General features: G+C 59.1%; 94 protein-coding genes and 1 tRNA gene (1 of these 95 running past the window's edge). 55 read left to right on the forward strand and 40 right to left on the reverse strand.

Translation table 11 applies throughout. The annotated features are described in order from the left end of the window. On the forward strand, positions 1–103 hold a 103-nt coding region (locus ACM6JM_RS12680; RefSeq protein ID WP_414882197.1), incomplete at its 5' end, for an integrase core domain-containing protein. A 39-nt stretch (positions 104–142) separates the two neighbouring features. On the opposite strand, the gene ACM6JM_RS12685 is transcribed toward ACM6JM_RS12680, so the two are convergent. From ACM6JM_RS12685 to ACM6JM_RS12700, 4 genes are all read right to left on the reverse strand, one after another. Then, on the reverse strand, positions 143–847 hold the full coding sequence (locus tag ACM6JM_RS12685; RefSeq protein ID WP_039765656.1) for a hypothetical protein: 705 nt from the start codon (positions 845–847) through the stop codon (positions 143–145). Between the two features lie 173 nt (positions 848–1,020). Beyond that, positions 1,021–1,545: a hypothetical protein gene (locus ACM6JM_RS12690; RefSeq protein WP_103386717.1), complete on the reverse strand. Its 525-nt coding sequence runs from the start codon at positions 1,543–1,545 to the stop codon at positions 1,021–1,023. 63 nt (positions 1,546–1,608) lie between these two features. Further along, on the reverse strand, positions 1,609–2,013 hold the full coding sequence (locus ACM6JM_RS12695) for a GNAT family N-acetyltransferase (protein WP_085668162.1): 405 nt from the start codon (positions 2,011–2,013) through the stop codon (positions 1,609–1,611). Between the two features lie 45 nt (positions 2,014–2,058). After that, the gene (locus tag ACM6JM_RS12700) at positions 2,059–2,964 is read right to left on the reverse strand and encodes a LysR family transcriptional regulator (protein ID WP_039765662.1); all 906 of its coding nucleotides are present in this window, start codon (positions 2,962–2,964) and stop codon (positions 2,059–2,061) included. A gap of 102 nt (positions 2,965–3,066) precedes the next feature. On the opposite strand from ACM6JM_RS12700, the gene ACM6JM_RS12705 reads away from it, so the two are divergent. Then, on the forward strand, positions 3,067–4,239 hold the full coding sequence (locus ACM6JM_RS12705) for an aspartate aminotransferase family protein (RefSeq protein ID WP_414882005.1): 1,173 nt from the start codon (positions 3,067–3,069) through the stop codon (positions 4,237–4,239). Positions 4,240–4,247: 8 nt separating this feature from the next. On the opposite strand, the gene ACM6JM_RS12710 is transcribed toward ACM6JM_RS12705, so the two are convergent. The 5 genes from ACM6JM_RS12710 to ACM6JM_RS12730 form a co-directional block, all read right to left on the reverse strand. Continuing rightward, positions 4,248–4,502, reverse strand: a complete 255-nt coding sequence (locus ACM6JM_RS12710; RefSeq protein WP_285413987.1) for a Txe/YoeB family addiction module toxin — start codon at positions 4,500–4,502, stop codon at positions 4,248–4,250. Further along, positions 4,499–4,753: a type II toxin-antitoxin system Phd/YefM family antitoxin gene (locus ACM6JM_RS12715; RefSeq protein ID WP_039765667.1), complete on the reverse strand. Its 255-nt coding sequence runs from the start codon at positions 4,751–4,753 to the stop codon at positions 4,499–4,501. The genes ACM6JM_RS12710 and ACM6JM_RS12715 overlap by 4 nt, the downstream gene beginning before the upstream one ends. A 199-nt stretch (positions 4,754–4,952) precedes the next feature. Continuing rightward, positions 4,953–6,872 carry an alkaline phosphatase D family protein gene (locus ACM6JM_RS12720; RefSeq protein ID WP_414882006.1) on the reverse strand — a complete coding sequence of 640 codons (1,920 nt, stop codon included), beginning with the start codon at positions 6,870–6,872 and terminating at the stop codon, positions 4,953–4,955. Between the two features lie 71 nt (positions 6,873–6,943). Continuing rightward, positions 6,944–7,690 (reverse strand): hypothetical protein, encoded by a 747-nt coding sequence (locus tag ACM6JM_RS12725; RefSeq protein ID WP_414882007.1) that lies wholly within the window; start codon positions 7,688–7,690, stop codon positions 6,944–6,946. Positions 7,691–7,810: 120 nt separating this feature from the next. Beyond that, positions 7,811–8,164 carry a hypothetical protein gene (locus ACM6JM_RS12730; RefSeq protein WP_414882008.1) on the reverse strand — a complete coding sequence of 118 codons (354 nt, stop codon included), beginning with the start codon at positions 8,162–8,164 and terminating at the stop codon, positions 7,811–7,813. Positions 8,165–8,283: 119 nt separating this feature from the next. On the opposite strand from ACM6JM_RS12730, the gene ACM6JM_RS12735 reads away from it, so the two are divergent. The 3 genes from ACM6JM_RS12735 to ACM6JM_RS12745 all read left to right on the forward strand — a co-directional run bounded on the left by ACM6JM_RS12735 (position 8,284) and on the right by ACM6JM_RS12745 (position 14,419). Next, positions 8,284–9,027 (forward strand): hypothetical protein, encoded by a 744-nt coding sequence (locus tag ACM6JM_RS12735; RefSeq protein WP_414882009.1) that lies wholly within the window; start codon positions 8,284–8,286, stop codon positions 9,025–9,027. 95 nt (positions 9,028–9,122) lie between these two features. Then, entirely contained in the window at positions 9,123–12,647 is a 3,525-nt protein-coding gene (locus ACM6JM_RS12740) for an AAA domain-containing protein (protein WP_414882010.1), read from the forward strand. Next, positions 12,647–14,419 (forward strand): phospholipase D-like domain-containing protein, encoded by a 1,773-nt coding sequence (locus tag ACM6JM_RS12745; protein WP_414882011.1) that lies wholly within the window; start codon positions 12,647–12,649, stop codon positions 14,417–14,419. Before ACM6JM_RS12740 ends, ACM6JM_RS12745 begins: the two co-directional genes overlap by 1 nt. Before the next feature lie 38 nt (positions 14,420–14,457). On the opposite strand, the gene ACM6JM_RS12750 is transcribed toward ACM6JM_RS12745, so the two are convergent. From ACM6JM_RS12750 to ACM6JM_RS12765, 4 genes are all read right to left on the reverse strand, one after another. Further along, a complete protein-coding gene (locus tag ACM6JM_RS12750) occupies positions 14,458–14,727 on the reverse strand; it encodes a hypothetical protein (RefSeq protein WP_414882012.1) in 270 nt (89 codons plus the stop codon). Between the two features lie 258 nt (positions 14,728–14,985). Then, entirely contained in the window at positions 14,986–15,351 is a 366-nt protein-coding gene (locus ACM6JM_RS12755; protein WP_179693816.1) for a hypothetical protein, read from the reverse strand. Between the two features lie 110 nt (positions 15,352–15,461). After that, entirely contained in the window at positions 15,462–15,791 is a 330-nt protein-coding gene (locus ACM6JM_RS12760) for a hypothetical protein (RefSeq protein WP_007956700.1), read from the reverse strand. A 93-nt stretch (positions 15,792–15,884) separates the two neighbouring features. Continuing rightward, positions 15,885–15,969, reverse strand: a tRNA-Leu gene (locus ACM6JM_RS12765). Between the two features lie 108 nt (positions 15,970–16,077). On the opposite strand from ACM6JM_RS12765, the gene queA reads away from it, so the two are divergent. The 6 genes from queA to ACM6JM_RS12795 all read left to right on the forward strand — a co-directional run bounded on the left by queA (position 16,078) and on the right by ACM6JM_RS12795 (position 22,162). Continuing rightward, a complete protein-coding gene (gene queA / locus ACM6JM_RS12770; protein ID WP_414882013.1) occupies positions 16,078–17,127 on the forward strand; it encodes a tRNA preQ1(34) S-adenosylmethionine ribosyltransferase-isomerase QueA in 1,050 nt (349 codons plus the stop codon). A 14-nt stretch (positions 17,128–17,141) separates the two neighbouring features. Next, positions 17,142–18,257, forward strand: coding sequence for a tRNA guanosine(34) transglycosylase Tgt (gene tgt, locus ACM6JM_RS12775; RefSeq protein WP_414882198.1), 1,116 nt, complete (start codon positions 17,142–17,144; stop codon positions 18,255–18,257). Between the two features lie 43 nt (positions 18,258–18,300). Next, the gene (yajC, locus tag ACM6JM_RS12780; RefSeq protein WP_007956696.1) at positions 18,301–18,636 is read left to right on the forward strand and encodes a preprotein translocase subunit YajC; all 336 of its coding nucleotides are present in this window, start codon (positions 18,301–18,303) and stop codon (positions 18,634–18,636) included. Positions 18,637–18,700: 64 nt separating this feature from the next. Then, a complete protein-coding gene (secD, locus tag ACM6JM_RS12785) occupies positions 18,701–20,569 on the forward strand; it encodes a protein translocase subunit SecD (protein WP_039765691.1) in 1,869 nt (622 codons plus the stop codon). Between the two features lie 9 nt (positions 20,570–20,578). Further along, a complete protein-coding gene (gene secF, locus ACM6JM_RS12790) occupies positions 20,579–21,493 on the forward strand; it encodes a protein translocase subunit SecF (protein WP_039765696.1) in 915 nt (304 codons plus the stop codon). A 120-nt stretch (positions 21,494–21,613) separates the two neighbouring features. Then, positions 21,614–22,162 (forward strand): glycine zipper 2TM domain-containing protein, encoded by a 549-nt coding sequence (locus tag ACM6JM_RS12795; protein WP_007956693.1) that lies wholly within the window; start codon positions 21,614–21,616, stop codon positions 22,160–22,162. A gap of 99 nt (positions 22,163–22,261) precedes the next feature. Here the strand turns inward: ACM6JM_RS12795 and suhB are convergent, their stop codons facing one another. Then, complete coding sequence (gene suhB, locus ACM6JM_RS12800; protein ID WP_007941397.1) at positions 22,262–23,080, reverse strand: inositol-phosphate phosphatase; 819 nt, start codon at positions 23,078–23,080, stop codon at positions 22,262–22,264. 145 nt (positions 23,081–23,225) lie between these two features. Here suhB and trmJ point away from each other — a divergent pair, with 145 nt between their 5' ends. The 21 genes from trmJ to ACM6JM_RS12905 all read left to right on the forward strand — a co-directional run bounded on the left by trmJ (position 23,226) and on the right by ACM6JM_RS12905 (position 42,014). Continuing rightward, complete coding sequence (gene trmJ / locus ACM6JM_RS12805) at positions 23,226–23,996, forward strand: tRNA (cytosine(32)/uridine(32)-2'-O)-methyltransferase TrmJ (protein ID WP_007956692.1); 771 nt, start codon at positions 23,226–23,228, stop codon at positions 23,994–23,996. A gap of 2 nt (positions 23,997–23,998) precedes the next feature. After that, complete coding sequence (gene cysE / locus ACM6JM_RS12810; protein ID WP_007956691.1) at positions 23,999–24,775, forward strand: serine O-acetyltransferase; 777 nt, start codon at positions 23,999–24,001, stop codon at positions 24,773–24,775. Positions 24,776–24,943: 168 nt separating this feature from the next. After that, on the forward strand, positions 24,944–25,435 hold the full coding sequence (gene iscR / locus ACM6JM_RS12815; RefSeq protein WP_007956690.1) for a Fe-S cluster assembly transcriptional regulator IscR: 492 nt from the start codon (positions 24,944–24,946) through the stop codon (positions 25,433–25,435). Between the two features lie 50 nt (positions 25,436–25,485). Then, positions 25,486–26,700, forward strand: a complete 1,215-nt coding sequence (locus ACM6JM_RS12820) for an IscS subfamily cysteine desulfurase (RefSeq protein WP_007956689.1) — start codon at positions 25,486–25,488, stop codon at positions 26,698–26,700. A gap of 101 nt (positions 26,701–26,801) precedes the next feature. Beyond that, positions 26,802–27,188: a Fe-S cluster assembly scaffold IscU gene (gene iscU / locus ACM6JM_RS12825; protein WP_003227907.1), complete on the forward strand. Its 387-nt coding sequence runs from the start codon at positions 26,802–26,804 to the stop codon at positions 27,186–27,188. A gap of 34 nt (positions 27,189–27,222) precedes the next feature. Beyond that, a complete protein-coding gene (gene iscA, locus ACM6JM_RS12830; protein WP_003227904.1) occupies positions 27,223–27,546 on the forward strand; it encodes an iron-sulfur cluster assembly protein IscA in 324 nt (107 codons plus the stop codon). A gap of 8 nt (positions 27,547–27,554) precedes the next feature. After that, positions 27,555–28,076, forward strand: a complete 522-nt coding sequence (gene hscB, locus ACM6JM_RS12835) for a co-chaperone HscB (protein ID WP_007956687.1) — start codon at positions 27,555–27,557, stop codon at positions 28,074–28,076. A gap of 51 nt (positions 28,077–28,127) precedes the next feature. Continuing rightward, entirely contained in the window at positions 28,128–29,993 is a 1,866-nt protein-coding gene (gene hscA / locus ACM6JM_RS12840; protein WP_163976398.1) for a Fe-S protein assembly chaperone HscA, read from the forward strand. Further along, complete coding sequence (gene fdx, locus ACM6JM_RS12845) at positions 29,993–30,334, forward strand: ISC system 2Fe-2S type ferredoxin (RefSeq protein ID WP_007956685.1); 342 nt, start codon at positions 29,993–29,995, stop codon at positions 30,332–30,334. The genes hscA and fdx overlap by 1 nt, the downstream gene beginning before the upstream one ends. A gap of 14 nt (positions 30,335–30,348) precedes the next feature. Continuing rightward, on the forward strand, positions 30,349–30,549 hold the full coding sequence (iscX, locus tag ACM6JM_RS12850; protein WP_027619659.1) for a Fe-S cluster assembly protein IscX: 201 nt from the start codon (positions 30,349–30,351) through the stop codon (positions 30,547–30,549). Between the two features lie 88 nt (positions 30,550–30,637). Then, positions 30,638–31,063: a nucleoside-diphosphate kinase gene (ndk, locus tag ACM6JM_RS12855; RefSeq protein ID WP_039765715.1), complete on the forward strand. Its 426-nt coding sequence runs from the start codon at positions 30,638–30,640 to the stop codon at positions 31,061–31,063. Positions 31,064–31,091: 28 nt separating this feature from the next. Then, a complete protein-coding gene (rlmN, locus tag ACM6JM_RS12860) occupies positions 31,092–32,240 on the forward strand; it encodes a 23S rRNA (adenine(2503)-C(2))-methyltransferase RlmN (protein WP_007964428.1) in 1,149 nt (382 codons plus the stop codon). 12 nt (positions 32,241–32,252) lie between these two features. Continuing rightward, entirely contained in the window at positions 32,253–33,011 is a 759-nt protein-coding gene (pilW, locus tag ACM6JM_RS12865; protein WP_007956682.1) for a type IV pilus biogenesis/stability protein PilW, read from the forward strand. After that, positions 33,011–34,069 carry a RodZ domain-containing protein gene (locus ACM6JM_RS12870; protein WP_074691026.1) on the forward strand — a complete coding sequence of 353 codons (1,059 nt, stop codon included), beginning with the start codon at positions 33,011–33,013 and terminating at the stop codon, positions 34,067–34,069. The genes pilW and ACM6JM_RS12870 overlap by 1 nt, the downstream gene beginning before the upstream one ends. Positions 34,070–34,072: 3 nt before the next feature. Beyond that, a complete protein-coding gene (gene ispG, locus ACM6JM_RS12875; RefSeq protein ID WP_007956680.1) occupies positions 34,073–35,182 on the forward strand; it encodes a flavodoxin-dependent (E)-4-hydroxy-3-methylbut-2-enyl-diphosphate synthase in 1,110 nt (369 codons plus the stop codon). Positions 35,183–35,204: 22 nt separating this feature from the next. After that, positions 35,205–36,494, forward strand: coding sequence for a histidine--tRNA ligase (hisS, locus tag ACM6JM_RS12880; RefSeq protein ID WP_064383908.1), 1,290 nt, complete (start codon positions 35,205–35,207; stop codon positions 36,492–36,494). 41 nt (positions 36,495–36,535) lie between these two features. Continuing rightward, the gene (locus ACM6JM_RS12885) at positions 36,536–37,177 is read left to right on the forward strand and encodes a tetratricopeptide repeat protein (RefSeq protein WP_011335807.1); all 642 of its coding nucleotides are present in this window, start codon (positions 36,536–36,538) and stop codon (positions 37,175–37,177) included. Next, on the forward strand, positions 37,170–38,321 hold the full coding sequence (gene bamB / locus ACM6JM_RS12890; protein WP_039765728.1) for an outer membrane protein assembly factor BamB: 1,152 nt from the start codon (positions 37,170–37,172) through the stop codon (positions 38,319–38,321). Before ACM6JM_RS12885 ends, bamB begins: the two co-directional genes overlap by 8 nt. Positions 38,322–38,457: 136 nt before the next feature. After that, the gene (gene der / locus ACM6JM_RS12895; RefSeq protein ID WP_007956675.1) at positions 38,458–39,930 is read left to right on the forward strand and encodes a ribosome biogenesis GTPase Der; all 1,473 of its coding nucleotides are present in this window, start codon (positions 38,458–38,460) and stop codon (positions 39,928–39,930) included. Positions 39,931–40,086: 156 nt separating this feature from the next. Beyond that, positions 40,087–41,235 carry a pyridoxal phosphate-dependent aminotransferase gene (locus ACM6JM_RS12900; protein WP_414882014.1) on the forward strand — a complete coding sequence of 383 codons (1,149 nt, stop codon included), beginning with the start codon at positions 40,087–40,089 and terminating at the stop codon, positions 41,233–41,235. Then, a complete protein-coding gene (locus tag ACM6JM_RS12905; RefSeq protein WP_039766189.1) occupies positions 41,223–42,014 on the forward strand; it encodes an amidohydrolase in 792 nt (263 codons plus the stop codon). Before ACM6JM_RS12900 ends, ACM6JM_RS12905 begins: the two co-directional genes overlap by 13 nt. Before the next feature lie 196 nt (positions 42,015–42,210). On the opposite strand, the gene leuA is transcribed toward ACM6JM_RS12905, so the two are convergent. The 4 genes from leuA to ACM6JM_RS12925 all read right to left on the reverse strand — a co-directional run bounded on the left by leuA (position 42,211) and on the right by ACM6JM_RS12925 (position 47,360). Continuing rightward, positions 42,211–43,890: a 2-isopropylmalate synthase gene (gene leuA / locus ACM6JM_RS12910; RefSeq protein ID WP_007956672.1), complete on the reverse strand. Its 1,680-nt coding sequence runs from the start codon at positions 43,888–43,890 to the stop codon at positions 42,211–42,213. Between the two features lie 367 nt (positions 43,891–44,257). Next, the gene (locus ACM6JM_RS12915) at positions 44,258–45,079 is read right to left on the reverse strand and encodes a peptidoglycan DD-metalloendopeptidase family protein (RefSeq protein WP_039765736.1); all 822 of its coding nucleotides are present in this window, start codon (positions 45,077–45,079) and stop codon (positions 44,258–44,260) included. 3 nt (positions 45,080–45,082) lie between these two features. Then, entirely contained in the window at positions 45,083–46,462 is a 1,380-nt protein-coding gene (gene xseA / locus ACM6JM_RS12920; protein ID WP_039765738.1) for an exodeoxyribonuclease VII large subunit, read from the reverse strand. A gap of 10 nt (positions 46,463–46,472) precedes the next feature. Beyond that, positions 46,473–47,360, reverse strand: a complete 888-nt coding sequence (locus ACM6JM_RS12925; protein ID WP_414882015.1) for a LysR family transcriptional regulator — start codon at positions 47,358–47,360, stop codon at positions 46,473–46,475. A 100-nt stretch (positions 47,361–47,460) separates the two neighbouring features. Between ACM6JM_RS12925 and ACM6JM_RS12930 the strand changes: the two genes are divergently transcribed. From ACM6JM_RS12930 to guaA, 4 genes are all read left to right on the forward strand, one after another. Then, a complete protein-coding gene (locus ACM6JM_RS12930) occupies positions 47,461–48,228 on the forward strand; it encodes a sulfite exporter TauE/SafE family protein (RefSeq protein ID WP_074691031.1) in 768 nt (255 codons plus the stop codon). A gap of 73 nt (positions 48,229–48,301) precedes the next feature. Then, entirely contained in the window at positions 48,302–48,850 is a 549-nt protein-coding gene (locus tag ACM6JM_RS12935; protein ID WP_011335799.1) for a hypothetical protein, read from the forward strand. Between the two features lie 115 nt (positions 48,851–48,965). Then, complete coding sequence (gene guaB / locus ACM6JM_RS12940; RefSeq protein ID WP_085649329.1) at positions 48,966–50,435, forward strand: IMP dehydrogenase; 1,470 nt, start codon at positions 48,966–48,968, stop codon at positions 50,433–50,435. Positions 50,436–50,534: 99 nt separating this feature from the next. After that, entirely contained in the window at positions 50,535–52,112 is a 1,578-nt protein-coding gene (guaA, locus tag ACM6JM_RS12945; protein WP_064599229.1) for a glutamine-hydrolyzing GMP synthase, read from the forward strand. An 83-nt stretch (positions 52,113–52,195) separates the two neighbouring features. Here guaA and ACM6JM_RS12950 read toward each other — a convergent pair whose 3' ends face one another. Both ACM6JM_RS12950 and ACM6JM_RS12955 read right to left on the reverse strand, forming a co-directional pair. Further along, a complete protein-coding gene (locus tag ACM6JM_RS12950; protein ID WP_414882199.1) occupies positions 52,196–56,752 on the reverse strand; it encodes a membrane-targeted effector domain-containing toxin in 4,557 nt (1,518 codons plus the stop codon). A gap of 15 nt (positions 56,753–56,767) precedes the next feature. After that, positions 56,768–59,899 (reverse strand): membrane-targeted effector domain-containing toxin, encoded by a 3,132-nt coding sequence (locus tag ACM6JM_RS12955; RefSeq protein WP_414882016.1) that lies wholly within the window; start codon positions 59,897–59,899, stop codon positions 56,768–56,770. 31 nt (positions 59,900–59,930) lie between these two features. On the opposite strand from ACM6JM_RS12955, the gene ACM6JM_RS12960 reads away from it, so the two are divergent. Genes ACM6JM_RS12960 through tadA form a run of 3 tightly spaced genes read left to right on the forward strand, consistent with a single transcriptional unit; the run spans position 59,931 to position 61,970 of the window. Beyond that, positions 59,931–60,083, forward strand: coding sequence for a hypothetical protein (locus ACM6JM_RS12960; RefSeq protein ID WP_158248865.1), 153 nt, complete (start codon positions 59,931–59,933; stop codon positions 60,081–60,083). A gap of 13 nt (positions 60,084–60,096) precedes the next feature. Then, positions 60,097–61,473 carry a multicopper oxidase family protein gene (locus tag ACM6JM_RS12965; RefSeq protein ID WP_414882017.1) on the forward strand — a complete coding sequence of 459 codons (1,377 nt, stop codon included), beginning with the start codon at positions 60,097–60,099 and terminating at the stop codon, positions 61,471–61,473. Then, positions 61,473–61,970, forward strand: coding sequence for a tRNA adenosine(34) deaminase TadA (gene tadA, locus ACM6JM_RS12970; protein WP_039765748.1), 498 nt, complete (start codon positions 61,473–61,475; stop codon positions 61,968–61,970). Before ACM6JM_RS12965 ends, tadA begins: the two co-directional genes overlap by 1 nt. Positions 61,971–62,091: 121 nt before the next feature. On the opposite strand, the gene cmoB is transcribed toward tadA, so the two are convergent. From cmoB to ACM6JM_RS13015, 9 genes are all read right to left on the reverse strand, one after another. Then, a complete protein-coding gene (gene cmoB / locus ACM6JM_RS12975; RefSeq protein WP_134334218.1) occupies positions 62,092–63,048 on the reverse strand; it encodes a tRNA 5-methoxyuridine(34)/uridine 5-oxyacetic acid(34) synthase CmoB in 957 nt (318 codons plus the stop codon). Beyond that, positions 63,045–63,752 carry a carboxy-S-adenosyl-L-methionine synthase CmoA gene (gene cmoA, locus ACM6JM_RS12980; protein ID WP_219736936.1) on the reverse strand — a complete coding sequence of 236 codons (708 nt, stop codon included), beginning with the start codon at positions 63,750–63,752 and terminating at the stop codon, positions 63,045–63,047. Before cmoA ends, cmoB begins: the two co-directional genes overlap by 4 nt. 215 nt (positions 63,753–63,967) lie before the next feature. Continuing rightward, positions 63,968–64,612 (reverse strand): lysoplasmalogenase, encoded by a 645-nt coding sequence (locus ACM6JM_RS12985; protein WP_203546241.1) that lies wholly within the window; start codon positions 64,610–64,612, stop codon positions 63,968–63,970. Positions 64,613–64,614: 2 nt separating this feature from the next. After that, a complete protein-coding gene (locus ACM6JM_RS12990; RefSeq protein WP_039765755.1) occupies positions 64,615–65,007 on the reverse strand; it encodes a protease inhibitor I42 family protein in 393 nt (130 codons plus the stop codon). 121 nt (positions 65,008–65,128) lie between these two features. Beyond that, positions 65,129–65,506 (reverse strand): hypothetical protein, encoded by a 378-nt coding sequence (locus tag ACM6JM_RS12995; protein WP_414882018.1) that lies wholly within the window; start codon positions 65,504–65,506, stop codon positions 65,129–65,131. Between the two features lie 168 nt (positions 65,507–65,674). Further along, on the reverse strand, positions 65,675–68,098 hold the full coding sequence (lon, locus tag ACM6JM_RS13000) for an endopeptidase La (RefSeq protein ID WP_414882019.1): 2,424 nt from the start codon (positions 68,096–68,098) through the stop codon (positions 65,675–65,677). Positions 68,099–68,934: 836 nt separating this feature from the next. Further along, positions 68,935–69,309: a DUF6124 family protein gene (locus ACM6JM_RS13005; protein WP_074688510.1), complete on the reverse strand. Its 375-nt coding sequence runs from the start codon at positions 69,307–69,309 to the stop codon at positions 68,935–68,937. Positions 69,310–69,720: 411 nt separating this feature from the next. Continuing rightward, positions 69,721–72,132 carry a glucose/quinate/shikimate family membrane-bound PQQ-dependent dehydrogenase gene (locus ACM6JM_RS13010; RefSeq protein ID WP_039765764.1) on the reverse strand — a complete coding sequence of 804 codons (2,412 nt, stop codon included), beginning with the start codon at positions 72,130–72,132 and terminating at the stop codon, positions 69,721–69,723. A gap of 135 nt (positions 72,133–72,267) precedes the next feature. Continuing rightward, positions 72,268–73,629, reverse strand: coding sequence for a carbohydrate porin (locus ACM6JM_RS13015; protein WP_414882020.1), 1,362 nt, complete (start codon positions 73,627–73,629; stop codon positions 72,268–72,270). A 301-nt stretch (positions 73,630–73,930) separates the two neighbouring features. On the opposite strand from ACM6JM_RS13015, the gene ACM6JM_RS13020 reads away from it, so the two are divergent. Continuing rightward, positions 73,931–74,161: a VF530 family DNA-binding protein gene (locus ACM6JM_RS13020; protein WP_007956650.1), complete on the forward strand. Its 231-nt coding sequence runs from the start codon at positions 73,931–73,933 to the stop codon at positions 74,159–74,161. Between the two features lies 1 nt (position 74,162). Further along, entirely contained in the window at positions 74,163–74,801 is a 639-nt protein-coding gene (locus tag ACM6JM_RS13025; protein ID WP_414882021.1) for a Pr6Pr family membrane protein, read from the forward strand. 18 nt (positions 74,802–74,819) lie between these two features. Here the strand turns inward: ACM6JM_RS13025 and ACM6JM_RS13030 are convergent, their stop codons facing one another. Both ACM6JM_RS13030 and ACM6JM_RS13035 read right to left on the reverse strand, forming a co-directional pair. After that, positions 74,820–75,605: a siderophore-interacting protein gene (locus ACM6JM_RS13030; protein WP_064599209.1), complete on the reverse strand. Its 786-nt coding sequence runs from the start codon at positions 75,603–75,605 to the stop codon at positions 74,820–74,822. Next, on the reverse strand, positions 75,602–76,177 hold the full coding sequence (locus ACM6JM_RS13035) for a PadR family transcriptional regulator (RefSeq protein WP_085647226.1): 576 nt from the start codon (positions 76,175–76,177) through the stop codon (positions 75,602–75,604). Before ACM6JM_RS13035 ends, ACM6JM_RS13030 begins: the two co-directional genes overlap by 4 nt. A 499-nt stretch (positions 76,178–76,676) precedes the next feature. On the opposite strand from ACM6JM_RS13035, the gene ACM6JM_RS13040 reads away from it, so the two are divergent. From ACM6JM_RS13040 to ACM6JM_RS13065, 6 genes are all read left to right on the forward strand, one after another. Further along, complete coding sequence (locus ACM6JM_RS13040; protein WP_039765776.1) at positions 76,677–77,177, forward strand: CS1 type fimbrial major subunit; 501 nt, start codon at positions 76,677–76,679, stop codon at positions 77,175–77,177. Positions 77,178–77,260: 83 nt separating this feature from the next. Next, positions 77,261–79,783 carry a CS1-pili formation C-terminal domain-containing protein gene (locus ACM6JM_RS13045; RefSeq protein ID WP_039765779.1) on the forward strand — a complete coding sequence of 841 codons (2,523 nt, stop codon included), beginning with the start codon at positions 77,261–77,263 and terminating at the stop codon, positions 79,781–79,783. Positions 79,784–79,787: 4 nt separating this feature from the next. Beyond that, a complete protein-coding gene (locus ACM6JM_RS13050) occupies positions 79,788–81,002 on the forward strand; it encodes a hypothetical protein (protein WP_039765781.1) in 1,215 nt (404 codons plus the stop codon). 44 nt (positions 81,003–81,046) lie between these two features. Continuing rightward, on the forward strand, positions 81,047–81,790 hold the full coding sequence (locus ACM6JM_RS13055) for a molecular chaperone (RefSeq protein WP_414882022.1): 744 nt from the start codon (positions 81,047–81,049) through the stop codon (positions 81,788–81,790). Between the two features lie 34 nt (positions 81,791–81,824). After that, positions 81,825–82,325: a CS1 type fimbrial major subunit gene (locus tag ACM6JM_RS13060; RefSeq protein ID WP_052266521.1), complete on the forward strand. Its 501-nt coding sequence runs from the start codon at positions 81,825–81,827 to the stop codon at positions 82,323–82,325. Next, positions 82,322–83,584 (forward strand): hypothetical protein, encoded by a 1,263-nt coding sequence (locus ACM6JM_RS13065; protein ID WP_414882023.1) that lies wholly within the window; start codon positions 82,322–82,324, stop codon positions 83,582–83,584. Before ACM6JM_RS13060 ends, ACM6JM_RS13065 begins: the two co-directional genes overlap by 4 nt. Positions 83,585–83,652: 68 nt before the next feature. On the opposite strand, the gene ACM6JM_RS13070 is transcribed toward ACM6JM_RS13065, so the two are convergent. Both ACM6JM_RS13070 and ACM6JM_RS13075 read right to left on the reverse strand, forming a co-directional pair. Then, on the reverse strand, positions 83,653–88,701 hold the full coding sequence (locus ACM6JM_RS13070; protein WP_414882024.1) for an NEL-type E3 ubiquitin ligase domain-containing protein: 5,049 nt from the start codon (positions 88,699–88,701) through the stop codon (positions 83,653–83,655). A 151-nt stretch (positions 88,702–88,852) separates the two neighbouring features. After that, entirely contained in the window at positions 88,853–91,996 is a 3,144-nt protein-coding gene (locus tag ACM6JM_RS13075; RefSeq protein WP_414882025.1) for a transglycosylase domain-containing protein, read from the reverse strand. Between the two features lie 314 nt (positions 91,997–92,310). Between ACM6JM_RS13075 and ACM6JM_RS13080 the strand changes: the two genes are divergently transcribed. From ACM6JM_RS13080 to ACM6JM_RS13100, 5 genes are all read left to right on the forward strand, one after another. Continuing rightward, positions 92,311–95,490: a dermonecrotic toxin domain-containing protein gene (locus ACM6JM_RS13080; RefSeq protein ID WP_103386699.1), complete on the forward strand. Its 3,180-nt coding sequence runs from the start codon at positions 92,311–92,313 to the stop codon at positions 95,488–95,490. 301 nt (positions 95,491–95,791) lie between these two features. After that, the gene (locus ACM6JM_RS13085) at positions 95,792–97,213 is read left to right on the forward strand and encodes an amino acid permease (protein ID WP_103386698.1); all 1,422 of its coding nucleotides are present in this window, start codon (positions 95,792–95,794) and stop codon (positions 97,211–97,213) included. Positions 97,214–97,385: 172 nt separating this feature from the next. Beyond that, the gene (locus ACM6JM_RS13090) at positions 97,386–98,891 is read left to right on the forward strand and encodes a glucosyltransferase domain-containing protein (RefSeq protein WP_414882026.1); all 1,506 of its coding nucleotides are present in this window, start codon (positions 97,386–97,388) and stop codon (positions 98,889–98,891) included. Positions 98,892–98,999: 108 nt separating this feature from the next. Beyond that, positions 99,000–99,374 carry a GtrA family protein gene (locus ACM6JM_RS13095; RefSeq protein ID WP_414882027.1) on the forward strand — a complete coding sequence of 125 codons (375 nt, stop codon included), beginning with the start codon at positions 99,000–99,002 and terminating at the stop codon, positions 99,372–99,374. Further along, entirely contained in the window at positions 99,371–100,726 is a 1,356-nt protein-coding gene (locus ACM6JM_RS13100; protein WP_414882028.1) for a glucosyltransferase domain-containing protein, read from the forward strand. Before ACM6JM_RS13095 ends, ACM6JM_RS13100 begins: the two co-directional genes overlap by 4 nt. Positions 100,727–100,925: 199 nt before the next feature. Here ACM6JM_RS13100 and ACM6JM_RS13105 read toward each other — a convergent pair whose 3' ends face one another. After that, complete coding sequence (locus tag ACM6JM_RS13105; protein WP_039765795.1) at positions 100,926–102,545, reverse strand: FMN-binding glutamate synthase family protein; 1,620 nt, start codon at positions 102,543–102,545, stop codon at positions 100,926–100,928. Positions 102,546–102,581: 36 nt separating this feature from the next. After that, positions 102,582–103,382: a helix-turn-helix transcriptional regulator gene (locus ACM6JM_RS13110; RefSeq protein WP_011335770.1), complete on the reverse strand. Its 801-nt coding sequence runs from the start codon at positions 103,380–103,382 to the stop codon at positions 102,582–102,584. A gap of 125 nt (positions 103,383–103,507) precedes the next feature. Between ACM6JM_RS13110 and ACM6JM_RS13115 the strand changes: the two genes are divergently transcribed. Further along, positions 103,508–104,323, forward strand: a complete 816-nt coding sequence (locus tag ACM6JM_RS13115; RefSeq protein WP_414882029.1) for a carbon-nitrogen hydrolase family protein — start codon at positions 103,508–103,510, stop codon at positions 104,321–104,323. Between the two features lie 213 nt (positions 104,324–104,536). Then, entirely contained in the window at positions 104,537–105,862 is a 1,326-nt protein-coding gene (locus ACM6JM_RS13120) for an APC family permease (RefSeq protein WP_103387021.1), read from the forward strand. A 7-nt stretch (positions 105,863–105,869) separates the two neighbouring features. On the opposite strand, the gene ACM6JM_RS13125 is transcribed toward ACM6JM_RS13120, so the two are convergent. Genes ACM6JM_RS13125 through ACM6JM_RS13145 form a run of 5 tightly spaced genes read right to left on the reverse strand, consistent with a single transcriptional unit; the run spans position 105,870 to position 114,169 of the window. Next, complete coding sequence (locus ACM6JM_RS13125; protein ID WP_074688487.1) at positions 105,870–107,273, reverse strand: ATP-binding protein; 1,404 nt, start codon at positions 107,271–107,273, stop codon at positions 105,870–105,872. Further along, a complete protein-coding gene (locus ACM6JM_RS13130; protein WP_414882030.1) occupies positions 107,270–109,084 on the reverse strand; it encodes a DAHL domain-containing protein in 1,815 nt (604 codons plus the stop codon). The genes ACM6JM_RS13125 and ACM6JM_RS13130 overlap by 4 nt, the downstream gene beginning before the upstream one ends. Then, on the reverse strand, positions 109,081–110,028 hold the full coding sequence (locus ACM6JM_RS13135) for a cytochrome-c peroxidase (RefSeq protein WP_039765802.1): 948 nt from the start codon (positions 110,026–110,028) through the stop codon (positions 109,081–109,083). Before ACM6JM_RS13135 ends, ACM6JM_RS13130 begins: the two co-directional genes overlap by 4 nt. Then, positions 110,025–111,899, reverse strand: coding sequence for a putative bifunctional diguanylate cyclase/phosphodiesterase (locus ACM6JM_RS13140; protein WP_414882031.1), 1,875 nt, complete (start codon positions 111,897–111,899; stop codon positions 110,025–110,027). Before ACM6JM_RS13140 ends, ACM6JM_RS13135 begins: the two co-directional genes overlap by 4 nt. Further along, on the reverse strand, positions 111,896–114,169 hold the full coding sequence (locus ACM6JM_RS13145; protein ID WP_414882032.1) for an EAL domain-containing protein: 2,274 nt from the start codon (positions 114,167–114,169) through the stop codon (positions 111,896–111,898). The genes ACM6JM_RS13140 and ACM6JM_RS13145 overlap by 4 nt, the downstream gene beginning before the upstream one ends. A gap of 256 nt (positions 114,170–114,425) precedes the next feature. On the opposite strand from ACM6JM_RS13145, the gene ACM6JM_RS13150 reads away from it, so the two are divergent. Continuing rightward, positions 114,426–115,343, forward strand: partial view of an HD domain-containing phosphohydrolase gene (locus ACM6JM_RS13150; RefSeq protein WP_039765807.1) — the 5' portion only. It continues 441 nt past the right edge of the window; 918 of the gene's 1,359 nt are visible here — the first part of the coding sequence; it begins with the start codon at positions 114,426–114,428; its stop codon lies off the right edge, out of view.

Raw genomic sequence — 115,343 nt, forward strand, 5'->3', positions numbered from 1 at the left:
AGAACAAATGGTGCGGGAGGCGATCTTGATCTACAACCAGGAGCGCCCGCACCTGTCCTTAAAATACAAAACGCCCGATGCGGTGCATCGGGCGTTAGGGTGAAACAGGTGTAAACCTATTTCAGGACTAGACACGCCGGTATTACTGGGCGGCGATGCTGTAGCCATCAAACGCGGTCTGCTGTTGCAGGGCGGTGATGATGTTCTTGCGGTTGATTGCGTGCTCGGTGCCTGCATTGTCGACGAAGGTTTCGCCTTCGATTTCCGCCTCGTCGCCTTCGCCGACGAAGGTGAAACCGAGGAATTCAAGCGCCTCGCGATCCACGCTCAGACGCGAACGCGGTGTGCGCATTGGCAGGGTCACGCTGATGCCGTCCTTGCTGATGCTGAACACTTCGACGTCTTTCTTGGCGCGTGCGGCCTTGCTCTTGCCGCCGCTCGGGTTGCTGATCGCCTGATGGGTCTGGTTCAGAACCTTGAGGGCCAGCCCGTAGACGATTTCCTGGAACGCCGGATCGTCCTTGAAGCTGGACAGGATGCGGCTGATCGGGAATTTGCTGCTCAGATCTTCGAGGGCAGCGATGTCGGCAGCCTCAGCGTCCTTCAGGCGCTTGAGTTCGCCCATCAGCTCATAGGCCTGGTCGTCATCGAAGCGGTCGTGTGCCTGACGGATCGCGGCGCGCAGTTCGCGGATTTGATCGCTCTCGCGGCTCGACTGGAACGCGTCCAGCACCATCTCGCTGATGATCTTCGCCTGTGGGATATGTTGTGAAAGATTGATGGAGTTTTCGTATTCCGCTTTGGACGACAGAGTGACTACGGATTCAGCGGTGTTGAAATCGGACATTGAAATTTCACTACTTTTTTAACTTGAGATGAGACGAGAAAGCGCTGGGGGCTTTTTCAGGCCGACTAATTTAGGGGAGCGCAGCGGCGTTGTCACGGAGCAAGGGGCCGTTGGTGCCGATTATTTGTCCGGATGATTTGTGTTGAGCAACCTGGCACCGCGAGCGCTCTGCCTTATTCATTGGCGATGGCATTCCTCGGCAACCGCCGGGACGCCAGTGCACGCAGTGTCCAGTAGAGCTTCAACGAGCGGGTGCCGATCAGGCCGCCCAGGAACCCCGAAATAATCGACTTGATCAACAGCATGTCCGGGGAGGCGGAACGCTCTGGATGCACGTCATGCTGGTAATTGAAGTAGTAGTTCGCAGAAAAGAACATCAGGTACATGATCAGGATTTTTACCGTGCCCGGCATGATCAGCCCTTTCGCAGAGTCGTCGAGCACCACGCCCCGGCGGGAGAACACCAGCCAGGCCGAGAGACCGCCCAGCAGCAGCGCGCCGAGCCAGGTGCTGAAAAACAAGGCCGGGTTGATCGACAGGTTCAGGGAGTAGAGCGACCACGCCAAAAACGCCGGGGGTGTTATCAGCATAGAGGCACGGCTTTCGCGGCGGGGAGAGAACGCCTTTATACCGAAACAAACCACCAGCAGAAAAATCAGGTAAACCCGTATCGGAGTGTTTTGCAGAATCGTGAGCATTGCGCAGCATCCATGCTGAAAAGGAGGAGGGTGGAGCATAGTCGGGGTCACGGTAATCGTCGGCTATTTCAGTCGCAAACGCTCCATCGCGATCACCGAGGTTTCAAACCCCAGGCTGGCAAAAAAAGCTTCCGCACCTTCGCGGCCGGCACGCAGAACCCAGGTAATGTCGGTGTTGTCGCCCATCACATGTTCCACCAGCGCCCGCCCGATGCCCGCGCGCCGATGTTGCCCGTCGACCACCACCATCGACAGGTAACCGTTGGAGATCCCATCGGTGATGCCACGGGCGAAGCCGACAATCTGCTGGCTGCTCAATGCAACGGCAGTGCGTTGGGAGTTCTGGATGAGTTGTGCGAAATGTTCGGCGGTGCCGGTGCGATGAGCCCAGCCGTGCCGCTCGAGAAACTGCCTTGCCGCCTCCACTTCCGTGGGCATGAGGTCGCGTATTGAAATGTCTTTGTTCATTTGTTCATCCCGTCCCTGGTGTATTTCCAACAGTAGTCGCGTTGCCTACGGCCTGCCCCACATCTGCATGGCGAACTCGACAAAGCGACGCAGTTTCGGCAGCCGATAGCGATCCGGCGCGTAGAGCAGATGCATCGGGCGATTCGGCGGCTGATAGTCCGGCATCACGACGACTAGTCTGCCGTCGCGCAGGTCCTGTTCCACCAGTGCATCCGGCAGCATTACGATGCCCATGCCGGTGCGCGCGGCCTGATGCAGGCCGGCGGAGCTGTTGATCAGCATCGGGCCTTTGACGTCGACCATGATTTCTCCGTCCGGGCCGCTGAGGCGCCACTGTTTTTCCACCGATTGCCAGTCATCGCCGGCGGGGTAGGCGAAGGACAGACAGTCGTGTTGGCGCAGTTCCTCAGGCGTGAGCGGCATGCCGCGTCGGGCTACATATTCCGGGGAGGCGCAGACGGTCAGGGTGTAGTCGATCAGCGGGCGGGCGATCAGGTTGGACTGGTCGAAGTGGCCCAGTCGGAAGGCCACGTCGAGACCGCTTTCCAGCAGATCCGGACGGCGGTTGGTCAGGATCACGTCGAGTTTGACCTGCGGACATTGCAGGGAAAACTCACTGAGCGCCGGGGCCAGACGTTCAACGCCAAAGGTCAGCGGCGCGGTCACCCGCAGAATGCCGCGCGGTTCATCGAGCGTCTGTTCGGCGAGGCGTTCGGAGTCGGCGACCAGACCGAGCACTTCCAGGCAGCGCTGGTAGTAAACGCTGCCGAACTCGGTCAGCCGCTGGCGGCGGGTGGTGCGTTGCAACAGTTGCACACCGAGCCGGTGCTCCAGCGCCCGCAGGTGATTGCCCACCATGGTCGTGGACATTTCGCACTGCAGCGCGGCCGCCGTCATGCTGCCGGACTCCACAACCTTGACGTACACGCTCATCGACTGGAACAGATCCATTATCAAGCCTGGCTTCTAAATGATTGAAGTTTTGCCGAGTTTATCCAGTTCAGGTGGATAACCATACTGCCAGCACCTCTCACCTCGCTGGAGTTTGCCGACATGACCGCCGCCCTGATGAACACCTATCAACCGCTGGACCTGAGCTTCATCAAGGGCCTGGGCACCCGACTCTGGGATCAGGCGGGCCGCGAGTATCTGGACGCGGTGGCGGGCGTGGCGGTGACCAATGTCGGTCACTCGCACCCGCGCATCGTGTCGGCGATCAGCGAGCAGGCGGGTTTGCTGCTGCACACTTCCAATCTCTACAGCATCGACTGGCAACAATCGCTGGCGCAGAAGCTGACGCGGCTGGCGGGGATGGAGCGGGCGTTCTTCAACAACTCCGGTGCCGAGGCCAATGAAACCGCACTGAAACTGGCGCGCCTTTACGGCTGGCGCAAAGGCATCGAGCAGCCGCTGGTGGTGGTGATGGCCAACGCGTTTCACGGGCGTACCCTCGGCACCTTGTCCGCCAGCGATGGCCCGGCGGTGCGCCTGGGCTTCAATGAGTTGCCCGGGGATTTCGTCAAAGTGCCGTTCGGCGATCTTCAAGCGCTGGAGCAGGTGCAGCGCAAGCATGGCCAGCGGATCGTGGCGATTCTGGTCGAGCCGATTCAGGGTGAAAGCGGCGTGCAACTGGCACCGCCCGGCTACCTCAAGGCCCTGCGCGAGTTGTGCAACCGCCACGCCTGGCTGCTGATGCTCGACGAAATCCAGACCGGTATCGGCCGTACCGGCCGCTGGTTTGCGTTCGAGCACGAAGGCATCTTTCCCGACGTCATGACCCTCGCCAAGGGTCTGGGCAACGGCGTGCCGATTGGCGCCTGCCTGGCACGGGGCCGAGCGGCGGATCTGTTCACCCCCGGCAGCCACGGCAGCACCTTCGGCGGCAATCCACTGGCGTGTCGGGTGGGCTGCACCGTGCTCGAGATTATCGAGGAACAAGGCCTGCTGGAAAATGCCAGGGTCCAGGGCGAGCGCCTGCTGACCCGCTTGCGCGCAGAGCTGGCGGACAATCCGAATGTGCTGGCGATTCGTGGGCAAGGGCTGATGATCGGCATCGAACTGAAACAGCCGGTCCGCGACCTGACATTGATTGCTGCACGGGATCATGGACTGCTGATCAACGTCACTCGGGGCAAGACGATCCGGCTACTGCCGCCGCTGACGATTGATGAGCGGGAGGTGGGGATGATTGTCAGAGGGGTTGGCCGTTCCCTGAGCCATGTCTGATCCCTCGGTCAGTAGTGAAATCTGCAAGTTATGACGCAGATTTCGCCGTCTACGATCGTGTAGACCAAGCGATGCTCGGCAGTTATCCGCCGTGACCAGAAGCCGCTCATGTTGTGCTTGAGCGGCTCCGGTTTGCCCAAGCCTTCAAAGGGTTGGCGCTGGATCGCTTTGATCAAAAGATTGATTCGTTTGAGACCGGCCTTATCGTTTTGTTGAAACCATAAGTAGTCTTCCCAGCCCGTTGGCGTGAACTGGATTTTCATTCTTCAATCAGTTGCCTGACTTTGGCTTTTCCAGCGCGCATTTCGCCAATCGATTTGATCAAGCGCTCGGCATTGGCCGGAGAACGCAGCAGATAAGCCGTTTCTTCCAGCGCGTTGTATTCGGCCAGAGACATCATCACTACAGGCTCGCCTTTTTGGCGGGTTACCAGAAGTGGGGCGCAATCTTCATTCACGCGATCCATGGTTTCAGCCAAGTGCGCACGAGCTGTGGTGTAGTTGATAGTGTCCATGTTGTAGTCCTCGCTTGGTGCAAAGAACGTACAGAAATGAGTACAGGATGACAAGGCGATACCTATCAGTGGTTGTGCCACAGACGGGCTGCCTGCGGTGTGCTGAGTATCACCGAAGTCTCGTCGAGACGTTTCTGGGTCTTCTGTAAGCTGATTCCGACGAGCCTGCGATCCCTCTCACGGTCTACGTGAGATTTTTCTAATCAGGGTAGTCCGACAAATCCGGCGCCAGCATCCGGGTCTTCGGTGCGCCATTCGAGTTGTGCTGGATGATGTCTTTCGGCTGCCCCTGTTGATTGAAAAACACCTGACCAATCCCCGCCGAGTTCCACAACCGTTCACCCGCTTCGGCGTGTTCCGGCACGTACGGGACGATGCGCATGCTGCGGCGTTTGGTCAGCCAGTTGAGTGGCGAGCGCGGTGAATAGAGCCAGCGGTTGAGACGGTCGAACCATTCCAGCAGGGTAGGCGGGAATTCGTTCTTGATGCCGCTGCTGGTTATCTGCCAGATGCGCGGGCCGGCCTTGCGGTGTCGGATCAGGACTTCGTAGACGAAGGAATAATGCACGTCGCCTGACAGCACCACGTAACTGCCCGGTGTACGCGAGTGTCGGAAAATGTTCAGGATCACCTGGGCCGCGCCGCGATGGGCCATCCAGTTTTCCGCGTCCACCAGCAGCGGATAACCGCACCAGCTGAATACTCGCTGCACGGTTTCGATCAGCTTCACACCGAAGATCGGCGCTGGCGAGACGATGATCGCCGAAGGGTGGTCGAGCAGTTCCTGCTGCAGTTCACTCAAGGCTTCCCAGTCCAGCAACCCCGACGGTTGCTTGAGCGCCATTTCGCTGCGCCAGCGTCGGGTGCGAGTGTCGAGCACCACCAGCGCCGGGCTGGTCGGCAAGACGAAATGCCATTGTTGAAAGCGCAGCAGTTCCTCAATCAATTCGTCCTGCACGGGAGCGTCGAGATAGCGGTCATCACCGCTGGCGCTCAGGCCTCGGGTTTTCTCCAGTACAGCGCTGAATGCATCCGGATTGTTGCCCCAGCCCTGACACAGCATGTAGGCGATCAGCGCGTTGCCGATGATGCGTTTGGAGAATGGGTGGCCGTAGGCCGTTTCCTCCCATTGCGCGGACAGATTCCAGTCATCGGTGATGTCGTGGTCATCGAAAATCATCAGGCTCGGCAAGTGCGCCAATGCCCGGGCCACCTGGCCGAGGCCGGCCTTGAAACCGTCGATGCGGGTCTGTTCGAGGGCGTAGCGCTTGAGGCGTTCCGGCGTCAGCGCTGGCGGCTGCGGATTGACCAGTGCCCAGGGCGTTGGCGACCACACCAGCAAATACATGGCCATGACTTCGGCGAACGTCACAAGGTGATTGTCGGCGCTGCTGCTGGTGAAAATCGGTTTGCGCGCACCGCCGAAGAAACGCTCGCGCAATGTCTCGTTGCTTTCCAGTGCCGGCAGCAAATCCGCGCGGTGGTAGTAGCTGGCCGGGTGTTCGTAAAGTTTCGCGCTGTCGCTGACGACCGCGCCTTCGAGGTGTTCACCGAACAGACCGAGGCGCTCGATCAAGGCATGAATCGCCCGCAACATCGGACCGGCCACGTCGTCGGCGTAAACCTGATCGCCGCTCATCATCAACAGGGCGGGACGTTGCTGCGGATCGGTTTCGGCGGCCAGCAACCGGTCAACACAGAGCAGGCCGTCGGCGGCCGGGTGATGGGGTTTGCGGCAGGAACCGTGGAGCAACTGGTCGATGCGCGAACGCAGGACGAAGTTCGGGCAGGTGGCGTCGTCGTAGAGCAGGTGTGGCGCCCATTCGGCGATGGGCTGCAAGCCATCGATCAACAGGTCGTAGTCGATGCGGGTGTCGCAGGGCAGGGCGGTTTCCAGCGGAACGTCGATCAGGTGAACAAACGCCCGGGTGCCTACCGGAATGACCGTGCATTTCCCGGCATCCAGTGGAATGTCTCCTACGCCTTGCAGGCGCAAGGTCAGCGACAGCTCGCGGCTGCCCACCAGCCAAAGCACTAAGCGCGTTGGTTCCAGTCGGCGCAGCAGTGGCCCGGCCAGAACAGCAGGCAACGGGCTCAGGTCATCGGGTATCGGAGGCATCGGGGGAAAAGCTCAAGGCGCACAGGCCGACGATGATAGCGCAGCCGGCGCCTCGAACTCTTAAACCGGGCTTAAGAGCCTGCTTTTTCCAGCTTCAGTGCCAGCAGGCGCCATTCGGCAGGTGTCGCGTCGACGCTTGGCTGTTCCTGTACGGAACAGTCGAAGCGGTACGTCACATCGTCGCCATTCATGTTCCGCGCGGTGACGGTGTTGCTGAAGGAGTAAACCTGATCCTTGAAGCGCTGCGGCGTGAGGCTTTTGCTGTCAGCAAACCGGGCAGAGGCGGGGAAGCGCAAGGTGCTGGTCACGAACGGGCTGCACATGACATACGCGAGCATCGACTTGTCGCCCTGCGCGTCGGCGCGCAGTTTTTTGCTCAGCGCCGTCAGGGCCTTGCGCCCCTCATCATCACTCTGGTCGATCACGGATTGCACCGACATCGACTTCGGCGCGCGACTGGCATAGTTCGGCAACAACGCGGAATCCGCTGGAGAGGGCTTGTTGTCCGGCTCGATAGCGGTAAACACCGGCGCATCTTTCAGCGCAGCAGGGCTTGCAACCGCCTCGGCTTCCGGCAGCAACGAGGTCGGCTCGGCTTCCTGCTGTGCCACGACGTTTTCGGTCTGCGCGGATTCGTAGCGATGCGCCGACGGGAACAGTGAAAAAGTGATCGCCAGCACCACCATCGAAACAATGAAACCGCCCGCGACACCGACCAGGTTGGCGTAAAACAGATTCCAGCTGCCGCGGTTTTTCACCACCCAGCGCCACATGAAACCCCAGGCCGCGACAAATGCCAGAAAACGCAGAAACTCCATTCGATCCTTTCCTTAAACCTGCAAAACCTGAATTCAGCGCACGCAGTGCTGAGATGGGCGGCAAGATAGCAAAATAGACATCCGCTGCTACAGCAACCATCGCATTCAACGCCGGTAAAATTATTTGAGTGCAAAAAACATGAATGTTGTCAGGCCGGCCACGGTGCCGCAAAGACCTGCCAGTAGCTGACGCGCAACAGGATGTTCGACCTGCGATCGATGGGATACCAGCATCCATACACCCACCAGCGCCGCAGCGGTTGTCAGCATCTGCAGCACTGTGCCCATGAGCCCGGGTATGGGCGGCCGGTCCGCCCCGAACAAGCGAATGTAAAACTCCGAGACCACCACGCCTACCATCATGCCGCTGACGGCACCGAGCATATTGGCGAGGATCAGATTCCAGGCACCACGCTGCCTGACAACCCATACCCACATGGCCGCCCAGGCAAAAAACATAACGGCTATTTCCATCGCATTCTTCCTTCGGAATCGGTGTTGATCAGGCCCTTGGCACCTTGGTCGACAGTGGACGGCAAGATAGCAAAATAGTAGCGTCGCGCCACTGACTTCATCTCCGTAATGGACTACTCATGCCTGCTCTCAAAACCTGCCGTCTGTTTTGTGTGTTCGTCTTTGCTACCACGCTGACTCCGGCATTCGCCGCCTGGAAAGAGCACCCGGAAAACAGCTGGAAGTATTACCTCGCCAACTGTCAGCGCATGCAGGAAAAAATCGCCGACGTCCAAAACGGTCGCGTGCCCGGCGCCTTTGAGGTGATGGGCGATCTGGAGAACAGCCAAGGGAGCATGAATGAACACCGCCCAAACCTGCCTCCCCAGTACCTCGCCTCCCGGGAATTCGCTCAATGCGAAAACGTGGCGGCCGAGGCGGATGCGATGATTGCCCGTGGCAAGGCCGAGTTCGCCGACAGAATGAACCAGGCCGCCGAGCAAGGCCGCATCGCCCACCAGAACTCCCCCGAATACCAACGCGCCCGTTCACTCGGCTACAGCGACGTCGGCGAAATCTCCTTCCTTAAACTTCACGAAGACATGGACGGCGAAGCACGCCTGAAAACCATGTTGATCACCGTCGATGAAGTCTGCGGCCAATTTTTTCGTGCCACGCAATATGTGAAGCCGTATGTGATCTACACCGTTCGGCCGTCGGATGGCGGGTGTGGTGAGGAAAAGCGCGTGGCGATTATCGGCGGCAGGTCGGTGGAGAAGGGCGATTACATCGATGAGCGCGGCGAGTTTCAGTATGTGGGCTGGAAGAAGATTGTCGGTGCGGACGGGTTTACTACAAATATCCCTATTTTAAGAAATAAGTGAGTATTCCGGAGAAAGGCCTCAGAAGGAAGCGCAGCAAACTTCTTGTTGCGTAGGAAAATGCGCTCGGTTTGATATGCCATTACAGGAGTTATTTTATGCTTATAACAGAACGCTTTCGCTTATATGAGCAATTAGAGGGGGATGGTTCTAAATATGATATAAAGTTGTTTTTAGCTGAAGAAATATCAACGGGAGTTGAAAGGAATTTAAAAATTTGGAAAAAATTAGGCTCTCCGATTGATACGCACTTGAAAACATTATGGCGATATGAAATGCGCCAAGTGCAAAGGATTATGGCGTACAGTGGTGCAAAAGATCTTATTGTTGATGTGGTTGAATTTGTTGAGGATGAGGAAAGCTTTGGTATAGTTGTGGAGCGATCGGGTGGGGTCGTTTCAGATTGGATTACTAGTTTAGGTAGTACACATTGGCTTCGGAGTTGTGGTGTTCCGCAAAATAGAATTATCATGTGGAATAATATGTCAAGAGTGGCTAAGGCGCTTGGCATAATACACTCGCAAGGTATGGTTCATGGTCAAGTCAAGGCTAGCTCAATTTATACATATGCTGTCACTGAACCAGATTTTAAATTAGGTGGTCTTGAGTGGAGTTTGAGGTTAAGCGCAGAAAGGATATCTGTAGATAGAGATGAGGGTGGTGAAGCTAGAAGTGAGATATATTCGTTCGCTTCTGACTGGCGTTCTTTTGGATTGCTAGTGTCCGAGTTGCTAGGGATTTCTTTTGATAAGTTTGGCGAGTTAGTCTCGGGTTGCGATATTAGCGGGGTGGGGCTCACTGTCTCCGAGAGGATTCTCCTCAAAAAATTAATAAATCCTTCTCGTCTAGATATGCTGGATGCTGTAACAGTTGTCCAGTCAATCGAGAATATTGTAACTAGCATAAGTAACGCTGCATCTAGCCAAGCGGGTACCCTGATGGTGCTTTTTAAGCCGTCTGAGAGACTTGCTTCGGCAATTTACAATGTTACGGATGGATGTATAGCTGAGGATGAGTATTCTCAACAGTTAGCATGGATAAAGTCTGATATGTCTTCGGGGGTAACTATTGGGGTGCCATCGAATTTTTCCAGTCAATCAGGGTTTCTTCGGTTGATAACCGAAAATTTGGTTTACCGATTGTCACCGTTTAAAGATCCTATAGATCCTGAGGCTGGTAGTTCCTGGGAAATCGCTTTCTGTACAGATGTCCAGGTACGAGGAGGTGAGCTTGGGCCCGATAATTCAGCTGAAATAGCGGTTAATCAACCAGTGCAAGTATATGGCAGCCATAGAGAGGCAAAAATCGTTAGGGCGCAATTAGGTCCTGATGTTTTGGATTGGTCTGTTCTAATTGGTGGAGGGGTCCCGGAGGAAGTAACTTCGATTGAAGTGGTAAAGAAGTCTCTTCGATTGGTGCAGATGATTGAGGCAGTTACTAAGTCTTTGGAAAGTTATGCTGTCAAAGTTGTTCGCGTGCGCAGCGAGAAGGGGAAGGATTATATTGGTGTCCGCCCGCTCGCAAACGTTGAAATGGATAAGTTGAAAAAAAAGCTAGGGTTGCCAAATTCTACGGAAGCTTTGAGAACGTACTTTGGTGACGAGATAAGAAGCTTGGAATCTAAGTGGAAATTGAGCGTTTATCCCGGGCTTTCAGCCGGTAAAGATGAAGACGTAGCGGCAGTTTTCTACGAATCACTTGAGTTTGAAGGTGTATCTGTTTACGAGTTTGAAGCTTTCGAGGCAAATTTATCTGTTGGACAAGATTTGTTTTTGCGGGCGGACTCCGAAAATGGAACGATGCAAGTAATTCGGCGAAGATTCAATATAATATCAAGCCTGGATACCAGGTCTGACTTGTTATCATTGCTCGATGATCCGTGGAGGGCGCGAAGAACTATACGGAATTTTTTAGATGAAAGTGATCCGGGTTTTTTAGATTTGGATGAGCCCAAGCAACATGCGCTTAGGCTGTTGTGGTCTACTTTGCCGGTTTTTTTTGTCGTTGGTCCGCCGGGCGTCGGTAAGACGAAGTTAGCTACTGAAGTACTTAAACGGAAGTTTCAAGATGATATTTCAAGCAGATTGTTTATAAGTGCGCAGGGGCACGATGCTTTAGATAATCTTCAGGCTGCAATCTCCGAAATGCTTGGGGCAAACAAGATAGATGATTTGATCGTTGTTAGATCGAAGACTCCCGAGGGGCGAGGGGCGAATGAAGACGGTGTGCAAAAAAATATTGTAGAGATTCTTGGTAAAGTTGCTGGTAGTCATATGGTTGCGGATGCTCCTGATTTTATTAGGGGGAAAATTAATTCGGTGCATGATTCAGCGGTTCAGCAGCAGATTTCCAGCAAGAATATAACTAAAGAAGCATTGAGTGACTTAAGGGCTGTTTCTAACTTGGTTCTTGATTCTGCCAATATCGTTATATCTACAGCAAATTCTGAAGTTGTGGAGAGGATGGTTGAGGAGAGAGAGCAGTTCGATTGGGTTATTGTTGAGGAAGCGGCCAAGGCGATTGGTTCTGAGCTGATTGGTCCTCTTATGCTTTCTGGTAGAAGGCTGTTGATCGGAGATCATCACCAACTGCCACCGTTTGGTATGGATAAGCTTCTGAAGACTCTCCAGAGTTATTCTAGTGTAGAGGGGATCCTTAATGTATCGGAGCGATTGCTTGGAGGGGTTTTCTCAGAGGCGGGGCTCGACGAAGTTTCTGAGTTAGTAAAAGATCCGGACCAATTGAGAAACGTTATTAGCGTCGCTACAAGGCTTCTTCAACCATTTGGAACATTTGTTATGGAGGATGAGCGAAAGCATTCTTCAAATTCATCGCATAGACCTATATCTGCTGAACTAACGGAACAGAGAAGGATGGACCCCGCAATTGCTAAGATCGTTTCCGAAGCCTTTTACGATGGGAAGTTGAAGACAGCAAAGGCGAGGGTTGAAAAAGCAGAGAATGAGTTGGCGCCATTTGTAACATGGTACCCGCTACCGGATTCTCCAGTGGTTGTTGTGGATTTTGATCACGTTAGTCGCACTGGTAAGCATTCTTCTATCGAATCACACAAGCCTCGTTGGAATAATGAACTCGAGATTGCTTCGGTAGTTGATGTTTTAAGAAGCGTGCGAGCTAGAGAGGGGGAGTGTAGGAAACCTACATTGGCAATCCTTTCGCCATATAAAGCGCAGGTGAAAAAAATTCAGAATAGAGTTTCAAGTTTGCTGGGTGGGGAACTATCCCATTTGAGAGAGTTTCAATCTGTCCGCGGTGGTGAGGATTTCGTAGGAACAGTAGACTCCTTCCAGGGGAGTGAAGCGGATCTAGTAGTCATTTCACTGGTTCGTAACAACCCTAAGGCAGGACGTTCTGCATTGGGGTTTCTACAAGAGTCCTCTCGCATGAATGTAATGATGAGCCGTGCTAAGTGGAAAATGGTTATCGTTGGGAGTTTAAGTTTTCTGGAGGAGGCAGTTAGGGGCGTTAATCCAGATAATACTGATCATGATCTTTCATTCATCACGCGCATGCTTAAAGCGATTAGGGAGTTGACGTTAGAGAGCAGAAGTGGCATGCCGTTGTCGTCAATTGTAAAACCAAAATCTTTAAGGAAACGGTAATGACTAATTTAATTGCTATTCCGGTTGTCAGGATGACGTGTAAAGTTTGGATTGAAAAAGTAAAGGCTTGGTCTGCGATAGACGAACTTTTACTGTGGTCGATTGCTCGTCGCCCTAAAACAGTTGAGGAGTTACTGTTGGAGTCACAGCTACCTCTGCAAGTTATTATTGCTTCTGCATCGAAGATGATGCGGTTTCGGTTGGTGGAAGTTATTTTGCAATCAGCGGGCATGGCGCTCCAAGTAAGTGATTACGGTTCAAGTGTTGTAAAATCTGGTGAGGCACTTCCTAGTTTTCCAAAGCGATTTAGTAGGCGCGTAAGTTTTGTTGTGGAACTTGCGACTGGAGGTATGTACCAAACTAGGGAGGTGGGTGGCTTTAAGACTCGAGCTAATTTGCAGCGCGAGTCTGAGAAGGGAACTGTTGTTCAATATATTGAAGTTCAAGGGGATAGTGCTGATATTTCGCATGAGGCGAATTTTGATCGTTTGTCCGAAATCTCCGCCAGAGGGTGGGGCGAGGAACTCGCTGGTATTGAGGCTGGGACAGTAAGCACTAAAGAGGGTTTTATTGTTGTAAGGGTTGATGATGGTGTGCCAGATGTGCCAGATGTTTATAGTCCATCACTTAAGGATGTAATCGCTGGCTTGGAACTTGGACTGAAGGAGTCTGCCTCGATCATTATTCCTACTTTTCTAAGGGAAAAGAAAGATCCGGCGATGCTTGATGAAATAAGCTGCGGATTTGAAGCGGATGATGTTGTGATCGGAGGTGAGAGCCATAAAGACTGCTTCCTCAGCATCCTTGCAGGGGCTAAAAGCAGGCTGATTATTCATTCCACTTTTTTGGACTCAAAAAAATTTCAAGAGTTGGTTGTTTATATTCGAGCTGCATGCATGCGCGGAGTTACTCTTGATATTTTGTGGGGGGCGGACGAAGAGGATGAGGATGAAAGTGGAATAAAGGGTAAAAATGCAACTGCTGCGTCCGAGATAATGCGAATTGTTGTTAATGATAGGGATCTTAACTCGAAAGTTAAAGTGCATATGGTCTCTACAGGGTCACACTCGAAATTTTTAATTGCCGATAATCAAGACGATAATTGGGTTGCTGTGGTGGGGTCTTGCAATTGGCTTTCCTCTCCCTTCCAGTCTGTAGAATTGTCAGTGGTTTTGCGCGACTTGGGTGTGGTTTCAAAGTTTGCATCCGCTGTACAAGGTTTGCTTGGGGTAAAGGGGTTTGTTAGCTCTTTGGCGAATGAAATGGCAATAGTTGCTCGTGATTTGGAGCGGCGACCAAAGTTTGGTGGTAACTCTACAGTTTCAATTGTCCTAGGTGAGTCGCACGATTATCTTATGCGCAAGGCCAGTGGGACTGCGGTGTCTGAGCTCGTAATTGGTAGCAATAAGCTAGGGTCGACAGTGAGGCCGGCAGCGGTAATTCCGGGGGAGTCAGCTGCTCAACGAAGCGGTATTGTAGTTTCTATAATATATGATCGTTTAACTGGACCTATAAAAAATAGGCATATTAAACAGCTGGCTGAAGAGGCCATTGAAAATGGAGTTAGGCTAATAAAGACTGACAGGGCAAGGCTTCATGGGAAGTTTTTAGCCTGGGATGCTGATCATTTAGTTATTACAAGTTTAAATTGGGCGTCAGCGTCGGTTGATGTGGGTTTTCCTTGGGGGGAGATGGGGGTGTATGTAAACTCTCCAGGGGTCGCGACAAAAGTTTTGGATAGATTGAGAGAAGTATTTAGTGAGCTCCCTTAAATCTTAGATTCTTAGTAGAGCGCGTAGGGTAGATTGATCTACCTTACGTGTTTTTTAAAAATCGCTTCCAAATAGTCTTGAGTGAGGTGAGTGGCAGATATAGCTGTTCCATGTCCGCATCTCGCTGAAATCAGCCGACAACGGTGCAGTTCCCGCGCCAACGGTTTCTCGACACCGCCCAAAGCTTCCATCGCCAAAACCGGGCGCTCGTTCAGCTTGAACTGGAAGGTCTGGATATCACGGCGTACCAGCAATTCGAACAAGTCCTTCTGGTAGGCACCCAAGGCTATTTCATCCCCCAAAATCAAGCTCAGGCCTTCTTCCTCGCAAGTGAGATTGAGGGGAGAAAAGGGCGACTGTTTCTAGTGCGTTTCCATAGATGGACCTTTGTAGTTTCTAACCGGCGGCCAATGACACCTTCCGGCAGACGAAAAAATCCTTCGAAACAATTCCTTTCTTGATCTCAGTGCCGGAGGGAGCCTCGCAGAAAAAGCAGACTGATTATTTTTTTGCGAAGTGAACGCTAACGCTAGGCGGCAGGACAGCAAAACAGCCAGTCCGTCCTGTCACGTGTGGGGGAAATAATTCACTGCGAGGAACATCAGTGTCGCCATGCCAGCGGCCAAGCCACACACCGCGCCGAGCAACTGACGTGCAACCGGATGTTCGGGTTGACGGCGATTGGCGATCCACAGCCATACCCCCGCCAGAACGCCCGCGCTGGTGATGAACACCACCAGACTGCGATTCAGATTGGGGGTCGCCATCGACGTACCAATGACTGCGTCGTAAATCAGCGTGAACACAATGCCGGTAACCACGCCACTTCCGGCGCCGGCAAGGTTGGCAAGCAACAGGTTCCACTCACCCCGTTGCTTCACCACCCATAACCAGGTTCCAGCCATCACCAGCAAGCACAACACAGCATCCATTTTGGGTTATTCCCGAGTGCACGATAACAGAGGCTGTTGATCGGCCTCTAGCGAGTGGGCGGCAAGATATCAAAATAGAAGCTTCACGCCACTTTCTTCATCTGCGTAGCTTAAAGAATGTCCTTCAAATAACCCTTGAGCGCGAGGAGCGGCTGATCCAGCTGCTCCAGCGACTGCGCCTGACTGAAGTCGGTCGACAACTTGTGCAGTTCCCGCCCCAACGGTTTCTCGACGCCACCCAACGCATCCATCGCCAGCGCCAGACACTCGTTCATTTTGAACTGGATCGTCTCGACATCACCCCGGCGCACCAGCAGTTCGAACACGTCTTTCTGATAGTCGCCCATGACCATGTCATCGCGCAGAATCGGGCTCAGGCCTTCTTCCTCGTACGCGAGTTTCAGGGAGAACAGGGCGACGGTTTCCAGTGACGTTTCCATGGGGTGAACCTGTGTGAGATCTCGCCGGAGAGCCAGCGGCACTTTCCGACAGACGAAAAAAAAGGCCTTGCTAAGCAAGACCTTTTCTAATTTTGGTGCCCCGAGGGAGACTCGAACTCCCACTCCTTTCGAAAACGGATTTTGAATCCGCCGCGTCTACCAATTCCGCCATCAGGGCTCAATGGCGGCGAAGTATAGAGAGGTGCCTACCGTTGGTCAATCACGTTTCATGGTCAATTTTCGATATTTCCGCTAGACTTTCCGGCCCTGCTAGACGAACCCCATCATGCGCGTTGCTGACTTTACCTTCGAGCTTCCTGATTCGCTGATTGCCCGCCATCCTTTGGCCGAGCGTCGCAGTAGTCGCCTGTTGACCCTGGATGGGGTCAGCGGCGCCCTGGCACACCGTCAATTCACTGATCTGCTGGAGCATTTGCGCCCGGGCGATCTGATGGTGTTCAACAATACCCGGGTGATTCCGGCGCGCCTGTTCGGGCAGAAGGAGTCCGGCGGCAAGCTGGAAATCCTCATCGAACGCGTGCTCGATACCCACCGCGTGCTGGCTCATGTGCGTTCCAGCAAGTCGCCGAAACCGGGTTCGAAGATCCTGATCGACGGCGGCGGCGAAGCCGAGATGCTGGCGCGTCACGATGCGCTGTTCGAGCTGGGGTTTGCCGAAGAAGTGCTGCCGCTGCTCGATCGCGTCGGACACATGCCGTTGCCTCCTTATATAGACCGCCCGGACGAAGGTTCGGATCGCGAGCGCTATCAGACCGTGTATGCCGAGAAGCTCGGCGCGGTGGCGGCACCGACCGCCGGGCTGCATTTCGATCAGACGCTGATGGAAGCGATCGCCGCCAAGGGTGTCGAGACGGCGTTCGTCACGCTGCACGTCGGCGCCGGCACTTTCCAGCCGGTGCGCGTCGAGAAGATCGAAGATCACCACATGCACACCGAGTGGCTGGAAGTCGGTCAGGACGTGGTCGATGCCGTCGCCGCTTGCCGTGAGCGTGGCGGTCGCGTCATCGCTGTCGGCACCACCAGCGTGCGTTCGCTGGAAAGCGCCGCCCGCGATGGCGTACTCAAGCCGTTCAGCGGTGACACCGACATCTTTATCTACCCGGGTCGGCCGTTCCATGTGGTCGACGCCCTGGTCACCAATTTCCATTTGCCCGAGTCCACGCTGTTGATGCTGGTCTCGGCATTCGCCGGTTATCCGGAAACCATGGCCGCCTACAAAGCTGCCGTGGACAACGGATACCGCTTTTTCAGCTACGGTGATGCGATGTTCATCACCCGTAATCCCGCGCCGCGCGGCCCAGAGGAAACAGTATGAGTCGCACCTGTCGTATGTCGTTCGAGCTGCTTGCCACCGATGGCAAGGCCCGTCGTGGTCGTCTGACCTTCCCCCGTGGCACCGTCGAGACCCCGGCCTTCATGCCGGTGGGCACCTACGGCACGGTCAAGGGCATGTTGCCGCGTGACATCGTCGCCACTGGCGCGGAAATCATTCTGGGCAACACTTTCCACCTGTGGTTGCGCCCGGGTACTGAAGTGATCAAGGAGCACGGCGACCTGCACGATTTCATGCAGTGGAAAGGCCCGATCCTGACCGACTCCGGCGGTTTCCAGGTGTTCAGCCTCGGCGCCATGCGCAAGATCAAGGAGGAGGGCGTGACCTTCGCCTCCCCGGTCGACGGCTCGAAAGTGTTCATGGGCCCGGAAGAGTCGATGCAGGTCCAGCGCGACCTGGGCTCGGACATCGTGATGATCTTCGACGAATGCACCCCGTACCCGGCTGACGAAGACGTGGCCCGCGTGTCCATGGAGCTGTCGCTGCGCTGGGCCCAGCGTTCGAAGAATGCCCATGGCGACAACACGGCGGCGCTGTTCGGCATCGTTCAGGGCGGCATGCACCAGGACCTGCGCATGCGCTCGCTGGAAGGCCTGCACAAGATCGGTTTCGACGGCCTGGCCATCGGCGGTCTGTCGGTGGGCGAGCCCAAGCACGAAATGATCAAGGTGCTGGACTACCTGCCGGGCATGATGCCGGCTGACAAACCTCGTTACCTTATGGGCGTTGGCAAACCGGAAGATCTGGTTGAGGGTGTGCGCCGCGGTGTGGACATGTTCGATTGCGTGATGCCAACCCGTAATGCCCGCAACGGGCATCTGTTCATTGATACAGGCGTGCTGAAGATCCGTAACGCGTTCCATCGCCATGATGATTCGCCGCTGGATCCGACCTGCGATTGCTATACCTGCCAGAACTTCTCCCGCGCTTATCTGCATCATCTGGACAAGTGCGGCGAAATGCTCGGCAGCATGCTCAATACCATCCACAATTTGCGCCATTATCAGGTGCTGATGGCTGGTTTGCGCGAGGCTATTCAACAGGGTACATTGGCCGCCTTTGTCGATGCCTTCTACGCCAAACGCGGGCTTCCCGTTCCGCCTTTGGACTGAGTTTTCTGACCCCAAGATTCAACATTTGCAACTGGAGTGCTAAATGAGCTTTTTTATCTCTAATGCCATGGCTGACGCGGCTGCACCGGCTGCAGCGCCTATGGGCGGCGGCTTTGAGTGGATTTTCCTGGTGGGCTTTCTGGTCATCTTCTACCTGATGATCTGGCGTCCACAGGCCAAGCGCGCCAAAGAGCAGAAGAACCTGCTGAGCAGCCTGCAGAAGGGCGACGAAGTGGTCACCACCGGCGGCATCGCCGGCAAGATCACCAAAGTGGCCGATGACTTCGTGGTTCTGGAAGTTTCCGACACCGTGGAAATGAAGTTCCAGAAGGGCGCCATCGCCGCCACGCTGCCAAAAGGCACGCTGAAAGCGATCTAAGGTTCCAACTTCTACTCAATCGACGGGGCGCGCAAGGCGCCCCGCGTTCATAACGGGCGGCGTGATGCTGAACAAATATCCTCTGTGGAAATACATTCTGATCCTGGCGGTGCTGGCGATCGGTCTGATTTATTCCGCTCCGAATCTATACCCCGATGACCCGGCCATTCAGATCAGCGGCGCCAGCACGGCTCTGCAGGTCAACCAGGCCGATCTGGATCGCGTAAGCACCGCGCTCAAGGAATCCGGGATCAACGTCAAGGCTTCGAGCCTGGCTGCGAACGGCAAGGGCGGTCTGATCCGTCTGACCAAGGCTGAAGACCAACTGCCGGCCAAAGACGTTGTCCGCAAGGCATTGGGTGATGACTACGTCGTCGCGCTGAACCTGGCACAAACCACCCCGCAATGGCTGCGCAGCGTGGCCGCGCACCCGATGAAACTGGGTCTGGACTTGTCCGGTGGTGTGCACTTCCTGCTGGAAGTGGACATGGACAAAGCGCTCGACGCCCGCCTGAAAGTCTACGAAGGCGACGTCAAGAGCCTGTTGCGCAAAGAGAAACTGCGTTATCGCAGCCTGCCGCAACTCAATGGCGCCATTCAGCTGGGCTTCAGCGATGCTGACTCCCGCGAACAGGCCCGTGCGCTGATCCGCAAGAATTTCAACGATTTCGACATTGTTCCGGCCGACCTCAACGGTCAACCGGTGCTGCGTCTGGCGATGACCCCGGCCAAGCTGGCGGAAATCCGTGAATACTCCATCAAGCAGAACTTGACCACGGTACGTAACCGCGTCAATGAGCTGGGTGTTGCCGAGCCAATCGTCCAGCGTCAGGGTGCCAACCGTATCGTGGTTGAGCTGCCGGGCGTGCAGGACACTGCCGAAGCCAAGCGTATCCTCGGCAAGACGGCCAACCTCGAGTTCCGTCTGGCAGCAGAGCCGGGCGCTTCGAAAGCCACTTCCGAGACCTTTGAGTTCCGTGAGGGCAACCGTCCTCCGGCGCAGATCGAGCGTGGTCTGATCATCACCGGTGACCAGGTGACTGACGCCAAGGCCGGTTTCGGCGAGCACGGCACCCCTGAAGTGAACATCCGTCTGGATGGTCACGGTGGCGAGCTGATGAGCCGCGCGACCCGCAGCAACGTCGGTCGCAGCATGGCGGTGATCTTCATCGAGCAGCGTCCGGTCACCACTTACACCAAACAAGTGGTCGACGGCGTCGAGAAAGACGTCGCGGTGCAGACCTTCAAGGAAGAGAAGAAGATCATCAGCCTGGCGACCATTCAGTCGCCGCTGGGTGCGCAGTTCCGTATCACCGGCCTGAACGGCCAGGGCGAGTCGTCCGAGCTGGCGCTGCTGCTGCGTGCCGGTGGTCTGGCTGCTCCGATGTACTTCGCTGAAGAGCGCACCATCGGCCCGAGCCTCGGTGCGGACAACATCACCAAGGGTATCGATGCATCGCTGTGGGGCATGCTGTTCGTCTCGCTGTTCATCATCGCCATCTACCGTTTCTTCGGTCTGATCGCCACCGTTGCACTGGCGGTGAACATGGTGCTGCTGCTGGCGCTGATGTCGCTGCTGGGCGCCACGCTGACCCTGCCGGGTATCGCCGGTATCGTTTTGACCATGGGTATGGCGGTCGACGCCAACGTACTGATCTTCTCGCGGATTCGTGAAGAGATCGCCGCCGGCATGACCGTGCAGCGTGCAATCAACGAAGGCTTCGGTCGGGCATTCACTGCGATTCTCGACGCCAACCTGACCACCTTGCTGGTCGGCGGTATTCTCTTCGCCATGGGCACCGGCCCGGTGAAGGGCTTCGCAGTCACCATGTCCCTCGGGGTTCTGACTTCGATGTTCACGGCCATCATGGTCACCCGCGCGATGGTCAATCTGATCTTCGGCGGTCGTGACTTCAAGAAGTTGTGGATTTAAGGGGCTGCCATGTTACGTACAATCAACTTCATGGGCGTCCGCAACTTTGCGTTCGGCGTCACCGTATTCCTGACCTTGCTGGCAATCTTCAGCGTGTTCCACAAGGGCATGAACTGGGGTCTGGACTTCACCGGCGGTACGCTCATCGAGCTGACCTACGAGCGTCCGGCCGATGTCACCAAGGTGCGTGAGCAACTGGTTTCTTCCGGTTATCACGAAGCCGTCGTGCAGAACTTCGGCGCGACCACCGATCTGCTGGTGCGCATGCCGGGTGAAGACCCGCAGCTGGGCCATCAGGTGGCGGATGCGCTGCAGAAAGTCGGTGGCGACAACCCGGCGACCGTCAAGCGCGTCGAGTTCGTCGGCCCGCAGGTCGGTGAAGAGCTGCGCGACCAGGGTGGCCTCGGCATGCTGCTGGCGCTCGGTGGCATCCTGATCTACCTGGCTTTCCGCTTTCAGTGGAAGTTTGCGGTCGGCGCCATCGTGTCGCTGATCCACGACGTGATCGTGACCGTGGGTATCCTGTCGTTCTTCCAGATTACCTTCGACCTGACGGTGCTGGCGGCGGTGCTGGCGATCATCGGTTACTCGCTCAACGACACCATCGTCGTGTTCGACCGGGTGCGTGAGAACTTCCGCGTACTGCGCAAGGCTACGTTGATCGAGAACATCAACATCTCGACCACCCAGACCCTGCTGAGGACCATCGCGACCTCGGTTTCGACCTTGCTGGCGATCGCGGCACTGCTGTTCTTCGGCGGTGACAACCTGTACGGCTTCTCCCTGGCGCTGCTGGTGGGTGTTCTGGCGGGTACCTACTCGTCGATCTACATCGCCAACGTGGTGCTGATCTGGCTGAACCTGTCGACGGAAGACCTGATTCCGCCGGTCAACACCGAGAAGGAAGTCGACGACCGTCCATAACGGCCATCGTTTTCCCGGCGGTCAGTCAAAAAAGACGCGAGTTGAACTCGCGTCTTTTTTTTTGCTCCAAGGCTGGGAGAAGCGCGGGCGCGTCCCGCATGTGATGGTCAGGAGGTTCATGTGAACAAGTCGTTGCTGGTTGGTGCGGTATTGGGTGCTGTCGGTGTGACTGCCGGGGGTGCTGTTGCCACCTACAGCCTGGTTAAAAGCGGCCCTGAGTATGCGCAAGTGCTGGCCGTAGAACCGGTCAAAACACAAATCAAGACTCCACGTGAAGTGTGCAAGGATGTGACAGTGACCCGGCAGGCGCCGGTGAAAGATCAACACCAGATCGCCGGCACCGTGGTCGGTGCGCTGGCAGGTGGTCTGCTGGGTAACCAGATCGGCGGCGGCACCGGCAAGAAGATTGCCACGGTGGCCGGTGCGGTCGGTGGCGGTTACGCCGGTAACAAGGTTCAGGAGGGTATGCAGGAGCGTGATACCTACACCACGACTCAGACTCGCTGTAACACGGTGAATGACATCAGCGACAAGGTTGTGGGCTACGACGTCCGGTATTCGCTGGATGGGAAGGAAGGCAAGGTGCGGATGGATCGTGATCCGGGCAACCAGATCCCGGTCGACAAGGAAGGCAAGCTGATCCTGTCGCAGAACGAGCCAGGCCAGTGATTGGTTGACGGCTTATAAGAAAAGCACCCTTCGGGGTGCTTTTTCATGCCCATAAAAAAAACACCCCGAAGGGTGTTTTTTTTTGGTTTCGCGAAACGCTTAGCGCTTCAGCGAGGCCGGCAGGTGCGGCTGGATCGCCGTCAGAACTGCCTTGAAGCATTTGGTGTTGCCGGCAACGACGTGGCCTTTTTCAAGGAAGTCGTGACCGCCGGTGAAGTCGCTCACCAGGCCGCCTGCTTCCTGAATCAGCAGGGCGCCAGCGGCCATGTCCCACTCGGACAGACCCGACTCCCAGAACGCGTCGAAACGGCCGGCGGCGACGTAAGCCAGGTCCAGACTTGCCGAACCGGCGCGACGAATGCCGGCAGTCTGGCCAACCAGAGCGCGGAACATGCCCAGGTAGTTGTCGAGGTTGTCCATCTGGTCGTCACGGAACGGGAAACCGGTGCCGAGCAGAGCGCCGTCCAGGCTGGTGCGACCGCTGACGCGCAGGCGACGACCGTTCAGTTGAGCGCCGCGACCACGGCTGGCGGTGAATTCTTCCTGGCGAACCGGATCCAGAACGACGGCGTGTTCCAGGCGACCACGGTATTTGCAGGCAATGCTGACAGCGAAGTGAGGAATGCCGCGCAGGAAGTTGGTGGTGCCGTCCAGCGGATCGATGATCCACAGGTATTCTTCGCCTTCGATGCCGGTGCCGGCGTGCAGGCCGGTCTCTTCACCCATGATCGAGTGATTCGGGTAAGCCTTGCGCAGGGCGTCGATGATTTTCTGTTCGGCGGCGCGATCGACCTCGGATACGTAATCCTTGGCGTCTTTTTCGTCGACCTTGATGGTATCCAGGCGCTCGATGGAGCGGAAGATCAGTTCACTGGCGCTGCGGGCGGCGCGCAGCGCGATATTCAGCATGGGCTGCATGGATGTGTCACCTAAGGTTGTTAAAGAAAGCCGCGCATTCTATCAGAACTTTTCTTCAGGTGAAGGTCGCTGTTCGCTTTCATAGCTTAACGGTAGGCTGTTCTGTAAGATTTGCACCCCTTTGCCGAGTCCGAGAGCGCCCGCCGTGCTGCAAAATATTCGTGTCGTCCTGGTCAACACCAGCCATCCGGGAAACATCGGCGGGACCGCGCGCGCCATGAAAAACATGGGCCTGTCGCGTCTGGTGCTGGTTGATCCGCGCGTCTTTCCGCATCACGAAGCCGATGCCCGCGCTTCCGGTGCCGGTGACATCCTTGAAAACGCGCAAGTCGTCGCCACCTTGGAAGACGCCCTGGTCGGTTGCAATCTGGTGCTCGGCACCAGTGCCCGTGACCGGCGCATTCCCTGGCCATTGCTGGACCCGCGCGAGTGCGGGACCAAAGTGGTCGAGGAGGCCGGGCAGGGCGCGGAAATCGCGCTGGTGTTCGGTCGTGAAGATTCCGGCCTGACCAATGACGAGCTGCAGCGATGTCACTATCACGTGCACATCCCCTCCGATCCTGAATTCAGCTCGCTGAACCTCGGGGCGGCGGTGCAGGTGTTGAGTTATGAAGTGCGCATGGCGTGGCTGGCTGCGCAAGGTCAGCCGACCAAGATCGAGAAGGAAGAAGTGGCCTCCGTGAAAAGCGCAGAGCTTGCGACCATGGATGAGCTGGAGCGGTTCTATGAACACCTGGAGCAGACTCTGGTGGCCATCGAATTCCTCGATCCGGAAAAACCACGGCACTTGATGGCGCGCCTGCGCCGGTTGTATGGACGCAGCTCGGTCAGCCGGGCGGAAATGAATATTTTGCGTGGCATCCTCACGGAAACCCAGAAAGCGGCCCGTGGCGAGCTCCTTAAGCGGAAGGATTAATGATGTTCGAGCGTTTGCGTGAAGATATCCAGAGCGTATTCCACCGAGACCCGGCGGCGCGTAACGCTTTTGAAGTCCTGACCTGCTACCCCGGCATGCATGCGATCTGGATTCATCGACTGGCCGGCATGCTCTGGCGCAACGATCTGAAATGGCTGGCGCGACTGGTGTCGAACTTCGGTCGCTGGCTCACCGGGATCGAGATCCATCCGGGTGCCAAGGTCGGTCGACGCTTCTTCATCGACCACGGCATGGGCATCGTGATCGGAGAAACCGCTGAAATCGGCGATGACGTGACGATCTATCAGGGCGTGACTCTGGGTGGCACCAGCTGGAACAAGGGCAAGCGCCACCCGACCCTCGGCGATGGCGTGGTGGTGGGGGCGGGCGCGAAGGTGCTCGGTCCGTTCACTGTGGGCGCCGGCGCCAAGGTCGGTTCCAATGCCGTGGTCACCAAGGAAGTGCCTCCGGGCGCCACCGTGGTGGGGATTCCGGGGCGTATCATCGTCAAGTCCGATGATGAGGCCGACGCCAAGCGCAAGGCGATGGCCGAAAAGATCGGTTTCGATGCCTACGGCGTCAGCGAAGACATGCCCGACCCTGTGGCGCGTGCCATCGGCCAGTTGCTCGATCACCTGCAAGCGGTGGACGGACGTCTGGAGGGAATGTGCGGCGCGCTGAAGGATCTGGGCAGCAATTACTGTGCGAAAGATCTGCCCGAGCTGCGTGAAGAAGACTTCGCCTGCGTCAAGGGCAAGGACGAATCCAAGCTTCACTGATGCACTTGCAGGGCTGCTGCCGACCGGTGTGCCATTAGGCCGCAGACCCTGCTATCATTCGCGCGCTCTTTTGCGGGTAAACCCGACTAAAGCACTAGGTCTTATAGTTGACTTAAATGCTCGGGAATTGCATACTCCCGCCCATTCCGAACTCCGTGGTAATTGTCCATGCGACTGACTACAAAAGGCCGATACGCCGTGACCGCCATGCTTGACCTGGCGTTGCACGCGCAACACGGGCCGGTGTCCCTGGCCGATATCTCCGAGCGCCAAGGCATCTCCCTGTCCTATCTCGAACAGCTTTTCGCCAAGCTGCGCCGCAGTAACCTGGTTTCCAGTGTTCGCGGTCCGGGCGGTGGCTACCAGTTGTCCCGCGACATGCAGGGCATCCAGGTGGCTCAGGTGATCGATGCGGTGAACGAATCGGTCGATGCAACAAAATGCCAGGGCCAGGGCGACTGCCACTCCGGTGACACCTGCCTGACCCATCACCTGTGGTGCGACCTGAGCCTGCAGATTCACGAATTTCTCAGCGGTATCAGCTTGGCCGACCTCGTAACTCGCCGTGAGGTGCAGGAAGTGGCCCAGCGTCAGGATCAGCGTCGTTGCAATGGCAAGGCGCCGCGCCTGGACAAGATTGAAGCGTCCGCCGTCGAATGACAGCCAGAGAGCTAGCGGCACGCCAGCCAGCCTGATTTAGGAGATAGTCCATGAAATTGCCGATTTACCTTGATTACTCTGCGACCACCCCGGTCGATCCGCGCGTTGCGCAAAAAATGAGTGAATGCCTGCTGGTCGACGGAAACTTCGGTAACCCGGCGTCCCGTTCTCACGTGTTCGGCTGGAAAGCCGAAGAGTCCGTCGAAAACGCCCGTCGTCAGGTGGCCGATCTGGTCAACGCCGACCCGCGTGAAATCGTCTGGACCTCCGGTGCCACCGAGTCCGACAACCTGGCAATCAAGGGTGCGGCACATTTCTACGCCTCCAAGGGCAAGCATCTGATCACCTCCAAGATCGAGCACAAGGCTGTCCTCGACACCATGCGCCAACTGGAGCGTGAAGGTTTCGAAGTCACCTACCTCGATCCGACCGAAGATGGCCTGATCACCCCGGCCATGATCGAAGCCGCGCTGCGCGAAGACACCATCCTGGTGTCGGTAATGCACGTGAACAACGAAATCGGCACCGTCAACGACATCGCCGCCATCGGCGAGCTGCTTCGTTCCAAAGGCATCCTGTTCCACGTCGACGCCGCGCAGTCCACCGGCAAGGTCGAAATCGACCTGCAGAAACTGAAAGTCGACATGATGTCGTTCTCCGCCCACAAGACCTACGGCCCTAAAGGCATCGGCGCGCTGTACGTCAGCCGCAAGCCGCGTGTGCGCATCGAAGCGACCATGCACGGCGGCGGTCACGAACGTGGCATGCGTTCCGGCACCCTGGCGACTCACCAGATCGTCGGCATGGGCGAAGCGTTCCGTGTGGCCAAGGAAGACATGGCTGCCGAAAACGTCCGTATCAAGGCGTTAAGCGACCGCTTCTACAAGCAGGTCGAGCACCTGGAAGAGCTGTACGTCAACGGCAGCCTGACCGCCCGCGTTCCGCACAACCTGAACCTGAGCTTCAACTACGTTGAAGGCGAGTCGCTGATCATGGCGCTCAAGGATCTGGCGGTTTCGTCCGGTTCGGCCTGCACCTCGGCGTCGCTTGAGCCTTCGTACGTGCTGCGCGCCCTGGGCCGCAACGACGAACTGGCACACAGCTCGATCCGTTTCACCTTCGGCCGCTTCACCACCGAAGAAGAAATCGACTACGCCGCGCAGAAAGTCTGCGAGGCCGTTACCAAGCTGCGCGCTCTGTCGCCGCTGTGGGACATGTACAAAGACGGCGTCGATATCTCGAAGATCGAGTGGGCGGCACACTAAATATAGAAGCCGCCGGATACAGATCCTGTAGCGACGCGGCGGTTCACGCAGCGCAGTTGCAGGGTCTCAAGAGCGGCCCTGATGAGTGAGGATTGAGAATCATGGCTTACAGCGAAAAGGTCATCGACCACTACGAAAACCCGCGCAACGTCGGCAAGATGAACGCGGAAGATCCTGATGTCGGCACCGGCATGGTCGGCGCTCCGGCGTGCGGCGACGTGATGCGTCTGCAAATCAAGGTCAACGATCAGGGCGTTATTGAAGACGCCAAGTTCAAGACCTACGGCTGCGGTTCGGCTATCGCCTCCAGCTCCCTCGCTACCGAGTGGATGAAGGGCAAGACTCTGGACGAAGCTGAAACAATCAAGAACACTCAGCTGGCCGAAGAACTGGCTCTGCCGCCAGTGAAAATCCACTGCTCGGTTCTCGCTGAAGACGCCATCAAGGCCGCCGTTCGCGATTACAAGCAGAAGAAAGGCTTGATCTGACTTTCAAGATTTGGCGACGAGTAAGGAGTCAACGATGGCTATCAGCATGACAGAAGCGGCTGCTCGACACGTGCGGCGCTCCCTCGACGGGCGCGGCAAGGGTGAAGGGATTCGTCTGGGTGTTCGCACCACGGGCTGTTCCGGCCTTGCCTACGTGCTGGAGTTTGTCGACGAGGTGGTTGCAGAAGATCAGGTGTTCGAGAGTCACGGCGAGAAAGTGATCATCGACCCGAAAAGCCTGGCCTACCTCGACGGCACCGAGCTCGACTTCGTCAAGGAAGGGTTGAACGAAGGCTTCAAGTTCAACAATCCCAACGTACGCGGTGAATGTGGCTGCGGCGAAAGCTTCAACATCTGAGGCTAGTCGTGGGTATTCCTTGTCATTTCGCTTTATTCGAGTTGCAGCCGGGCTTTCGTCTGGATCTTGAGCAGTTGGCCACGCGCTATCGCGAGCTGGCGCGCGGTGTTCATCCTGACCGCTTTGCCGATGCTTCCGAGCGCGAGCAGCGGTCGGCGCTCGAGCAGTCTGCGCGGCTCAACGATGCCTACCAGACACTGAAGAGTCCGGCCCAGCGTGCACGCTACCTGCTGACCATCAGTGGGCATGAAGTGCCGATGGAAGTCACGGTCCACGATCCCGAGTTTCTTCTGCAGCAGATGCAATGGCGCGAAGAGCTCGAAGATCTGCAGGACAGTGCCGACCTGGACGGTGTCGCGGCTTTCAAGCGTCGCCTGAAAACCGCCCAGGAAGAGCTCAACGAAAGCTTCGCAGCCTGTTGGGATGATGCAGCGCAGCGCGAACAGGCCGAACGCCTGATGCGGCGCATGCAGTTCCTCGACAAGCTCACCTACGAAGTGCGCCAGTTAGAAGAGCGCCTCGACGATTAACCCAGTGCCGCTCCGGTCGCACGCCTGATATACAGATAAGTCCTGATCACGATGGCCCTACTGCAGATCGCCGAACCCGGCCAAAGTCCTCAACCGCACCAGCGTCGTCTGGCTGTGGGAATCGACTTGGGTACTACCAATTCGCTGGTCGCTGCGTTGCGCAGTGGTCTTTCCGAGCCGCTGGCCGACGCCGAAGGGCGGGTCATCCTGCCTTCCGCCGTGCGTTATCACGCCGATCGCGTCGAAGTCGGCGAGTCAGCCAAGCTGGCTGCGTCCTCTGATCCCCTGAATACCGTGCTGTCGGTCAAGCGCCTGATGGGGCGTGGTCTGTCCGACGTCAAGCAATTGGGCGATCAACTGCCGTACCGCTTTGTCGGTGGCGAATCGCACATGCCGTTCATCGACACCGTGCAGGGCCCGAAAAGCCCGGTCGAAGTCTCCGCCGATATCCTGAAAGTATTGCGTCAGCGCGCTGAGGCCACCCTTGGCGGTGAGCTGGTGGGCGCGGTGATCACCGTTCCGGCGTATTTCGACGATGCTCAGCGCCAGGCTACGAAGGACGCGGCGAAACTTGCCGGTCTGAACGTGTTGCGTCTGCTCAACGAGCCGACCGCTGCGGCGGTGGCATACGGTCTGGATCAGCATGCCGAAGGCCTGGTCGCCATTTACGATCTGGGTGGCGGTACCTTCGATATTTCGATTCTGCGCCTGACTGGCGGCGTCTTCGAAGTCCTGGCCACTGGCGGCGATAGCGCGCTGGGCGGCGATGACTTCGATCATGCGATTGCCGGCTGGATCATCGAGAGCGCCGGTTTGTCCGCCGACCTCGATCCGGGCGCGCAACGCAGCCTGCTGCAAACCGCCTGCGCAGCCAAAGAAGCCCTGACGGATGCCGACAGTGTTGAAGTTGCCTACGGCGACTGGAAAGCACTGCTGACCCGTGAAGCTTTCGATGCGCTGATCGAGCCAATGGTCGCTCGCAGCCTGAAAGCCTGCCGCCGCGCCGTGCGCGATTCCGGCGTCGAGCTGGAAGACGTGCACGCTGTGGTCATGGTCGGTGGTTCGACCCGCGTTCCACGTGTTCGCGAAGCCGTCGCCGAAGCCTTCGGGCGTCAGCCGCTGACCGAAATCGACCCGGATCAAGTGGTGGCCATCGGTGCTGCGATCCAGGCCGACACGCTGGCCGGCAACAAGCGCGATGGCGGCGAACTGCTGCTGCTCGACGTGATTCCGCTGTCCCTGGGGCTGGAAACCATGGGCGGCCTGATGGAGAAGGTGATTCCGCGTAACACCACCATCCCCGTCGCTCGTGCCCAGGACTTCACCACTTATAAAGATGGCCAGTCGGCCATGGCGATCCACGTGTTGCAGGGCGAGCGTGAGTTGATCTCCGATTGCCGCTCTCTGGCTCGCTTCGAATTGCGCGGCATCCCGGCGATGGTGGCCGGCGCGGCGAAAATTCGTGTGACCTTCCAGGTCGATGCCGACGGCCTGCTCAGCGTCTCTGCCCGTGAACTGGGTTCGGGCGTTGAAGCGAGCATCCAGGTCAAGCCGTCCTATGGCCTGACTGACGGCGAAATCGCCAAGATGCTGAAAGATTCGTTCCAGCACGCCAATGACGACAAAGTCGCCCGCGTTCTTCGCGAGCAGCAGGTCGATGCCCAGCGCCTGATCGAAGCGGTGCAGGGCGCTCTTGAGGCGGATGGCGAGCGCTTGCTCGACGCCGAAGAGCGCATGGTCATCGATCTGCAGGTGCAGGAACTGACCGAACTGATGAAAGGCACCGATGGTTACGCCATCGAGCAGCAGACCAAGCGTCTGTCGCAAGTGACCGATGCTTTTGCAGCCCGTCGTATGGATCAGACGGTGAAAGCCGCTCTGTCCGGGCGCAATCTGAATGAAATCGAGGATATCTGATGCCGCAGGTCATTTTTCTGCCCCACGAGAAGTTCTGCCCTGAAGGCATGGTCGTTGACGCTGCGCCTGGCACGTCGATCCTCGAACTGGCTCACGAACACCACATCGAGATGGAAAGCGCCTGCGGCGGCGTCTGCGCCTGCACCACTTGTCACTGCATCATCCGCGAGGGTTTCGACTCGCTGGAAGAAGCCGACGAGTTGGAGGAAGATTTCCTTGATCGTGCCTGGGGTCTGGAAGCCCAGTCGCGCCTGGCTTGTCAGGCTATCGTCGGTGAAGAAGACATCACCGTCGAAATTCCGAAATATTCGCTTAACCATGCGGCCGAAGCGCCGCACTGACTGGTAAGACTGTCATGAGCTACGGTTGGAATGATGTTCAACGTATTGCAGAAGAGCTGGCTGAGGCCAAGCCGGATGTCGATCCGCTTTCTGTCAATTTCGTCGACCTGCAGCGATGGATCATGGAACTTCCCGACTTTGATAACACCTCTGGCCGTGTTGGCGAGAAAGTGTTGGAAGCGGTTCAGGCTCTCTGGATCGAAGAAGTAGACTGATCGTCCTCGCAGGTTAGGCAATACCCAAGAACCCGCGTATAATTCGCGGGTTTAATTTTTCGCAAATTACCGTTTCTGGAGTTACACCATGGCTGTTCAACGTACTTTCTCCATCATCAAGCCTGACGCCGTTGCTAAAAACGTGATCGGCAAGATCACCACTCGCTTCGAAGACGCTGGCCTGCGCGTTGTAGCTTCGAAACTGAAGCAACTGTCCAAAGCCGAAGCCGAAGGCTTCTACGCTGAGCACAGCGCTCGTGGTTTCTTCGGCGACCTGGTTGCCTTCATGACTTCGGGTCCAGTTGTCGTTCAGGTTCTGGAAGGCGAAAACGCCATCGCTCGCAACCGTGAGCTGATGGGCGCTACCAACCCTAAAGAAGCTGCTCCAGGCACCATCCGTGCTGACTTCGCTGAATCGATCGACGCCAACGCCGTTCACGGTTCGGACTCCGAAGCCGCTGCTGCTCGCGAAATCGCTTACTTCTTCGCAGCTACTGAAGTAACCACTCGCTAAGCATTGGCTTAAGAGTGAAGGTGAATCCATGACGACATCGACTGTTAAAACCAACCTGCTGGGTCTGACCCAGCCGGAAATGGAAAAATTCTTCGACTCAATCGGGGAGAAGCGTTTCCGTGCCGGTCAGGTAATGAAATGGATTCACCACTTTGGCGTCGATGATTTCGACGCCATGACGAACGTCAGCAAGGCCTTGCGCGAAAAGCTCAAGGCTGTTGCTGAGGTCCGTGGTCCCGAAGTGGTCAGCGAGGACATTTCCAGCGACGGCACCCGTAAGTGGGTGGTGCGCGTGGCGTCCGGCAGCTGTGTCGAGACCGTTTACATTCCCCAGGGCAAACGCGGCACTCTGTGCGTTTCGTCCCAGGCAGGCTGTGCCCTGGACTGCAGTTTCTGCTCCACCGGCAAGCAAGGCTTCAACAGCAACCTCACCGCCGCCGAAGTCATCGGTCAGGTGTGGATTGCCAACAAATCCTTCGGCAGTGTTCCGGCTACCATCGACCGCGCCATCACCAACGTGGTGATGATGGGCATGGGCGAACCGCTGCTGAACTTCGATAACGTCGTGGCCGCCATGCATCTGATGATGGATGACCTGGGCTACGGGATCTCCAAGCGCCGCGTGACCCTGTCCACGTCGGGTGTGGTGCCGATGATCGATGAGCTGGCCAAGCACATCGACGTATCCCTGGCGTTGTCCCTGCACGCACCGAATGACGCATTGCGTAACCAATTGGTGCCGATCAACAAGAAATATCCGCTTAAGATGCTGCTCGAGTCGTGCCAGCGCTACATGTCCGCCCTTGGCGAGAAACGTGTGCTGACCATCGAGTACACCTTGCTCAAGGACGTCAACGACAAGCTTGAGCACGCCGTGGAAATGATCGAGCTGCTCAAAGATATTCCATGCAAGATCAACCTGATTCCGTTCAACCCGTTCCCGCATTCCGGGTACGAGCGGCCGAGCAACAACGCCATCCGCCGGTTCCAGGATCAGCTTCACCAGGCCGGTTTCAACGTCACCGTGCGCACCACCCGTGGTGAAGACATCGACGCGGCTTGTGGTCAATTGGTAGGGCAGGTGCTGGATCGCACCCGTCGCAGCGAACGTTACATCGCCGTGCGTGAGTTGAGCGCCGACAGCGATCTGGCACAGAACGCCGCGAACACTAACTAAGAGAGGATCTCTATGTCCCTGCGCTTTGCGCTGCTGTTGCTGTTGGCCAGCCTGTGTGCTGGTTGTGTCCTGTCGGGCGATTACAACCCGATGAAGACCAGCAAGGGCCGTGACGAAGCGCGGGCTGCCTACGTGCAGCTGGGGCTGGGATACTTGCAGCAGGGCATGACCGAACGGGCCAAGGTTCCACTGAAGAAAGCCCTGGAGCTGGACGGTTCGGATCCCGACGCCAATGCCGCGCTGGGGCTGGTGTTCCAGGCCGAAATGGAACCTGCGCTTGCTGACGAACACTTTCGCAAAGCCTTGTCCTCCCGTCCCGCCGATGCGCGCATCCTCAACAACTACGGCAGTTTTCTCTACGAAGAACAGCGTTACAAGGAAGCCTACGAGCGTTTTGAACAGGCGGCCGCCGATACCCTGTATCCTGAGCGTTCGCGGGTGTTCGAGAACCTCGGCATGACGGCGGCGAAGCTCGGACAGCGTGATCTGGCGCAGCAGCAGCTGGAAAAAGCACTGCGTTTGAACCGTCAGCAGCCACGGGCATTGCTGGAAATGGCTGAGTTGTCATTCGAAGACAGGCATTATGTGCCCGCGCGTGACTATTACGACCGTTTCAGCCAGCTCTCCGAGCAAAATGCACGTAGTCTGTTGCTCGCCGTTCGGTTGGCAAAAGTATTTGAAGATCGCGACAAGGCCGCCAGTGCGGGCCTGCAATTAAAACGACTCTATCCCGGTACGCCGGAATATCAGCAATACCTGTCGGAGCAATGATGAAAGCGGCGCATCCCGAAGTTGTAGCAGCGAATCGCGTTAACCCCGGTGAGACCCTGCGCCAGGCCCGCGAAAGCAATGGCTGGTCGCTGGCCGAAGTGGCCCTCAAGCTCAACCTCACCGTGACTTCCCTGAGCAATCTTGAAGCCGGCGCATTCGACAAGTTGCCCGGGCATACCTTCGCTCGCGGCTACATTCGCGCGTACGCCAAATTGCTCGGCATGGATCAGACCGTTCTGGTCCAGCAATTCGACCAGTCCACCGGCACTGACTCCCAAGGCAGCAACGTCCACGCTCTGGGTCGTATTGAAGAGCCGGTACGGGTTTCCCATACCATTTTGCGTATCGTCAGCCTGTTGCTGCTGATTGCGGTCATCGGCGGCGGTTTCGTCTGGTGGCAGGATCAGACCTCGTTGCGTACCAAGGACCTGATCGGCCTGGCGCCGGAGCATGTCGAAGTCGAAGGCGCCGACGGCACCACCCAGATTCATCCGCTGGACGAGCCGGAAGACCAGGCCGTCGCGGAAGGCGAAGCCGAGGGCTCAACCGCTCTGGCACTGCCTCAATCGGAATCCACGGCTGAATCGACCGGCGCCGAGACCGAGGCCGCAGCTCCAGCCACCGCACCGGTTGCTCCGGCACCCGCTGCGCCAGCCGCTACTCCGGCTGCACCGGCTCATACGCCAGCGCCTGTGGTTGCTGCTCCTGCAAATCCGGCACCTGCCGCTCCGGCCACGCCTGCACCGACCGTTGCTGCCCCGGCAGCTCCGGCCGTCGCGGCACCCGCGCCGACAGCGCCCGTAGCTCCGGTTGCAGGTCAAGGCCAGGTTCAGGTGCAGTTCATCGCCGATTGCTGGACTCAAGTGACCGATGGCAGCGGCAAAGTGCTGTACAGCGGCCTCAAGCGTAAGGGCGACAGCCTGTCTGTCGTCGGCAAGCCTCCGTTTGCCGTGCGTCTGGGCGTTGCCCGTGGCGCGCAGGTCAGCTACAACGGCCAGCCGGTCGATGTCGCTCCGTTCACCAGTGGCGAGACCGCTCGCCTGAAGTTGGGTCAATAAGTCATGCACGGCGAATCTCCAATCAAACGTCGCGAATCGCGCAAGATCTGGGTCGGTAACGTGCCCGTGGGCGGCGATGCCCCTATCGCTGTGCAGAGCATGACCAACAGCGACACCAATGACGTCGCTGCCACCGTCGCGCAGATCAACCGTCTGGAAGCCGCCGGCGTCGACATCGTCCGCGTTTCGGTACCGGACATGGACGCCGCCGAGGCGTTCGGCAAGATCAAGCAACTGGTCAAGGTGCCGTTGGTTGCCGATATCCATTTCGACTACAAGATCGCTCTGCGCGTGGCCGAACTGGGTGTGGACTGCCTGCGCATCAACCCGGGCAACATCGGTCGCGAAGACCGTGTGCGTGCGGTGGTCGATGCCGCCCGTGACCGCGGGATCCCGATCCGCATCGGCGTCAACGCCGGCTCCCTGGAAAAAGACCTGCAAAAGAAATACGGCGAGCCGACGCCAGCTGCGCTGGTCGAGTCCGCCCTGCGTCACGTCGAACACCTCGAACGCCTGAATTTCCAGGACTTCAAGGTCAGTGTGAAGGCTTCTGACGTGTTCATGGCCGTTGAAGCCTACCGCCTGCTGGCCAAGGAAATCGTCCAGCCGCTGCACCTGGGCATCACCGAAGCCGGTGGATTGCGCTCCGGTACAGTGAAATCCGCCGTGGGCCTAGGTATGCTGCTCGCCGAGGGGATTGGCGATACTATCCGCATCTCGCTGGCGGCCGACCCGGTCGAGGAAGTGAAGGTCGGTTACGACATTCTCAAGTCTTTGCATCTGCGTTCCCGTGGCATCAACTTCATCGCCTGCCCGAGCTGCTCGCGGCAGAACTTCGATGTGGTCAAGACCATGAACGAGCTGGAAGGGCGCCTTGAAGACCTGCTGGTGCCGCTGGATGTCGCGGTGATCGGTTGCGTGGTCAACGGCCCCGGCGAAGCCAAGGAAGCCCATATCGGCTTGACCGGCGGCACGCCAAACCTGATTTACATCGACGGCAAGCCGTCGCAGAAACTGACGAATGACAATCTGGTGGACGAGCTGGAAAAGCTGATCCGCGAGAAAGCGGCCGAGAAGGTCGAAGCTGACGCAGCGGTTATCGCGCGCGGCTGATCGAACGAATTAAGGAATTTCTGTGAGCAAGTCTCTGCAAGCCATTCGTGGCATGAACGACATCCTGCCGGAACAGACGCCGGTATGGCGCTATTTCGAAGGCACCGTTTCGCGTCTGCTGGATAACTACGGTTACAAGCAGATCCGCATGCCGATCGTCGAGTTCACCGAGCTGTTCAAGCGCTCGATCGGTGAAGTGACCGACATCGTCGAAAAAGAGATGTACACCTTCGAAGACCGCAACGGCGACTCGCTGACCCTGCGTCCGGAAGGCACGGCCGCGTGCGTGCGTGCGGTGCTCGAGCACGGCATCACCGGCGGTGGCCAGGTGCAGAAACTCTGGTACATCGGCCCGATGTTCCGTCACGAGCGTCCGCAGAAAGGCCGTTATCGCCAGTTCCACCAGATCGGTCTGGAGGTGTTCAACCTCGACGGTCCGGACATCGACGCCGAGCTGATCATCATGACCTGGCGCCTGTGGGGCGAGTTGGGCATCCGCGATGCGGTCAAGCTCGAGCTCAACAGCCTCGGCACCAGCGAGTCCCGCGGCCGTTATCGTGAAGCGCTGGTCGAGTATCTCTCGGCGCACCACGACAAACTGGACGAAGACAGCCAGCGTCGCCTGAAGACCAACCCGCTGCGGGTGCTCGACACCAAAAATGCCGACACCCAGGCCGTGCTGGTCGATGCGCCGAAAATGGCCGACTACCTGGATGACGAATCCCGTGCCCACTTCGAAGGCCTGAAGGCCCGTCTGGATGCCGTCGGCATTCCTTACGTGCTCAACCCGAAGCTGGTGCGTGGTTTGGATTACTACAGCAAAACCGTATTCGAATGGGTCACCGACAAGCTCGGCGCCCAGGGCACCGTCTGCGCGGGTGGGCGCTATGACGGTCTGGTCGAGCAGATGGGCGGCAAGCCGACCCCGGGCGTCGGTTTCGCCATGGGCATCGAGCGTCTGGTGCTGCTGCTGGAAACCCTGGAGCAGATCCCGGAAGAAATCTCCCGTCAGGTTGACGTCTATCTCTGCGCCTTCGGCGAAGAAGCGGAGCTGGCCGGTCTGGCCCTGGCCGAGCGGGTACGCGACCAACTGCCCAACCTGCGCCTGCAAGTCAATGCCGGCGCCGGCAGCTTCAAGAGCCAGTTCAAGAAAGCCGACAAGAGCGGTGCGCTGTACGCACTGATCCTCGGTGACGACGAAATGGCCCAGCAAGTGGTAGGTTTCAAACCCCTGCGTGGCCAGGGCGAACAACAAAGCATTGCCTGGGATGCGCTCGCTGCACACCTGGCCACCTGCGTCGTGCAGGGTTGAAGCTGTCCAAACAGCCGATTTAGCGATTAAGGAGTATTGGGGTGTCGAGTACCGAAGACGAACAGTTGGCGGATTTGAAGGACTGGTGGACACGCAACGGCAAACCTCTGGTCACCGGCGGCCTGTTGGCGCTGGTCATCGTGTTCGGCTGGCAGGCTTATCACAAGTATCAGAGCAACCAGTCGCAAGGCGCCTCGGTGCTCTATCAGCAATTGCTGGAAACCACGCTGACCCCGGATGGCAAGCCTGACGCCGCGCGTGTTGCGGATCTGGCCGGCAAGCTCAACAGCGAATTCGGCGGTTCTGCCTACGCGCAGTACGGCAGCCTGTTCGTGGCCAAGGTAGCTGTCGACAGCGGCAAGCTGGACGACGCGGCGACCGAACTCAAGGCCATCGTTGCCAAACCGGCCAACCCGGCGCTGGGCGAAATCGCCCGTCAGCGTCTGGCGCAGGTACTGGGCGCACAGAACAAGGCCGACGAAGCCCTGAAACTGCTCGAAGGCGATGCCGACAAGTCGTTCCTGGCCACTCGCGAAGAACTCAAGGGCGACCTGCTGGTACAGCTGGGCCGTACCGACGAAGCGAACGCGGCGTATCAAAAAGCCAAGGCGGCACTGTCGGATGAAGCGGCGGTCGGTGGCCTTCAAATCAAGCTGGACGACCTGGCCAAAGGGGATGCGTGACGTGATCCGTTGGAAGCATGCAGCATTGCTGGCTCTGGCCATTCTGGCCGCGGGTTGCAGCAGCAACAGCAAAAAAGAACTGCCACCGGCCGAGCTGACCGACTTCAAAGAAGAAGTGGTCCTGCACAAGCAGTGGAGCCGCTCGATCGGTGACGGTCAGGGCGAAACCTACAACATGCTGGTGCCGGCGATCGACGGTGACACCATCTACGCGGCCGACGTGACCGGTATCGTGATGGGCCTGGATCGCGGCAACGGCGACGTGAAATGGAAGAAAGACCTTGAACTGCCTGTGTCCGGCGCCGTTGGCGTGGGTTACGGTCTGGTCATGGTCGGCACCCTGCGCGGTGAAGTCGTTGCCCTCGACGCCATCAACGGCGAAGAGAAGTGGCGCTCGCGCGTCAACAGCGAAGTTCTCGCGCCACCGGCCAACAACGGTGACGTGGTAGTGGTACAGACCCAGGACGATCGTCTGATCGGCCTGGACGCGTCCACCGGCAACCAGCGCTGGGTGTATGACAGCACCCCGGCCGTACTAACCCTGCGCGGCACCAGCGCACCGATCGTCACCAACCGCCTCGCGGTGGCTGGCCTGTCGACCGGTAAAGTGGTCGCTCTCGACATTTCCAACGGCGTGCCGGTCTGGGAACAGCGGATCGCGATTCCACAAGGTCGTTCGGAACTGGAGCGCGTGGTCGACATCGACGGCGGTCTGCTGCTGTCCGGCGGTACCCTGTACGTTGCCAGCTATCAGGGTCGCGTCGCGGCACTGGATCTGGAAAGCGGCCGTCAACTCTGGCAGCGCGACGCGTCGAGCTACGCCGGTGTTGCCCAGGGTTTCGGCAACGTCTACGTAAGCCTGTCGTCGGGCACCGTTGAAGGCGTCGACGAGCGTTCCACCACAGCCCTGTGGAGCAACGACTCGCTGGCCCGCCGTCAACTGTCGGCGCCGGAAGTGTTCTCCAGCTACGTTGCAGTCGGTGACCTGGAAGGTTACCTGCACCTGCTGAGTCAGGTGGACGGTCGTTTCGTCGGCCGCGAGCGCATCGACAGCGACGGCCTGCGTGCCCGTCCGCTGGTGGTGGGTGACACGATTTACGTGTATGGCAACAGCGGCAAACTGGAAGCCCTGACCATCAAGTAACAACTATGCTTGGGGTTAAACCCCCAGGCGGCCCCGGATCCACGGGGCTTGCAGCGCTTTCTGGCGTTGCCCCGAGCACCAGCCGCTGCCTCGCAGCGGCTTTTGTATTTTCTGAAATAACGAAGTGGAGAGCCGCATGGTTCCCGTAATCGCCCTGGTGGGCCGACCGAACGTCGGCAAGTCCACCTTGTTCAACCGCCTGACCAGGACTCGCGACGCCATCGTCGGCGACTTGTCCGGTCTGACCCGTGATCGCCAGTACGGTGAGGCCAAGTGGCAAGGGCGTTCCTACATTCTGATCGACACCGGCGGTATCTCCGGTGACGAGCATGGTATGGACGAAAAAATGGCCGAGCAGTCGCTGCTGGCCATCGAAGAAGCGGATGTCGTTCTGTTCCTGGTAGATGCCAAGGCCGGTTTCACCGCCGCCGACCAGATGATCGCCGAACACTTGCGCAAACGTAACAAGCGTTCCCACGTGGTCGCCAACAAGGTCGACAACATCGACCCGGAAATGGCCCGCGCCGAATTCGCCCCGCTGGGCATGGGCCACGCGATCCCGATCGCCGGCGCCCACGGTCGCGGCATCACGCAATTGCTGGAAGCCGCCCTGAGCGACTTCCCGCGCGATGATGACGAGCCGGCCGAAGGTGAAGAGGAAGAAGTGGTCGCCGAAGGCGAGGAAGCCAAGCGCATTCCTGGCCCGAGCGAAAAAGACGGGATCAAGATCGCCATCATCGGCCGGCCGAACGTCGGCAAGTCGACCCTGGTCAACCGCATGCTCGGTGAAGACCGGGTAATCGTCTACGACCAGCCCGGCACCACCCGCGACAGTATCTACATCCCGTTCGAGCGTAACGACGAGAAGTACACGCTGATCGACACCGCCGGTGTACGCAAGCGCGGCAAGATCCACGAAGAAGTCGAAAAATTCTCCGTGGTCAAAACCTTGCAGGCGATCAAAGACGCCAACGTGGTGATCTTCGTGATGGACGCCCGCGAAGGCGTGGTCGATCACGACCTCAACCTGCTGGGCTTCGCCCTTGAAGCAGGTCGTGCGCTGGTGATCGCGATCAACAAGTGGGACGGCATGACGCCAAGCGAGCGCGACTTCGTGAAGGTCGAGCTGCAGCGTCGGTTGTTCTTCGTTGACTTCGCCGACATCCACTTCATCTCGGCACTGCACGGTACTGGCGTGGGCAACCTTTACGCCTCGGTGCAGAACTCGTTCAAGTCCGCGGTCACCCGCTGGCCGACCAGCCGCCTGACGCAGATTCTTGAAGACGCGGTCAGCGAACACCAGCCGCCGATGGTCAACAGCCGCCGGATCAAGCTGCGTTACGCTCACCTGGGTGGTGCGAACCCGCCGATCATCGTGATCCACGGCAACCAGATCGAGAAAGTGCCGAAGTCGTACGTGCGCTATCTGGAAAACACTTACCGCCGTGTACTCAAACTGGTCGGTACGCCGATCCGTATCGAGTTCAAGGGCGGCGAGAACCCGTACGAAGGCAACAAGAACACGCTGACCGACCGCCAGGTCAACAAGAAGCGTCGTTTGATGTCGCACAACAAGAAAGCCAGCAAGAAGCGCCGCGACAAGAAGTAAAAAGAGCAGCTGCGGGTTTCGAGCTGCAAGCTTCAAGTTAAAGCGTGGAAGCAAAGAAGGGCTCTGTTCAGAGCCCTTTTTTGTGGGCGATGGATTGATGCTTGAAACTTGTCGCTTGCAGCTTGAAACTTGCAGCTCACCTGCAAGGGGCTCCCGATGATCACCAGCAAGCTGCCGAATGTCGGCATCACTATTTTCACGCAGATGTCTCAGCTCGCGGCGCAGACCGGAGCGATCAACCTTTCCCAGGGTTTTCCCGATTTCGACGGCCCGCAGGCACTGCGCGACGCGGTCGGTCGACACATCGCCAGTGGCCATAACCAGTATTCGCCGATGACCGGCCTGCCGGCGCTGCGCCAGCAGATCGCGGCGAAAATCGCCCGCAGTTATGGCGCCAGCGTCGATGCCGATACCGAAGTGACCGTGACCCCCGGCGCGACCCAGGCGATTTTCTGTGCCATTCAGGCGGTTATCCACAGCGGCGACGAAGTCATCGTGTTCGACCCGGCCTACGACAGCTATGAGCCCGCAGTAGAGTTGGCCGGCGGACGCTGCGTGCATGTGCAACTTGGGCTGAAAGATTTCTCCATCGATTTCGACAAACTCAGCGCAGCCCTGAGCCCGCGCACGCGGATGATCATCCTCAACACCCCGCACAACCCGAGCGGTGCCTTGATCAGTCGCGCCGAGCTGGATCAGTTGGCGGCGTTGATCCGAGATCGCGACATCTACGTGATCAGCGACGAAGTCTATGAACACCTGGTGTTTGACGGCGTGCCGCACGTCAGCGTGCTGGCCCATGAAGAGCTGTATCAGCGAGCCTTCGTGGTCAGCTCGTTCGGCAAGACCTATCACGTCACCGGCTGGAAAACCGGTTACGTCGTGGCGCCGCCGGCCCTGACGGCGGAGCTGCGCAAGGTGCACCAGTACGTCAGTTTCTGCGGCGTGACCCCGTTGCAGTTTGCTTTGGCCGATTACATGGCCGAGCATCCGGAACACGTCGAAGAGCTGCCGGGCTTCTATCAGGCCAAGCGTGATCTGTTCTGTGATCTGCTGGCGCCGTCGCGATTCAGTTTCACCCGTGTCACCGGCACCTATTTCCAGTTGGTCGAATACTCGCAAATTCGCCCTGATTTGAACGATGTCGAAATGGCGATGTGGATGACCCGTGAGCATGGCGTGGCGAGTATTCCGGTGTCGGTGTTCTACCAGAATCCACCCGAAGGCCAGCGCCTGGTGCGCCTGTGCTTTGCCAAACGTGAGGAGACGCTGCGGGAAGCGGCGGCCAAGCTATGCGTGATCTGAGTGCGTTGCCCGACCTCAATCTGGCGCTGATCCAGACCAGTCTGGCCTGGCATGACCGTCAGGCCAATCTCGAGCATTTCGATGTGTTGCTGGAGCAGGCGCGCGGTGCGGATCTGATCATCCTGCCGGAAATGTTCACTACCGGATTCTCCATGGCGTCCGAAACCCTGGCCGAAGCCGAAAACGGCCCGACCAGCAAATGGCTGCGGGCCCAGGCAGCGAAGCTGAACGCAGTCGTCACGGGCAGCGTGATCATCCAGGCCGCCGACGGCAGCCACCGCAACCGCTTGCTGTGGGCGCGGCCGGACGGCGAAGTGCTGCATTACGACAAACGCCACCTGTTCCGCATGGCCGGCGAGCACAATCATTACACGCCCGGCGAGCGCCAGGTGCAGTTCGAACTCAAGGGCTGGCGGGTGCGTCCGCTGATTTGCTACGACTTGCGCTTCCCGGTGTGGAGTCGCGACGCTCAGGACACTGACCTGCTGCTGTACACCGCCAACTGGCCGGGCGCACGGCGTCAGCACTGGAACCGGTTGCTGCCGGCCCGGGCGATCGAAAACCTCTGCTATGTGGCGGCGGTCAACCGCGTTGGCACCGATGGCAAGGGTTTCGCGTATACCGGCGACAGTCAGGTGCTGGATTTCCAGGGCGAGAGTTTGCTGGCAGCGGGGGAGGCTGACGGGGTGTTCAAGGTGGTTCTGGAAGCGGCTTCGCTGGCGGCTTACCGCGAGCGGTTTCCGGCGAATCTTGACGCGGACACCTTCGAGTTCACTTGATAGCCCAGATCACCTAGATCGTTCCCACGTCGAGGCGTCGAACCGTCCGCGTGGGAATGCCTCAAGGGACGCAGAGCGTCCCAGTGACGCAGAGCGTCACGAGCTGCATTCCCACGCAGAGCGTGGGAACGATCAGATAGAAAATAAAAAGGCCCCGGAGTTCGCACTCAGGGGCCTTTTGCATTGCAGCGGTCAGTTACGCCGCTTTCGCTTCCGGCTGGCTCAGCGAGCGGTTCAGCGCACTGAACAGGGCCTTGAAGCTGGCGGTGGTGATGTTTTCATCGATGCCCACGCCGTGCACCGCACGTTCGCCGTTCACACGCAGTTCGATGTAGGCCGCCGCCTTGGCGTTGGTGCCCGCGCCAATGGCGTGTTCGTTGTAGTCCATGATCTCCACCGGAATCGGCAGACCGGCCACCAGCGCTTCCAGCGCGCCGTTGCCCTTGCCGCGCCAGTGCAGATTGGTTTCGCCCTGACCCTTGCTCGCCACTTCCACTTCGACGGCGCTGTTGCCGTTTTCTTCCTGCAGGCGATGGCTGACCAGCGCGTACGGGGTGTTGGCTTGCAGATATTCGCTGTGCAACAGCGCGTGGATTTGCTGGGCAGTCATTTCCAGACCCAGGCGGTCGGTTTCACGCTGCACGACCTGGCTGAATTCGATCTGCATGCGACGTGGCAGGCTGATGCCGTATTCCTGCTCCAGCAAGTAGGCGATGCCGCCCTTGCCCGACTGACTGTTGACGCGGATCACCGCCTCGTAGCTGCGGCCGATGTCGGCCGGGTCGATCGGCAGGTACGGTACTTCCCACAGTGCGTCGGATTTCTGCTGGGCGAAGCCCTTGCGGATCGCGTCCTGGTGGGAGCCGGAGAACGCGGTGTGCACCAGGTCGCCGACGTATGGGTGGCGCGGGTGAACCTGGATCTGGTTGCACTCTTCGACCACCTTGCGCACGCCGTCGATGTCCGAGAAGTCCAGTTGCGGGTCGAGGCCCTGGGTGTACATGTTCAGTGCCACGGTGACGAGGTCGACGTTGCCGGTACGCTCGCCGTTGCCGAACAGGCAGCCTTCGACGCGGTCGGCTCCGGCCATCAGGCCCAGCTCGGTGGCGGCTACGCCGGTGCCGCGGTCGTTGTGGGTGTGCAGGCTGATGATCACGCTGTCACGACGGTTGATGTTGCGGTGGAACCACTCGATCTGGTCTGCGTAGACGTTCGGGGTCGCGCATTCAACGGTGGCCGGCAGGTTGAGGATGATCTTGTGCTCAGGCGTCGGGTTCCAGACCTCGATCACCGCGTCACAGACTTCCTTGGCAAATTCCAGTTCGGTGGCGCTGAAGGTTTCCGGCGAGTACTCGAAGGTCCACTCGGTGTCCGGCTGCATGGCGGCGTATTTGACGAACAGCTTGGCGGCGTTCACGGCGATGGCCTTGATCCCGTCCTTGTCCTGGTTGAAGACGATGCGACGGAAAGAAGGGGAGGTGGCGTTGTACAGGTGAACGATTGCCTTCTTCGCCCCGCGCAGGGATTCGAAGGTGCGCTCGATCAGGTCTTCACGGCCCTGGGTCAGCACCTGGATGGTGGTGTCGTCCGGGATGTGGCCGTCTTCGATCAAGGTGCGCACGAAGTCGAAGTCGGTTTGCGAAGCGGCCGGGAACGACGCCTCGATTTCCTTCACACCCACCTGCACCAGGGTTTTCCAGAAGCGCAGCTTTTTCACCGCGTCCATTGGTTCGATCAGCGACTGGTTGCCGTCACGCAGGTCGGAGCTGCACCAGATCGGCGCGGCATCGATGGTTTTCGACGGCCAGGTGCGATCCGGCAGGTTGATCACTGGAAACGCGCGGTATTTCGAAGACGGGTCTTTGAGCATGCTCATCGGGAAATTCCTTATTGTCTGGGCCGAAAAGAGGCGGCCTGCCGGTGGAACGAACGTTCTTGGAAAAGCGTGGGACGAGGCGCAGCGATTCAGCCCGGCAGTCGTGCGCTGACGAGGCACAGGCTGCGGTGCTGGCGAAGCTGAATGAGGGTGTGAGAGGTTTTCATGCCCTCAACCCTAACCGCGAGGGATGAGGATGGCAAGCAGTCGGAAAAAATTGAGAGGAATACCCGGAAAGTGGTTTTTTCCGAGATTTTATTCTCTGAATCAAAGTGAATGTTTGCAGAGATTGCGCAGTCCGTTCGTCGTGCGCAATCCCTGTGGGAGCGACCTTGCTCGCGATGGGGCCAGTCGCTTCACCCACAAATCAAGGCTGGAATGCCCCAATGAAAATCGCCGGATCGACCCGCGCATCGTTCAGGCTGACGTTCCAGTGCATGTGCGGCCCGGTCGCCCTACCTGTAGCGCCAACCTTGCCCACCACCGCACCGCGCGCCAGTTGCTGGCCGTTCTGCACATCAATCTTCGACATATGGCAGAACATGCTGATGAAGCCCTGGCCGTGGTCGACGAACACTGTGTTGCCATTGAAGAAGTAGTTGCCGATCAGAATTACCTTGCCCGCTGCCGGGGTCTTGATCGGCGTGCCGGCCGGCACTGCGAAGTCGAGGCCTGCGTGCGGATTGCGCTCTTCACCGTTGAAGAAACGGCGCACGCCGAACTTGCTCGACAGCGGTCCGTTGACCGGTTTGTCCAGCAGCAGGTTGCTCGGTGTGTTCGGGCTGAAACTGCGATAGGCCTTGATCTGCTCGGCCAGTTCGCCCTCGATGCGCTTGAGGTTGGCCGGGTTTGGATTGACCTGCTGGGTGTTCTTCAGGGTGATGTGCTGTTCCGGGTATTTCTTGTTGCCGACATTGAAGTTGAGATTACGGCCGCCACTGCTGATCTGCTGAACGCCGGGTTTGACGGTCAACGGAACGCCGACAATCGCCAGCCAGTTGTTCTGTTCCTTGACCACCAGCACCGGTTTGCCCTGATACGTGGCTTTCGGCGCTTGCGCAGCGGTCCCCAGATCGACGACAGCCACGCCGCCCGGCACCGGTTTGTTCAGCAGGCGGGTGATGTAACTGTCGGCGTGGGCGTTGAAGGTCAGGCACAGCAACAGCAGCGGAGCGAGAAAACGCGGCATGGATCAGTCCAGTAAAGAAAGGGTGACGGGCGTCAGGTGATTGTCCTCGACGCGCACTTGCAGTTCGCCTTCGCCCAGTCTGGCCTTGAGGCGCTGGCCGGTGTGAGTCTGCGCGGCGTTGCGGATCGCGTTGCCGCGCTCATCCAGCAGAATGCTGTAGCCACGACCGAGAGTCGCCAGCGGGCTGACCACGTGCAGGGTCTGCATCTGGCTTTGCAGCAGCAGGCGACGGCGTTTAAGGCCTTCGTTCATGGCGCGTGGCAAGCGTTCAGCGAGACTGTCGAGGCGCTGGCGCAACAGGGCCAGTTGGCGCCCCGGATGCTGCCCGGCGAGGCGGGTTTCCAGACGAATCAGGCGTTCGCGACGGGTATTGAGCTGGCGCTCGAACGCCCGGCGCATGCGCATGTCCAGATCATCCAGACGTTGTGCCTGCTGGCGCAGACGCTCGCCGGGATGGCGCAAGCGGCGGGTCATGCCTTCAAGGCGCAATCGATCGCGCATCAGTCGGTCACGCATGCGCATCACCAACCGGCGATGCAGGCTTTCGACCTGACGGATCAGGTGGCTGGAATCCGGGGCAAGCAGTTCAGCCGCGGCGGACGGTGTCGGTGCGCGCACGTCAGCCACGAAGTCGCTGATCGACACATCGGTTTCATGGCCTACCGCGCTGACGATCGGCGTGACGCAGGCATCTACCGCCCGGGCCACGGCTTCTTCGTTGAAGCACCAGAGGTCTTCCAGCGAGCCGCCGCCACGGGCCAGGATGAGCGCGTCGAAGCCACGGGCGTCCGCCAGTTTCAGGGCGCGGACAATCTGCGCGGTGGCTTCGCGGCCCTGAACGGCGGTCGGAATCAACGTCAGTTGCACCTGCGGCGCGCGGCGGCGGAACACGCTGATGATGTCGCGAATGACCGCACCGGTGGGAGAACTGATGATGCCGATGCGCTGCGGATGCGCCGGCAGCGGCACCTTGCGCTCGGCACTGAACAGGCCTTCGGCGCTGAGCTTTTCCTTCAAGGCATCGAAGGCCAGACGCAGGGCACCGTCACCGGCAGGCTCCACGGTGTCGAGGATCAACTGATAGTCGCCACGCCCTTCGAACAGCGAGACCTTGCCGCGCACCTTGACCGCCAGACCGTCCTTCAGCGCCTGACGCACCCGCGCGGCATTCTGGCGGAACAGCGCGCAACGCACCTGCGCACCGCTGTCCTTGAGCGTGAAATACACGTGGCCAGACGCCGGGCGGGCGAGGTTGGAGATTTCGCCTTCGACCCAGATGTTGCTGAACACGTCTTCGAGCAACACCCGCGCGCGGCCGTTGAGCTGGCTGACGGTCAGGACTTCGCGGTCGAGGCCGAGTCTTGCAAAGGGATCTTTAATCATGGGGCGCAGTTTAAAGGCATTCGCCGGTGAATGTCTGGAGGAAGTGTCGCACCAGAGGTGTGGGATTTTGCCGAGAAGCGAGGGCGACGGTGCTCTGGCAATCGCCGGTCAGCGGCAGAAATCTCACACCGGCGGGCGCAATGTCCTGCATCGACTCCGGCAGCAGAGCGATGCCGAATCCGGCCTGGATCAACTGCAATTGCGTGGTCTTGCGCGACATCACCCGTGCAGGCTGAGGAAAAAAGCCGTGACGCATGCACAGGTCGGCGCACAAATAACTCAGCCCGCCGCGCTGTGGGTGCGGGATGGAAATGAATGCTTCGTCCTTCAATTGCGCCAGGTCGACTGCCTCCGCCAAAGCCAGTCGATGATCCGCCGGCACAGCAAGCAGCAAGCGTTCGGTATAGAGCGGCACAATCTGAACGCCCTCGCGCTGGCGCAGCACCGGCAGGCGCAGAAGGCCGATGTCGAGGCGGCCCTCGGCCAGTTCCTCAAGCTGTGCTTCCGAGGAGAGCGTGCCGATGTCCAGCGAAATACCGGGCTGCTGCTTCAGGTAAGCGCTCATGTCGCGCAACAGTCGGCCGCTGATCGGCACGGTACTCGAGTGACACACGCGCAAAGTACCGCGCTGCCCTTGGCCAATTTCCGTGGCCAAAGTGCTTGCCTTGTTCAATTCATTCAGCAGGTTTCTCGCTCGGGGCAGGAACGCTTCGCCAGCGGCGGTGAGGCGGGGTTGGCGTGCGGTGCGTTCGAACAGCGGCGTTTGCAGGCGGGTTTCCATGTCCTTGATCTGCCGGCTCAGCGCCGACTGAGCAATGAACAGCCGTTCGGCTGCGGCACTGAAGCTGCCGCTCTCGGCGATTTCCACGAAGTAACGCAATTGGCGGGTTGAAAGCACGAGGCATGCCTTTTCGAGATGGCTTGGCGGTTTCGAAGATATTAGTCGCAACCCTCGGCGCTGGCTAAAGTCATCGCAGGCTTATAAAGGAAGCGAACGGATGAGCGTGGCGGGGTTGTTGAGCGAATGGTCGTGGGGCGCCCAGGGCTGGGTGGTGATCGGATTGGCCATCGCGCTGGCCTACATCGTGTTCGGGATTGCCGGTTTTGGCACGGCGCTGGTGGCGGGGCCGATTCTGATTCTGTTCATGCCGCTGTCGAAGATCGTGCCGTTGCTGGTGCTGCTGGATTTCGTCGCGGCGTTCGGCAATCTGCTGCCGTCGCGGCGAGATGTAGCGAAACCGGAATTGCTGCGGCTGCTGCCGTGCATGGCGGTGGGCTGCACGCTGGGGGTGATTTTCCTGCTTAACCTCAAGTCCGATCTGCTGTTGCTGTTGATGGGATTGTTCATCAGTGCTTATGCGATCTACAGCTTGTGGATCAAGGCTCGGCCGGCGCAGTTATCTGCTGGGTGGGCGTTGCCGATGGGCACCGTGGGCGGGCTGTTCGGGGCATTGTTTGGCAGCGGCGGCTTTCTTTATGCGATCTACCTCAACAGTCGATTGCCCAAGGACGCGGCGCGGGCCACGCAAAGTGCGCTGATCAGTTGCAGCACGGTGGTGCGTTTGAGCCTGTTCGCCATCGCCGGGGTGTATGCCGAGCTACCCTTGTTGATGCTTGCGCTGTGCCTGTTGCCGGCCATGGCGCTGGGCTTGTGGGTCGGACGGCGCTTGACCATGCGCCTGTCCCGCGAGGCCTTCGTGCGGCTGGTGACCTGGCTGGTGCTGGCGAGCGGGATTGCGCTGATCGGCCGCTATTTAAGCACTTGACCGGATTTTGTCAGGGATTAAGCTGCCGGCCGCGTTCGTCGCAGAACATCCTTTGACGCAGCAGGCTTGCACCATGAATTCCCAAAGCATCATCGTCCCGAAAATTTCCAACCTGCCGGTGCACGAGCCCCGGGCCCGGGCGATCCTGCGCTGGCTGGTGCGCAAGAACATCGTCAAGGAAGAGCTGAGCACCTGTGGACGTACCGGCAATCGCATGGCCTACGCCATCGCCGATGGTGCGCGCGCGGTGGTGTTGCATCCCGAGGCGCTGCCGTTCGGTGAGCCGATCAATGGGCTGGAAGTCATCACCAAGCGCTGCATCTACACCCCGGCCAAGGGTTTTCTCGAAGAAGCCGGGTGCGCCGAATGCCGTCAGGAGATCGGCGAAGCGTTGTTCGAAAGCCTGGAAGACTGGATGCCGGGCCGCACCGATAACTTCACCTGCCCTGAATGCGGGCATGAGGACGACATCAACGGTTTTCTGTATTTGCAGGAGTGCGGGTTTTCCAATCTCGGTTTCATCTTCAACAACTGGCTGGAGGCGGGTTTCAAGCAGAGTTTCATCGACGAATTCGCCGACTGGCTGGATCAACCGGTGAGCTGGGTCAAGGTCGAGTTGTAAGGGGCGTTTTTCCCGTACATCAGCAACATTGATATAAGACAAGTTTTACATTGAGCCCGGTAGGGTGTCTGAGTATAATGGCGCGCTTCCATTTTCCCGCTCGGGAGCCCCCGCGATGCTGCGTATCAGCCAAGAAGCTCTGACCTTCGACGACATTCTTTTAGTGCCTGGTTATTCCGAGGTGCTTCCTAACGAAGTCAGTCTGAAGACCCGCCTTACCCGTGGCATCGAGCTGAACATTCCTCTGGTTTCTGCCGCCATGGACACCGTCACCGAAGCCCGTCTGGCAATCGCCATGGCTCAGGAAGGTGGCATCGGCATTATCCACAAGAACATGACCATCGAGCAGCAAGCTGCCGAAGTTCGCAAGGTCAAGAAGTTCGAAGCCGGTGTGGTCAAGGATCCAATCACCATCGAGGCTGACGCCACGGTTCGTGATCTGTTCGAACTGACCCGCATGCACAACATTTCCGGCGTTCCGGTGCTGCACGATGGCGACCTGGTCGGCATCGTCACTTCCCGTGACGTACGTTTCGAAACCCGTCTGGATGCCACCGTTCGTGAAGTGATGACGCCCAAAGAGCGTCTGGTCACTGTTCGCGAAGGCGCCGACAAGAACGAAGTCCGCGAGCTGCTGCACAAGCACCGCCTGGAAAAAGTCCTGATCGTCGACGACAAGTTTGCCCTCAAAGGCATGATGACCGTCAAAGACATCGAAAAAGCCAAGGCCTACCCGCTGGCCAGCAAGGACGACCAGGGTCGTCTGCGCGTTGGCGCTGCGGTCGGTACCGGTAAAGACACCGGTGACCGCGTTGCCGCTCTGGTTCATGCCGGTGTGGACGTGGTGGTGGTCGACACCGCGCACGGTCACTCCAAGGGCGTGATCGACCGCGTTCGCTGGGTCAAAGAGAACTTCCCTGAAGTGCAGGTAATCGGTGGCAACATCGCCACCGGCGCAGCCGCCAAGGCTCTGGCCGAAGCTGGCGCCGACGCCGTCAAGGTCGGTATCGGCCCTGGCTCGATCTGCACCACCCGTATCGTCGCCGGTGTCGGCGTTCCGCAAATCAGTGCCATCGCCAACGTTGCCGCTGCCCTCGAAGGCACTGGCGTTCCGTTGATCGCCGACGGCGGCATCCGTTTCTCCGGTGACCTGTCCAAGGCCATCGTGGCCGGTGCTTCCTGCGTGATGATGGGCTCGATGTTCGCCGGTACCGAAGAAGCGCCGGGTGAGATCGAACTGTTCCAGGGCCGTTCGTACAAGGCTTATCGCGGCATGGGTTCGCTGGGCGCCATGTCCCAGGCTCAAGGTTCTTCTGACCGTTACTTCCAGGACTCCTCGGCAGGCGCCGAGAAGCTGGTTCCGGAAGGCATCGAAGGCCGTGTTCCTTACAAGGGCACCCTGAGCGCGATCATCCACCAGTTGATGGGCGGTCTGCGTTCCTCGATGGGTTACACCGGCAGCGCCAACATCGAAGAAATGCGCACCAAGCCCGAGTTTGTGCGGATCACCGGTGCCGGCATGGCCGAATCCCACGTTCACGACGTGCAGATCACCAAGGAAGCGCCAAACTACCGCGTAGGTTGAGGCTTCAAGCAAAACGTTAAATGACCGGGGCTGTTTTATTCAGCCCCGAGTTGTTTCTGAATCAAGACTGTTTCTGAATTATTTAGACGAGACTGAATCATGGCCCTCGACATTCACGCTCACCGCATCCTGATCCTCGACTTCGGTTCGCAATACACCCAACTGATCGCCCGCCGCGTGCGCGAGATCGGTGTGTACTGCGAACTGCACCCGTTCGACATGGACGAAGATGCGATCCGCGAATTTGCGCCAAAAGGCGTGATCCTCGCCGGCGGTCCCGAGTCCGTGCACGAAGCCAACAGCCCGCGCTGCCCGCAAGCGGTGTTCGATCTGGGCGTACCGGTCTTCGGTATCTGCTACGGCATGCAGACCATGGCCGAACAACTGGGCGGCAAGGTTGAAGGCTCCGAGCTGCGTGAGTTCGGTTACGCCCGCGTTGACGTGGTCGGCAAGAGCCGCCTGCTCGACGGCATCGAAGACCATATCGACGCTGACGGCCTGTTCGGCCTCGACGTGTGGATGAGCCACGGTGACAAGGTCACCAGGATGCCGAGCGATTTCCACATCCTGGCCAGCACCCCGAGCTGCCCGATCGCCGGCATGTTCAACGACGAGCGCGCCTACTATGGCGTGCAGTTCCACCCGGAAGTGACCCACACCAAGCAGGGCGGTCGCATCCTGTCGCGTTTCGTTCTCGACATCTGCGGCTGTGAAGCCCTGTGGACCCCGTCGAAGATCGCCGAAGACGCCATCGCCAACATCCGCGCACAGGTCGGTACCGACAACGTGCTGCTGGGTCTGTCCGGCGGTGTGGATTCCTCGGTGGTTGCGGCGCTGCTGCACAAGGCCATCGGTGATCAACTGACCTGCGTCTTCGTCGACAACGGCCTGCTGCGTCTGCACGAAGGCGAGCAAGTGATGGCCATGTTCGCCGAGAACATGGGCGTCAAGGTGATCCGCGCCAACGCGGAAGACCAGTTCCTGAACAACCTGGCCGGCGAAGCCGATCCGGAGAAGAAGCGCAAGATCATCGGCCGTACCTTCATCGACGTGTTCGATGCCGAATCCTGCAAGCTGGACAACATCAAGTACCTGGCTCAGGGCACCATCTACCCGGACGTGATCGAGTCGGCTGGCGCGAAAAGCGGCAAGGCCCACGTGATCAAGTCGCACCACAACGTGGGCGGCTTGCCGGAAGAGATGAACCTGAAACTGGTCGAGCCACTGCGCGAACTGTTCAAGGACGAAGTCCGTCGTCTGGGCCTGGAACTGGGCCTGCCGTACGACATGGTCTACCGTCACCCGTTCCCGGGCCCGGGCCTGGGCGTGCGCATCCTCGGCGAAGTGAAGAAGGAATACGCCGACCTGCTGCGTCGCGCCGACCACATCTTCATCGAAGAACTGCGCAAGGCCGACTGGTACCACAAGGTCAGCCAGGCCTTCGTCGTGTTCCAGCCGGTGAAATCGGTTGGCGTGGTCGGCGACGGCCGTCGTTACGCCTGGGTCGTGGCCCTGCGTGCCGTGGAGACCATCGACTTCATGACCGCGCGTTGGGCTCACCTGCCTTACGAACTGTTGGAAACCGTCAGCGGCCGCATCATCAATGAAATCGAAGGCATTTCGCGCGTGACTTACGACGTGTCGAGCAAGCCGCCGGCGACCATTGAGTGGGAGTGATCCCGCTTAAGCCCTGAAGGCATAAACGCACCCAATACAAAAAACCGTGTGAATCAGTGATTCACACGGTTTTTTGTTTTTGATTACAAGGGTTTTGACCAGCCGGCCAGCTTCATGCCGCGTTGATCAAGTGCCTTGAGCAGTGCATGGATGCTGTCGAAACGTTTTTCATGGAGGTTGGGCCATGAGGGACGCTCGATGAAAAAGCGACCGGATTCGAATTCGATCGGAGTCAGCACCATCCGGTTCTCGCGGGATCGGTGGCAAAGGAAGGTTTGCCGAGGTTCTCGCTTCAAGGTGTAGAGCCCAGGTCGGGCCAGCAGTTTTTCCAGTTCCGGTCTCGTTTGCGCATACCAGGGCGTCTCCACCTGCAGCCGCAGGTCGCCCTTGGCCAGGCCGGCGGAGGCGCCACTGTGGTCGAGAAACGTTCTGCCCGGATCGGGCTCGATGCCGTTTGAGTGCCCTTGGGCAACATCCTCGACGCGCAAACCAATGGCACCCTCCAGTTCACTGACTCCCGCAACGCCCTCAAAGGTATTGGAATGAGAGTTCCCCATCAGCGCCACCCACCGGTGCGTGCCTCTTGTTGTCTGGTCGGCGCTTATCACTGTCCGGGCGTGGAAGTTCATCATTTTTTGCCGGATCGCCAGTTCGTAGGTCTGCATGCCGTCCAGTTTGTAACTGGCCATGCAGTCTATGGCCTGAACCCGGATGCCATGCTTGTTTGACTCCAGCACCAGATTGAGAAAGGTATAGCGTCCGGATGGATCGGTCAGATGCCCGAGGTCCTGACTGATCAAATACCACTCGAGATTCCGGGGCATTACCGATGTCCTGGCAAAGTTGTCCAGAGCCGCCTGGTGAAAGTCTGTCAGCAGATGTTCCAGATAGATGGTTTTTACACCGTGTCTGGCCAGGGTTTGCATATTGTCGATGAGAAACTGTTTGGCGCCGATCTCTGAATGGCTCTCGCCGACGACCAGTCCCGAAAACTCTTCGAATAGCCGGGCGATGATTGTGGGACCCGACGAGGCGGGGTCCAGCGGCGTAGCGACCGGGCGCTGAGGCAGGCGCAGATCCGCGTAGAAGCGTATGGCATCCTGTAGCAGTCGTTTTCTCAGGGCTTTGAAGTTCGCATAGGCCTCGGCGGATTCACTGACCGTAAACTCGTCTGACAGCAGGCGAGGTTCATGGCCGATGACCGCTTCTGTCAGGGCCTGACGGTGTTGAGGCAGGATGTCATACGGCGAAGTGACCTGCGGAGTATCCGTTACGGTGGATGACGGGAAAGGCATCCTCTGCGCGCTGCTTGCCGACACAGAAGGAATGGGCGGCTCGCCGATGGCTGGTGATTTGCCAGGTATGGCTTTGGGATCGATACGCACCCGCCTCAGACTCAGGCCTTCATCTTCAAGGGCTTCGGACAGTGCTTGAATGCTCTCGAAATGACGACCCGTGACAGAAGTCCAACGTGGTCGTGTCACGAAAATGCCACCTTCATCTCGCTGGACAGGGGTGTTCACCAGTTGGCCGTTGCCACTGCGGTGGACCAGCATCGACTGGCCGCGCTCGACCTGAACCATGAACATGCCTTTGCGTGGCAGCGCTTCATCGAGCGTGCGCGCGGTGGTTGTCGCGGCAGTGGCTTGCAGTTGCAGGCGCAAGTCACTCTTTATCAGGTCGACAGGCCGTTGCAGCAAATCGAATACTTTTTTACCAGGGTCGACCGTGATTCCGCGAATCGGATCCAGAGAAACTGCCTCGACACGCAGCGATGCAGCGCCTACCAGTTCACTGAGCCCGGGAACGTTTTCGAAGGTGCTGGCGCGTTCCTGGTCCACCAGCGCGACCCAGCGATGAGAGCCCCTTGCTGCCTGATCGGCCCGGATCACGGTATCGGAAAAGTAGTTCATCATTTTCCGGCTACTGATATCGGATGTTTGCTCCATGAGCGGAAAGCGCCGGCTGGCCATGCAGTCGAGGGCCTGCACGCGGATATGATTCTTCTGTGCGCTCCTGACCAGTTCAGTGTACGTGTGGGCAGAAGCTGGATCTGTATCGAGCCGTGAATCCAGAAGTTTCAGATAATCCTCCAGCGCGGGAGACATCTTGCCGGTCTTGTGGAAGGCATCGAGATCCACCTGATGAAAATCGGTCAGCAGATGATCCATGTACAAGGTCTTGACCTTCTGTTTGCTCATGACCTTCAGGTTGTCGATCAGCACTTGCCGGGCGCCGGTGGTGTTGTCCTGGCCGATTACCAGTCCGGGCGTTTCCTTGAGCACGCGCTTGCTCATCTCGGAAAAGGACGTGCCGGACTTGAATGCAGGCAGGGGTGGACGTGGGGGCTGATTCGGGGCGGCGTAGAAGTTGATGGCGTCGTCATAAAGATTGCGGCGTGTGGATTTGAACGTCTGATACAGGCGGTCACTCCCGTTGACGCTGTCCAGCGGAAAGTCATCGACACGGGCTTCTGCCAAGGGCTGCATCGTCGTTCTGGAGGCGCCGGGGACATCATAGGGCATCGGTTCTGTCGATACTTCGGGCAGCGGATCGGCAGTGTGCCCCCAGGGCCACTCACCGAAAATTTTCATGCCGCCTCTGAGTCCGGGCCGAGCGACAGGCTCCCACTGGCGTGCTTCGTTCAGGCGCACCGGCACGTTGCGATAGAACGAGTAGGGATTGGCCGGATCGATGATGACCCAACCCCGCAACTGCCCGACATAGCGAACCTGATAAAAGCCGTCGCCCGAGGCGCGGCGCATGTAGATGTACTGTTTACCGGAGGGCGTACGAATAATTTCCTTGAATTTTGGATTGCCGGCCTCAATCCGCGAAGCCTCGGTGGGCACGGTCTTGAATGAAGCGAGGAAATCCTCGGGCTGCGCAGGTAGAACCTGTTTCGGTGCGATCTCTGCCAGTTCAGGCAGTGGCGAACGGATAGCGGCCGCTGCGGAAAGTTTTTCTTCTGTGGTAATGGACAGTCCGGTTTCAGCAATGGACTCTTGCGACGCGATGACGGTATTGGTCTCGGCGATCTCCGGCAGTCGACCACTGCCCTTGATAAAGGTGGCGTTGAACAGCGTATCGATGGCAGAGAATATCGCTCCGGTCACGGCGGCCTTTCGCGCCTGAGGCGTTTTGCCATTCACGGCCTGATCGATTTGCAGACCGACGCTGGCAATGCCGGCGCCAACGACCGCCAGCGCCACTGGCCAGCCAACGGCAGCCAATGGGCCAAACATCCGGTTGAATGCGCTGAGATAACCGATCCACAGCTTTTTGCGCAGGTCGCCATTGGAATGCATCATGAATTCCGCATCGCTGATCATCCGCGCCTGCGTTGCCGTCGACAGGAAGGAAAAAATGTCCTTGTCCAACGCTTCGCCGGTATGGGCAACCAGCGTGTGATCGTTGCTGTCCCAGGTACTGACCAGCAGATCCAGGACATGGCTGAGCCCGACATTTTCGATATGCGGGGCGCGCCAGAGCTCCGAAACGATGCCTGCCAGAGGCCCCAGTACCCAGAGCCAGCGGCGATTGGCGACCGCACGCCAGGAGGTATCTTCCATGATGTCGTGATCGGCAACCTGGAAATGCGCCATGAAGCGTTTTCGATCCGAAGGCTTTCTGATCTGCGACAGCACCCACCAATGCAGGTCGCGAGCGTTCTGCAAGGCGTGCACGCCCCAGATTTCTCCCGGTACGTACAGGATGACGCCGCCCTTTCCATCGCTGATGCACAGGATATCGGTCGCAACGAAGCCGCCGATTTTCAGCAGACCCACGCGCAGGCCATCGGGCGGCAGTACCTCAACCTCAAGCATTTTGCGCGTGACCGGCCAGCTCACATTGCCGGCGATGGCTTTGACTGCCACCCTGAAATTGTCATCCGACAGTCGACCGCTTTCACGATCCTCCATCGCCTTGGCCAGGAAGGTGCATTTGGCCAGTGTCCGGAATGTCGTGCCGTGTTTGCTCCAGAAAGAGTCCACCTTTTGCCGGTAGCGGTCAGCGAAATTGATCGCCCAGAACGCCTTTAGTACATCGCTGCTGTGCAACCGGACTTCGTTGGTTTCGTTGTAGGTGCCGGCATCCGGTCCGGCGGTATAGAAACCGGCATCGGAATCCAGCAGGTCGGCGTTGTCCTGGTCGTGCACGCTGAATCGCTGGATCACCAGTTGCGGCAAGGTCATCGATTCGCGCGGGACTTCGAACAGGTGTTCCCAGCCGGTGAAAGTTCGGGGGCTGCTCTGGGCGGCCCGGAATCGATGCCAGTAAACCTGCTCCGGCTCCAGGCCTCTGATGCCATGACGATCAAGAATGTCCCTGGCAATCGCGCAGGCCATTTCGTACATGTCGGGGCAGGCCTCGACCAGTGCCGGGACCAACGCCCTTAGCGCTTTTCGGTCGTCGGAGTTGGGCAGCGTGATGTCGTTGGTTGTGTCCACAGTCTTTCCTTGAGCGTGGTGGTTGAAAAAAAACACCGCGATCATTTCAAGCCAAGGCGTGATTTGTCTGTCAGACGCCGGGACAGGTTGTTGTCGTATCAAGTCAAACGGCAGATAGGAAAACTCCGCAGCGAAGTGATCCTGACCCGGGCAGGCCGGATGAGGCCTGTCCGGTGTCGGGAAAACCATCGACACAGCGTTCGATCAGTTTGGAAGGCGGCTTTGGAGCTGCAGTCCCATTTGTTTCAACGCGCTGGATAACTGTTCAAGATTGTCGAAAGGGACACGATGGATTGAGCCCCAGGTTGGCCGATCTATGTAATACCGTCCATCAGCGAACGTCTCGATCGGGGTTTGCACCAGCTCTCCATTAACGCTGCGGTGAAACAACCGATAGGTGCCTTGAAAGCGCTCAAACATATACATGCCGGCGCGATAAAGCAGTTGGTGTATTTGCAACCCGCTTCGGCTCACAGAGGGTGCTTCCATTTTCAGAAGCACATCGGCGTACAGGGGATCGGAATTTCCGCCCATCATGGTTGGCAGCGGGTATGGGCCTCGCTCGATCTCAATACCAGGGTCTGTCGTCAACCGTTCGCCTTGTCCCGGATCCACCTCTTCGATTCGCACCCCGATGCCGCCCTCCAGTTCGCTGATACCGGCAAAGCCTCTGAAGGTGTTGGTGTTTTCTGCTCCGGTCAGCACCACCCATTTACCGACCACATTCAGCGACTGATCCATGAACATGATGTCGGTTGTGAGATGGTTGGTCGCGATCTGCTCTTCGGGGCGCGGGAGAGATACGGGTCTTTTATATACTGCCGCGCAGTCGGTAGCCTGGACTCTGATCCCGTTCTGCCGGGCGCTTTTCACCAGCGCCAGTTCGTCAAACTGCGCTGCCGGGTCGGTGCCGAGCCGGCTTAGATACTTTTCCAGGTCTTTGGACATGACCCCGGACTGGAAGTAACTGTTCAGGTCGGCCTGGGCGAAATCGCTGAGCAAACGGCGCACGTAGAGGGTCTTGACCCCTTGGCGAGCCAGAGCGGGCATGTTCTGAATCATCAGGCGCATGCTGGTGATGCGGCCAGGGGTTTCGCCGATCACCAGGCCTGGCGCTGCTTCAAGTGCCTGGGCACTGAAGTCCGCGAAGGTCGTTGAGGCGGTGACAGCCGGTATCGCCGGGCGGGGCGGCAAGGTCGCCCAGGAAAGATTGTGGAAGAAACGTCTCGCGGAAAACAGCAGTGCTCTGGCCTTCTCGGCGAAATGGGGGGCGTATCGATCCGCTGCGATCAACGTACCGTCCGGACCGACCTGCATCTGAATATGCGTTTCGCGCAGTTGCATGGCCCAGCGTTTCAGTTCTTGCCGGCGTACGGTGTCGACGTCGTAAGGTGTTCTGACGAGGCGGATGTCGTTCGAAGCCGGGGCCGGGGCCGGGGCCGAGGTTGAAGCCGAAGGCAGAGGCTCGGTGGTCAGTGGCGTCTGCGGATCGGATTGCGCGGGGAGCTGTTCCGGTTCTTCGGGTGCGGGCTCGCGTGCGTCGAGTTCCATGGCCACCTCCAGGGTGCATTGCTTGCCGAGACACTGCCCCCCGCCCTTGAGCCCCAGTTGAGTCATCCGCTCCCAGACGCCTTCACTGTTCAATCGCACCGGCAATGCATGAACCAGCTGGTTAGGTTTGACCGGGTCGACGATCGCCCAGAATCCGCCACCTTGTGAATCGTTGAAGTAGCGAACGTAATAAGCGGTGTCATTCATCACGATTGCACAGGAAGGCTCGGTGTTCAGTCGGTAAATCCCCTGATACTTGCCGGGCTCCGAGACTGGCGTCAGTCCGTCCAGCACTTCGTTGGACTGATATTTCTGCGGGATCCTCGACCCCGGCAGGTTTTCGGACGGGGCTGGCGACAACTCTTCCACGGCTGAAACAAGTTCGTTCGGCTGTTCGGATTCCAGTTCCGATGCCGTGCCGGCTTCAGTCATTTCGCTTGCCTCGATCGCTTGCGAAAATTCACCAGACTCCGTCTCCGCCAGTGCCCCGGTTCCCTTCAGAAATGGAATATTGAGCAGCGCATCGATGCCACTGAGCACCGCTGCGAGAACGCCCTCCTTGCGCTCGCCGGCAGTTTTGCCGTTGACTGCCTTGTCAATGTTCAGCCCCATGTTGGCCAGGCTGGCACCAATCACCGGTAATGCAACAGGCCAGCCCACGATGGCCATCGGTCCGAACACTTTCAACCCGGCACTGAGGTAGCCGATCCACAACTTTTTGCGCAGATCGCCATTCGAAGTCAGGGAAAAGTCGGCCTCGGCGAACATCGCATCGCGAGTGGAATCACGAAGCCAGGTGAACGCATCCTCTGTTATCGCCCGATCTGCGGCATTGACCAGGTGATGGTCTCCGTGGCTCCAGGTGCTGACCAGTCGATCTGTCAGATCGTTGATGTTCTCGCTGATCGAGTGTCGGTCAGCCAGCTGGAAATGGCCGAGAAAATGTTCACGGGGCACATTCTCTTTCAACTGTTGCAGGGCCCACCAGTGCAGGTCGGCGGGCGTGTCCAGTACATGGAATGCTTCGCTGTCTCCGGGTACATAAACGATCTGCCGTCCCTGCGAGTTGATGATGCGCAGGAGGTTGGTAGCGACATGACCGTCGATCTCCAGCATGCAGACCCGAAGGCCATGACCGGGTTCGAATTCGCTCTGCAGGGCGTGCAGGTCGACAGGCCAGGTCAGAGAGCCGCACAACGCCGTTATCACTGTCTGAAAATCTTCGTCGTTCAGATGACCGAGTTCCCGCGCTTCAACAGCCTTATGGAGGAAGTTGCATTTGGCCAGGGCACGGAACTCGCTGGCGTGGCTGCTCCAGAAGGTGTGTAGCTCGTTGCGGTAGCGCTCGCTGAAGTTGATGTGCCAGAAGTCGTTCAAAACCTCGTTGCCGTGCAGGCGCACTTCGTTGGTTGCATCGAAATTTTCGGTGTCCGGCCCTGCGGTGTAGAAACCGCCGTAGAGATCCAGCAGGTCAGCGTTGTCCTGATCCGTGGCGCGGAACCGGTGAATCACCAGTTGCGTCAGGGTCAGGCTCTCATAGGGTTTTTCGCCGTAGTGCTGCCAGCCGGTGAAGGAGACGGACAGGCTCTGTGCGGTTCTGAACCGGTGGTAATAGACGTGATCGGGGTCGAGGCCGGTGATGCCGTGTCTGGTCATCAGCTCTGTGGCGACCTGACGGGCCGTGTCGTTCAGGCTCGGGCAAGCGGTGACGACCTGCGTGGCCATGTGCCGGAGGGCGGCCTTGTCGGCGGCGTTGGGCAGTGTGCGGGTTTCTGCTGGGTTCATTGGCTCTGATCCTTGAGAAGAGAGCCCGAGAATGAGCCGTTCGTTCGAGGACAGTGCGGTACATATGTACCACCCGCAGGTGAGCGAATCTGCGGCCATCCGCCGCGTCACCCTTACTGTTTCCCAGGCGCAGGTGTATCGTATTCGCCTTTTGCGGGCGTCCCGGCCTGCGGCTGATCTGTGAGGTAGTTGTGTCCATGTCCTTTTCCCGTCGACAAATCCTCGGTGGCCTGGCCGGTCTGGCAGTGGTTGGCGCGGGAGCCGGTGGTGCGACGCGTTACTGGCTGGGCAAGGTGGCCGACGCCGATGCGGGGCATGATTATGAGTTGATCGCCGCGCCACTGGACGTCGAGTTGGTGCCAGGGCACAAGACTGAAGCCTGGGCCTTCGGCCCGTCGGCACCGGGCACCGAATTGCGCGTGCGTCAGGGTGAGTGGCTGCGTGTGCGCTTCATCAACCATCTGCCGGTGGCGACGACCATTCACTGGCACGGCATCCGTCTGCCGCTGGAAATGGACGGCGTGCCGTACGTTTCGCAATTGCCGGTGCTGCCGGGCGAATACTTCGATTACAAATTCCGGGTGCCGGATGCCGGCAGCTACTGGTATCACCCGCATGTCAGCAGCAGCGAAGAACTCGGTCGCGGGCTGGTCGGGCCGCTGATTGTCGAAGAGCGCGAGCCGACCGGGTTCAAGTACGAAAAGACCCTGAGCCTGAAAAACTGGCACATCGATGATGAGGGCAACTTCGTCGAATTCAGCATCCCGCGCGAAGCGGCCCGTGGTGGTACGGCGGGTCGGCTGTCGACCATCAACGGCGTGCCTACGCCGGTGATCGAGTTGCCAGCCGGGCAGATCACCCGCGTACGCCTGCTCAACCTCGACAACACCCTGACCTATCGCATCAACATTCCCGGCGTCGAAGCGCAGATCTATGCGCTGGACGGCAACCCGGTCGAGCCGCGCCCATTGGGCAAGGAATACTGGCTTGGCCCGGGCATGCGCATCTGCCTGGCGATCAAGGCACCGCCGGCCGGCGAGGAACTGTCGTTGCGCAACGGCCCGGTTCGCCTCGGCACTTTACGTTCGGTGGCCAACAATGACGCGCCAACCGACTGGCCGAAAGCGCTGCCGGCCAACCCGGTGGCCGAGCCGGACCTGGCCAATGCCGAGAAACTCAACTTCAATTTCGAATGGGTCGGGTCGGTGTCGGTGAATGTCGACAACGGCAAGCCGCCGAGCCTGTGGCAGATCAACGGCAAGGCCTGGGACATCACCGACAAGACCTGCGCTGACCGGCCGATCGCCAGCCTGAAACTGGGCCAGAGCTATATTTTCGAACTGAAGAACATGACCCAGTACCAGCACCCGATCCACCTGCACGGCATGAGCTTCAAGGTGATTGCGTCGAACCGGCACAAGATCGTGCCGTACTTCACCGACACCTATCTGCTGGGCAAGAACGAGCGCGCGCAAGTGGCGCTGGTGGCGGATAACCCGGGGGTGTGGATGTTCCACTGCCACGTGATCGATCACATGGAAACCGGCCTGATGGCCGCCATCGAGGTGAAGTGATGCGCCAGATTCGCCCCGCGGCGATCATCGACCGCAGCCGTGACCGCGACTTCATGCGCGAGGCGCTGGAGTTGGCGGCCCAAGGCGCAGCCCTCGGCGAAGTGCCGGTGGGCGCGGTGCTGGTGCAGGATGGCGAAATCATCGGGCGCGGCTTCAACTGCCCGATCAGCACCAGTGACCCGAGTGCTCATGCGGAAATGGTCGCGATCCGCGCCGCCGCTCAGGCTGTGAGCAACTATCGACTGCCGGGCAGCACGCTCTACGTGACGCTGGAACCGTGCAGCATGTGCGCCGGGCTGATCGTGCATTCGCGGATTGCGCGTGTGGTGTACGGCGCGCTGGAGCCGAAGGCCGGGATTGTGCAGAGTCAGGGGCAGTTCTTCACTCAGGGCTTTCTCAACCATCGAGTGTTGTATGAAGGCGGGGTGCTGGCGGAGGAGTGTGGGGCGGTGTTGACCGAGTTCTTCAGGGCGCGGCGCGCGAAACCGGCAGACTGAACACAAAACCAATGTGGGAGCGAGCCTGCTCGCGATAGCGGTCTGACATTCAATACTTCGTGGCTGTCAGATCCAATCGCGAGCAGGCTCGCTCCCACAGGTTTTGTGGTGTTTGGAAGATTTACTTCTTCGCGACAATCACCGCCCGCATCGGCGCCGGCAGCCCTTCGATCGTCTTGCTGTGATCATCCGGATCAAGGAAGTCGCTCAACGACTGATACTTCATCCACTCGGTCCCGCGCTGTTCTTCAACGGTGGTGGTGCTCACATCCACGCATTTCACATCGGTGAAACCGGCACGACGCAGCCACAATTCCAGCGCCGGCACCGACGGCAGGAACCACACATTACGCATCTGCGCATAACGGTCTTCCGGCACCAGCACTTGATGTTTGTCGCCTTCGACCACCAGCGTTTCCAGCACCAGTTCGCCACCCTTCACCAGGCAATCCTTCAGTGCCAGCAAATGCTCGATCGGTGAGCGGCGGTGATAGAACACGCCCATGGAAAACACCGTGTCGAAGCCTTCCAGATTCGGCGGCAGGTCTTCGAACGGGAACGGCAGGTGCCAGGCATTCGGCTCTGACAGATAACGCTGCACTGCCTGGAACTGGCAGAAGAACAGCCAGTTCGGATCGACGCCGATCACGCTGTCGGCGCCGGCACCGAGCATGCGCCACATGTAATAGCCGTTGCCGCAACCGACATCGAGGATGCGTTTGCCCTTCAGATCCAGATGCGGGGAGACCCGCGACCACTTCCAGTCCGAGCGCCATTCGGTGTCGACGTGCACGCCGAACAGATCGAACGGCCCCTTGCGCCACGGCGACAGGCCCATCAGCGCGGTGCGCATCTGGGCGCGGGTTTCGTCGTCGCAATCGGTGTCCAGCTTCAGGCCGTCGAGCAGGTCGACTTCGGTCGGCTGGATCTTCGGCAGGGCGTCCAGCGCACTTTGCCAGCGCTCCAGATCGCCGTGGCCTTTTTCCATTTTCTTGTCGAGCTGCACTTGCAGGGTGTTGGCCCATTCGGCCAGCGGCGTGCCGGCCAGACGGCGGGCGAGGGGGGACAGATCAATCATGGCAAGGCAATCAACGAGGCAAAGTTAAGACACTGGAACCACGGCACGACTTTCGAGAACCCGGCGGCCAGCAGGCGCTCGCGGTGTTCTTCGAGGCTGTCGGGCTTCATGACGTTTTCGATGGCGCTGCGCTTCTGGGCGATCTCCAGTTCGCTGTAGCCGTTGGCGCGTTTGAACGCGACGTGCAGGTCGGTCAGCAGCGCGTGTTCTTCGGCATCGTTGAAACGCAGCTTCTCCGACAGAATCAGGGCGCCGCCCGGCAGCAACGATTGGCGAATGCGCGAGAGCAGCGCCGTGCGCTGATCCGGGGCGATGAATTGCAGGGTGAAGTTCAGCGCCACCACCGAAGCCGGTTTGAAATCGAGGGCGAGGATGTCGCCTTCGATCACTTCGACCGGCAGCAACTCCTGGAACATCGAATCCTGACCGTTGAGGTATTCGCGGCAGCGCTCGACCATGGCGGCCGAGTTATCCACCGCGATCACCCGGCAACCGTCAGTGCGCACATGGCGGCGCAGGGCTTGGGTCACCGCACCGAGCGATGAGCCGAGGTCGTAGAGCACGCTGTTCGGTTGGGCGAACTGCGCTGCGAGCACACCGAGGTTTTCGACGATGGTCGGGTAACCCGGCACCGAACGCTTGATCATGTCCGGGAACACCCGCACCACGTCTTCGTTGAAGGCGAAGTCAGGCACCTGGGCCATCGGCTGGGCGAAAATGCGATCGGGTTCTTTGCTCACGGCGGTTCCGGCGGTGTCGATGAAAAGGCCGGCATTTTAGCCAAACTGACGCGCAGATGCGCGGGTTGTCTGATAAACCGCTTTGCAGCGGGTGATCGTTCCCACGCTCCGCGTGGGAATGCATCCCGTGACGCTCTGCGTCACTTACGCAAAGACGCAGCGCGTAGTAACGATCGGTTTCAGAGGTCGGGACGTTTGGTTTGGGAGAACGCCGATGCCGCAATCCCCCACTGCCCCAGCCAGTAGCTGAGGATGATGATGTAAGGCGCCGCATTGAACGGTGACACGAACCGGTTGATGCCGATCACGCTATCGGAGAACACGAACGCCACCGCGCCGCCCGCCGCCAGCAACGCCGAACGCTGAGGTACGCCGCTGCCGAGCCGGGCCAGGGCGCGCCAGAGCATGGCGCTGATGGCCATTCCGTAAACGATCACCGGCACGGTCAGCGGCCCCAATCCGCTGGAGATCAGGATGCCCAACAGCACAGCGCCGACACTGAGCGCCAGGATCAGCGGCAGCAGGGCCAGGCGCCGGCAATCGCTGAGGTAAGCCTTGAGATACGCCAGATGCGCGACCAGAAACGCACCCAGGCCAAACACGAACAAATCCCCCGGCCACGCCAGCAGCACATCGCCGATCAACGAGAAAATCAGACCGAGGCTGATCCAGCGGCGATAGTCGCTGGGCGGCGCATCATGCAACCAGCCAAGCAGGGCCAATACCGGCAACGGTTTGACCAGCAGACACAGCAGCGCCGCATGGGTGCTGAGGCCATAGAGAAAGGTCACTGCGCCCATCAGCGCGAGGATCAGCCAGCCCACGATCAGTTCACCGAAATGGCGCAGTCAAAGGTCTCCACCGGCAACACTTCCGGCGCCCAGGGTTGCTGCGAAGTCAGGCGCAGACGCCCGGTGCCGGGGGCGAAAGCCTGGAAGCGCCAGGTCGAGAGACCGGCCGCGCCGACCACGCCGGCATCTTCCGGATTGCTGTAGACCTCGGGGCTGAGGGCGCGCAATACGCCGCCGGCGGAATCCTGGATGGCCCAACGGTAGCCGGTGGTGGGGTTGCTCGGGAGCATGACGATCAGGTTCTGCCCGTTGGTCAGCCGCACCGGGCATTGGCTCTGTTTTTCCACGGTCACGTTGGTTTTCGGTTGCGTGGCGCAGGCGGCCAGCAGAGCGATGGACAGCGGGACAAACAGGCGAAGGGGGGACATGGATTCAGTGGCTCCGGCGTTGGCGACGAACGGCGAGCATAACTGAAGATGAGACAAAGTGTGACCAAAGCCGAGCAGGCCAAGGCTGCGCGCTGTCGATCAGCCTGAGTCTGGGGAGTGTTTATCCACTAACGTCGAGTTGCACCTGAATAGGATCGTGATGGCCGTGGAAATCAAGTTCAAAATCAATTCGATATTTCCTGTTGGTGTTGTCCAACTCGGAAGTAAACGTTCCCCTGTAGGCGTACTGTGTTCCCTTTATGTTGAGGTAGAAAACTTCCAGTAACTTCTCACCTCTCTTGAATTCGTGCTCGCCGTCAGGCGTTGATGGATCAATTGTAAGTTTGATTGACTGTCCATTCGGAAAACCCAGTTCCTTGGATCCTTCGATTGTTATGTAGCCTTGTTCTTGCTTTACCGCGATATGGTCGGTTTCGAAGAGTTTTTGGCCATTTTGTGTAACCGTAAAATAATCGGACATATTCGATTGTGTTGACATTGATGGACTCCCTGAATGACTAAGTTCGAAAGGGAAGTCTGGAGGGAGATGTGGCGACAGGCTACTGTAGTAATTGACAGTTTTTTATCGTTTTTTGCGATATCGAATCTTCGCTTGGTTATTTAGACCAAGGCATTCCAATAGAGGCAATGCCTTGGTTACACCGGGTTAAAACAAGACCTTCGCCACATCCGCAAACTTCTTGGCGAAATGTACGGTAATGCCTTCCTTCAGGTAGTCCGGCAACTCTTCAAAGTTTCCGCGATTCGGCTCCGGCAGAATCAACTCGAAGATCTTCTGCCGCCGCGCCGCAATCACCTTCTCGCGCACCCCGCCAATCGGCAGTACATGCCCGGTCAGCGTCAGCTCGCCGGTCATCGCCACACCTTTTTTCGGCGGCTGGTTACGGGCGAGCGAGAGCAGGGCACTGGCCATGGTCACGCCGGCGCTCGGGCCGTCTTTCGGGGTCGCGCCTTCCGGCACGTGCAGGTGGACGAAGGCTTCGTCGAAGAATTTCGGATCGCCACCGTAGGATTTCAGGTGCGAACTGACGTAGCTGTAGGCGATCTCCGCCGACTCCTTCATCACATCGCCCAGTTGCCCGGTGAGTTTGAAACCGCGATTGAGCGTGTGAATCCGCGTGGCTTCGATCGGCAGGGTCGCACCGCCCATGCTGGTCCACGCCAGGCCGGTAATCACACCAGTGCCGGACAGCACTTGCTCGTTGCGAAACACCGGATGGCCGAGGGACGCTTCGAGGTCTTTCGGGCCGATCTTGATCACCGCTTTCGGATCCTCGATCAGCTTCATCACTGCTTTGCGCACCAGTTTGCCCATCTGTTTTTCCAGCTGGCGCACGCCGGCTTCACGGGCGTAGCCGTCGATCAAGGCTTTGAGCGCCGTGTCGCTGATGCTCAGGCTGCCCTTGGACACGCCGGCCTTTTCCAGCAGTTTCGGCCACAGGTGACGCTTGGCGATGGCGACTTTTTCTTCGGTGATGTAGCCCGAGAGGCGAATCACTTCCATCCGGTCCAGCAACGGGCCGGGAATCGAATCCAGGGTGTTGGCGGTGCAGACGAACAGGACTTTCGACAGGTCCATCCGCAGGTCCAGATAGTGGTCGAGGAATTCGACGTTCTGTTCCGGATCAAGCGTTTCCAGTAGCGCCGAGGCCGGGTCGCCCTGGTAGCTCTGGCCCATCTTGTCGATCTCGTCGAGCATGATCACCGGGTTCATGACTTCGACGTCTTTCAGCGCCTGCACGAGTTTGCCCGGCTGCGCGCCGATGTAGGTGCGACGGTGGCCCTTGATTTCGGCTTCGTCGCGCATGCCGCCGAGGCTGAAGCGGTAGAACGGCCGGCCGAGGGATTCAGCGATGGATTTACCGACGCTGGTTTTACCCACGCCCGGCGGGCCGACCAGCAACACGATGGAGCCGCTGATTTCGCCTTTATAGGCACCGACCGCGAGGAATTCGAGGATCCGGTCCTTGATGTCCTCGAGCCCTGCGTGGTGCTTGTCCAGCACCTTGCGCGCGTGCTTGAGGTCAAGCTTGTCCTCGCCGTACACGCCCCATGGCACCGAGGTCGCCCAGTCGAGGTAATTGCGGGTGACCGCGTACTCCGGCGATCCGGTTTCGAGGATCGACAGTTTGTTCATCTCTTCTTCGAGGCGCTTCTGTACCTGCGTCGGCAGGACCTTGCCTTCCAGGCGCTGCTCGAACTGTTCGAGGTCGGCGCTACGGTCGTCCTTGGTCAGGCCGAGTTCCTGCTGGATGACCTTGAGCTGTTCCTTGAGGAAGAACTCGCGCTGGTGCTCGCCGATCTTGCGGTTCACTTCGGCGGAGATTTCTTTCTGCAGGCGTGCGACTTCGACTTCCTTGCGCAGCATCGGCAGGACTTTTTCCATGCGCTTGAGCATCGGCACGCAGTCCAGCACTTCCTGCAGCTCATTGCCGGTCGCCGATGTGAGGGCGGCGGCGAAGTCGGTCAGCGGCGACGGATCGTTGGGGCTGAAGCGGTTGAGGTAGTTCTTCAGCTCTTCGCTGTACAGCGGGTTGAGCGGCAGCAGTTCCTTGATCGCGTTGATCAGCGCCATGCCGTAGGCCTTGACCTCGTCGGTCGGCTCGGTGGGCTGGTGCGGGTATTCGACTTCAACGAGATAGGGCGGGCGGTGGTGTTTGAGCCAGGTCTTGATGCGTACGCGGCTCAGGCCCTGGGCGACAAATTGCAGTTTGCCGTTTTCGCGGCTGGCGTGGTGCACCTTGACCAGGGTGCCGTATTGCGGCAACGCCTTGGTGTCGAAGTGGCGCGGGTCTTCCTGGGGTGTGTCCATGAAGAACAGGGCCAGGGAGTGGTGTTCGGATTTGCTGACCAGTTCGAGGGTTTCGGCCCAGGGTTCTTCGTTGACGATGACCGGCAGGACCTGGGCCGGGAAGAACGGGCGGTTGTGGATCGGGATGATGTAGACCTTGTCCGGCAGGTTCTGGCCGGGCAGGGCCAGGCCTTTGCCGGGGACGTGGTGTTCGATGTGTTCGGCGTCGGTTTCGGTGATGTCGTCGGGGTTTTCGGGGAATTCTTGCTGGTCGCTCATGGGGCACCTGCGCAATTGGGTATGGCTGTTAGATGGGGCAGGGGTTGGGTGGTTTCAATGGGGGTGGGTGTTTCTGCTTGTGTGTTCAGGGTTTTGACAGGGTTTTGGGGGGTGGGCTTGGCGGCCTTTGGGCCGGCCATGCTGTATTGGGGTTGTGTGCATATCCGTTTCTGCGGGTGTTGCGGCTGGCGGTTCCGCTCTTACAGCGGGTCACTTTGGCAAACGCCCCAAAGTAACCAAAGGTCTTGGCCCCTGCGTTCGGCGCCTCGCTGTGGCTCGGCGTCCCTTCGTTCCGGGATTCATCCGGGGGCATCGCCTACGGTTTGCTTCGCTGCACCTCCTCTCGATGCATGCGGCTGCGCCGCACGGTCGCTGCGCTCCCACCCCCGGATAAATCCCTCCACTCAGCCTTCCGATGGGGCCGGCACGTCAAGAGCTTTACTCGAGCTAACGCTCATCGTGTTGAGTGGTGAAGAGCAGGGAAGAGCAGGGAAGACCAGAGGGAGAAGGTGATGGTGAGAGGAGGAGGGAGCCGATTGGGGCTCTAAGACCTGAGTTCGACTCGGTATCTCACGTCGGCGTACCTCTCCCAAACAACGCGGTCAGTCCCCTCTCCCTCCGGGAGAGGGCTAGGGTGAGGGCAGCGTCATGACTGACTCACCACAAGCCTGACTCCCGCAGAGACCTCATCAGCATTTATGCCGGATATCGACTGACCTCGACGTTATTGATCGTTCCCACGCTCTGCGTGGGAATGCAGCCCGGGACGCTCTGCGTCCCAATCGATCTGCCAGCGAATGCGGTCTGTGGCTGGCAGTCGATTTTGTCAGGGTCGCTTAGCTGGGTGTTGGGTAACGTTGTACTTCGACGTTATCCAGCACCCGATTCACCGCCAGTTCCGCCAGCATGATCACCTGCTGAATCCCGAGGATCCGATGTCGCTGCGGCGTATCGACAAAAGCCGCTACATCACTGGCCATGACGCTGGCGGTGGCCAGGGACTCACAGGCATGGGCCAACAGGCTTTCATCGTCCATGTCTGGCGAGATCTGGAACATCTGGCTCGGTCGGCGACCGGGGCATTTTTTGGGGATGGGATTGAAATGGTGGTCGAGCGCGCGTTCGGCGGCTTCGTGGAGTTTCTTTGAATCAGGGGATTCGTAGGGCGAGGTGTCGTTTGATTCGGGGGGATTGGGTGTTGGTTTTTTCATGGTGGAACTCCAAGTGACAAATTGAGCTACCACGAATCGCTGCGAAACGATGGAGGGTGGCAGCTGTGCGCGGGTTCGCAGACCGGATCACTCGGAAAACTCCGGCATACCCGAAGGTATCCCGCGCACAGCCACCATAAGCAAACGAGAAATACCGAAGCACTCCAGTTTGGGGTGGCGATTATGCACCAAGTGAACTGCACGGACTGCGACGCCCGTTCGCTGAATGTTTCAGCGACCCCCAAAGCCTATCCACCCCATTTCCGAGCCACAACCGACGCGACATGTCAGAAACATCCCCTGCAAACACCCCGTCTGTAGGACATAAACACCCCGTTTAAAAAAACGCAGCCCACAAAAAAAGGCGACACCCCTCTCAGGGCATCGCCTTTCCTTTACCGCCGCTAAAGCTTATTCCGGCAGTTTGTAAGCAATCACATAGTCACCCATCTTGGTGCCCAGCGAGCCGTGACCGCCCACCACGAGCAGAACGTATTGCTTGCCGTCCTTGCCGGTGTAGGTCATCGGAGTCGCTTGACCACCCGCGGGCAGACGCGATTTCCACAGTTCTTTACCGGTGTTCACGTCGTAGGCGCGCAGGTACTGGTCGAGGGTGCCGCTGAGGAAGCCGACGCCGCCGGCAGTGACGATCGAGCCGCCCATGCTTGGCACGCCCAGAGTGAAGCCGATCGGGATTGGCGAGCTGTCGCGGCTGGTGCCGTTCTTGCGTTTCCAGACGACTTTGCCGGTGGTCAGGTCGATACCGGCGACGTAGCCCCAGGCCGGGGCCTGGCACGGTACGCCGAGTGGCGACATGAACGGGTGCATGATCACCGCGTATGGCGCGCCGGTGTTCGGTTGCACGCCAGCGGTTTCGCTCTCGCGTTTGCTGCCGGCGGCGACTTTTTCGCGTGGCACCATTTTCGAGACGAAAGCCATGTAGTTCGGGCTGGTGAACAGCATCTGGCGAACCGGGTCGACCGAGACGCCGCCCCAGTTGAACACACCGACGTTACCCGGGTAGATCAGGCTGCCCTGTTCCGACGGAGGCGTGTATTGGCCTTCGTAGCGCAGTTCCTTGAACTGGATGCGGCACAGCATCTGGTCGAACGGGCTGGCGCCCCACATGGCTTTTTCGGTCAGTTCCGGGGCCAGCAGGTTCAGGTCCGAACGGGCCTGGGTAGGGGCGGTGTGGTCGCCTTTCACGGCGCCTTGGGGAACCGGGATTTCCTTGATCGGGATGATCGGCGTGCCGTCGCGACGGTCGAGGACGTACAGGCTGCCCTGTTTGGTCGGGGCGATCAGCGCAGGTTTGATGCCGTCGGCGGTTTTCATGTCCAGCAGGGTTGGCTGGCTGCCGACGTCCATGTCCCACAGGTCATGGTGGGTGAACTGGTAGTTCCAGCGCACTTTACCGGTGGCCAGGTCCAGAGCCACGACGCCGGCGCTGAATTTCTCGGCGCCCGGGGTGCGGTCGGCGCCCCATTGGTCCGGGGTCTGGTTGCCCAGTGGCAGGTAAACCATGCCGAGTTTTTCATCGACGCTGGCCAGCGACCACATGTTGGCCGAGTTGCGGCTGTAGGTTTCGCCTGGCGCCAAAGGCTCGGTGGCGTCTGGCTTGTCGCTGTCCCAGTTCCAGACGAGGTGACCGTCACGCACGTCGAACGCGCGGATCACGCCCGATGGCTCGTTGGTCGATTCGTTGTCGGTCACGTGGCCGCCCATGATCACCAGATCACGGGTGATCGCGGCAGGCGAGGTGGAGTAGTAGCCACCGGCGGTGAACGGGCCGATACCCTGGGTCAGGTCAACCACGCCGTTGGTGCCGAAGCCTTCGCAGATCTTGCCGGTGTCGGCGTTCAGTGCGATCAGGCGTGCATCGGCGGTCGGCAGGTACAGGCGACGCGGGCAGGCCTGGGCGACGGCTTTGCCGGCCTCGGAGATGACAGCGGAGGCTGCGTTTTCAGACTTGGCGTACGCGGCTTCGTCGTAGTACGACACGCCACGGCAGGTCATGTGGGCGAAGCCCTTGAAGCCGACCGGGCTCTTGATCTGCGGGTCGAAACGCCACAGTTCCTTGCCGGTGTCCGGGTCCAGCGCCAGCACTTTGCTGTGGGCGGTGCAGGCGTAGAGCATGCCGTTGGCTTTGAGCGGGGTGTTTTCGTTGGTCAGCTCGACCGGGTCATCGGCGGTCGGCAGGTCGCCGGTCTGGATGCGCCAGGCTTCCTGCAGTTTGCCGACGTTGGCCGGAGTGATCTGCTTGAGTGGCGAGTAGCGGTCACCGAACTCGGTGCGGCCATAGGCCTGCCAGTCGCCATCAGGCATGGCTGGCGCGGTGCTGGTGGTGTCGGCGGTGTCGCGACCCAGTTCGCCAAAGATTTCGCCCGGGTGGGTGAAGAGGCTGGCCAGGGCGGTGACGCCGGCCAGAATCACGGCCACGGTCAAACCGCCGGTGCCCATCGGCGCCGGGCCTGCGAGCAGCAGCGGACGACGGAACCACGGCAGCAGCATCACGAAACCGAGGACAAACCACAGCGCCAGACGCGGCACCAGTTGCCACCAGTCCAGGCCGACTTCCCACAGCGCCCAGACGGTGCTGGCGAACAGCACGATGGCGTACAGGCCCAATGCTGCGCGGCGACGCATCAGCATCAGAATGCCGGTCAGCGTGATGCCGATACCGGCCAGCAGGTAATACAGCGAGCCGCCGAGCGTACTCAGCTTGATTCCCCCGGCCAGCATGGCCAGGCCCATCAGCAGAAGCAGAATGCCGAGCAGGTTCGGCAGAAGACGGCTTCGACTCGAAGCACCTTCAGTGCTCATAGTGTGATTCTCCGTGACGTTTATGTAGTCCCGCGCTGTAGTCACTTTAGATGACGATTGGGCGCAGGCATGGTTCAGATAAAAACTTGTCTTGCTATCGAATTTCTTTCGCAGGACTGAGCCGCGTGCGCTGGATTAGAACGACGATTGGATCTTGATCCCGCCGATCAGCGCGTCGTCGACCTTGTCCACACCGCCCGGATGGCGGATGTATTGCAGGTTCGGGCGCACGGTCAGCCAGTTGGTGACGTGCACGCCGTAATAGAGTTCGGCGCTGTATTCGGTGTCCTGTGGGGGCAGGAAGGACGGATCGTCGTAGTCGTAGACAGCGCGGGCCTGGTTGGTCGCCTCGGCGTTCTTGCGGTACGCCGGGTTGACGTGGACGCGGGCCAGGGCGAAGCCGATGTCATCTTTTGCGCGGGCGTCGAACGGGCCCTTGTAGACCACACCGGCCTGGACGTAGTTGTCGATGGCGTTGGTCTTCTTGTCGTGCATCGTGCCGTTGGCGAACACGCTCAGACCACGGGAGTTGTCGCTGGCCACGCTGGTGATCTGTTGCTGCACGCCGAGCCACACGCCGTGTTTGCTCGAAGCGCTGCGATAGGCTTCGCCGCTCAGGGCAGCGGGCTGGCCGTTGCTGTCTTTATAGGCGTCGGTGGCCTTGGCGTTGCTGTAGTAGTAACCGGCGCGGTATTCGCCCGGCAGGCCGTTGAGCTTCGGTTTCCACACCAGTTCGATCGGCAGGATCGCGCCCTGGGTGCCGCTGCCGCTGAGCTTGAAGCCGTTGCCGCGATCGAGGTTCGACGGGTTCTGCTCATAGGCGCCGACTTGCGCGTACAGCTCTGGCGTCAGGTGATATTTGACGCGCAGCGCCCATTGGCTGACCGGCCAGTTGTACCAGATACCGCCGACCCAGTTGCCGACCTGCGAACCGCAGAACGCCAGGTTCTGGAAGTCGCACGGGAAGCTGTTGAAGTCTTCGCCTTCACCGAAGCGGCCGACCTTGATGTCGAGCTTCTGGTCGAAGAATTTCTGCTGGTACCACATCTGCGTCAGGCGGGTGGTCTGGCCACGACCCCATACTTCCTGGGCCGAGGTGAAGCCGCCGACGCGCGGGTCGTTGATGCGGTCGTTGCTGATGTTGTTGCCGCTGCGTTTGGTCACGGTCAGCTGGAATTCAGCGTCGTTCCAGCCCAGCAGCTTTTGCAGGTCCAGGTGGGTGCCGAGGCCCCATTGGTCGCTGTAGCGGGCGGTGCGGTCGTGGTCGTAGCCGCCGTGCAGGTTGCTGCCCATTTCGCCGGTGTAGTCGAGCTTGAAGTCGATACCTTTCGCCGAGAGTTCGCTGCGGGTGCCGTTCCAGTCACCGAGCATCCACGATGATTCACTGTCGAAGGCCGGGGCGGCCTGAGTGCAGGTGGCGAGGCCAAGGGCGGTGCAGCCGCCGATCAGGCGCAGGGTTGAGATAGCGCTGTCTCGGGAGAACGGAAAATCGGGCATGAATAGGGTCTTTCTTGATCTTTTTGGGGGATAAGCTGGCCGCTACGATTTGACGCAGGCAGTGAAGCGGTTCAGCAGAAGGGCGGCAGGATAATGTCCTGTTACAAAAACACAAAGGGCTTTTGCTGACATGAACCCTTTCGGATTCGGTAACAGTGCGGCAATACAGCGCATTGCGGGCATTGGCGCAGACCTGCGATCTTCTCCGGTTGGCCTACATTTAACCCAAGGGCTTCCACCCGCCCATGCCCTCGGCTAAGGTGCGCGGCTTCTGTATTTTCACTTCGCCCAAAGGCCCGGCATGAACGACCACAACCCCGATCCGCTGCACGGCGTGACCCTCGAACAGATCCTCAATGCACTGGTGACCCACTACGAATGGTCGGGCCTGGCCGAGCGCATCGACATCCGTTGCTTCAAGAGCGATCCGACCATCAAGTCGAGCCTGACCTTTTTGCGCAAGACGCCATGGGCGCGGGAGAAAGTCGAGCGGCTGTACGTGAAACTGATGCGCACCAAGCGACCACTCTGAGATGGACGCCGTATTGCGGCGACGCCTGATTACTTCGGCTGCGGTGCTGGGCTGGGCCGGGCTGGTGATTCAGCTGTACCTGATTTTCTTCGCCCGGCTGAGCGTCGGCGCCAGTCTGCTGGGCGGGCTGGTGAGTTTTTTCAGTTACTTCACCGTGCTCACCAACACCCTGGTGGCGGTGGTGCTGACCTGCGCGGTGACCGAGCGCGAATCCGCTGCGCGGCGCTGGTTTCTGCAACCGTGGGTCAGCAGCGGGATTACCGTCAGCATCGCGGTGGTGGGCCTGGCTTACAGCATTCTGCTACGACATCTGTGGCATCCGCAGGGTTGGCAGTTTATCGCCGACGAATTGCTCCACGACGTGATGCCGCTGCTGTTTCTGGCTTATTGGTGGTTGTGCGTGCCGAAGGGCAGCTTGCGTCTGAAGCATCTGCCGCTGTGGCTGATTTATCCGCTGGTGTACTTCGCCTATGCGCTGCTGCGCGGGCATTTGCTGGGGGCTTACGCGTACCCGTTCATTGACGTGGCGCTGTTGGGTTATCCACAGGTGTTCGTTAATGCCGGGGGGATTCTGCTGGGGTTTGTGCTGATTGCGTTGCTGGTGATCGGGATTGATCGCTGGAAGGGGCGGCGCTTTTAGCAGCGCCGCCGCTCGTATTCACTCTTCTTCGGAGCCTTCTGCGCGCCAGTAACCGACCGCTTTGACGAACTTCTCGTCGAGTCCGTGCTCATCAAGCAGCACCCGGCGGATCTGCCGCGAAACCTTGGTCTCGGTCGCCACCCACGCATACAGATTGCCCTTGGGCACCTGCAATTGTTTGACGGTGGTCAGCAGATTGTCTTTGCCGCCCTCGCGCAAAACCCAGATCACGTTGACCTGCGCCGCGCTTTCCAGCGTTTGCTGCTCCTTGCCGTTTTCCACTTCGATGACCACCAGCGCCTTGCGATTGGCCGCCAGCCCTTCGAGGCGGCGGGCGATGGCGGGCAGGGCGGTTTCGTCGCCGATCAGCAGGTAGCTGTCGAAGATGTCCGGCACGATCATCGAGCCACGCGGGCCGCCGATGTGCAGGAATTGTCCGGGCTTCGCCTGTTCGGCCCAGGTCGAGGCAGGGCCGTCGCCGTGCAGGACGAAGTCGATGTCCAGCTCAAGCTTGTCGAGGTCGTAGCGGCGCGGGGTGTAGTCGCGCATTTCGGGCATCGGCACGTCGCTCTTGCCGGCGCCGAGCACCAGGGTTTCCAGCGCCGCGGCCTGTTCGGCGTTCTGCGGGAACAGCAGTTTGACGTGATCGTCGGTACCGAGGCTGATGAAGCCGGCCAGTTCCGGCCCGCCGAGGGTGATGCGGCGCATGCGCGGAGTCAGGTCGACGACGCGCAACACTTCCAGGCGGCGACGTTTGATTTCGTGCATCACACGATGGATGCCTTGGGTCTGTACTTCAGTCATTCGACTTTCTCCGGGGCAGATTGAACGGCGGGGCCGTCGACGATGGCTTTGGCGGTGTCATTGAGCAGGTCGCGCACCCGCAGGATTTCTTCCGGGCTCCAGCGTCCGTGGTGCATCTGCAGGGCATGGCGCAGGTTATGCACCGCTTCGTGGATTTCCGGCGGGCGATCATGGCCGCGTAGCGAGCGCTTGCTGACGTCGATGCGCATGCGCACGCCGTCCAGGGCCACCGCCTGTTCGCTCAGGGACTGGCGACCGGCATCGGTCACGGCGTAGCGTTTTTTCCCGCCCTCGGCATCGCCGCTGATCATTTCGCTTTCTTCAAGGAAGGTCAGGGTCGGGTAGATCACGCCGGGGCTGGGGCTGTAGGCGCCGTCGAACATGGTTTCGATCTGGCGGATCAGGTCGTAGCCATGGCAGGGCTGTTCGGCTATCAGCGCCAGCAACAGCAGTTTCAGATCGCCGGGCGCAAACACCCGTGGTCCGCGACCGCCGCGTTCGCGACCGTGGCGTTTTTCGAAGCCGTCACGGCTGTCGCCATGCTCGCGGTGGGGGGAATGATGGTCTCTCATTTCAGTCTTCTCTCGTCATATTTAGATACAACGTAAGATATATCTTTAGGTTGCGGCAAGCGTTTTTTTCACATCGCGCTTGCGCCCTGACGAGTGGCTGCCCAGCCTCAAGAGCTTTTTCGCGAGCCCACGAAGCGAGTGGCTTTCTGTAAACGCAATGACCACAAAGTTAAAGTTGTCACTCTATAAATGATTGAGCATATGCTCTAGAAAGTGCCATTATCGCCGGGTTTGTTAGTTGCAATTGCTGTATGGTTTTTTATCAGAAAGTGTATGTAGGGTCTGGCTTACAGTTAGTGACATGAATATTTGAAAATGCGCGTTTTTTCTTTCTGGATGTGAGCATGTTTAACTACATGTTCGTGGGAAGTTGCCTGCTTACTTTCCGGTGATAACCGTCGATCATGCCCCGGCGTTGAAAGTTCAAACCGGCGCGAACCGTCCGGGCAAGTGTTGTTTGAACTTTCAATGCTCCATCCTTTAAAAAGACAGGGTATGAATGATGTTCAAGAAAATCGCAATGGCTGCTCCACTGGCTGCATTGGCACTGGGTTCTTCCATGGTATTTGCCGCCGGTGAAGCGCGTCACTCCATCAGCCTGGTGGCCCACGTGCCAACCAACGGTTTCTACGTGGTGCCGGTCGACCCTGACCTGGTCAGCAAGGATCAGGACATGAGCTTCAGCCCGATTACCGGCACCATGAAACCGGTCAACGGCTTCTTCGATGTGCGCAACAACAACGGCTCGGTACACGGTTCTCTGGAAGGTGTACCGAAACTGGTTGGGGGTTCGAGCATTATCGATCTGGAAGTCAAGTTCAATAATGTGGTGCTCACCCAAACTCCGCAAATGGTCGTCGGTGAAGCCGAGTCCGATGTGAACTATCGTGCGCCGGTAAGTATTACCGCCAAAGGCACTAACTTCACCCCGGGTGACTACACCGGTTCGGTGACCATGATGTTTGACGCTGTTACTCCGGTGGCCGGCGTCAAGCTCTGACTTCTGAAAAGTAACGAAAGCCGACTGACAGAACTTTCTGTCAGTCGGGCTTCTTGTGTGTTTTGTAATCAGAGTAACTGTTCATGTTTCCGATGACGCCCATCGCGGCTGCGCTTGCGTTGCTGTTTTGTGCCGCAGCTGTGGCGGCACCTGCGGCTTCCGGTACGACACCGCGAAGCCTGTTGGCTCAGGCCAAAGGTTTGCCGACGGATTTTGAAGAGCACTTTTTTGATGTTCCCCTGGCCGTGCGGGTGGAGCTCGATCAGCAACCGCTGGGCGAGGCCATGGTGGTCTTGTCCCGTGACGATCGCCTGACACTGCTGGAATTCACCGATACCCATGACAGTCGTTTCAGTGCTGCAGAACGCGACGTCTGGGCCAGCTACCTGAAACCGGGGGTTGCCCTCGGCGCCTGCACCGGGCAGTGCCCCGAACAGATGCTGGCGGTGCACTACAACCTGGAGAGCTCGCTGGTATCGATCGTCACCGAAAACGCCGAGCGCGACACCGAGGCCAAGCGCTTCTATGACCAGCCCGACGGCGGCAGCAGCGGTCTGATCGTGCGCAACCAGCTCAATCTCAATGGTGGCCAGGAACAGGATCTGGGCGGGCGTTTCGGCCTGGAAGCCAGCGCCAGCCTCGGGAACTGGAGCCAGACATTCAACATGCAGCTGGCCCGTCTGGGCGGACCGGATGACCAGCTGTATCACGCCGTGCATGAACTGCACACGCAGCGTGAGCTGCAGGGCAGTTTCGTGCGTCTGGGCTACTTCACGCCGGCATCCGAAGGCCTGACCCGTCAGCCCCGCACATTTGGTACAAGTCCTGATACGACCGTGGGCGTGATGTACGGCAGTTCGGACAGCCTGGCGATCAATTCGCCAAAGCCGAGCATCTATCCCATCTATGTGACGGCCAACCGTCAGGCATCGGTGGAGGTCTATCGCGACGGGCTGTTGATCAATACGCAGTCGGTGCCGGCAGGCTTGCAGACCCTCGACACCCGGCCGTTGCCCGGCGGAATCTATGAAGTCGAAGTGCGCCTGATCGAGGATGGCCAGACCACCTCGACCACCCAGGAGCTGGTGTACAAGCCGAACAACTGGCGCAACCTCGACGAGCGCTGGCGCTACAACCTGTTCGCGGGGCAGGAAGCCAAGCTGCTCAGCAACTGGGACCGCCAGGCCAGCGGCGACCCCACGGCGGGGGCGTCGATCAATTACCTGTGGCACCCACGGGTGATTCTCGGACTCTCGGCTCGCCAGATCCGCGAAAAGCTGCAATACGGCACCTCCATCGACTGGACGCTGGCCAACAGCGTCAGCCTGTACGCCAACGTTTACCAGACTGAAGACCACGGCACCGGTCTGGACGTGCAGGGGCTTTACAACTACGGCGCCGGCAGCCTTGTGATCAGCCATAACCGCAGTTGGCTGGATACCACCGACATCTATGACACGCTGCCTGACGGCACGCGAGTGCGTCAGCGCAATGTGTTCATCGGCCAGACCAGCAATTCATCGCTGGCACTCAATCACCGGGTCAGCAGTAAAAGCTCGATCAATGCCCGTGTGTCCCACAGTGAAGGCAACACCGAAGGATTCGGCGTGGATCTGGGCTGGACTCAGCGCACCGTACTGTTCGGCAGCGATGCCAACTGGCGGCTTTCGCTGTTCGATCGTCCCGGCAGCTTCAGCAGCGGCGATGCGCGCAATCGCGGGGTCGACCTGAGCCTGAATCTGGCGCTGGGCGGGCCGGGTCAGCAGATCACCGGCAGCATCGGCTCACGCACGGCGCGAGAGGGTGGGCGCGACAATAATGCATCCCTCGGCTGGCGCATGAATCTGCAGGATCACGTGCTGCAAAACGTCTCGGTGACCGCGCTCAGCGACACTTATGGCCTCGGCCTGTCCAGCCTGGCGAGCTTTCGCACGGACTCGGTCAACGGTGACGGCTTCGTGCAGCGCTCGTCGTACAACGGCAATTTCACCGGCGGTCTGAACCTGGACAGCACACTGGTGATGGGCGGCGAGCGGATGGTGCTGACCAGCCAGCATGACATGCGCGGCGCCGGCATGATTGTCGACGTCGAGTCCGATATCGATGACATCGCGCTGCGTGCCGATGACTACAGCGGCGGCAGCGCACCGCTGAGACCGGGCCGCAACTTCATCCCGATCACGGCTTATCAGAACAGTTCGGTGAGCTTCGACTTCGAGGGCAATACCGTTCCGGCCGCCACGATCGAGCCGGCTCGCACCCGCTATCACATGAACAAGGGCGGCGTGGAGTACCGCAAGGTGCGCGTGATGAGAACCATGACCGTGCTCGGGCGGCTGGTCGACGCCCAGGGACGTCCGCTCAAGGGCCACCATGTGATCAACCACGCCAGTCGCGGGGTGACAGAGGTCGACGGTTTCTTCTCGATGGAAATGAACGCCGGCTCCCCCACGCTGGAGGTGCGTCAGGGGCAACAACTGCTCTGCCAGTTCCGCCTCGACGCCGACCGCCACCGCAGCGAAAACAATGTGTTGATGATCGGTGATCTGCGTTGCACGCCCGATACGTTGGCCGATGTCAACGCAACCGATCAGAAGGCAGGTTGAATCCATGAAAAAGTCTACATGGTGGCTCGGGTTGCTCGCGGCGGCGAGCACCTTTCCGGCAGGTGCCGTGAATCAGGAGATCCGCGCCCTGTTTCAGCCCGATCCGGCGCATCCGAACAAGAACGTGTTCATCAACAAGACGCCGAGCAGCGGTTATTGCGCCATCTATCCCGAACAATGCGCCGACAACCAGGTGTTCAGTATCGAGTTGCCCGTGCGTTTCACCTCCAGCCGCTTCATGACGGCCGGCTTTCCACTTTCACTGAAAGTGCCCGCCAGCTGGAGACAAGTGACGGTCACCAATCAGGACACCCGGGAAACCGAAATTGTCGAAATGCGGGTCACGGGCATCGGCTCCCGGTTCGAGCTGAGCGACAGCGCCGCCAATCTGGTCGGTGTATCGGACATCCTTGAAGGTCATCAAAAACTCTGGACCACCAGCAGTTGGGTTTATGCACCGGCTCCGTGTCAATACAGCGGCGTGGGTGCTTACTCGCCCACTGCTTATCGGTTCTTCTGGAAAACCCCCGTGGAAGCTGCCTGTACCAAGGTGGCGGCTTACCTCATTCCCGGGATGGTTTTCCCAACCCTGGATTTCGCCTATGAACTGCGCACACCCAATCCGCTGCGCATGTCATCCGGGCTCTACACCGGGTCTTTGAATTACACCCTTGGGCCAGGAGGGGACTTCGACGTCGGCTCGCAAATGTATCCGGATGACAGCCTTCTTACGCTGGATTTCGTCCTGGACGTTCAACACACCCTGAAGGTCGATCTGCCACCCGGTGGCAACAAGGTGTCCCTGGAACCTGCCGGCGGCTGGCAGAGCTGGCTGGAAAGCGGTCGCCGACCGAGCCGGATCTACCGCGACCAGCCGTATTACCTGTCGGCCTCGTCACGTTTCAAAGTGATGATGCAATGCAACTCTCTGGGCGGTACGGAATGCCATATGGGCAGTCCGACGGGACGCAGTGCCAGGGTGGAAACGACGATGACGGTACCGCCGGGGATCTCCGGCCCCGGTGGTGCCGACGGCTGGAGCGGCAGATTGCAATACAACACCTGGATTGGCCCGTTCCAGCCTGTTCAGTACGTCGATCGCAAGGCGGGCAACCTGCGTTTCGAGATACCCGAACGATATTTCTACAGTTTTCTGCAACCCGGGGTCAGCGACACGCTCACGGGCCATATCACCATTATCTGGGATTCGGAAATCTGACGAGCCGGATCGATCTCTTTTCATTTTCAAAAGGGTTGAAAACGATGACACGCCTGTTTCTGCTTTTACTGCTCGGTCTGCCTGGCGGGCCCGTACTGGCCGGGCCGCAAATCAATGTCGGCACGGTGTATGACTACCTGGACGGCAACAAGAGCACCTACCTCAAACGTGTGTTCAACAGTGGTGACAGCACGGCGTTCGTCAAGGTGAACGTGCTGGAAATCGTCTACGACGCCGAAGGCAAACCGCAGGAAGTCCCGTTGGAGAATGCAGCCGACGGCGGCTCTCGCGATGGCGTGATGGCGAGTCCGGCGCGCCTGATCGTTCCCGCCGAGGGCATGCAGGGAACGCGACTGCTGTACATGGGCGAGCGGACACGCGAGCGTTATTTCCGTGTGCGTTTCGTACCGGTGGTGCCGGAAAAGGAAGACGCCTTCGTGGTGGGGGACGAGGAGCGCGAGGACTATGCCAAAAGCATGTCGGCAGGGGTGAACCTGATGACCGGCTTCGGCACGATTCTGTTCGTGCGCCCCAAGGACACTCGCTTCCAGACGACCGTGGAGGAAAACGACCGCCGTTACGAACTGCGCAACAACGGCAACTCCGTGGTGATCGTCGATGAGTTCAAGAGCTGTTCGCTGAGCAATGACACCGATTGCGGGGCGGTGACCAAACACCATGTCCTGGCTGGCAAGTCGTTCGGGTTCGACAAGGAGAAGGGGCGTGAATACCGCTTTTTTCTGATCGAGGGTCACAGCAAGAAAGCACTCAAGGTCGCGAGTCGATGATCCGCCCTCCAAGGACGCAGCAGGTAACAAAGACATGAACAAACAATGCGCGCGCCTGGCGCTGATGGTCGCCGGCAGTCTGATGAGTGCTCTGGCCGGTGCGGCCCGGGAAGAACACGTCTTCGAAGTGTCGCTGACGATTCCGAGCCGGCCGTTCTACATCATTCCCAGCGAACCGGACTGGGTGCATCGCACGCAGCAACTGCACTGGGACTATCCCTCCGAAACTCTGAGCACCCTGAGCAAGCATTTCGACGTGCGGCACGACACCAGTGCAATCGAGGCGCGTCTGGACAGCCCCGCCTACCTGTCGAACGGCCGCTCGGGTGAAGAGATCTGGCTCAAGGTCAGTTTCAATGGCGTTGTGTTGGGACCCGAGGTGCCCCCGCGAGAAGTGGTCTCGAAGGAAGACGCGGCCATCGGTAAACGGGTCCTGCTGGAAATCGAACCGGTGAAGCCCGCCGGTGGGTATCGACCAGGAGACTACAGCGGCAATGTGATGCTGCTGTTCAATGCACGGGCACCCGGCGCATGAACATCACCCGACTCCCTTTATTGTTCGGCCAAAGATTTTTAACGATGAATAGATCCACAGCAGGGATAGGCCTGGCTGCGCTGCTGGGTATGTCAGTGACGCACGCTGCGAATCAGGAAATCCGGGCGGTGTTTCAACCCGACCCATCCAAACCCGGAAAAAACATGTTCATCAACACGACGCCGAACAGCGGCTATTGCGCAGATTATCCCGCGCAATGTGCGGCCAATAAAATGTTCAGTATTCGTACGCCGCTGATTTTCCAGGCCATTCGTTCTCTGATGCCCGGTGATGAAGTGTCGTTGCGTGTCCCTTCCAACTGGCGTCAGGCGGTGGTGACCAACCGGGATACACAGGAGACAGCCATCGTGGAGGTGCGCATGATGGGTGTCGGTTCCCAATACTATCTGAGCGATCCGGCGACCAGTCTGGTCGGGGTTTCTGACCCGGCTGAGGCCCATGGCTTGCTGTGGGGGACTAACTGGGCCAACGCAGCCCCCCCCTGTCAGAATTCCGGTGTCGGTTATTACACCGCCACGACCTTCGGCTTTTTCTGGAAAACGCCGGTCGAGGCAGCCTGCGTCAAAGCCGCTGCCTACCGGATTCCGTCGATGGCGTTTTCCACACTGGATTTCGCCTACGAGTTGCGTACACCCAATCCTCTGACAATGTCCACCGGGCAATACACCGGCTCGATACCTTATATCCTTGGCTCGGGTGGACAAATCGACTTCGGCCCTTTGTTGAGGCCCGTGGACAGCCACCTGATGCTGGACTTTGTTCTGGATGTGCAGCACACCCTTAAAGTCGACCTGCCACCGGGCGGAAACAAGGTCTCGCTGGAGCCTCAGGGTGGCTGGCAGCGCTGGCTCGCCAACGGCAGCCGTCCTGCGCAGATCTACCGTGACCAGAATTTTTTTATCTCCGCCTCCGCCCCTTTCAAGGTCATGATGAAGTGTGATTCCTTCCAGGTTTTCGGACCCGATTGCCGCCTGGTCGGAGAGTCGGGCGCCACCTGGGTTCACACACTGCTCAGTCTGCCCGGCGGTATTACCGGGCCTGGCGGAGTACCGGTCAGGAATGTGCCGTTGATGAACAATGCCTGGGTGGGGCCGTTCCAGCCCGGCCACTACGTGGAGCGCAAGTCGGGCAACCTGCGGTTCGAGATGCCTCAGGAGGCCATGGATTTCATGTTTCGTCCCGGCGTCAAGGGTACGTACAAGGGGGACATCACCGTCATCTGGGATTCGGAAGTGTAGGCACAGGGTGTTGCCCCGGGAAGGCCTTGGCAACCGGGCCTTCCGGAGGCTGGGCGGGCTGACGTGTATCAGATGCCAGCCCGGGCCATCGCTTCACGCGTCAGTTGTCTGCTCAGTTCCCGTTCCTGATAACCGATGTCCCGTTGCCGGCTTTCGAACTCTTCCTGACTCATCTCCTCGCCGGTCAGCACTTCATCCAGCGGGACGGACAGTTTTTCGGCCAGTTTGACAAGCCGCTTGAGCACGTCCGTCGGTTCCTGACCTTGGCTTTGCGCTTCCTGCCACTCCTTCGTCAGGGACAATAATTCCAGCTTGTCCTGATGAAGCTCGGTGTTGCGAGCGAAATCACTCGGATATTGCTTGCGCAGGTATTGCTCCCAGAAGGGTTGCTCGATCATCTGGTTGACCAGACCGTCGCCCGCTTCCGCGTCGATGATCGTAGCGTATGCCTGATCGATGGTTTTATCCGTGACGCCGGCTGTCGGGCGAAAGTTCATGGCTTCGGATTGCCATGGCAGTTCCAGGCGTTTGGCCAGCCCGGTTTCATAAGCCAGGTGGACCTCGACCTCATCGGGATTGCCTCCTCTTTGCCGGATATCGGCCCGTGCAATCCCGGTGACTTGCTCAAGGCGGGCGGAGCCTTTGGCCAGTTTCACCAGCTTGCCTTCGACTTCGTCAGCGCTGACTGAAAAGTGCCGGGCCTCCGAAGCCAGCACCTTCACCCCCATGTTGTTGAAGAGCTGCGCACCGGCATCTGCGCAACCTTCGGGTTCGGTGGACATGAGGAACAGTTCTTCGCGTAACGGGGTGTCGATTTCAATGGCATTGACCATGCGCCAGACACGATCGGTGAGTTGCGCTTTCGCACGGCCTCCCTGCTTGTAGTCGGCCGATCGAGTAAGTCCTTCCAGCACGGTGAAGAAGCCGAGGGAATCGGGTTCGTTCACCAGATAGTGCCAGGCCTCCGGTCGATAGGCACCGGTACCGGGAGATTCGCTGTACATCGATGCATCGCTGGGCGGTATCCACATCAACATCAGATCTTCGGCGGGCTGCTGATACCTTACCCTGGGACTCATCCCCACTGATTCGCGGTACAGTCCGTACGACTTGCGTACCTCTGGCGTAAGCTTTGTCCGATCGACCCGGGTGCGGGCAATGAGAAAGGCCTTGTCCGAGCCCGGGGCAACTTCGGGAATCGAGTGGAGCCGGTTTTTCAGCAGATCGAGGAAAAAGCCCTTGGGCCTGGGATGGCTGAACAGCCCCGCCGGCCAGGCGGTGATATTCGTATTGGCCAGGTTCAGCACCTTGAGTTTCGGCATATGCTGAATGGGCGGCGAGTCGCCCAGGGGATTGTTGTCCAGCCTCAGGGTTTCCAGATGCTCGAGGTTCTGCAGCTGTTCGATGGCGGGCGGAGTCAGTTCGATCATGTTGTCACTCAGGCGCAGGGTTCTGAGCTGACGCTGTTGGCCGATGCTGTCGGGCAGCGTTCTCAAACCGCAGTTTCTGGCGCTGAGCTGCTGCAGATTGGGGAAGTCCTTGAGCAGGCCGCTTGGTCCGGGTGAGAACTGCTGGCGATCCAGATTCACCGTAGTGACTTGTTGCAGAAAGGGTTTGAGATCATTCGGCATCTGTTTCCACCAGCGCTCGAGGTCGCTTGGCAGGACTTCCGTGGACAGGTCAAGGGCATACCCGTCTTCCAGACTGGAGCTGCGTTCACCGAAAACCTCGGACTTTCGGTCGAAACACTCCATCAGGCGCTCCGCGATGAGCCTGCCACCCTTGCGCTCGTAATCCCAATAGGCGTCCGGCAAGCGTCCGCCGTCATCCGGGTCATAGTCCCGCAGATAACGCTGGCGCCAGTTCTCGAGTTTTTGCTTCAGCTCCTCGCGCTCCTGTTTCAGGCGTGCGATTTCCTGATGCGGGTCGCCTTTGGCATGCAGTGAGCGGGTGAATGCGGCCACCTCGTTTTCATCGAAGTGCGGATACATCTCCTGCACTTTGGTTTCGACGGTTTTTTCCGCGAACGGCCAGACCTTCGACAATCCCGGACCTCGTAGCAGCAACTCGGTGTCCCGTGGCACAACGGCGCGCAGGGGGGGGCGGGCGAGCAGAGTCCGACGTTCGGTCGGGGGGGCGGTTTTGACCGTGACCCATTGTCTGAACATTTCTCCCTGGTCAGTGCGATAGCCCAGCGCAGCACGTTTGTCTTCGGGCAGGGCCAGCAGGACAGCTTGATAGAAATCATCGGCGTCATGCTGCTTTCGCTGAGCGGCATCCAACACTTCGTAGCGGCCGCGATCGTCTCTGATCAGCGTGCGCACGGTGCCCGCTTCTTCGGGGCCGGTGCTGGAACGTAGTGGCCCGTCAGGGGTTCCGTCCCGGACTTCGATACGCAAGTCGCCGAAGGTGTCGGTGTGAATCTTCAGGGTATTGAGGATGAGCCGTTCGGTATCCGGTACCAGCAGCGCGGGTTCGTGCAGGCCCTCGACGGCGCGCGTCGCACGGGTTTCGAAGGCGCTTTCACGGGCCATGTTCTTCACGCGCAGCGGAATACGCTGTTGTTCGGCGATGATTTGCCGCTCGCCATCCGTTGCCCGTTCCAGCAATGGACGCGCCACCGAGGACGGCAGTTGTGGAAATTCGCTTTGCAGCAGGTGCACCTGTGGATCGTCGGAGCGGTCCTGAAGACGGTATTGGTAATCGAAAATCTCGGGTGTCCGGGTTTCCACGGCGTGCGCCAGTTTGTCCCGCAAAGCCTGGACCTGCCGGTCGCGGGGATAGGGACTGCCCAGCAGGGCAGTCATGTCCTGTTCACTCAAAAACGCCGTCAGTCGCTCCGGCAGTCGGCCGCTTGTCATGTCCGCCAGGCTGATGTTCAGGGTGTTCTCAGGCGTGACGCCTGAATGGCCGTACTGGCGAAAGGCGCCACTGAGGTCCGCGTTTTCATAGACTCTCAAGCCCTTCTCGACGGGCCATCCCGGCAAGCTTGGGGCAATGGTCTCGAACCAGAACGAACCGGCGGGCAGCGGCTGTCCGGTGCGCACCAGGTGGCTCAAGCCACGGGTACGTTCCCAGGTCTTGAAGCGGGTGAGGGTGTCTGCCAGCAACGGAGGCGGGGCGGCGTTTTCGACGTGCATGCGACGCAGCGAGTCGTCGGAGGTACCGCTGATGCTGCGCAGCTTTTCCAGTTCGGCGGGGTTATAGCCCTCGGTGGAGTGCCCCAGACGCTGCATCAGTCGCGATCCCTCCCAGTCTTGCGGCTTTTCGCCTTCCAGAGTCCAGGCCCCCTGGCCGTTATGCCGGGCTTCGGGCCAGTAGGCCTGGGCGCGTGTCGGGTGAACGATGCGATGCGTCTCGCCCTGCGGGTCGAGTTGCACTTCGTAGTGTTTGCCTTCGATGGGCAGGAAGGTCTTGCCCGAATGACGATGCAGGCCAAGTGCATCGGGTTTTGATGTCTCTGGCAGCGCCAGGCCCGGTTGCTCGTAGGGCGTGAGGTCGGGGTGCCACAGGCGCGTCTTGCCGTCGATCGAACGCACCGGTTTCATATTCTCGACCAGGGGCGACAATTTGAGCCGGAATGCACTGCCGATGTTCGAGCCGGCGTGGAATGCCGCCAGTTGCAGGATATCGGTGATCACACCCAGCACATGCTCGCCGAATTCGGCGTAGTGCCCCTGAATCAGATCCCCTACCCCTTCGATCGCTTCGTTGATGATTTGAAACGCGGTATAGGCCAGCATGGCTTCGCCCAGCAATGGCACGAAAGGGGTCACGACCAGCAACGCCACACTGAAGATGTCGGAAGCGATTTTCTTGAAGTTTTCCCACCAGGCCCAGCGTGCGCGGCTGTCTGCGTCCGCTGTGGACACGGCGATGACTCGGGCGTCGTTGAGGATCTTGTTGAGTTGTTGCTGGTAGAGGTAAGTCCACAGCGGTTCAGTGATCGGGGGCGCGCTGAATTGCAGTTGTGGTTTGTCCACAGGCGTTTCACGCCAGGAGGGGCGGGGATCGCCTCGTTCCTTTGGATACCATTTGATGTAAGTGAGCCGCTGTTGAAGGTCGGCGAAGAAATGGCCGCGCTGTTCGTGATCGACGAACTGACTGAAAAACTGGCGATACGTGATACCGCTGGACTGCGCGGTCTGGTTGTCTCTCAACTGGCGGCTCAGTTCCTTCATGAATTCGATCGTCGAGGGGTACTCCTTGAGCGGGTGTTCGGGATCCTGTGGCACGTAGGCGATCATTGTCTGCGAGTGCTGCTTCTGATCGGGATCGGGTCGGATGATCAGGATCCCGGTGAAGTTCAGGTCCATCATGCCCAGCTCGCACACCTTCATGGCTTGCTCGCCCAGCTTCAGGTGCTCCTGACCTTCGAGCAGGTCTCGAATGAGCAAATGGGCCTGCCGGCCGATATCTTTTTTGGCCAGCGCAATGTGCGCGGCTGCCTTTAGGGCCGCTTGCTGACTGCGCTGGACTTGCAGTTTCAGAAAAGCCTGGGCGACCGGCTCCCTGTTGAGCAGATGTTCTTCGAGGTGGGCCTTGTATTGCGCACCGATATCCAGCTCCCGACACAGTGACTGGAACTGGCTCACACTGATGATTTTGTCGATCGGTGAAATATCGAACAGCTCACGGGCCGCATCGGTCTTTTCCAGGAACGCGGAGTGTTTCTCGAATGTTTCGTCGTAGGCAAAGTTGTGCAGTGCTGCATCCAGCAATGAAACTGTTCTTGCGGTATAGCCGGGTATAACTTGAATGGCCCACCAGCTGCTTTCCCGGGAAACGTATAACCGCAGATAAGTATTTTTTACGTCGACATCGATGTTGAATTTTTCAAGCAGCTTTGCCTTCAGCAAAGGTTCGGCGAAAGCCTGAATGTCCTTCAGTTTTGCGAGTGTATTGTCGATCGTGTTTTGTGCATTCCAGGCTTTCCTGTTGGCATTGTTCATGCGTTCCAGGTGCTTGGGCGGTGCTGCGCTTATCCACTTTTCATTGCGCAGGGGCACTCGCCTCAGTGCGTGACTTCGATGCAATTGCATATCGAGAAAAACGGAGTCGATGTTCGACTTAATCAAGTCGTAATGTTGCCCTTTGTTTTCAATTGTTGCGGTCATTGCTAAAGCCTTGAGTCAGTCGGAAGTTTCAAGGCTAACGTTCGGGGGCGGGAATGATTAGTTTAAAAGCTGGTTGTACAAGTGCGGTTTTAATAGCGGGTCCGATTGAATATTGGAATGTTTAAAACATATAAATAACACCCGGGCGTTTTCAATCCGGCACAGAGGCGCGCGCATTCAGGGAAGCCACTCTCGATGCCTCGGGCGGCAGACATTGCGAGTCGCTGCCCGGTTGCAGATAGGGCATCAGAATCGGCGCCATGCCCTTGAGCACCTGCACCGGCAGGGCCGAGGTGAATTTGAAGTTCTCCGCCGAGCGCCCCGGCACGAACGCGGTGAGCGTGCCGAAATGGTGGTCGCCGATGTAGAACACGAAGGTCGCGGTGCGGTTGATCGACTTCGAGCTGAGAATCCGCCCGCCGGAGCCAATCGCCTCGATCCGGTTGTCGCCTGTGCCGGTCTTGCCACCCATGACCAGCGGTGTTCCATCGTTCAGTTTGAAACTGCCGGAAACACGTTTGGCGGTTCCCGAGTCCACCACTTGCGACAGCGCTTCGCGCATCGCCGTGGCGACTTCGGGCGGCATCACCCGTTTGCCCACATGAGGGTCATTGACCAGTTTGGTTTCGTAAGGCGTGCCGGCGGCAAAGTGCAGGCTGTCGATGCGCAGGGTCGGCATGCGCACACCGTCGTTGAGGATGGTGCCGATCAGCTCGGCCAGCGCAGCGGGGCGGTCGCCGGAGCTGCCGATGGCGGTGGCCAGCGACGGCACCAGATGATCGAACGGATAGCCGACTTTCTGCCAGCGCTGATGGATCTCGAGGAACGCCTCGATCTCCAGCATCGTGCGGATCCGGCTGTCACGGGCACCCTTGTGCCTGCTCTTGAACAGCCAGCTGTAGACTTCCTGACGCTCGAACTGGCTGGCCTTGACGATGTCCTTGAAGGTCGCGTCGGGGTGGTTGAGCAGGTAGCCGATCATCCACAGGTCCAGCGGGTGAACCTTGGCGATGAAACCCTGATCCGGCAGGTCATAGGTGCCGGGGCCGTAGGCCAGATAGAGCCGCTCCAGGCGTTCGTCGGTGAGTTTTTCGGTGAGCTTGGCGCCTTTCAAATGCGAACGCACGAAGCTGTTGAAATCCTCCTGGCTGGCGTTGGGCAGCAGGTAACGGTGCACGGCAGCCATGCGGATCGGGGTCGGGCGCATGCTGTCGAGGAAGGTGTCGAGCCGGGCCTGGGTGTCCTTGTTGCGGTACTTCTTCCAGAACTTGAGCAGGAACGAGGTGCCTTCGCGGTCGGCGAACGAGGCGAGGTATTCCTGACGTCGCGGGTCGCGGTCGTCCTTGAGCAGCTCGGCGCTGTTGTTGGGGCCGGAGTAGGTGGTGTAACGCACCAGGTCACGCATCAGACGAATGAACGGCAGGTTGATCGACTCACGCAGGGCATCGCGCAGGGTCGGCTGGCGGCCGTTGTCTTCCTTGCGAAAGTTATGGAACGTGTGCAGCCCGCCACCGGTAAAAAAAGCTTCGCCGGGACTGGCTGAGTATTTGCGATCAAGAGCTGCGCCGAGCAATTTCGACAGGTCGCGATCCTTGTTCTGGATCAGGTAATCGACCACCCACCGGCTCAGGCGATCCTGTTCCGGCACGTCGACTTTTTTCAGTTCCTGCACGGTCATGGCGCCGTACTTGTCATGCAGCTCCGCGATGATTTGCAGGTAGGTGGTCAGCACCCGCATTTTCGCCGTGGAGCCCAGTTCCAGCTTGCTGCCCTCGTTGATATCGAACGGTTGGTCGGTGCTGTCGGTCTGCACCCGCACGCGCGAGCCGTCCGGCGTCAGCTCGAACAGGGTGAAGCTGTAGCGCACCTGAGTGGTGCTGGTGGGCGTCAGCAGGCGTTCGCCCATCAGGCCGACTTCGGTCGCATAGGCCGGGTCGGCCAGTCGTTTCAGATAGGCGGTGGCCTGGGTTTGCAGTTCGCCTTGCAGGGTGCTGGTGGCGGACAGGTCGAGGCGGTCGAGGTCATACAGCGGACGGTTGAGCATCGACGCCAATCGACTGCGGGCGACACTGATGCCTTTGTTGGTTTCGATTGGCTGGATCGTCGGTTGGGTCTGCCAGTCGCGATAGCTGATGGTGCTGGCCAGCGCCGCATCGGCCAGGGCGGCGTCGATCACGCCGTTCTGTTTGAGCAGGCGCAGGTGGCTGTTGGTCAGTTCGACCAATTCTTCGCGGCCCTTGGTCAGGTAATGCGAAGGGCGGCGCTGGGCGATCATCAGCGAGAGCATTTCGCGCAGGGCCAGGCCCTTGTCCGCCATGGACTGCGGATCGGTCGCCGAGCTGGAGAGTTTGCGGTTGGCCTCGTTGAAATCGGCGCCATACCAGACCCGCAGACCCTCGGCCATGCCGTGCACTTCGCCATGCCCCGGCACGGCCGACAGCGGCACGCTGTTGAGGTAGTCACGAATGATGTTCTGCCGTGCCGGCAAGGTGTCCGGGCCGCCCTGATAGGCGCGCACGCTGGCGGAAATCATCTGGCGGATCTTCTCCGCACCGGACACCGTCAGCCCGTCGGGCGAGTGGCGGTATTTCTCAAGCTGGGTGGCCAGGGTACTGCCACCGGCCGACTGCCCCGGCAAGTGCAGCAACTTGGCGACCTGCGACCACGCGGCCATGCCGAAGCGCGGCCAGTCCACCGCCGGGTTGGCCAACGGTTGTTTTGGATCGAGCAGAAAACGGTTTTCGATGAACAGCAGGCTGTTGACCACCACCGGTGGAATCGACTCGAAACTCGCGTACAGCTGTTGCGGATAGTTGTACTGATAGAGCGGCGCGGCGCGGCAATCGGTGATCGACAGGCCGGCCTGGATCTTCTCGGAATAGGGCACGAACAGGCCCTTGTCGGTGTAGTTGAGCAGGGCCGGAGAGAAGCGCGTCTGCTCGGTGATCACGTAGTTGCGCTTGATCAGCCGTGGCAGGAACTCGTCCAGCGAGCTGTACCCCAGACGCAGGTCGAACGGCCCGTTGCCCGGATAGCGGATCGCTTCGCTGGGCCCCGGCTGCAATTCGTATTTGAGTTTGGCGGCGTACTGGCTGACCTCGCGGGACTGAAAACGCGAGGTGCGCATTTCCTTCATCGCGGCCAGGCCCACGACAATCGCGATGATCACCACCAGGAGCCAGAAAGCCTTCCACCCGTGCCGGTTGCGGCGGGGTTTTTCAGGTAAAGGCGCTTCATCCACACGTTCAGTCGGAACCACTTTTTCACTCGAATCGGTTTGCCACAAAGCGCCCATAGTCGATTGATCCATTCACGCAGATTGATCGGACTTGACTGAAGCTTAGTCGCTGGTTGGCGTCGGTGAAAAAATTGTGAAGGTCATCGAGCGGAGACGGGATCGAGCGACGGGGCGGTGAGGATCCGAGGCGCACAGGTATCGTCGCGTCTGTATCGGGAAACATAACAAGCTGAGCAAAAAGTTTCTGACTGACGCTCGCCAATCTGGAAAAAAGTTGTCTGGATTTGCAATTAATTGATGTGTTTTTCAAGTGTCAAATTCAAGTTGGGTGTTGTTTATTAAATGCTCATTTCTTAAGTTGGAGTTTCATCGTGGGTACGTACTTCCGGTCTTTTGCACGCTTCGCGCCTGCAGTAATTAATAATGTTGAAAGTTTAACCGATGAGTATTCGGAAGTGGTCCTGGCAGCAATTCCACCCGCGCTTGTTAATATGTCGAAGTCCAATCTTGAGATGTTGAAAAAGATTACACCGTCGACACCTGATTGGCTGAAAAGCGCTTCGCCTCAACAACGGGCGGAGGCACGCAGGGCCATAGAGGAAAGCGTGGCCGCGCACACTGCATTCAGTGCCCTGATGGACCAGGTCAAGTCCCCGGAGGCGTTCGCCGAGCCACTGCTCAGGGCGAAGCTGAAGGACGAGACGGGATTTGATATTGAGCTGCAGAACTTTTGGCTGGCATTCTCTCCTTCTTCGATCCCCTCTTCGCATCCTCCGACTGAACGTTACACGTTTTTGCAAGCAGCCCTTCACAACTTCGATGAAGAAGAAACGGACTTCAGGTCATTTTCCCGTATCGGTTGGGAAGCCTATCAACCGACCGATATGCGGATCAGTGCACTTCGTTTCATCGAATTGTGTCGAGAGCTGGATGTCGGCCAGCTTTATCAGGCCCATATCCGGCAAGCACTGAAGCTGGATGATGCGACGGGTCTTAAAACGCTGAGTGATGCCTTCACTGCTTATCAGAGCGCTTCGTTGAAAGCGTCAAGTCATGTTGCTGTGCTCAAGGGCGATATTGAGGCCAGACATCATCGGGCCCTGCTTGAAGTAGCTGACGGCAAAAAAGATGTGAAGGTTGACGGCAAGTCTCTCTGGTATCGCGGCATTAGCTTCATGAATATGCCATTGGAAGGTTGCGCGATTTTCGAGATTGCCGATCCGGAAGACGATAGCGTTCTCGATAAATTGCTGCCAACTGTTGATGGATTCTGGCCAAACGACTTGATCGTCTGGATTCCTGATGATCCCGATCATCCGCTGAAACTTTATCCGAAGCTAACGGCACTCAAGTCTCAACTTGTCAGCCAGTTTGTGCGCAAGCCTCAGGATGAAGAGGCCGACCCGCAAGCACCGACCGACTATCAGGTGTTTTTTAGCCGCTTCGTAAAACATAAAGACCGGCCGAAGTTTTTTTCCAGCTTTACCGAACTCGTCACTGCGAACGGTCCGAAAATCCGTCGTCAAAAAAAGGAGCCGGACTTTCTCCTGCAGGAGCTGATAGTGAGCCCTTCAGGCGATCGCTGGGATACGAGCCTCGACATCTGGCAGGTATCTTTCAGACGCTTCAGGCATCGATTATTGGCTGATGCACGCAGTGCCGCTGTGCCTACCGCTGACGCTGATGCTCGCGGGCGCCGTGCCTGGCTTTCACAACTCCTGGACATTGGTTTGATGGCGTTGAACCTGGTGTCTTTCGTGGTGCCCGCAGTCGGGGTTCTGATGCTCGGCGTCACGGCGATTCAGCTCATGGATGATGTTTTGGAGGGAATTGAGGATTTGAGCCTCGGCGACCGGGAAAACGGTTGGCAGCTCATCCACGGGGTTCTGGTGAATCTGGCGATCATGGGGGCCGGGGCCGCGTTGATCGGGAAACTTGCATCGGGAGGCCGCACGGAGTTTTTGCCGATCGAACTGGAAAATGGACAGAAACGGCTCTGGAAACCAGACCTGGCGGCTTACCGGAGCAAAGTGTCGCTGGCCGATGTCGAGCCCAATGCTCGCGAGCAGTTTCTCGTCGCGAACAAACTGTATGTACGCGTCGAAGGACACGTTTATGAAAAACGTTTCGATCCAGTAACCAACGCTTGGCGCATCGTCCATCCTCGCAACCCCAACGCTTATCAGCCTTTGCTTTCCGAAAGTGCAAACGGCTGGAATCACGGCCCGCACCGCCCCGTACCGGCACTGTCGCCCGAACTCCCCCCCGTTGCGCCCGTTGACGGGCACGTTCTAACGGGCGAAGGGGCTTCGCTTGACGTCGCTCCCGCACATCCCCCGGCGGTGTCGGGCATCGATAACCGAGTCAATGCCCGATACGCGGTCGAGGAGTCGCTGATTCTTGGACTTCAACCGGCCAAAGGTGTTTATCGCAGTGTCGACGGGCAATGGTGCTACATCCGCAACATCGACGATGCCGGCGTCGTCTCGGTGTATCGGATCCGTGATTCGTTCAATCTCAACGCCGAGATCATGGACGTCAACATTGTTGATCCGCAGAGTAATCGTGCGACAGAGCTGCGCCTGCGCGAGGTCGCGCCCGATCAATGGCAACCTCTGTCGTTGAGAGGGGGGGCCAGGCCTGACAACTTACTGGCTAAAATAGCTGCTTTCGAGCGCAAGCAACTGCCCAACGGTCTATGGGAGCCGAAAATCCTAGTGGTTTCCCTGTCCGACACGAGGTATTTGCCAAGTGATTGGGGGCCCATGCATGAGCTTCCGTTTTCCATCGAACCGACCAGCATTCACCAGGCACTCGAGATGTCCGAGTTGGGTCGACTGCCTGTTGCAACCGACTTGATGGAAGGCCCCACGGGAAAATTGTCGCCGGGAATCGCGTCGCAGCTCGACATGCGAGAGGGAGGGGGCAGCTTCCTGTTTACCATGCAGCGCATGAAGTATTCCGGTGCCGTCGAAGGGGAGTTCAATGCACTCAAAGTCATCGACCTTGAGGCGGGCGAACGCCCTGAGGGTACGAATGCGATTTCTGCGTATTGGTCGCCGCAGGGAGGCTACGTCGATGTCCCCATTCACCCTGGATGGGGGCAACCGGATCATGTTTTCACACCCGGTTTCAGCGGTTGCTCCCTGGTGGTGGAACAGATGGATGAAAACCTGCTTCGGGTCCGGCATGTCGAGGCCAGCCATGAAGCTGCCCAATACGTCGATCTGGCCCCGCAAGAGCATGGATGGGGGCTGAGTGCCGCCATGGAGCTTCCGGACTACGGACTCCGTCTGGACCAGAACGGCAATCCCGACTCGATACTGACGGGCTTCGCCTTCATGAAGTACGACCGAACGGCTCGCGTCTGGAAACTGCACTATCAATCCAATCAAGGGGCGACCGCCATTGCCCACTATTCGAAGGAGCAACCGGGCTGGTTTTCCCGTCCCGATACGCTGGTACGAGTCTTTGGCCGGACGAAAGTCTTGAAGATCAATACCCGGCCAGTGACGACCATCGAAAGGTCTGTCGCACCGGCCGGCCTGTGACGTTGCACCATTGCTGTGCAATACTCGCCGGCCATTTGCGCGGTGAATAATCCTCGAAATGCAGGATGGTTTGTCTCGTAAACCTGTCAATCGACGAGGTTTACGTCTGAATCAGATGCCTTATAGAGTGAAAAAACCTGTCGCAAGCTTTTTATACTGCACGCCCCGCTGATCCCGCAGGTTGCTTCTGCGGGACGGTTCTGCCCACGAAGCAGGGCCGGTTCTACCCCAGGCGCAGGCTTATCGGCCGACGCTTGAACACTCGGTGGTCACATCCAATAACAAGACGAGGAAGTCCCCCATGCCAGTCGGCAATCACCCGCCCCATGGCGAAACCGCTCAAGGCGGCCCGCTCAAACGCGAACTCGGTGAACGGCATATTCGCCTGATGGCGCTCGGCGCCTGCATCGGTGTCGGTCTGTTTCTCGGTTCGGCCAAGGCCATCGAAATGGCCGGCCCGGCGATCATGCTCTCGTACATCATTGGCGGTCTGGCGATCCTGGTGATCATGCGCGCCCTCGGCGAAATGGCCGTGCACAATCCGGTTGCCGGCTCCTTCAGCCGCTATGCACAGGATTACCTCGGCCCGCTGGCGGGCTTTCTCACCGGCTGGAACTACTGGTTCCTGTGGCTGGTAACCTGCGTCGCCGAAATCACCGCGGTGGCGGTGTACATGGGCATCTGGTTCCCCGATGTCCCGCGCTGGATCTGGGCGCTGGCGGCGCTGGTCAGCATGGGCTCGATCAACCTGATCGCGGTGAAGGCCTTCGGTGAATTCGAGTTCTGGTTCGCCCTGATCAAGATCGTCACCATCATCGCCATGGTGCTCGGCGGCATCGGCATCATCGCTTTCGGTTTCGGCAACGACGGCGTGGCGCTGGGGATTTCCAACCTGTGGGCCCACGGCGGCTTCATGCCCAACGGCGTGACGGGCGTGTTGATGTCGCTGCAGATGGTGATGTTCGCCTACCTCGGTGTGGAGATGATCGGCCTGACCGCCGGTGAAGCGAAGAACCCGCAGAAGACCATCCCGAATGCGATCGGCTCGGTGTTCTGGCGGATCCTGCTGTTCTACGTCGGCGCGCTGTTCGTGATCCTGTCGATCTACCCGTGGAATGAAATCGGCACCCAGGGCAGTCCGTTCGTGATGACCTTTGAACGTCTGGGCATCAAGACCGCCGCCGGCATCATCAACTTCGTGGTGATTACCGCTGCACTGTCGTCGTGCAACGGCGGCATCTTCAGCACCGGGCGCATGCTCTACAGCCTGGCGCAGAACGGCCAGGCGCCGGCCGGTTTCGCTCGCACCTCGAGCAACGGCGTACCGCGTCGCGCGTTGCTGCTGTCGATCTTCGCGCTGCTGTTGGGCGTGCTGCTCAACTATCTGGTGCCGGAAAAAGTCTTCGTCTGGGTGACTTCGATTGCCACCTTCGGCGCGATCTGGACCTGGGTGATGATCCTGCTGGCCCAGCTGAAATTCCGCAAAGGTCTGAGCGCCAGCGAACGGGCCGGCCTCAAATACAGAATGTGGCTGTATCCGGTCAGCTCGTATCTGGCACTGGCCTTCCTGGTACTGGTGGTCGGCCTGATGGCGTACTTCCCGGATACCCGCGTGGCACTTTATGTGGGCCCGGCGTTCCTGGTGCTGCTGACCGTGTTGTTCTACGTGTTCAAGCTGCAACCAAGCGATGCGTCCCAGGGCGCGGTGCGTTCGGCTTCGTAATTCGTTGTTATGGAACCCTGAAAGCCCCGGTCGAAAGTCCGGGGCTTTTTCGTTGGGGGCAAGCTTGAGGCCGCTGGTCTGAAAACGCCGCAAAAAACGACTTCTGATTCAGAGTCATGTTCGAAGGTTTAGCTACGTTGTTTCCAGCGCAGCCGTGAACAGAGGCGCAGGTATGAGGATCAGCGATTTTCTCGTACGAGAACTCGGCCGCCGTCAGGTCGTGCTGTTCTTCCTGCTCGCCACGCTGCTGTACATCCTGCCGCTGATCCTCGCCGACTTCCCCTACATCGACGACAACTGGCGCACCCTCGCTGCCGGCAACGCCTGGGCGGGGCAGGGGCGGTTGTTCATGGACTGGCTGTATCAGGCGCTGAGCGTCACCGGCGCTGCGCCGAATATTTTCCCATTGCCGCTGTTGCTCGCCACGGTCGCCATGTCGTTCGCGTTGACCCGGCTGACCTTCCACTATTTTCCCGAACCGACCCTGGCCTGTTGTCTGGTGGTGTTGCCGCTCTGGTACAACCCGTTCCTGTTGCAGAACCTGTCCTATCAATACGACGGCGCCGGCATGGCCCTGAGCCTGGTCGCGGTGATTTATGCAATCACCTTTTGCGGCGCTTCACGCATTCAGCGATGGCTGGTGCCATCGGTGTTGCTGGCGCTGGCGATCGGGTTGTATCAGATCAGCCTGAATGTGTTTCTCGGGTTGTGCTGCCTGGAATTGCTCAGGAATGTTCACCGGCGAGTGCCGTGGGATGAACTCTGGCACCGGTCGGGCTGGCGGCTGGCGCAACTGCTGCTGGCGGTGTTGATTTACAGCGTCACGGCTTATCCATTCACTGACGCCGGACGCACGCAATTGCTGAATGCGAGCGCTGACCCGTTGCTGCAGATCGGCGTCAATATCGGTCGGGTGATGGAGAAGGTTGCGCTGCTGTTTCACGGCGGGTACACGGTAGTTTTTATTGTTTTGGTGCTGTGCGCCGTGTTCGGCGCCGTGCAATTGGGGCGGCATATTCGTGAGCGCAAAATGTCCCGCGCCAAGGACTTGCTCCTGAGCTTCAGCTGCCTGCTGCCATTGCCGCTGATTGTGCTGCTGGTGCCGGGCATGACGCTGTTGTTTCGCGATTTCAACGAAGGCGCGCGCACCTTGATGGGGTTCGGCGTATTGCTGATGTCGCTGTTCTATCTGGCCTGGCTGGGGTTGATGCCGCTGCATCAACGGTTGCCTTTGATGCTGGCGATTCCGCTTCTGGCCACGCTGTCACTGTCCTTCGCTTATGGCCGGGTGCTGACGATGGAAAAAACCTTCGCCAGCAGTGCTCTCTACAGCCTCAGCCACGACATCTCGTCCCATCGCGAACTGCGCGAAGCCAAACGGATTTATATCTCGGTGACGTACTCCGACCGCTGGCTCGCGGGGGCGCAGGGCACCTTCCAACGGCTGCCGGTGCTGCGCTACCTGCTGAACGTCGACTATTTCATGCTCGCCGAAAACCTGGCCTCGGCCGGTATCACCAACGTGGTCGCCGAGCGCGAACGTCGCAACGCGACCCATGTCGGCCTGATGGGCTATCCACCCTTGTTGGAAAGCCTCTATTACCGCCTCTACCTGATCGGCGACTACGGCTTCATCGTCATGAAAGAGCCGCCCCACGGGCGGTTATTGCAATGGTGACCGTTGGTCAGAAACCAGCGCCTACCTGTAATTTCTGACAGTAGACCGCACCCGTACCTTGCCCTAGCGTGAAAGCTCCGCCCGTTGCAGTGACAGCAAGGATTCACGATGAGGATCTTGTGGAAAGGATTTCCCGCCCAAACGGCAATCGGCCTCGCCGCAACGCTGGTCCACTGGCAGGTTTTTTTCGTACTGACCAGTGCGGTTCAGCTCGATCAGGCGGCCAGCAACTTCGCTGCGTTTTGCATCGCCGCATCCTTCGCGTTTTACATGAACGCGCTGTACACGTTCGAGACCGGAACGTCGGTGCTGGCGTACCTGATGTTTATCAGCGTGATGGGGGCGTTGAGTTACGGCACAGGCGTGATCGCCGATGCACGGAGTCTGCCGGGGCTGGTGACGGTGTCGGTGTTTTCACTGCTGGATCTGTTGCTGGGGTACTGCTTTTTCCGGTTTGTGTTGTTTCGGGGGCGGCAGTCATGAAAAGCGCTTCTGCTAATGCGAACGAACACTTTCTGAGCAGGCCCTGGAGCGCACAGGAAATCTATTTCTTTTTTCAGATAGCAACCTTGCTGCATGTTTTTCCCATTTTGTTCGCCGACTACTTGTACATCGATGACCAAGGGCGATCGATGCTCGGAATCAAGGGCTGGACTGAAGACGGCCGACCGTTGGTGGAGTTGCTGTATTCCGTTCTGACATTTTCCTCATCGTTGAATATTTTTCCATTACCGTTACTCATTGCCACCGTTGCCATGTCTTTTGGACTGAGGCGACTGGTCACTCACTATTTTTCTACTCCGGGGTTTGTTGAGTGCCTAGTGGTTTTACCCCTGTGGTTCAGTCCGTTTTATTTACAGAACCTTTCATATCAATATGACGGGCCGAGCATGACGTTGGGCCTGGTTGCAGTGATTTATGCAATCACTTCAAATCCGGCATCGGCTGTGGGGCGGGTAGTACTCTCCGCGATATTGATTGCTCTGGCGCTTTCTTTTTATCAGGTGTGTCTGAACGTTTTTATCGGTCTGGCGTGTATCGATGTCTACCGCTGCATGATCTCTGGTACAGCGTCTGAAGTGCGGAAGGAACTCTTGCTGAGAACCGGACAATTGGCAGGGGGATTGCTTGTTTACTGCTTGAGTTCGTATCAGTTGATAAGCGGTAGCCGTCAGGGATTTGTCGAGATTGATAATTCCACGGTGAGAGAGTTGCTCATGCGAATTGATACTTTCAATCAGCACATGTTTCTTCTATTCAATATTGGCAATGTTTGGTTTTTTTCGTTGCTCATCTTTGTTGCAGCTTTGTGTTTTGTGCTCACGGGGTATCGTTGTGTCGCTCGACAGGAGGGCGGCTGGGCCAAGTCGAACACGTTGGTGTTGTACCTGATGACATTGCTCGGGGCTGTGTCTGCGATTTATGGCATCGGACTTCTCGTGCGCTATCCAAACTTTGGTGCGCGGAATCTGATGGGGTTTTCTTCTATGTTGGTTTTTTTGATGTTTTTGAACCGACAAGGATTGATGCAAGTAAACCGATACCTGACATACCTGTTGGTCATTCCGATTGCTTTTATGCTTAGCTTCTCTTTTTCCTATGGTCGGGTCATGGTGGCGAAAAAACAATTCGAACAAGTTGTCGTTCAGAACCTAAACTATGACGTTGTTTCTCATGCAAATCTTCGAGCTCTGGAGCGGATCAATTTAATCGCCGATACCCGTTATTTGTGGATTCCTGGTGCAAAAAAACAATTGATGCTTCACCTGTGCTTCCTTACATACTTGGTCTGGATTTTATCTTGCTGCCAGAAAATATGCTCAGGGCTGGACTGACAAATGTTTTTGGCGGTGTAAAAGACGAACGCGATACAGTGGGGTGTGGGACGTGTCAGCAAGTTCTAAGTAATCGCTATTACGACATCTACATATTGGACAAAACCGGTTATGTGTTTATGAAACGCTGGAATGAGGTGAAGGATTCCGATCACCTCTGATCCAGCGTTTTACCTTGAAGGAAGGTACATAGATTCGGCTACGCAGCCATTCCATCCTGCGGCTCAAAACTGTCCGCCCGCGCCATCTGCCACATCCGCGAATAGAACTCGCCGTTCACCTCTCCGGTGAGCAATTCCCCCGGTTTCAGGAACACATGCAGCTGCGAGAACAGTTTGATTTCAGTGGCCGACATGCGCCGCACCAAATGCTTGGCCGACAGTTGCGACGGATGGTCGAGGCCGGCGGCAGCGAGCATTTCTGCCAGGGCCTTGAGCGTATTGCGGTGGAAGTTGTAGACCCGCTGGGCCTTGTCCGGCACCACCAGCGCGCGCTGGCGCAGGGTGTCCTGGGTGGCGACGCCGGTCGGGCATTTGTTGGTGTGGCAGCTTTGCGACTGGATGCAGCCGATGGCGAACATGAAGCCGCGCGCCGAGTTGGCCCAGTCGGCACCGATGGCCAGCACGCTGGCGATATCGAAAGCGCTGACGATCTTGCCGCTGGCGCCGAGCTTGATCTTGTCCCGCAGATTCAAGCCCACAAGCGTGTTGTGCACGAACAGCAGACCTTCGCGCATCGGCACGCCGATGTGGTCGGTGAACTCCACCGGCGCGGCGCCGGTTCCGCCTTCCTTGCCGTCGACCACGATGAAGTCCGGCAGGATGCCGGTTTCCAGCATGGCCTTGGCGATGCCCATGAATTCCCACGGATGGCCGAGGCAGAACTTGAAGCCCACCGGTTTGCCGCCGGACAGTTCACGCAGTTGCTGGATGAAATGCATCATCTCGATCGGCGTGGAGAAGGCGCTGTGGCGCGATGGCGAGATGCAGTCTTCGCCCATCAGGATGCCGCGGGTGTCGGCGATTTCCTGGGTCACTTTGTGCTTGGGCAGAATCCCGCCGTGGCCGGGTTTGGCGCCCTGGCTCATCTTGATTTCGATCATCCGCACTTGCGGGGTCTGCGCCTGGGCGGCGAAGCGTTCCGGGTCGAAGCGGCCGTCGCTGGTGCGGCAGCCGAAATAGCCGCTGCCCAGTTCCCAGGTCAGGTCGCCGCCATGTTCGCGGTGATAGGGGCTGATGCTGCCTTCGCCGGTGTCGTGGGCGAAGTTGCCGAGTTTCGCACCCTGGTTCAGCGCGCGGATCGCGTTGGCACTGAGGGAGCCAAAACTCATGGCCGAGATGTTGAACACCGACGCCGAGTACGGCTGGGTGCATTGCGGGCCGCCGACGGTGACGCGGAAACTGCTCGGGTCGCTCAGCGGCGCCGGGCGCATTGAGTGGCCGATGAATTCGAAGCCGGACTGATAGACGTCGATCAGGGTACCGAACGGTTTGTCGGCGGTTTCATTCTTGGCCCGCGAATACACCAGCGAACGCTGGGCGCGGGAGAAGGGCAGGGCGTCGCTGTCGGATTCCAGCAGGTACTGGCGGATTTCCGGGCGGATGCCTTCGACCAGATAACGGATATTGCCCAGGATCGGATAGTTGCGGCGCACCGCGTGCGGGCTCTGCAGCAGGTCGAACAGACCGATCAGGCTCAGCACCCCGGTGACGGCGGTGATCGGCCACAGCCAGTCATGTTCGAGAAAGGGCAGGCTGGCGAGGGTGAACATCACGCAGACGGCAAAGAAGGCGTAGCGGCTCAGGAGTGACAGGCTCATACGGTTTCCTTGGTTCGGATGGTTTTTTTGCGGCAGTCAGGCGTTCTGCGCCTGTAGAAAGATCGAAAACAGCTCCGACTGGGATTTGATCCCCAGCTTGCTGTACATGTGTTTCTTATGGACTTTCACGGTTTCAACAGAGATTTCCAGCTTACGGGCGATTTCTTTACTGGAGCAACCGCTGAGCATCAGGCGCCCGACATCCAGTTCCCGGGCGGTCAGTTGCGCGCCCTTGAGCTGCTGCACCGACGCTTCGAGCTGCACCCGCCAGTCCGGTTGCGCAGGCGCCGGGGCCAATGCCACGGTTTCGTTGATTTCATAAGGCAGGCGCTGGCGCAACAGGCCGAGCACCCACGGCTGGATCAGTGACAACAGGGCAATCTGCTCGCCGGTGAAGCGTTGCTGGCTGCCCAGCGACAGGCACAGCGTGCGGTCGCCCTCGAGCTGGCAATTGAACTGGATTTCGTCGGCCACCACATTCAGACGAAAGTATCGCTGGTAATACTCGGTCAGTTCGAAGTGCTCCGGCGCGACCTCCGACAGGCGATACAGCCCGGTGCGCGATTGTTCGCGGCAGGCGATGTAGAACGGGTCGAGCAGGTACAGACCGCGCAGGTAGTCCTGAAACAACTGGTCAGGACTGCCGTCTGCGCCGGGGCATTCGGCGAACACCTGCGGGTGGCGGTCGGCGCTGAACAGCAGCGCCACCCAGCTATCGAACGGCACGTACTGGTCGAGCAGGCGCACCAGTTGCGCCCAGAAATTCGGCTTGTCGAGGGCGTCGATCAACTGCCCGACGGCGCGGTGCCAGGTGATGTCGTCAAACGAAAGAGTCATGCCTCTACCCCTATCGGGTTACCCCGGCCGCGTAATTCCCTGGCCGGTCGAATGCGAAGCATACTGGCCCACAGACAGCCGCCGGGCAATCTTTCGGCACCCGGCGCTCATAACAAGGACTGCCCATGAAAGTCGAACTCGCCCAACTGGCGGGCCGTGACAAAGACACGGCGTACAACCTCGAACGCGCCCTCGCGGCGATTGCGGCCTGCGCCGCCGACACGCAATTGATCGTATTCCCCGAGACCCACCTGATGGGCTTCCCGACCGCCGACACCGTGGCGCAGATCGCCGAGCCGCTGGACGGCCCGACCGTCAGCGCCGTGCAGGCCGCCGCCCGCGAACGCAACCTTGCCGTGGTGATCGGCATGGCCGAGAACGACAACGGCCACTTCTACAACACCACGCTGCTGATTACCCCCGAAAGCATCGCCCTGAAATATCGCAAGACCCATCTCTGGGCTTCGGATCGCGGTGTGTTTGAGGCCGGTGACCGTTACGCCACCTGCCTGTGGAACGGCGTGCGGGTCGGTCTGCTGATCTGCTACGACATCGAGTTTCCGGAATCGGCCCGGGCCCTGGCGCAATTGGGTGCGGAGTTGCTGATCGTGACCAACGGCAACATGGACCCGTACGGCCCGACCCACCGCACCGCGATCATGGCCCGGGCCCAGGAAAATCAGGCGTTTGCGCTGATGGTCAACCGCGTGGAAGCGGGGGATGACGGGTTGATGTTTGCCGGCGGCAGTGCGCTGGTGGATCCGCTGGGTACGGTGCTGTTCGAGGCCGGGCGTGAAGAAGGGCGGTTCAGTGTCGAGCTGGATTTCGGCCAGCTGGAGCTGGCGCGCAAGGATTATCGGTATCTGGATGATCAGCGGTTGAGGTTGCCGGGGGAGGTGGTTGAACACGCCTCGGGAGTACGTGAGCTGCTGATCCCTTGACCCGTTGTACCCGATCGTTCCCACGCTCTGCGTGGGAATGCAGCCCGGGACGCTCTGCGTCCCAAGAGCGGACGCGGAGCGTCCATTGAGGCATTCCCACGCAGAGCGTGGGAACGATCAATCTCCAGTCGAACAAAAAAACAAGCAACACCCGAAACATTCGCCGAACTCGGCCTCTGCCATAAATCCAATAAAATCCGGAGTAAGTCGCCCATGGCTCGTTTGCAACGCACCCTTTCGCTAGGGTCGGTGGTGCTGTTCGGCATCGCCTACATGACGCCGATCATTGTCCTCGGCACGTTCGGCATCCTCGCCCAATCCACCGCCGGCATGGTGCCCGCCGCGTATCTGGCGGCGCTGGTGGCGATGTTTTTCACCGCCATGAGTTACGGGCGCATGGCCGCCGCGTTCCCGGTGGCCGGCTCGGCCTACAGCTATGTGCGCAAGGCCATCAGCCCGAAACTCGGCTTCATCGCCGGTTGGGCGGTGCTGCTCGATTATCTGTTTCTGCCGATGGCGATCTGGCTGATCGGCGCCGCGTACCTGGCTTCGGCGTTCCCGTCGATTCCGCAGTGGATCTGGGTGCTGGCGTTCATCGGCATCACCAGCGCGATCAATATCATCGGCCTGAAACTGGCCAACGGCATCAACGCCTTGCTGATGCTGGTGCAGTTTCTGGTGCTGATCGCCTTCGTCGCGCTGTGCGTGCATTACGTCGGTGGTGATGCCAGCACGCCGCTGTGGTCGATCAAACCGTTCTTCAACGGCGACATGCAGATGCCGCTGATCATGAGCGGCGCCGCGATTGCCTGCTACTCGTTCCTCGGCTTCGATGCAGTCAGCACCCTCACCGAAGAAACCCGCGATCCGCGCCGCACCATCCCTCGGGCAATCATGCTGATCACTCTGATCGGCGGGCTGATTTTCGTCGGTGTCTCGTACTTCGTGCAGATCGCCCATCCGTCGTTCCAGTTCGACAGCGTCGACTCGGCGGCCTACGAAATTGCACGCAACATCGGCGGTGATCTGTTCGTGTCGATCTTCCTGATCGGCCTGATCGTCGGTCAGTTCGCCTCGGGCCTGTCGGCGCAGGCCAGCGGTTCGCGGCTATTGTTTGCGATGGGCCGTGACGGTGTGCTGCCCAAGTCGTTCTTCGGCACTTTGCACGAGCGCTTCGGTACGCCGGTCAACAGCATTCTGCTGTGTGCGGTGGTGGCTTTGCTGGCGCTGAAACTCGACGTGACCACCTCGACCTCGTTCATCAACTTCGGCGCGTTCCTGGCGTTCAGCCTGGTCAATCTGTCGGTGATTTTTCACTATTGGATCGGCGGGGATAAAAAAGGTCTGCGCGAACTGGTGCTGTTCCTGGTCTTCCCGTTCATCGGTCTGCTGGCGGACTTGTGGCTGATGGTCAGCCTCGATCACCTGGCGGTGTATCTGGGCCTGAGTTGGCTGGCGATTGGTGTGCTGTATCTGGCGGTGCTGACCGGTGGCTTCCGTCGCCAACCACCGGAGATGGACTTTCAGGAAGCGGCCTGATCAGGCATCAGGCCGCCGGCCGGGTTTGGCGCAACGGCAGTTGCACGCGGAACGTCGTACCGAATCCCGGTTTGCTGCTGACGGAAATGTCACCGCCGTGTTTTTTTACAATGCCATAGGACAGGGACAGGCCCAGGCCCGTCCCCTGGCCGACCGGTTTGGTGGTGAAGAACGGGTCGAAGATCTTTTGCAGGGTTTCGGGTGCAATGCCCGAGCCCGTATCGGCGACTTCGATGACTGCCGATTCTCCCTGCACGCCAGTGCGCAGGGTGATGGTGCCGCGCTCCGGGCCCATGGCCTGCGCCGCGTTGACCACCAGGTTCATGATGACCTGATTGATTTGCGAGGGCAGGCATTCGATGTCCGGCAGCTCCTGATACTCCTTGATCACATCGGCCTTGTACTTGAGCTCGCTGGCGACAATGTTCAGGGTCGATTCGATGCCCTGTTGCAGATTGGCCCACTGCCATTCCTGATGGCTGTCGACCCGGGAGAAATCCTTCAGGTCCCTGACGATCTGGCCGACCCGAGCGATGCCTTCCTTGGATTCCCTGATCAGCACCGGAATGTCTTCGAGCAGAAAATCCAGTTCGAGGTCCTCGCGCAATTGCTGCAACTGCCCAGCCAGTTCGGCGGGCAGGGTTTGCCCGGCGGTGTGATAGGCGCCGAGCATGGTGAGCAGTTGCTGGAAATAGCCGTCGAGCGTGCCGAGGTTGGAGGAAATGAAACCGATCGGATTGTTGATTTCATGGGCGACGCCAGCGGCCAGTTGCCCCAGCGAAGCGAGCTTCTCCGATTGCACCAACTGGCCTTCCAGCTGTTTGCGTTCGTCGATTTCCCGCTGCAAGGCTTCGCTGGCCTGCTTGAACTGAGCGGTACGCTGGTCCACCAGATGTTCCAGGTGATGCATTTGCAGCGACGCGCGCTCGGTCATCTGCCATTTGGTCAGAAGGGTGTTGGCCATCTGCTGGACTTCGATGTTGTCGAAGGGTTTTTTCAGAATCAGCAGCCGGTCATGGGCGTGCAGACGATCCAGCAATTCGTCCCAGGAATAGTCGGAATAGGCGGTACAGACCACCACCTGTAACTGCGGATCCTGCTGCCACAGCGCTTCGATGGTTTGCGCCCCGTCCCAGCCGTCGGGCATGCGCATGTCGACGAACGCCAGGGCGTAGGGACATTGTTCCTGCAAGGCCAGGTTGAGTTTGGCCAGGCCTTCTTCCCCTCCGTAGGCCGAGTCCAGTTCGAAAACCGCTCGCCGGGGTCTGGCGGTTTCGCCGAACAGCGCGGCTTCCATTTCGTCCATCTCTGCCGACTGCGCTGAAGCCGGGGCGAGGATCTTGCGAAAGTCTTCGTGGATCGACGGCATGTCATCGATCAGCAAAATGCGGCGGTTCGACAATTCGCTCATGCGTTCTCCGTTACCGCGATCAGCGGAATCTGCAAGGTGAACAGGGCGCCCTGGCCAGGTCCGTCGCTGTGGGCCGTGAGGTGGCCGTTCATCTCGATGGCCGCCAGGGCGCAACTGTGCAGGCCGAAGCCGTGGCCCTCCTTGCGAGTGGTGAAACCGTGGGCAAAGATCCGCGTCATGTTTTCCGGGGCGATACCTTCGCCATCGTCCTTGACGCTGATTTCCAGATAATTCCCGTCGACGATTTTTACGCCCAGGGTGATGGTGCGCGGGCGGTTGCTGAGGTCGGACATCGCGTATTTGGCGTTGCTGATCAGGTTGATCAGGATCAGCAGCAAACGGTGTTTGTCACCCATCACCTGCGGCACTTCGGCGTAGTCCTTGACCACTGTGACGTGGTGCCGGGTCAGGGCTCCGGCGTTCATGCGCAGGGCGTCTTCGAGCAGTTCGCTGATGTACAGCGGCTCGGTCAGGCTGCTGGCCCCGGCATAGGATTGCTGGGTGGCGACGATGTCCTTGATGTGATCGACACTTTTGTTCATCTGGTTCAGTTCGTCGACCATTTCCTGCTGTTCCTGGGCGATGGCAACGACCAGTTGATTGAGATAACCGGGCAGCAATTTGCCCTTGGGGTCTTCGCTGAGGAACTGGCCGAGGTCGTCGGGGTGTTCGTTGATCAGCTGCATGGCCTTGCCCAGCCCCAGGGTCTTGCTGTTGCGTAACTTGCGCGCGATCAGGTCGGAGGAAATGTTCACGCTGTTGAGCACGTTGCCGACGTTGTGCAGCACGTTGGTCGCGATCTCGGCCATGCCGGCCTGGCGTGCGGCGTCGAGCAGTTCGCTCTGGGCGTTCTTGAGCTCCTGGGTGCGTTCCTCGACCCGTTGCTCTAGCACATCGTTGGCGGTTTGCAGGGCTGCGTTGACCCGGTTGATCTCGGCGAAACTGCGGATCAGACGGATGGCCAGCCACAGCAGCGACAGCATCAGCAGGACCGAGAACAGCAGCAGATAGAAGTGATATTTCCTGTCGATTTTTTCGACCCGCTGCTGATCCCGGTTGAGCATGTTGGTGATGTTGTCCAGGCGCTCGGCCACCGGAACCGCCTCAATCTCCTCGAGCAAGCGGTTGACGATCGGCTGCTCGCGCAGGATCAGGCTGATGTGATTGCTCAGGATCCTGATCGGGGCTTGAAAGTCCTGGGGCAGGCGTTGCGCGTTCACCGCCAGTTTGTTCAGGCCCAGGACGATATCGGCGGCCTTGTCGTCGGAGGTGACCTGAGAGAACTCAAGTGCGCTGAGCAGCAGGTCATAGGTATCGGTGGCGATGTTCTGCACCTGAATCTTGTCGAGATCGGACAGGCCGGCCAGTTGTGCCTGAATGTCATCTTCGGCGGTCGGCAGGAACGCCAAGGAGTTGCGCAGCAAGGCGTTGTGCGACTTGAACTGCTCCACCAGCCGGGTCTTTTCCTGCATCGCCTTGAGAAAACTCTCGTGGGCTTCGTCCCATTGTGTCGAGTCGTTGCGCCCGTGGCCGGACTCCATGGTGTCGAAGCGTTCCCACAGGCGGTTCATCTCGCTCATCGGCGAGACCAGCGGGTCGTAATTGTGGGAGATCGCCACCCGGGCCTTGAGGATTTCGTTTTCCCACAGCGAGTCCTGCTGCTTGATCTGGCGGATCAGGTCCCGGGATTCGGTGTAGGCCGTCGTCTGCTCGGTGCTGGACTTGAGGTAGAGAAACACCAGGATCGAGGCCAGCAGCACGGCGACGAGCCCGATCAACATCAGGCTGACACGGCGTGAAACCTTCATCATGGCTGGCCCTCCGGATGGCCGGTCAGGGTCTTGAGAAACAGGATGATCAGGGTCTTGTCTTCTTCGCTCGGCATGCGCCCCAACTGATACTGGAACATCACGTCCACGGCCCGTTCGAGGGTGGGCGCCGAGCCGTCATGGAAGTACGGTGCGGTCAGCGCGACATTACGCAGGCTCGGCACCTTGAACACGGCGCGGTCGGCTTCGTCGCCGGTCACGTTGAAACGGCCCTGGTCGGCCACCGTCGGGTTACCGCGATCGGCGATGTAGTCGCCGAACACGCCAAATTTCTGGAACATGTTGCCGCCGATGTTGACGCCCTGATGGCAGGCAATGCAGCCGTACTCCTTGAAACGCTGATAGCCGTATTTTTCTTCGAGGGTCAGGATATCGGTATTGCCCAGCAGGTACTGATCGAAACGGGAGTCGGGGGTCAGCAGCGTGCGCTCATAGGTGGCCAGCGCATTCTGGATATTGGCCCGGTTCACGGCATCGGGGTAGGCGGCACGAAAGCTTTGACCATAGGCTGCGTCGTCAGCGATCCGTTGCACGACGGTGTTCCAGTCGCTGCCCATTTCGTGGGGGCTGGTGATCACGACGTTGCTTTGTTCTTCCAGGGTTTCGACGCGGCCGTCCCAGAACTGGCGGAAATTGAGGCTGGCGTTGAATACGGTCGGCGTGTTGACCGCCACCGGTTGCCCATCGAAGCCGTTGGAGAAGGCGCGGGTGTCGGCGCCGCTTTTATCCAGTTGATGGCAGCTGGCGCAGGACAGCGTGTTATTGATCGACAATCGCGGGTCATGGAACAACTGGCGCCCCAGCTCGACCCGCCTGGCATCCAGGTGCGGCATTGGCGGCAAAGGTTTCAGCGGCTCGTCCAGCGGTGCGGCGATGGCATTTGCGCACAGACCGAGCAGTAGAACCAACGACCCCGGGCGATTCATGAAACACCCCACGTGCCAGGCTGAGCAGACTCCAGCAACCGGGCGAAGGCCTCTGCCGGCAAGGCCTTGCTGAAATAAAAGCCCTGGCCCTCCTCGCAGTGGTGAGCCCTGAGAAACTCCAACTGTTGTGCTGTTTCCACACCTTCGGCAATGACGTTGAGGTTCAGGCTCTTGCCCAGGCTGATGATCGCGCCGACCAGGGCTGCATCACCGCTGTCATGGCTCAGGCCGCGAATGAACGACTGATCGATTTTCAGCACATCGATGGGAAAGCGGCGCAGATAGCTCAGGCTGGAATAACCGGTGCCGAAGTCATCGATGGCCAGCCGAACCCCCAGCGCCTTCAGCCTGCCCAGCGCGTTCATCGTCGCATCGACGTTCTGCATCAGCACACCTTCGGTGATCTCCAGTTCCAGCAGACGGGGATCGAGCCCGGTCTGTGCCAGTACCTGCTCGATGCCCTCGACGAAATGGCGCTGGCGAAAGTCGATGGCCGAGGTGTTGACCGACATGCGGATCGGCGGCAAGCCCGCCTGTTGCCAGTCCCGGGTCTGCCGACAGGCTTCGCCCAGCACCCATTTGCTCAGCGGCACGATCAGGCCACTGTCTTCGGCCACCGGTATGAAATCCGACGGATAGACCCAGCCATGTCCCGGTTTTTGCCAGCGCACCAGTGCTTCGGCGCCGACCACCCGGCTACTGACCAGGTCGATTTTCGGCTGGTAGTGCAGGACGAATTCGTGCCGCTGCAGGGCCTGGCGAATGCCCGTTTCGATGCCTTGCTGTTCCCGGGCACGCTGGTTCATCGCCTCGATAAAGAAAGCGATCTCGCTCGGCCCGGTTTCCTTGGCGTTGCGCATGGCCGTTTCAGCTTTTTTGATCAGTTCGATGGCTTCGAGCCCGTCGTCGGGATAGATGCTGATGCCCAGACTGGCCGTGATGCTCACGGGATGCCCGACAATCGTCTGTGGAATACGGATGGCGCCCAGCAGTTTCTCGGCAATGCTGCGGGTCTGCTGCGGGTGGTTGATGTCGCTGAGCATTACCACGAACTCGTCGGAGCCATAACGAAAGACCGAATCCGATTCGCGCACGCAGGCGAGCAATTGCTGGCCGACCCGTTTGAGCATCTCGTCGCCCGCCGGGTGGCCCAGGGCATTGTTGATGCGCTTGAAGCGATCCAGCCCGAGAAACATCACCACCAGTTGTTTGTCATGGCGCCGGCAGGCGGCCAGCGATTGAGTCAAACGGTCACCGAGCAAGGTGCTGTTGGGCAGGCCCGTGAGGCTGTCGTACTGCAACAGGTGCGAGACCTTGAGCAATTCATGCACGCGGGCTTCGATGGTCTGCTCGAGACTGAGCATTTTCAGCGCCGCATCCTGGGCCAACTGCCATTTCCAGGTCAGGGCATTGGCCATCTGGCGGATTTCCAGGGTGTCGAACGGTTTTTTCAGGATCAGCAACTGATCGCCGAATTCCAGTCGTTCGGCCATGGCCTCCCAGCTGTAGTCGGAATAGGCGGTGCACAAGGCGATTTGCAGATTCGGATCGACCGCCCACAGTTTTTCGATGGTTTCCAGACCGTCCCAACCGGGCGGCATGCGCATGTCGGTGAACGCGAGGGCATAAGGCCGGCCTTCTTCCACCGCATGCTGCACCAGTTTCAGCGCTTCCTGCCCCTGATAGGCGGAGTCGAGCTGGAACGTCAGGTGCGATGATTGCCGGGTGCCGAACAGCGTTTGCTCGAGCGTATCCAGGTCTGCTGCACCGCTGGTGTCCGGGGTCAGTATCTTGCGAAAGTCATCATGGATCGCCGGGGTATCGTCGACGATCAATATGCGCCGGTTGGTCTGCGCAAAAGGTGTTTTCATCCCTCGTCCTCCCTGGGCAGCGGGGCGGTCGCGTTCCCGTCCTTCAGCAGGCGGGCCGCCTGTTCGGGGCTGACAGCCTCCCTGAAGCAAAGGCCTTGCACGTTTTTCAGCGGGACCGAAGAGGCGAGGGCGTCATCCCGATCTGTGGGCTGGACGCCTTCGGCGCTGATGTCGATCGCCAGATCCCGGGCGAAATTGACGATCGCTCGCAGGGTATTGGCGCTGCCTTCATCCTGGGCCGCACTGTCGATCAGGGATTGGGCGAGTTTGAGGTGATTGACCCGGTAGGTTTTCAGGTAATCGAACGATGAGTATTCGGTGCCGAAATCGTCGATGGCGATCTTTACCCCAAGCTCACTGAGGCGCGGCAGCACATCGTTGTGGGTCCATTTGGTCTGGGCCAGGGTCGCTTCGGTGACATCGAAACGCAGATCCCACGGTGCCAGTTCCCAGCGGGCGGTGGTGCGCAGCACGTCATAGATGAGCTCGGGGCCGCTCTTGAGTTGCGCCAGGGAAATCCTGATCGCCATCACCGGAGGCGCCACTCCCTCGTTTTGCCACTGGCGCATCTGCCAGCAGGCGTGATCCAGGATCCAGCGACCGAGCGGGATGATTGCACCGGTCTTTTCCGCTGCCGGTACGAAGGCCGACGCCGGCAGCAGACCAAGCCTGGGATGTTGCCATTTGACCTGCGCGGCCATGCCGAGAATCTTGCCGCTGTGCATGTCCACTTCCGGCGTGTAGTCGAGCTTCAGTCCTCCCTGAGTCAGGGCGGTCATCAACTCCTCGGCCAGGGTCATGCGCTCGGCGACTTCGCGAGTGATTTGCTCGGAATGGAACTGGTACTGATTGCGCCCCGTTTCCTTGGCGCGGTACAGCGCCATGTCGGCGCCGGCCAGCAGACTGTCGGCATCCAGACTGTTGGCGCGGTACAGGCAGATGCCGATACTGACGGAAATGCGCAAGGCATTGCCTGCCAGTTGGTAGGGCTCCAGAAGCGCATCGCGGATCTTGGTCGCGATGGCAGCAGACTGGGTCGGGTCGCTGACGTCCAGTTGCAGGATCGCGAACTCGTCTCCGCCCAGACGTGCGACCACGTCGTTTTCCCGCACATTCGATTTGATCCGTTGCGCCACTGCCTGCAACAACAGATCGCCGACCGGATGGCCGAGGGTGTCGTTGATCCGCTTGAAGTGATCCAGATCCAGGTAAAACACCGCAAAAGGTGCCGCTCCCCGACGCGCGGCGGCGAAGGCCTGATGCAGACGCTCGATCAGCGTGGCGCGATTGGCCAGTCCCGTGAGACCGTCGGTGCGGGCCAGCAGGTTCATCTTTTCTTCGGCCAGCCGGCGTTCGGTGATGTCAAGAATGATCCCCTCGACTTCCAGCAACCGGCCGTCGTGATCGCGCACCGGGATGTAGCGGTTTTCCACCCAGCGCCAGTCGCCCGCGCCGGTACGCAGGCGAAACTCGATGGAGGCGCCTTCGGCATGCCGATCGAGCACCCGGCCCATGGCGGTATCGACACTGAGCTGATCGTCCGGGTGAATCAGCGTCTGCGCCCAGTGGGCCGAACTCACCAGATCAGCCGCGACATGGCCGTAGCGGGTGATGTTGTGGGAGATGTACATCAGCGGAAACGACGGTTCACCGCGCAACCGGTAGAGGATGGTCGGGCTGTTCTGCACGATGATGTTGGCGTCGGACAGTTCCCGGGTACGCTCCTGAACTGCCTGCTCCAGCAGGTTCATCTTCATGGCGGCGTCTTCGGTCATTTGCCACTTGACCGTCAGGGCGCTGGCCATCTGCCGGATTTCGATCGCGTCGAAGGGTTTTTTCAGGATCAGCAGGCGATCGGTCAGGGCCAGCCGCCGGTCGATGTCTTCCCACGAGTAATCGGAGTAGGCGGTGCACAGGGCCACCTGCAGCTTGGGATCGACCTGCCACAGCCGCTCGATGGTTTCCAGGCCATCCCAGCCCGGCGGCATGCGCATGTCGATGAAGGCCATGGCGTACGGGCGCCCGGCGGCGAGTGCGGCTTCGACTTTGTCCAGCGCTTCGCGGCCCTGATAGGCCGAGTCCAGTTCGAAACGGTCTTTCGGTGCGACGGGGGCGGAGGACGCATCGCCGAACAGCAGGCTTTCCGTTTCATCCAGGCTGTCGGCTTCAGCCGTGGCCGGTTTGAGGATCTTGGCGAAATCGTCATGGATCGACGCGGTATCGTCGACGATGAGCACGCGGCGGTTGGTGTGTCCGGGTTGCGCACTCATGACGCAATACCCGTGTGTTCACGCACATTCGTCATCGGGAGCATCCTTTTCCCCTCATCACATGCCTGCGCGCAGGTCGATGGTGTCGTCCAGCGACTTGAGCATAGTTGCCAGGGCGCAACTTTTCCTGTCGCGGTGTAACAGAGGATTTACACGGCCCCGGCGAAAATCATCTAGCCTGTGATTCAAGCGCGGGCAAGCAGGGGAGGTCTGTCGGCGCGGCAGTCATGTCCAACGTTTTTCACGAGGCTTCGCCATGGAAGAGCCGTCCGCCCCGATTTCGCCGCCCCGGCCCAAAGTGCTGCTGGTCGATGACGAAGAACCGATCCTCAACAGCCTGCGCCGCCTGTTGCGCGGTCAGCCTTATGACGTCTTGCTGGCCACCAGCGGTGCCCAGGCGCTGGAAATACTCGAACAGCAACCGGTGAATCTGGTGATGAGCGATGCGCGCATGCCCAACATGGATGGCGCCACGCTGCTGGCGCGCGTTCATGAGCTGTACCCGGCGACTGCGCGGATCATGCTCACCGGCTACGCCGACCCTTCGGCGATCATCAAGGCCATCAACGAAGGGCAGATCCACCGTTACATCAGCAAACCCTGGAACGACGAGGAAATGCTGCTGACCTTGCGTCAGGCCCTCGAGCATCAGCATCTGGCACGCGAGCGCGAACGTCTGGAAAAACTGACGCGAGTGCAAAACGAACAATTGAAATTGCTCAACAGCACCCTGGAAAAACACGTCGCCGCCCGTACCGCCGAACTGCAGCAGACCGCCGACATGCTCGACCTCGCCTACGAGGAGCTCAAACACAGTTATGTGACCGGCACCGAAGTGTTCTCGCTGCTGGCGAATTTGCGTCTGCCGCCGGCCAAGCAGACCAACCGGCAGATCATCGAGCTGGTACGCGGCTACTGCAAGGTTCATCGGCTGGACGAAGCCGCCAGCCGCGACCTGACCATGGCGGCGGCGCTCTACAACATCGGCAAACTGAGCTGGACCGACAGCATGATGACCACGCCCTCGGACCTGCTGCACTCCACAGAGCGCGACCGCTATCGGGCTTATCCGAAACAGAGCGAATCGCTGTTGATGACCCTGGATCCGATGAAGGATGCCGCGCGGCTGATCCTGCACCATCAGGAACACTGGGACGGCACAGGCTTCCCCGAC

The organism is Pseudomonas sp. IT-P2, from assembly GCF_949767575.1.
GTDB classification, from domain to species: Bacteria; Pseudomonadota; Gammaproteobacteria; order Pseudomonadales; family Pseudomonadaceae; genus Aquipseudomonas; species Aquipseudomonas pharyngis.

What these genes read in the sequence shown, in the direction of transcription:
- ispG (WP_007956680.1), top strand. Translation starts at nt 34,073, where the DNA reads ATGCACGGCGAATCTCCAATCAAACGTCGCGAATCGCGCAAGATCTGG.
- ACM6JM_RS12900 (WP_414882014.1), top strand. Translation starts at nt 40,087, where the DNA reads ATGATCACCAGCAAGCTGCCGAATGTCGGCATCACTATTTTCACGCAG.
- suhB (WP_007941397.1), bottom strand. Translation starts at nt 23,080, where the DNA reads ATGCAGCCCATGCTGAATATCGCGCTGCGCGCCGCCCGCAGCGCCAGT.
- iscX (WP_027619659.1), top strand. Translation starts at nt 30,349, where the DNA reads ATGAGCTACGGTTGGAATGATGTTCAACGTATTGCAGAAGAGCTGGCT.
- ACM6JM_RS13025 (WP_414882021.1), top strand. Translation starts at nt 74,163, where the DNA reads ATGGACGCCGTATTGCGGCGACGCCTGATTACTTCGGCTGCGGTGCTG.
- ACM6JM_RS13075 (WP_414882025.1), bottom strand. Translation starts at nt 91,996, where the DNA reads ATGGGCGCTTTGTGGCAAACCGATTCGAGTGAAAAAGTGGTTCCGACT.
- ACM6JM_RS13095 (WP_414882027.1), top strand. Translation starts at nt 99,000, where the DNA reads ATGAGGATCTTGTGGAAAGGATTTCCCGCCCAAACGGCAATCGGCCTC.
- ACM6JM_RS13115 (WP_414882029.1), top strand. Translation starts at nt 103,508, where the DNA reads ATGAAAGTCGAACTCGCCCAACTGGCGGGCCGTGACAAAGACACGGCG.
- ACM6JM_RS13020 (WP_007956650.1), top strand. Translation starts at nt 73,931, where the DNA reads ATGAACGACCACAACCCCGATCCGCTGCACGGCGTGACCCTCGAACAG.
- fdx (WP_007956685.1), top strand. Translation starts at nt 29,993, where the DNA reads ATGCCGCAGGTCATTTTTCTGCCCCACGAGAAGTTCTGCCCTGAAGGC.
- ACM6JM_RS12755 (WP_179693816.1), bottom strand. Translation starts at nt 15,351, where the DNA reads ATGGATGCTGTGTTGTGCTTGCTGGTGATGGCTGGAACCTGGTTATGG.
- tgt (WP_414882198.1), top strand. Translation starts at nt 17,142, where the DNA reads ATGTCGTTCGAGCTGCTTGCCACCGATGGCAAGGCCCGTCGTGGTCGT.
- ACM6JM_RS13130 (WP_414882030.1), bottom strand. Translation starts at nt 109,084, where the DNA reads ATGATGAAGGTTTCACGCCGTGTCAGCCTGATGTTGATCGGGCTCGTC.
- ACM6JM_RS13030 (WP_064599209.1), bottom strand. Translation starts at nt 75,605, where the DNA reads ATGACTGAAGTACAGACCCAAGGCATCCATCGTGTGATGCACGAAATC.
- ACM6JM_RS12995 (WP_414882018.1), bottom strand. Translation starts at nt 65,506, where the DNA reads ATGTCAACACAATCGAATATGTCCGATTATTTTACGGTTACACAAAAT.
- ACM6JM_RS13105 (WP_039765795.1), bottom strand. Translation starts at nt 102,545, where the DNA reads ATGAGCCTGTCACTCCTGAGCCGCTACGCCTTCTTTGCCGTCTGCGTG.
- iscR (WP_007956690.1), top strand. Translation starts at nt 24,944, where the DNA reads ATGCGACTGACTACAAAAGGCCGATACGCCGTGACCGCCATGCTTGAC.
- ACM6JM_RS13100 (WP_414882028.1), top strand. Translation starts at nt 99,371, where the DNA reads ATGAAAAGCGCTTCTGCTAATGCGAACGAACACTTTCTGAGCAGGCCC.
- ACM6JM_RS12710 (WP_285413987.1), bottom strand. Translation starts at nt 4,502, where the DNA reads ATGAAAATCCAGTTCACGCCAACGGGCTGGGAAGACTACTTATGGTTT.
- ACM6JM_RS13085 (WP_103386698.1), top strand. Translation starts at nt 95,792, where the DNA reads ATGCCAGTCGGCAATCACCCGCCCCATGGCGAAACCGCTCAAGGCGGC.
- leuA (WP_007956672.1), bottom strand. Translation starts at nt 43,890, where the DNA reads ATGAGCATGCTCAAAGACCCGTCTTCGAAATACCGCGCGTTTCCAGTG.
- ACM6JM_RS12700 (WP_039765662.1), bottom strand. Translation starts at nt 2,964, where the DNA reads ATGGATCTGTTCCAGTCGATGAGCGTGTACGTCAAGGTTGTGGAGTCC.
- ACM6JM_RS12950 (WP_414882199.1), bottom strand. Translation starts at nt 56,752, where the DNA reads ATGGTTTTCCCGACACCGGACAGGCCTCATCCGGCCTGCCCGGGTCAG.
- ACM6JM_RS13005 (WP_074688510.1), bottom strand. Translation starts at nt 69,309, where the DNA reads ATGAAAAAACCAACACCCAATCCCCCCGAATCAAACGACACCTCGCCC.
- ACM6JM_RS13065 (WP_414882023.1), top strand. Translation starts at nt 82,322, where the DNA reads ATGAACATCACCCGACTCCCTTTATTGTTCGGCCAAAGATTTTTAACG.
- ACM6JM_RS13015 (WP_414882020.1), bottom strand. Translation starts at nt 73,629, where the DNA reads ATGCCCGATTTTCCGTTCTCCCGAGACAGCGCTATCTCAACCCTGCGC.
- queA (WP_414882013.1), top strand. Translation starts at nt 16,078, where the DNA reads ATGCGCGTTGCTGACTTTACCTTCGAGCTTCCTGATTCGCTGATTGCC.
- lon (WP_414882019.1), bottom strand. Translation starts at nt 68,098, where the DNA reads ATGAGCGACCAGCAAGAATTCCCCGAAAACCCCGACGACATCACCGAA.
- ACM6JM_RS13070 (WP_414882024.1), bottom strand. Translation starts at nt 88,701, where the DNA reads ATGACCGCAACAATTGAAAACAAAGGGCAACATTACGACTTGATTAAG.
- ACM6JM_RS13125 (WP_074688487.1), bottom strand. Translation starts at nt 107,273, where the DNA reads ATGAGCGAATTGTCGAACCGCCGCATTTTGCTGATCGATGACATGCCG.
- xseA (WP_039765738.1), bottom strand. Translation starts at nt 46,462, where the DNA reads ATGATTAAAGATCCCTTTGCAAGACTCGGCCTCGACCGCGAAGTCCTG.
- der (WP_007956675.1), top strand. Translation starts at nt 38,458, where the DNA reads ATGGTTCCCGTAATCGCCCTGGTGGGCCGACCGAACGTCGGCAAGTCC.
- ACM6JM_RS13050 (WP_039765781.1), top strand. Translation starts at nt 79,788, where the DNA reads ATGAAAAAGTCTACATGGTGGCTCGGGTTGCTCGCGGCGGCGAGCACC.
- ACM6JM_RS12760 (WP_007956700.1), bottom strand. Translation starts at nt 15,791, where the DNA reads ATGGAAACGTCACTGGAAACCGTCGCCCTGTTCTCCCTGAAACTCGCG.
- ACM6JM_RS12955 (WP_414882016.1), bottom strand. Translation starts at nt 59,899, where the DNA reads ATGAACCCAGCAGAAACCCGCACACTGCCCAACGCCGCCGACAAGGCC.
- secD (WP_039765691.1), top strand. Translation starts at nt 18,701, where the DNA reads ATGCTGAACAAATATCCTCTGTGGAAATACATTCTGATCCTGGCGGTG.
- ACM6JM_RS12720 (WP_414882006.1), bottom strand. Translation starts at nt 6,872, where the DNA reads ATGCCTCCGATACCCGATGACCTGAGCCCGTTGCCTGCTGTTCTGGCC.
- iscU (WP_003227907.1), top strand. Translation starts at nt 26,802, where the DNA reads ATGGCTTACAGCGAAAAGGTCATCGACCACTACGAAAACCCGCGCAAC.
- ACM6JM_RS12725 (WP_414882007.1), bottom strand. Translation starts at nt 7,690, where the DNA reads ATGGAGTTTCTGCGTTTTCTGGCATTTGTCGCGGCCTGGGGTTTCATG.
- guaB (WP_085649329.1), top strand. Translation starts at nt 48,966, where the DNA reads ATGCTGCGTATCAGCCAAGAAGCTCTGACCTTCGACGACATTCTTTTA.
- ACM6JM_RS12715 (WP_039765667.1), bottom strand. Translation starts at nt 4,753, where the DNA reads ATGGACACTATCAACTACACCACAGCTCGTGCGCACTTGGCTGAAACC.
- ACM6JM_RS13035 (WP_085647226.1), bottom strand. Translation starts at nt 76,177, where the DNA reads ATGAGAGACCATCATTCCCCCCACCGCGAGCATGGCGACAGCCGTGAC.
- rlmN (WP_007964428.1), top strand. Translation starts at nt 31,092, where the DNA reads ATGACGACATCGACTGTTAAAACCAACCTGCTGGGTCTGACCCAGCCG.
- ACM6JM_RS13055 (WP_414882022.1), top strand. Translation starts at nt 81,047, where the DNA reads ATGACACGCCTGTTTCTGCTTTTACTGCTCGGTCTGCCTGGCGGGCCC.
- ACM6JM_RS12930 (WP_074691031.1), top strand. Translation starts at nt 47,461, where the DNA reads ATGAGCGTGGCGGGGTTGTTGAGCGAATGGTCGTGGGGCGCCCAGGGC.
- ACM6JM_RS13045 (WP_039765779.1), top strand. Translation starts at nt 77,261, where the DNA reads ATGTTTCCGATGACGCCCATCGCGGCTGCGCTTGCGTTGCTGTTTTGT.
- tadA (WP_039765748.1), top strand. Translation starts at nt 61,473, where the DNA reads ATGCGCCAGATTCGCCCCGCGGCGATCATCGACCGCAGCCGTGACCGC.
- pilW (WP_007956682.1), top strand. Translation starts at nt 32,253, where the DNA reads ATGTCCCTGCGCTTTGCGCTGCTGTTGCTGTTGGCCAGCCTGTGTGCT.
- ACM6JM_RS13090 (WP_414882026.1), top strand. Translation starts at nt 97,386, where the DNA reads ATGAGGATCAGCGATTTTCTCGTACGAGAACTCGGCCGCCGTCAGGTC.
- ACM6JM_RS12685 (WP_039765656.1), bottom strand. Translation starts at nt 847, where the DNA reads ATGTCCGATTTCAACACCGCTGAATCCGTAGTCACTCTGTCGTCCAAA.
- ACM6JM_RS12990 (WP_039765755.1), bottom strand. Translation starts at nt 65,007, where the DNA reads ATGTCCCCCCTTCGCCTGTTTGTCCCGCTGTCCATCGCTCTGCTGGCC.
- ACM6JM_RS12745 (WP_414882011.1), top strand. Translation starts at nt 12,647, where the DNA reads ATGACTAATTTAATTGCTATTCCGGTTGTCAGGATGACGTGTAAAGTT.
- ACM6JM_RS12730 (WP_414882008.1), bottom strand. Translation starts at nt 8,164, where the DNA reads ATGGAAATAGCCGTTATGTTTTTTGCCTGGGCGGCCATGTGGGTATGG.
- bamB (WP_039765728.1), top strand. Translation starts at nt 37,170, where the DNA reads ATGCGTGACGTGATCCGTTGGAAGCATGCAGCATTGCTGGCTCTGGCC.
- ACM6JM_RS12905 (WP_039766189.1), top strand. Translation starts at nt 41,223, where the DNA reads ATGCGTGATCTGAGTGCGTTGCCCGACCTCAATCTGGCGCTGATCCAG.
- secF (WP_039765696.1), top strand. Translation starts at nt 20,579, where the DNA reads ATGTTACGTACAATCAACTTCATGGGCGTCCGCAACTTTGCGTTCGGC.
- ACM6JM_RS13040 (WP_039765776.1), top strand. Translation starts at nt 76,677, where the DNA reads ATGATGTTCAAGAAAATCGCAATGGCTGCTCCACTGGCTGCATTGGCA.
- ACM6JM_RS12870 (WP_074691026.1), top strand. Translation starts at nt 33,011, where the DNA reads ATGAAAGCGGCGCATCCCGAAGTTGTAGCAGCGAATCGCGTTAACCCC.
- ACM6JM_RS13060 (WP_052266521.1), top strand. Translation starts at nt 81,825, where the DNA reads ATGAACAAACAATGCGCGCGCCTGGCGCTGATGGTCGCCGGCAGTCTG.
- cysE (WP_007956691.1), top strand. Translation starts at nt 23,999, where the DNA reads ATGTTCGAGCGTTTGCGTGAAGATATCCAGAGCGTATTCCACCGAGAC.
- iscA (WP_003227904.1), top strand. Translation starts at nt 27,223, where the DNA reads ATGGCTATCAGCATGACAGAAGCGGCTGCTCGACACGTGCGGCGCTCC.
- ACM6JM_RS13135 (WP_039765802.1), bottom strand. Translation starts at nt 110,028, where the DNA reads ATGAATCGCCCGGGGTCGTTGGTTCTACTGCTCGGTCTGTGCGCAAAT.
- guaA (WP_064599229.1), top strand. Translation starts at nt 50,535, where the DNA reads ATGGCCCTCGACATTCACGCTCACCGCATCCTGATCCTCGACTTCGGT.
- ACM6JM_RS13145 (WP_414882032.1), bottom strand. Translation starts at nt 114,169, where the DNA reads ATGAGTGCGCAACCCGGACACACCAACCGCCGCGTGCTCATCGTCGAC.
- ACM6JM_RS13010 (WP_039765764.1), bottom strand. Translation starts at nt 72,132, where the DNA reads ATGAGCACTGAAGGTGCTTCGAGTCGAAGCCGTCTTCTGCCGAACCTG.
- ACM6JM_RS12960 (WP_158248865.1), top strand. Translation starts at nt 59,931, where the DNA reads ATGAGCCGTTCGTTCGAGGACAGTGCGGTACATATGTACCACCCGCAG.
- ACM6JM_RS13140 (WP_414882031.1), bottom strand. Translation starts at nt 111,899, where the DNA reads ATGAAAACACCTTTTGCGCAGACCAACCGGCGCATATTGATCGTCGAC.
- ACM6JM_RS12735 (WP_414882009.1), top strand. Translation starts at nt 8,284, where the DNA reads ATGCCTGCTCTCAAAACCTGCCGTCTGTTTTGTGTGTTCGTCTTTGCT.
- yajC (WP_007956696.1), top strand. Translation starts at nt 18,301, where the DNA reads ATGAGCTTTTTTATCTCTAATGCCATGGCTGACGCGGCTGCACCGGCT.
- ACM6JM_RS12695 (WP_085668162.1), bottom strand. Translation starts at nt 2,013, where the DNA reads ATGAACAAAGACATTTCAATACGCGACCTCATGCCCACGGAAGTGGAG.
- ACM6JM_RS12935 (WP_011335799.1), top strand. Translation starts at nt 48,302, where the DNA reads ATGAATTCCCAAAGCATCATCGTCCCGAAAATTTCCAACCTGCCGGTG.
- cmoB (WP_134334218.1), bottom strand. Translation starts at nt 63,048, where the DNA reads ATGATTGATCTGTCCCCCCTCGCCCGCCGTCTGGCCGGCACGCCGCTG.
- ACM6JM_RS12705 (WP_414882005.1), top strand. Translation starts at nt 3,067, where the DNA reads ATGACCGCCGCCCTGATGAACACCTATCAACCGCTGGACCTGAGCTTC.
- ACM6JM_RS13110 (WP_011335770.1), bottom strand. Translation starts at nt 103,382, where the DNA reads ATGACTCTTTCGTTTGACGACATCACCTGGCACCGCGCCGTCGGGCAG.
- ACM6JM_RS12965 (WP_414882017.1), top strand. Translation starts at nt 60,097, where the DNA reads ATGTCCTTTTCCCGTCGACAAATCCTCGGTGGCCTGGCCGGTCTGGCA.
- ACM6JM_RS13120 (WP_103387021.1), top strand. Translation starts at nt 104,537, where the DNA reads ATGGCTCGTTTGCAACGCACCCTTTCGCTAGGGTCGGTGGTGCTGTTC.
- ACM6JM_RS12820 (WP_007956689.1), top strand. Translation starts at nt 25,486, where the DNA reads ATGAAATTGCCGATTTACCTTGATTACTCTGCGACCACCCCGGTCGAT.
- ACM6JM_RS12915 (WP_039765736.1), bottom strand. Translation starts at nt 45,079, where the DNA reads ATGCCGCGTTTTCTCGCTCCGCTGCTGTTGCTGTGCCTGACCTTCAAC.
- hscA (WP_163976398.1), top strand. Translation starts at nt 28,128, where the DNA reads ATGGCCCTACTGCAGATCGCCGAACCCGGCCAAAGTCCTCAACCGCAC.
- cmoA (WP_219736936.1), bottom strand. Translation starts at nt 63,752, where the DNA reads ATGGCCCAGGTGCCTGACTTCGCCTTCAACGAAGACGTGGTGCGGGTG.
- ndk (WP_039765715.1), top strand. Translation starts at nt 30,638, where the DNA reads ATGGCTGTTCAACGTACTTTCTCCATCATCAAGCCTGACGCCGTTGCT.
- ACM6JM_RS12690 (WP_103386717.1), bottom strand. Translation starts at nt 1,545, where the DNA reads ATGCTCACGATTCTGCAAAACACTCCGATACGGGTTTACCTGATTTTT.
- ACM6JM_RS12740 (WP_414882010.1), top strand. Translation starts at nt 9,123, where the DNA reads ATGCTTATAACAGAACGCTTTCGCTTATATGAGCAATTAGAGGGGGAT.